Raw genomic sequence first — 111,360 nt, forward strand, 5'->3', positions numbered from 1 at the left:
TCTACCTCGACATCCCCGACAAGGCCCTCGAACAGAACCCGTACCTGCCGCCGTACTACCACCCCGGCGAAAAATCCGACGAGATGCAATACATGCTCGAACGACGCCGCGAACTCGGCGGCTACGTTCCGTCCCGGCGGACCAAGCACAAGTCGCTGGCGATCCCCGACTCGAAGCAGTTCGGCGACGTCAAGCGGGGCAGCGGCAAGCAGAAGGTCGCGACCACGATGGCCTTCGTCCGGCTGCTGAAAGACCTGATGAAGGACAAGGAGTTCGGCGCGCGCTGGGTGCCGATCATCCCGGACGAGGCCCGCACGTTCGGCATGGACTCGCTGTTCCCGACCAAGAAGATCTACTCGCCGCACGGGCAGACCTACACGTCGGTCGACCGCGATCTGTTCCTGTCGTACAAGGAGGCCAAGAACGGCCAGATCCTGCACGAGGGGATCAGCGAGGCCGGGTCGACGGCGAGCTTCATCGCGGCCGGCACGTCGTACGCCACGCACGACGAGCCGATGATCCCGCTGTACATCTTCTACTCGATGTTCGGCTTCCAGCGGACGGCGGACGAGCTGTGGGCGGCCGCCGACCAGATGACGCGGGGCTTCCTGCTCGGCGCCACCGCCGGCCGCACCACGCTCAACGGCGAGGGCCTGCAGCACGAGGACGGCCACTCGTTGCTGATCGCGGCGACGAACCCGGCCGTGGTGGCCTACGACCCGGCGTACGCGTTCGAGATCGCGCACATCGTGGAGAACGGCCTGCACCGCATGTACGGCGAGAAGCAGGAGAACATCTTCTACTACCTCACCGTCTACAACGAGCCGATCGTGCAGCCGGCCGAGCCCGAGGGCGTCGACGTCGAGGGCCTGCTCAAGGGCATCTACCGCTACAAGGCGGCGCCCGAGACCACCGGGCCCAAGGCGCAGCTTCTGGCGTCCGGCACCGGCATGGGCTGGGCGCTCAAGGCCCAGGAGCTGCTGGCCCAGGACTGGGGAGTGGCCGCCGATGTCTGGTCGGTCACCTCGTGGACCGAGCTGCGGCGCGACGCGGTCGAGGCCGAGGAGCACAACCTGCTCAACCCGGGCGACCAGGCGCGCAAGCCGTACATCCAGCAGAAGCTCGAGGGCACCGAGGGCCCGGCCGTCGCGGTCAGCGACTTCATGCGGGCCGTGCCCGACCTGATCTCGCGCTGGGTGCCGAACGACTACACGTCGCTGGGCACCGACGGCTTCGGCCGCAGCGACACCCGGCACGCGCTGCGCCGCCACTTCCACGTGGACGGCGAGTCGGTGGCCGTGGCCACGCTGCGCCAGCTGGCGCTGCGCGGCAAGGTGCCGATGCACGTGCCGGCCGAGGCGGCCAAGAAGTACGCGATCGACGACATCTCGGCGGCCCCGGTCGGCGAGACGGGCGGCGACAGCTAAACGCCAGATAAGACAACTAAAGACTGATATTTCGGACTGAGGCCCCATCGGCGACGGTGGGGCCTCAGAACGTCCGCGACCGTGCCGATCAGGACGGCGTGAAGATGAGTCACCGGCTGCTGGCCCTCGGCCTGGGCGGCGTGATCGGCACGGCGGCGGTGCTCGTCGCCGTCGGCGCGTGGGAGAGCAGCGAGTTCGCGGAAAGCACCCGCAACGAGGTGCAGGCCCAGAACACCGAGAACCTCGACCGTACGACTGCCGACGTCACCACGCTGGTGAGCTCGGTCGGCGACGAGGTGCAGCGCCTGGTCGACCAGCAGATGACCTCCTCGGACGTGTTCCTGGCCCAGCGCGGCGGCGCCCGGCTGGCCGCGGCGACCACCACCTGGACCGCCACCAACCAGGTGACCAAGGACAAGAAGACGGTCACCGTCCCGGAGATGACCATCGCGGGCGCCGTCCTCAACGGCAACGCCGACCAGTCGCGCACCCGCTTCGTCCAGCAGAACAAGGACCTGGTGGGCGGCGAGATCACCGTCTTCCAGCGGATCAACGACGCCGGCGACCTGCTGCGGGTGGACACCACGATCAAGGGCAACGTCGGCACGTACATCCCGGCGGTCGGCGCCGACGGCAAGCCGACCGCCGTGGCCACCGCGATCAAGTCGGGAAAGGGGTACCGCGGCGTCGCCCAGGTCGTGGGCGTCCCGTACATCACCGGCTACGACCCGATCAAGGACTCCGCCGGCAAGGTGATCGGCGCGCTGTTCGCCGGCGTGCCGCAGTCCAGCGCCCTGACCAGCCTGAAGACGGCGATCGCCGGGATCAAGGTCGGCGCCAACGGCTGGACCTCGGTCTACAGCACCGCCGGCGCGGACGCCGGCCGGGTGGTCGCCTCCAGCCTCGCGAGCCAGACCGGCGAGACCGTGCTGGACGCGACCGACGCCGACGGCAAGAAGTACATCGAGGAGATCGTGGCCAAGGCGCCGGCGCTCGGCGAGGGCGAGACCTGGCGGACCACCTACCACCTGCCCGGCGCCTCGAACGGCGAGGCCGGCTCGACCACGACCACGGTTGCCTACTACAAGCCGTACAACTGGGCGATCACCGTCGGCGGCTACGACGCCGACGCGAGCGGCGCGATCGAGACGGTCCGCGCCGGCCGGCGCGACATGCTGCTGACGTTCGTCGTGGCCGCGTTGCTGCTGGCGCTGGCCGGCGGCGTGCTGGCGGCCGGGCAGGCGCGCAGCATCGCGCGGCGGCTGCGGACGCTGACCGACGGTCTGTCCCGGCTCGCCCATCGCGACCTGACCGTGACGGTCGACGTGCGCGGCGCCGACGAGATCGCGGTGGCCGGTCAGGAGCTGAACACCGCCGTCGCCGAGCTGCGCAACGTCATGACCGAGGTGACCGGCGCGTCGTACGAGGTCTCCACGGCCGCCCAGCACGTGGCCGCGAACGGCGGGGTGCTGTCCTCGTCGGCGGACGCCGCGGCGACCCGGGCGGGGTCGGTCAACGTGGCCGCCGAGGGCGTCTCCAGCGTGGTGCAGACGGTCGCGGCGGGCGCCGAGGAGATGGGCGCCTCGATCTCGGAGATCTCGCACAACGCGCAGGACGCGGCGCAGGCCGGCCGGGACGGCGTGCAGCTGACCGCCGCGGCCGCCGGCGTCATCACCGAGCTCCGCGGCTCGACCGCCCAGATCGCCGACGTGGTGCGGCTGATCGCCAGCATCGCCGAGCAGACCAACCTGCTCGCCCTGAACGCGACGATCGAGGCGGCCCGGGCCGGCGAGACCGGCAAGGGCTTCGCGGTGGTCGCCAACGAGGTCAAGGAGCTGGCCCAGGAGACGGCCCGGGCCACCGAGGACGTGACCGCGCGGGTCGCCGCGATCGAGAGCGACACCACCCGGGCGGTCTCCGCCATCGAGGCCATCACGGCCCGGATCGCACAGGTCAACGACTACCAGACGGCGATCGCCGCGGCCGTGGAGGAGCAGGCCGCGACCACCGCCGAGATGGCCCGCAACATCGCCGAGGTGGCCTCGGGCAGCCGGGACATCGCCGAAGGCATCGGCGTGGTCAGCGGCGCGGTGGAGGGCACCCGCCAGACGGTGACCGCCTCGCACGAGGCCGCCGACGAGCTGAACGCCACCGCCAACCGCCTGACCGGCCTGGTCGGCCGCTTCACCGTGTAGGAATCGGCCCTCGTCAAGGTCTCTGACTTTCCGTAAGCTCTGCGCTACGGAGAGGAGGCTCGATGGCCGTAACCCAGGGAACTCCGGCGCTGGCCGAGCCGGTCGTTCCCGTCCGGCGCCTCTGGATCGGCCTGCTCTTCGCCGCCAACCTCGGCCTCTGGATGGCCTACTACACGCCCCTCCAGGTGCTGCTGCCCGAGCAGATCGAGGACCTCGGCGTCGCGCACAAGGAGATCTGGCTCGGCATCGTGACCGGCATCGGCGCGATCGTCGCCGTCGTGGTCAACCCGGTGGCCGGGGCTCTCTCCGACCGCACCCGCCCGCACCTGTTCGGCCGGGCGCTCGGGCGCCGGCACATCTGGACCGCCTCCGGCGCGCTGCTCGCCTTCGTCTGCCTGCTCGTGCTCGCGGTGGCGCCCAACCTCTTCTGGATCACCGTCGCCTGGGCGGTCGCCAACGTCGGCATCAACATCATGCTGGCCACGCTGACCTCGGCGGTCCCCGACCGGGTGCCGGTCGACCAGCGCGGCCTGGTCTCCGGCTGGATCGGCATGCCGGTCGCGTTCGGCCTGGTCCTCGGCGCCATCCTGGTCACCGCGGTGGTCACCACCCCGTCGCCGGGCTATCTGATCATCGCGATCGGGCTGGTGCTGCTGGTCGCCCCGTTCGTCCTGCGCACACCGGACGACCCGCTGGGCGGCGTGGTCATCAAGCGGCCGAGCCTCCGGCTCGACCTGCGCGGCAACCCCGACTTCGCGTGGGCCTGGGTCACCCGCTTCCTGGTCATGCTCGGCAACGCGCTCGGCACGCTGTACCTGCTGTACTTCCTGACCGACGCGGTCAAGCTGGACGACCCCGAGACCGGCCTGCTCTACATGATCCTGCTCTACACGGTCGGCATGATCGGCACGGCCATGCTCGGCGGCTGGCTCTCCGACCGGGCCGGCAAGCGCAAGGTGTTCGTGGTCTGGTCCGGCGTCGTCATCGCGGTCGCCGCGCTGCTGCTGGGCATCTGGCCGACCTGGCCGGTCGCCCTGGCCGCGTCGGTGCTGTTCGGCGCGGGCTTCGGCGTCTACCTGGCGGTCGACACCGCGGTCATCACCCAGGTGCTGCCGGCCGCCACCGACCGGGCCAAGGACATCGGCGTCATCAACATCGCCCCGTCGGTCTCGCAGGCCCTCGGCCCGGTGCTGGCCGCCCCGGTGGTGGCCTATCTGGGCGGCTATCCCACGCTCTTCGCGCTCACCGCGGTCACCAGCCTCGCCGGAGCACTGGCGGTGCTGAAGATCCGGTCCGTGCGGTAGGTACCCTTAGGCGGTGACTGTTCGCGTACGTTTCGCCCCGTCCCCGACCGGCATGTTCCACGTCGGCGGCGCCCGCTCGGCGCTGCAGAACTGGATCTATGCCAAGCAGCACGACGGCGTCTTCGTGCTCCGCATCGAGGACACCGACGCCGCCCGGAACCGTCCCGAGTGGACCGAGGGCATCCTGTCGGCGCTCGACTGGATCGGCATCGAGCGCGGCACGTACGAAGGGCCCCACTACCAGTCGTCCTACGCCGCCGACCACAGCGCCGCCGCGACCCGCCTCTACGCCGAGGGCAAGGCCTACTACTGCGGCTGCAAGCGCGAGGACGTCATCGCCCGCACCGGCAACCAGCACTCCGGCTACGACGGCTTCTGCCGCGACAAAGGCCTCGGCCCTGGCGAGGGCCGGGCGCTGCGCTTCCGCACGCCCGACGAGGGCGAGACGGTGGTGGAGGACCTGGTCCGCGGCAAGCCCACCTTCGACAACAAGCTGATCGAGGACTTCGTCATCGCCCGCGGCGACGGCTCGCCGCTGTTCCTGCTGGCCAACGTCGTGGACGACATGACCATGGCGATCACCCACGTGATCCGCGCCGAGGAGCACCTGCCCAACACGCCCAAGCAGCAGATGCTGTGGGAGGCGCTGGGCCACACCCCGCCGGTCTGGGCGCACGTCCCGGTCATCGTCAACGAGAAGCGGCAGAAGCTGTCGAAGCGCCGCGACAAGGTCGCCCTGGAGTCGTACCGCGACGAGGGCTACCTGGCCGCCGCGATGAAGAACTACCTGATGCTGCTCGGCTGGGCACCGTCCGGCGACCGCGAGATCGTCCCGTGGCAGGTGATCGAGGAGGAGTTCCGCCTCGAGGACGTCAGTCACGCCTCGGCGTTCTTCGACGTCAAGAAGCTGCGGGCCTTCAACGGCGACTACATCCGCGCGCTCGCCCCCGACGAGTTCGCCGCCTGTTGCGCGCCGTGGCTGCAGGGCACCGGCACGATCCCCGCCCCGCCGTGGCGCCCGGAGGACTTCGACATCCAGGTCTTCACGGCGGTGGCTCCGCTCGCGCAGACCCGCATCGCGGTGCTCTCCGAGATCGTGAACTACGTCGACTTCCTCTTCCTCGACGAGCCGATCCGCGACGAGGCCTCCTGGGCCAAGGCGATGAAGGGTGACGCCGCCGAGATCCTGGACGCGGCCGCGACCGCGTTCGAGGCGCTCGATCAGTGGTCGGCCGAGCCGCTCAAGGCCGCCCTCGAGGAGGTCGGGATGGCCCGCGAGCTGAAGCTGGGCAAGACCCAGGCGCCGGTCCGGGTGGCGGTGACCGGACGCTCGGTGGGCCTACCGCTCTTCGAGTCGATCGAGGTGCTGGGTCGCGAGCGCACGCTGCGTCGCTTGCGTTCCGCGCGGGCCGAGCTTTAGGAGCCTTTCGCGTACGGGGTGAGCACGGTTGCCGAGTGACGCCGCTCACCCCGAAAACGTTGCACGCCGCTCGCATTTTTTCGTCTTTATCGCAATCGCCGCCCGGCGCGCCATCGCTTGCCGTCGTTCCGGTAACGAAACCGTCTGAGCGGGTGACCGGGCACCCACGTCCTTGCTCGGACTGGGTACTATTCGGCCGCTGATCAACGGCCGCTGTCGTCTCGTCGGTCATCCCCAGATGGCTCCAATTCGTCCGGCTCGAGATGCGCCCGGACGCTCGTCCGGGGAGGCTGAGAGGGCCTCGGCCGGGCCGCGATCCATCGTCGCGGCGCGACCAGCGGCGCGCGAAGCCATGTCCACCACGGGGCGGGAGGCCGGACGATGGTTCGAGGGGCGATGACACGCTTGCTGTCGGCGGCCGGGGCGATTGCCGTCGCCGGCGCGCTGGCGCTCGGGACCGCCCCGGCGGCACAGGCCGCGCCCAAACCCGCCGCCAAGCCGACCAGCGTCCACATCAAGGGCCCCGACCTGCCCGACACGCTCATCGTCGATCCGGGCGACGGCGCGCGCCTGTTCGACACGCTGCTCGCCGAGGTCGACTGGATGGCGACGGCCAAGCCGCAGACGGTCGCGCCCAAGGCCGACAAGCTCGGCCCGAAATACACGCTGACCGTCGTGGCCAAGACCGTCCCGCTGCAGGTCTACGACCTGTACCCGATGGCGGCCGGCGGACCCCGCGCGCACCGCCCGGCCAACCAGCCCAGCGGCAAGAAGGCCGACGGCTGGTTCTACGGCCGGCTCACGATGTCCGAGACGCTGCGCCTCAGCGGCGTGCCCCTCAAGCCCAAGCCCGACGTGGTCAACGGCGGCATCGGCGGCGGCGTGGGCGAGGACATCAAGGTCGCCGACCTCGACCCGGTCGCCGGCGTCAACGGCTTCCTGAGCCGCATGCGCGAGCTGCTCCTGCTCAACGGCGCCGTCCTGATCGTCATCCTGTTCGGCCTCGCCGGCATCGCGTTCCTGATCCGCCGCCGGGTCTGACCCGGCCCATCACCGCATCATCCGCCGCGGATGAACGGTCGCGGGCGCTTCATCGCGGCTCCGGCTCAGTTCCTCCAGAGCTTCCGCTCACTTGCCCGACATAAACGGATATTTCCGTGTGCCCTTAGAGCGTGTTTAGGAAGTGTCATAGCCACTCGTTGATCGCGGCGATCTGGACGGTCGCCTCGTACCGGACGGCGAGTTTGTCGTAGCGGGTGGCCACCGCCCGGTTGCGTTTGAGTCGGTTGATGCCGCACTCGACCGCGTGGCGCTGCTTGTATAACTGCTGGTCGAACGACGGGGGCCGGCCACCTTTCGAGCCCTTCTTGCGGCGATTCGCCGCCTGGTCGGCCTTGACCGGGATCGTCGCCTTGATCCCTCGCGTACGCAGGTACTCCCGGTTCGCCTTCGACGTATACGCCTTATCGGCCAGGACCCGATCCGGACGGGTCCTGGGCCGGCCACCACCAAGCCGCTTGACGCGGATACCGTCCAGCACCGTCGTGAACTGCGGGCTGTCGCCACGCTGCCCAGCGGTCAACACCACCAACAACGGCTTCTGCCCCTGCTCACACCCCAGATGCACCTTCGTGGTCAACCCGCCCCGGAGCGCCCCAACGCATGATCCGCCGGCTCGTCCCGGACCCCGCCCGGCGGCTCGACCTGCCGGTCACTATCGCGGCGGGCACCCGCGGCGTGCTGATGGGCCCGCGCGATCGTGGAGTCCACACTGACGTCCCAGGTGATCAACCCAGCGGCGTCTGCCCGGGTCTGCAAAGCGGCCAGGATCCTCGCCCAGGTCCCGTTGCGCTGCCATCGGCGAAACAGCCCGTACACGCTTTGCCAATGGCCGTAGCAGGCAGGGACGTCTCGCCAGGGAGCCCCAGCCCGGGTTCGCCACCTGATCCCGTCGATAAGCTGCCGTTTCGTCCATGTCGGCGGGCGTCCTGGCTTCTTCCCGACCGGCAGGAACGGCTCCAGAACGCTCCACTGTTCGTCGGTCAGGTCGTGCCGCCCCGCCACCGGTATGGTGTCCACGAGGTCTCCGTGCAGATGTTCTTCTTCGTCGATGAACGATCTACCGGAGACCTCCCTACTTTTCGATCACCGACACGCCGCCTGTGACCTGACCAGGCCACCACCATCGCCACTTCTTAAACACGGCCTAGTCCCCCAGCGGCACTGGCACCTTGAAGGCGGGGCAGTCGCCGGACGACGGGGCGAAGCACTGCTCCGAGGCGCCGAAGGTGTCGAAGAGCCGCCGGTCGGTGCCGAGCTGCTCGACCTGCGCGCCGGTCAGGCCGGGCTTCGCACGGGAGGCGTCGCCCGTGCCGCGCTCCCCGGTGGCCATCACGGCGACGGTGCGTCCGTCGGTGATGCGCCGGGCGATGATCTGGTGCGTCTGCCAGTCGGGGTCCCGGTCGTCGTCGTAGCGGACGTACTCGATGCCGGCCGGCGCCCACCGGGTCTTCGCGCACTTGCCGGGGGCGGCGAGCACCGGGAAGCACAGGTCGTCGGCGATCGAGTACACGGCGACCTCGACCGTGCCGCGCGGCTTGCCGTCCCGGTCGGCGATCGAGTACTGCCGCCAGCCGCTTCCGCGCTCGGGCGGGCGCGGGTAGATGTGCATCCTGCGGCCGTCGACGATCGGGGCGATCAGGGCGAGCACCGGGTCGGCCGCCGCCGAGGGCAGCGCGGCGCTGGAGGCCCCGGCGCTGGCGACCGGCGTGGAGGCGACCTTCGCCGGCATGAGGAGCGTGGTGAGGGCGTACCCGGTGGCCACGACCACGGCAACGACCACGACGCCCGCCGCGATCAGCGCCTGGGTTCGGCGGCGGCGCAGCCGGTCGGCGCGGCGGAAGACCGCGTCGATCTCGTCGCCGAGCGGGGGCTCGCCGTCGAGGACGTGCTCGAGGAGCCGGTTCAGCTGCACGGTCATCCGGTCAGCGCCGCCTCGGAGTCGGTCAGCAGCCGCTCGAGGGCGGCCAGCCCGGCCCGCTCGTAGGCGGCGACCCGCTCGTCGTCGAGGTCGAGCATGGCGCTGACGGCGTCCGCGTCGAACCCGTCCCAGTGCCGCAGCACCAGCACGGCCCGGCAGCGGGGGGCGAGCTTGTGCAGCGCGTCGAGCAGCAGGATCGACTCGGCCGCGACGCCGCCGGCGCCGGCTGAGGCCACGAAGACGTGCTCGCGGCGGCGGTTCCGCCGCCGGCAGGTCTCCATCAGATCCGCGTACGCGTAGACGTCCGGGTCGGCGACCGCGCCGCGCCGGCTGTCCGCCACCACCCGGGCCAGGCAGGCTTCGGTCAGCTCGGTGGCCAGCTTCCAGTCGCCGCACATGAGGAACGCGGAACGGCGCAGGTGCTTCAGGCGGCTGGTCACGAAGTCGCGCAGGCCATCATCGTCGCCGGACATGGTCCCTTTATAGGGAAATATGCGCGCCTACGTCGGTAAACCGGGATCAGGTCGCCCGGACGGCGACCTCCACCAGGCGTACGAGATCGGCCAGATCCTCGTCGAAGTCGCGCTCCCCCGCCTCGCCGGGCAGGCCGCCGGTCACCTCGCCGGTCGCGTAGCCGAGCAGGAACGCGCAGATCATCCGGGCCAGCCGGGGTATCCGGTCGCCGGGCACCCCGGCGTCGTGCAGGATGCCGCGCAGCGCCGCGGTGAGCCAGGACGCCGACGCGCCGGCCGCCGACCGGTTCAGCAGCAGTGGAAACGCGCCGGGATGGGCGAACGCGAGCTGCCGGACCGCCCGGCCCAGCGCGTGCAGGCGGCGGCGCCAGTCATGCCCGGCGCCCTCGTGCCCGGCGCCCTCGTGCCCGGCGCCCTCATGCACGGTGGAGCCCAGCTCCTGGTGCAGGAGGTCGACCAGGCCGTCGAGCAGCGCGTCCTTGCCGCCCACGTACGGGTAGAGCGCCATCGAGGTGAGCCCGACCCGCTCGGCCACGGCCCGCATCGACATGGCGGCCAGACCGCGCTCGTCGACCAGCGCGAGCGCCTGGTCCAGGATCAGCCGTCTCTTGTCGTCCACACCTCACCGTGTCGGTGCCGGGCCCAGCACGCGCAAGGCGCGCCGGACGGCTCACCCGACGGAGTGAGCCCGGACCGCGTGAGCCCGGACCGAGCAGGTGGTCAGCACCAGCGCCCGGGCGGGCGGCCTCGGCCGGTGGATTTGCGGCGCGGCCGCACCGCGCCGTGCAGATGCGCTCCGGCCCAGCCCCGCAACTCGGTGCGGCAGCCCATGCGGCTCGGTACGGGTGGCTCGTCCTCGGCGGCGGGCGACGCCGTCGGCAGGATCGGCTGTGCGTCCTCGAGCGCTGGATCGATGTCGGCGCGCGGCGGCCCGTTCTCCGGTTCCGTCATCTCGCCTCCCCAACCTTCACGCGGTGTCACATCGGCGTCGTGGCGCCCGGCTTGACCCTTCCGGCCGGGTGAGCCGGGCACCGCTAATGGGCCACCATGCCAGGTCACCGACCGGAATCGCGGGAGGGGCGCACCGCTATCCCGGCAAATACCTCAAACTGGTACATAGGCCCCGAGCATTTGCTGGCATATGCCCCGCCACCTGCGGTCCTGGTCGTTGCCGGACGGATCGGCCCCGAGCGGGACAGAGCGGTTCCGAGGACGCGTTTCCGCCCCCGGGCGTGGCAGGCTGTGATCCGTGGCAGAGAGCGTACGACCCGCCGCGACGGCCAAACCGCCGCTCGCCGCCACCCTGCGCCGCATCGAGCGCAACGCCGGGGCGCTGGCCAGCTCGGCCGTGGCCCGGATGGACGAGACGCTCCCCTGGTTCCGCGCGCTCCCCGCCGACCAGCGTTCCTGGGTCATGCTGGTCGCCCAGGCCGGCGTCCGCTCGCTGGTCGAGTGGCTACGCTCCGGCGGCACGGTCGCCACCAGCCAGGAGATCTCCGACGAGGTCTTCGCCGCCGCGCCCCGCGCGCTGGCCCGGTCGATCACGCTGACCCAGGCGGTCCAGCTGATCAAGGTGACCATCGACGTGGCCGAGTCCGAGGTCGGCGACCTGGCCGCGGCCGGCGAGGAGGAGGCGCTGCTGCAGGCGATCCTCAAGTTCTCCCGCGAGATCGCCTTCTCGGCCGCGCGGGTCTACGCCCGGGCCGCCGAGTCGCGCGGCGCCTGGGACGCCCGGCTGCAGGCCATGCTGGTCGACGCGCTGCTGCGCGGCGACTCCTCGGACGTGCTGGCCAGCCGGGCGGCCGCGCTGGGCTGGGCGGACGCGCCGCCGGTCGCGGTGGTCGTGGGCCGCTCGCCGGGCGGCGAGATCACCTCGGTGCTGCACGCCGTCTACCGCGCGGCCCGCCGGGCCCGGCTCGAGGTGATCGGCGGCGTGCACGGCGACCGCCTCGTCGTGGTGATGGGCGGGGTGACCGACCCGGCCGCCAGCGCCACCGCGCTCGCGTCCAGCTTCGGCGCGGGGCCGGTCGTGGTCGGCCCGGCGGTGCCCTCGCTCGACCAGGCCACCGAGTCGGCCCGGGCCGCGCTGGCTGGGTTCCGGGCGGCCGGCGCCTGGACCGGCGCGCCCAACCCGGTGGCCGCCGACGACCTGCTGCCCGAGCGCACGCTGGCGGGCGACATGGCGGCCCGGCGCATGCTGCGCCATGACGTGTACGGCGCTCTGCACCGCGCCGGCGGCGGCCTGCTCGAGACGCTGGACGCCTTCTTCGCCGCGGGCGGGGTGCTGGAGAGCGCGGCCCGCGAGCTGTACGTCCACCCCAATACCGTCCGCTACCGGCTCAAACGGGTCGCCGAGGTGACCGGTCTGTCCCCGTTCGACGGCCGGGACGGGTTCGCGCTGCGGCTCGCGATGACGGTCGGCCGGCTCGACCCTGCGACCTAAATCACCGAGCGCTCGTTCATGTTTTACTCCGCATCAAATGGGGCGCAATCGGGGCACTGAGAAGGGCCTTTTGTAGGATCCCCACAACGGTGGTCGTAGGGTTTGGTTGCCGCCGTCAACCGCGTTACCCCGCCGTATCCGGAAGAGTCAGAACCGTGCTCGCCCTACTCTCGCCCGGCCAGGGCTCCCAGAAGCCTGGCTTCCTGACCCCTTGGCTCGTCCTGCCCGGCGCCGAGGCCCGCCTGCGGGAATGGTCCGCGCTCTGCGGGGCCGACCTGCTCCACCTCGGCACCGCGGCCGACGCCGACGAGATCAAGGACACCGCTCGCACCCAGCCGCTGCTGGTCGCCGCGGCGCTGCTCGCGGCCGAGCACCTGGGGCCGGCCGAGAACGGCGCCGAGATCGGCGCGGTGGCCGGCCACAGCGTCGGCGAGCTCGGCGCGGCCGCGATCGCCGGGGTGCTGTCCGTCGGCGACGCCATCGCGTTCGCCGGGGTCCGGGGGCGCGAGATGGCCGCCGCCTGCGCGCTCGAGCCCACCGGCATGAGCGCGGTTCTCGGCGGCGACCCCGCCGAGGTGGTGGCCACCATCGAGCGGCACGGCCTCTACCCGGCCAACCGCAACGGCGCCGGCCAGATCGTGGCGGCCGGCTCGCTCGACGGGCTGGCCAAGTTCGCGGCCGAGCCGCCGGCCCGGGCGCGGGTCATCGCGCTGCAGGTCGCCGGGGCCTTCCACACGCCGTACATGAAGCCGGCCGAGACCGCCCTCGGCGCGTTCGCCGCCGACGTGACGGTGACCGACCCCGCACGCACGCTGCTGTCCAACCTCGACGGCGCCGCCGTCGCGCAGGGCGGCGCGATGCTTCAACGCCTGGTCCGCCAGGTCACCGCGCCGGTCCGCTGGGACCTGTGCATGCGCACGCTCAAGGAGCTCGGCGTCACCGGCGTCATCGAACTGCCGCCGGCCGGCACCCTGGCGGGCCTGATCAAGCGCGAGCTCAAGGGCGACGGCGCCCCCGAGATCGTCACCCTGAACACCCCCGACGACCTGCCCGCCGCTCGCGACCTGATCGCCCGGCACGGTAATGGAGGAGCAGCATGACAGCCGCGGGTTCCCGCATCGTCGCGCTCGGGCACTATCAGCCCTCGCGCATCGTGACCAACGACGACCTGGCCAGCACCATCGACACCAACGATGCGTGGATCAAGGACAGGGTCGGCATCGCGGAGCGGCGCATCGCCGGGGCCGAGACCGTCGCCGACATGGCCACGTACGCCGCCGAGAAGGCGCTGGCCGGCTCGGGCCTGACCGCGGCCGACATCGACCTCGTCACGGTCGCCACCTGCACCTCGATCGACCGGTGCCCGAACGTGGCGACCCGGGTCGCGGCCCGGCTGGGCATCACCGCCCCGGCGGCGTACGACCTGAACACCGCGTGCTCCGGCTTCTCGTACGCGCTGGGCACGGCCGACCACGCGATCCGGGCCGGCGCGGCGCGCAACGCCATCGTGATCGGCGCCGAGAAGCTCTCCGACGTCACCGACTGGACCGACCGCACCACCGCGGTCCTGTTCGGCGACGGCGCCGGCGCGGCCGTGGTCACCGCGGCGCCCGAGGGCGAGCAGGCCGGCATCGGCCCGGTGCTCTGGGGCTCGGCCCCCGACAAGGGCGACGTGCTCAAGATCGAGGGCTGGCAGCCGTACATCCAGCAGGAGGGCCAGATCGTCTTCCGCTGGGCCACCACCGCGCTCGCCCCGTTCGCGCTGCAGACCTGCGAGAAGGCCGGCGTCGCGGTTTCCGAGCTGGCCGCCTTCATCCCGCACCAGGCCAACACCCGGATCATCGACGGCATCGTCAAGCGGCTCGGCCTCGGCCCCGAGGTCGTCGTCGCCAAGGACCTGGTCGAGTCGGGCAACACTTCGGCGGCGAGCATCCCGCTGGCCCTGTCCAAGCTGGTCGAGCGGCGCGAGGTGCCGTCGGGCGCCCCGGTTTTGCTCTTCGGCTTCGGCGGCGGCCTCACCTACGCCGGCCAGGTCGTCCGCTGCCCGTGACGGGCCGCCGGCCCGGCCGGAACACCACCACCATTTGAGAGGAATACCCAAGAAGATGGCAACTCGCGAAGAGATCACCTCCGGCCTCGCCGAGATCCTGGAAGAGGTCGCCGGGGTGAACCCGGACGACGTCGCCGAGGAGAAGTCCTTCACCGACGACCTGGACGTCGACTCGCTGTCCATGGTCGAGGTCGTGGTGGCTGCCGAGGAGAAGTTCGGCGTCAAGATCCCGGACAACGAGGTGCAGAACCTCAAGACCGTCGGGGACGCCGTTTCCTACATCGAGGCGAATCACTGACATGAGCAATGTAGACGTCGTCGTCACCGGGCTCGGCGCGACGACCCCGTTGGGCGGGGACGTCGCGTCCACCTGGGACGCAATGGTCGCCGGCCGCTCCGGGGTGGGTCCGCTCACCCAGGAGTGGGCGGCCCAGCTCCCGGTGCGCATCGCCGCCGAGCTGGCCGTGGAGCCGTCCGAGGTCATCGAGCGGGTGCGCCTGCGCCGCCTGGACCGCTCCGAGGCGATCGCGCTGATCGCCGCGAAGCAGGCTTGGGCCGACGCGGGCCTCGGCGAGGACGGGGTCGACCCCGAGCGCCTCGGGGTCAGCTTCGGCAGCGGCATCGGCGGTGCCACCACGCTGCTCAACCAGGACGACATCCTCGAGCAGTCCGGCCCCCGCCGGGTCAGCCCGCACACCGTGCCGATGCTCATGCCGAACGGCCCGGCCGCCCACGTGGGGCTGGAGTTCGCCGCCAAGGCCGGCGTGCGCGCCATGGCCAGCGCCTGCGCCACTGGCGCCGAGGCCCTGGCGCTGGCCCTCGACCTGATCCGGGCCGGCCGGGCCGACGTGATCATCGCGGGCAGCACCGAGGCCGTGGTGCATCCGCTGCCGATCGCCGGCTTCGCGTCGATGCGGGCCATGTCGACACGCAACGACGACCCGGAGCGGGCGTCCCGGCCGTGGGACAAGAACCGCGACGGGTTCGTGCTGGGCGAGGGCGCCGGCGCGATCATCCTGGAGCGCGCCGACCACGCCGCGGCCCGCGGCGCCCGGGTCTACGCGCGCTTCGCCGGCGCCGGCATCACCTCCGACGGGTACGACATCGTCCAGCCCGACCCGGAGTGCGCCGGCGGCATCCGGGCCATGAAGATGGCGATCAGCGACGCCGGCCTGACCGGCGCCGACATCAAGCACGTCAACGCCCACGCCACGTCCACCCCGGTCGGCGACATGGGCGAGATCAAGGGCATCCGCGAGGCGATCGGCGACCACCCGGTGCTCACGTCGACCAAGTCGATGACCGGCCACCTGCTCGGCGCGGCCGGCGCGCTCGAGTCGATCGCCACGATCCTGGCCATCCGGGACAGCGTGGTGCCGCCCACGATCAACCTCGACGACCCGGACGACCGGCTCGACCTCGACGTGGCCGCCCTCAAGTCACGTCCGCTCGACATCCCGGCCGCCATCAACAACTCGTTCGGCTTCGGCGGCCACAACGTGGCCGTGGTGTTCACGCGTCCCTAACAGGCGCTCCGCGGCAGACCTGACACGGCCACCGGCGATTTGCCGGTGGCCGTGGCCTTTCCGGCGATCACGGCGGCCAGGGCGGTCAGCGACAGCTTGCTCGACGAGTACGTGGCGATCAGGGTCGGGGACTTCGCGGAGGCCAGCAGGTACGGCGTGTCCATCATGACCGTCACCGCGGCCGCCGCATTCAGGTCGGCGGGCTTGTCGCCGTACCCGACGAGATGGACGACCTTGCCGCCCGCGGCCTGGACCTCGACGCCCGCCGCTTGCAACGCCCGCACCAGATTGACCCGGGCGACCTCGCGGCCGTCGGCCGCGGTCACCGTGACCGGCCCGGTGAGCAGCGGGCCGGAACAGGCGCCACGCAGGACCGTCACCGACGCGGCGTCCAATGCGGACACCGCCTGCTGGTGCGCCGGCATGCCGACGACCGACAGATCGGGCGCCGGCTTCGTCCGGGACTTGAGCGTCAGGATCCGCGTCACCGCCTCGACCAGGCGCTCGCGCTTGAGCGTGCCGTTCTTGAGGCCGGCCACGATGCCGTCCCGGGCGGCCGCGATGTTCGGCGGCATCAGCAGCATGTCGTTGCCCGCGTTCAGCGCGCGGACCGCGGCCTCGCCGGCCGGCCACTTCATGGCGGGCGGCATGTTCATGGCGTCGGTGATCGCCACCCCGGCGAACTTCAGCCTCCCGCGCAGCTCGCCGGTCATCACCTTGGACGAGAACGTAGCCGGCGTCCCCTTGTCGAGCGCCCGCACGTCGAGATGGCCGGACATCACGACGCCCGCGCCCGCGGTCACGCCCGCCTGGAACGGCGGCAGATCCTGGGTAGCCCACTGCTGCGCGTTCTGCGCCACCACTGGCAGGCCCTCGTGGCTGTCGCCGCTGGTGTGACCGTGGCCCGGGAAGTGCTTGAGGCCGGCCGCGACGCCCGCCGACTGGAGGCCGCGCACGGCCGCGGCGACCTGTGCGGCGTTCGCCTTGGGGTCGGCGCCGAACGAGCGGGAGCCGATCACGGTGTTCGCGGGCGGTCCGAGCGTGTCGGCGACCGGCGCGAAGTCGACCGTGATGCCCATCGCGGCGAGTTCCTCGCCGGCCGCACGCCAGGCGGCCTCGGTGAGCGCGGGCCGGCCGGCGGCGCCGGCAGCCATCGCCGAGGGCAGCGCGGTCACGCCCTCGGTGATGCGGGTGACGACGCCGTACTCCTGGTCGGTGCCGATCGTCAGCGGGGGGATGCCGGCCTGCCGGGCGGCCGCCTGGAGTCCGTCGGTGAGCTTGCGGACCTGCGGCGGACTCTCCACGTTGGTCGCCGGGTTGGTGGAGCCGGTCGGGTCCTGCGCGGTGAAGCCGACCAGGATGAGGCCGCCGAGGTGGAACTTCGCGACCATCTCGGCCGGAGTGTTCACGCCGGCCAGGTTCTGGTTGCCGGCCGCCGAGGTCTTGTCCACGGTGGTCGCGTCGCTGCCGTACGCGTACGGCATGAGCACCTGCCCGGCCAGATCCGAGTCGCTCATCGCGGCGGCGACCGTCGCCGGGTCACCGGTGGCCGGCGCGCTCGACGGCGCCCGGGTCGCGGCCGGCAGCGCGCTCGACGCCGCCGGGGCCGGCGGCTTGTCCTCGCCGCACGACGCCACCAGCAGCAGCGCAGCGGCCACCGCGGTGACTCGCAGTCTCCTCATCACGCCCGGGTCAGCCCACCCGGGTGAGCAGCGTGACCGGCGCGCCGTCGCCCGCGTACCGGTAGGGCTCCAGCTCGGCGTCCCACGCCGTGCCGAGCGCCTTTTCCAGCGCATGCGAGAGGGCCTCCGGCGCCCGCGCGGAGGCCATGATCGTGCGCAGCCGGTCCTCGCCGATCTGGATGTCCCCGGAAGCGCCCATGATCCCGTGGAAGAGGCCCCGGCCGGGCACGTGCATGAACCGCTCGCCGTCCACGCCCGGGCTTGGCTCCTCGGTCACCTCGAAACGAATCATGGGCCACTGCCGGAGGGCAGCAGCCAGCTCGGCGCCAGTCCCGGCCCGACCGGTCCAGCTGCACTCGGCCCGCCGCGCGCCGGGATCGACGGGCTGCTCGGTCCATTGCAGGTTGACCGGCGCGGTCAGGACGCGCGCGATCGCCCACTCGACGTGCTGGCACACGGCAAGTGGGGTCGAGTGGACGTATACGACGCCACACGTTGGCACGGTGACCTCCCGGAGACCGAGGTGCGTCTTCCCCTACGACCTCGACCGCGGTTGATCGTGTCCCATGATGCCGAATGGTACGGATGGTGCGCCAGAGAATCGGCAACATCGACATCGGAACTGACGTAGTGGCACACCCATCTCAACGGCCGGACCTGCTCCGACGGCACGGTCCGGCGGGCATCGTGTAGAGTTACCACGGCCTTTTTTCTGTTTCCTCAAGGAGTACCGCCGTGGCGAGCAACACCTCGAAGACCGCCCGCGCATCAGTCCGCGCCGGCCAGAGCACCGGCGGCGCCCTCAGCGTGCTCGGTGAGTACAAGTACCTCATCCCGCTCGCCAACGGCCGCTTCGCCTACGTGCGCAACCTGACCAATGGCAAGACCGCGCACCTCAAGACCGACTCCGAGGCCTTCATCGAGGAGATCCGCATCCTGGCCGCGGCCGGTCACGGCGCCAAGATCCGCGCCGAGCTCGAGTCGCTCGACGCCGCCAACCCGCAGCACGGCTGGGCCGACACCGAGAAGCGCCTCGTCGACGCCGGCGTCTTCGAGAGCTGAGCACGGCTCCCTGATCTGCGAAAAGGCGCCCCGGCCACGCCGGAGGCGCCTTTTTCGCGCCCACTGATCAACATCCCACCGCCCTTCACCAAGGCACGATCACGACATTTAGTACCGTTGCGCCGTGAGCCCACGCCGGTCGGCGCGCGATCTTGATGACCTACAGCGCGAAACGAACGCGAATTCATCATTCGCCGCCCGCCTTCCACCTCCCGCACCGCGACTTTGATGAGTTGCCGCGCCCGGCAAACAGCAACTCACCATCGCCCCGCCGCATCGAAGCGCTGGCACCAAAGCGGGCACCCACCCACGACAACCCGCGCGATCTTGATGAGTAGCCGCGCCCGGCGAACAGCAACTCACCATCGCCGCGCCCCCGCGCCGCGCCCGCGCCCCCGCGCCGCGCCCCCGCGCCGCAGGACGCTCAGGGCGATCGGACGGTGAGCGCAAGCTGTCGCGCTCGGAGCCCGGCCATGATGCGGTAGGGCGGTGCGAATGGGTGCCGGGCGGAGGCGGGCGCGGCGTTTGACCCGCGTGGAGAGGGCTGGACCGCGCCCGTACGATATGGGGGTTTTAAGGCAGAAGGTCCACCCACCCGGTGTCGAGGTCGTAGGCCGCGCCCACGACGTCCACGCGGCCGGACGCCACCGCGTCCGCGACGCCCTCGATCTCTCGCATGCGCGCCACCGTGCGGGTTACGTGGGTGCGCATGGCTTTCTCCGCGACGTCGGGGTCGCCCAGGCCCACCGACGCGACCGCGGGCGCGATCTGGTCGACCAGGTAGCCGATGTCGCCCGGCGGCCGGTCGTCGGTGCGCAAGGCGTCGAGGGTGGACTGGACGGCGCCGCAGCGCTTGTGACCCAGGACCATGATGAGCGGGACGCCGAGCTTGGCCACGGCGAAGCCGACGGAGCCGAGGACGGCCCGGTCGACGACGTGGCCGCCGGAGCGGACCACGCAGATGGACCCGAAGGTCTGGTCGAAGATCGCTTCCAGGGGGACGCGGGAGTCGATGCATCCGACGACAACCGCGTGCGGCTGCTGGCCGCTGGAGGCCGCGGCCGCGGACGAGACGCTGTGCCCGTGCTCGGGGCGGGAGCTGACGAAGCGCTTGTTGCCCGCGACGAGCTCGGCGAGCGCGTCGGCGGCGTTGAGGATCGGCGGGGGCGGCGGGGCCGACGGGTCGGTGGTCATGCGGAAATTCTCGCCCAGGTCGGGCGGAGCCACAGGGAGTGCGAGACAACTCACGGAAAGCCGACGTCCGTGTCGCTTGTGACCGCTCGGGCGAATCCCCATAAAATCCGCCGCCGATAGTGGCGGGCGACACAGTCGGCGAGTGATGATTGCTACCCGTGGGTACAACGGGGCCGTGCTACTCGCGGAGGTGCCCATGTCCGAGCGGTCCGTACTGACCCTGCCGGACGGCGTCACGCTGTGTGCCGAGACGTGGGGACCGCGCGATGCCAAGGTCACCGTGGTGCTGCTGCACGGGTGGTGCCTCAGCCGGCGCACCTGGCAGCACCAGATCACGGCGCTGACGAGGGCGACCGACCCGCCGCGGGTCATCGCGTTCGACGCCCGCGGGCACGGGCGCTCGGGAGCGACCCGGCTGGGGTCGGCGACGCTGGGGCAGCTCGGGGACGATCTCGCCGAGGTGCTGCGGCAGCTGGCGCCGGAGGGGCCGGTCGTGCTGGCCGGGCACTCGATGGGCGGCATGACCATCATGGAGTACGCGCACCGGCATCCCGGCGAGTTCGCCCGGCGGGTGGCGGGGCTGCTCTTCGTGTCGACGACCGCCGAGGGGACCGCGCACACGATGTACGGCCTGCCGCCGCGGCTGGCGGCGCTGATGCGGGCCGGCGAGACGATCGGCGCGGGCCTGCTGGCCCGCTCCGGCGCCTGGCGTCCGCACCGGGCGCTGGTCCCGGCGTTGCGGCTGCCGCTGCGCTGGCTGCTGTTCGGCGACGACTACGAGGACGCGGCGCTCCGGCTTACCCTGCGCACCGTCGGGGGAACGACGCTGCGGTCGATCGGCGGCTTCCGCAACTCGATCGGCGAGCAGCAGCGGATCGACACGCTGGCCCGGCTGGGCGACGTGCCGGCCGCCGTGCTGGTCGGCGACCGGGATCGGCTGACCCCGCCGCCGTGCGCCGAGGGGATCGCCGAGGCGCTGCCCGGCACCGAGCTCACCGTGTTTCCCGGCGCCGGGCACATGCTGATCCTCGAGCGGCACGCCGAGGTCTCGGCCGCGCTGGCGGGGATCGTCGGGCGGGTCGCCGCCGCGAAGCGCCGGGTCACCCGGGCGCGCAAGCCCGCCCGGGTGCGGGACAAGGCTGCCTAGAGGGTTTTGGCGAGGGCGTCCATCAGCTCCTCGGTGCCCTGCTTGCGCTGCGCGGAGTTGTCCAGGCCGTCGAGGTAGACGCCCTGCTCGGTGATGGCGAAGTCGGTGCCGGTCGCGGTCGCCCGGAGCTCGATCGTGGCGACCGAGACGGAGATGCGCTGCCCGTTCATCGACATCTCGTAGGTGTAGACGATCCGCTCGTCCGGCACGATGTCGGTGTAGGTCGCCGTGTAGCCGAACGTGGTGCCGTTGTCGAGCGTGGCCTCGGTGGCCTCGCGGCCGCCCTCCCGGAAGTCGAACAACTCCCGCTTCATGGGCAACGGGCCACCGAACCACTTGGCCTTGGCCTCGGGGTCGGCGAAGGCACGGAACACCCGGGCGGGCGCGGCGTCGAAGTGCCGTTCGATGCGGAACGTGTCGTGCATGGCGGAACGCTGGGTCATCGGTCTTCTCCGTTCAGGAACTCTTCGAGGCGGTCGAGGCGGCTCACCCATCCGGCCCGGCGGTCGGCGATCCACTGCTCGGCGGCCTGGAGCGCCTCGGGCTCCAGGCGGCAGGTGCGGACCCGGCCGACCTTCTCGGAGCGGACCAGGCCGCTCTCCTCCAGCACGCGCAGGTGCTGCAGGACCGCCGGCAGCGACATCTTCAGCGGCGTGGCCAGCTCTTTCACCGACGCTGGGCCGCGGCTGAGGCGGTCGACCATGGTTCGCCGGCTCCCGTCGGCAAGAGCGGCGTACATCAGGTCGAGCGAATGGTTAAGCACTTGCTTAAGTATCCGCATCGGAACCCGCATGTCAAGAAGGTCCCTTCGCGGAGTAGATTCGATTGCCCCCTTTTTTCTCGCAGGGAGAATCTTGAGCGACACCGTCCTGCAGCAAGAGATCGCGGTCGAACAGCAGCACGTGGACCGGGTCTACGCACGCCTCGCCGAGCTTCGCCGGGATGCGTCGCGCGCCGAGAAGGAGGGCTACCAGCTGGCCGGCGTCGGCACGTACGGCGCCCTGGTCGAGCGGGACGCGATGGTCTTCCACGCGGCCCGGCGCCGGCACGCCCTCGACACCGAGTACGAAGGCCTGGTCTTCGGCCGCCTCGACCTCAAGACCGGCGCCACCCACTACGTCGGCCGGATGGGCATCCGCGACGAGAGCGCGCAGCCGCTGGTCGTCGACTGGCGGGCGCCCGCCGCGGCGGCCTTCTACCGGGCCACCGCCGCCGAGCCGCTCGGGGTGGTGCGCCGCCGGATGATCCAGTCGAGCCGGGAGAAGGTCGTCGGCATCGAGGACGACCTGCTCGACCCCGATGCCGCGCCGCCGGGGATGCGGATCGTCGGCGACGGCGCGCTGCTGGCCAGCCTGTCCAAGGCGACCGGGCGCGGCATGCGCGACATCGTGGCGACCATTCAGCGCGAGCAGGACGAGGCGATCCGCTCCCCCGCCTCCGGGGTGACGATCGTGACCGGCGGACCGGGCACCGGCAAGACCGCGGTGGCGCTGCACCGCGCGGCGTACCTGCTCTATTCGGACCGCAGCCGGTTCGCCGGCGGCGGGATCCTGGTGGTCGGGCCGTCCGGCGTCTTCGTCGACTACATCGCGACCGTGCTGCCGTCGCTGGGCGAGGACACGGCGACGCTGCGCTCGCTCGGCTCGCTGGTGGTCGGCTACGACGCCACCCGGGTCGACAGCGGGCCGGTCGCCGCGATCAAGGGCTCGCTGCGCATGCGGCGGGTGCTCGAGCGGGCCTCGCACGACGGCGTGCCGGGCGGGCCCGACGAGCTGCGCCTGCTCTACCGGGGCACGCTGCTGCGGCTGGACGCCCGGGAGCTGGACGCCATCCGGCGCAAGGCGCTGCCGCGCGGCGCGCGGCGCAACGAGGTGCGCGGCCACGGCTTCGACCGGATCTTCGACGCGCTCTGGGCCCAGGCCCGCCAGCACAGGGTCCCCGGCCTGCCGGAGAAGGCCGACTTCGAGTCCGAGCTGGCCGACCGGGCCGACTTCCGAGAGTTCCTCAAGGCCTGGTGGCCGCGGTTCACCCCGATGCGGGTGCTGCGCTGGCTGGCCGACCCGGGCCGGCTGCGCAAATACGCCAACGGGGTGCTCTCCCGGGAGGAGATCGCCGCCCTGCAGGGGTCGTTCCACGACGATCCGACGATCGCCGACATCGCCCTGCTGGACGAGCTCGACGAGATCCTCGGCCGGCCCCGGCAGGCGCAGAAGAAGACCAAGAACCCGTTTCACGTACGCGACGGGATCCAAGAGGTCAGCACGTACGCGGACCGCCAGGCGGCCGCCCGCGCCCAGCAGGTGCAGCGCGACGACGACTACCGCGACTACGCGCACGTGGTGGTGGACGAGTCGCAGGACGTCTCGCCGATGCAGTGGCGGATGATCGGCCGCCGCGGCCAGTACGCGTCCTGGACCATCGTGGGCGACCCGGCGCAGACCGCGTGGGCCGGCGACCCCGCCGAGCTGGACCGGTCCCGCGACCGCGCGCTCGGCTCGCGCAAGCGCAACAGCTACGCGCTGACCACGAACTACCGGAACTCGGCGGAGATCTTCGCGGTGGCCGCCGGGGTGATCCGGACGATCATGCCGGACCTGCCGCTGCCGTCGGCCGTGCGCAGCACCGGCGTCGATCCGGTCGACGTGGTCACCGACCGGTCCGGGCTGCCCGGCCTGGTGCGCGAGCTGGCCGAGAAGCAGCTGACCGAGGTCGACGGGACGATCGGGCTGATCACCCCGGTGCCGCGGCGCGACGAGATGGCCGCGTGGGTGGCCGGGCTTCCGGAACGGGTCCAGGTGGTCACGGCGCTGGAGGCCAAGGGCATGGAGTACGACGCCGTCGTGCTCGTCGAGCCGGCGTCGCTCACCCGCGACCCGGCCGGGGTGCGCACCCTGTACGTCGCCCTGTCCCGGGCCACCCAGCGCCTGACCACCGTCGGCACGACAGCCGGATGGGCGCCGGCCGCGGCGTAGGTCGTCGCCGCCATTGCACATATAGCGATGTACGCATACATTGGCGGGAGCGGCCGGCGCGACGGAGGGTTGATTCATGGGAGCCGGACACGACCACGGGACGCAGGCGTTGCGCGCCGGCGCCCGGCATCGCACCCGGCTCTGGTGGGCGGCGGGACTGCTGGCCGGCTTCATGCTGGTCGAGGCGGCCGCCGCGTTCGCCACCGGCTCGCTGGCGCTGCTCTCCGACGCCGGGCACATGTTCACCGACGTGCTCGGCATCGCCATGGCGCTCGCCGCGATCACCGCGGCCGGCCGGGCCGCCACCGATTCGCACCGCACCTTCGGGCTCTACCGCCTCGAGGTGCTGGCCGCGCTGGCCAACGCCGCCCTGCTCGCCGCGGTGGCCGGGTTCGTGCTCGTGCAGGCGGCGCGCCGGTTCACCGATCCGCCCGAGGTGCCGGCCGGGCCGATGCTGATCGTCGCGGTGGGCGGCCTGGCCATCAACGTGGTCGCGTTCGCGCTGCTGCGCGCGGGCGCCAAGGAGAGCATCAACGTCCGCGGCGCCTACCTCGAGGTGCTCGGCGACCTGCTCGGCTCGGCCGGGGTCATCGTGGCCGCCGTCGTCATCGGGCTCACCGGCTGGTCGTACGCGGACCCGATCGTCGCCGTGATCGTGGCGCTCATGATCCTGCCCCGCACGTTCGCGCTGGGCCGCGACGCCGTCCGGATCCTTGTGCAGGCCGCGCCCGAGCACCTGGACATCACCGCGGTCCGGGCCCGCCTGGCCGCCGTCCCCGGCGTCTGCGACGTCCACGACCTGCACGTCTGGACCCTGACCTCGGGCATGGACGTGGCCTCGGCCCACCTGAGCCTCGAGCCCGCGGCCGAGCTGGCCGCCGTACTGAGCACGGCCCGCGAGGCACTGCACGACGATTTCGACATCGACCACGCCACGTTGCAGGTGGAGCCGGTCGGCGCGAGCGGCGGGTGCGCCCCCGCCGGCTGGTGAGCCCGACTATGGCGATCATCACAGCGAGCGAGGACGATGATCTCACGCATGCCACCTCCCTACGCCGGGTGGTTATGCCATCACGGGAGGACATCACCATGACGCAGACGGTCATCCACCAACCCCGCGTGGCCTGGGACGGCGCCCGGGCCTTCGTCCGCGCGGCCGGCAGCCCGCACTCCGACCGGTTCGCGACCAGCGTCCTCGCCCGCCTCGGCAACGAGATCTACGGCCAGTTCGCCGACACTCGGCAGCGGCTGCTCACCGCGCTGGTCGAGACCGGCGGCGACCGCTACGCGAGCGACGTCGAGGCCGGCAAGTGGCGGGTCCGCCTGGACGACTTCCTGCGGCAGCACCCCGAGCTGACCGACGCGGTGCGGGAGCTCACCAGCGAGGCGATGGAGCTTTAGACGCGTTTCCCGGCCCGGCAGCCCACAAAAGTGGACAATGTCGAATATGAGCGACGCTCGGGTCATGGTCTTCGCGCCTGCACCTCAACTCACCGTGACCATCGAGCAGCAACACGAGCTGCCCGAGTTGCACGTGCACCCCGGCGGCCAGGGGATCTGGCAGACCCGCATGATCACCTCGCTGGGCGCCGAGGTGATCCTGTGCGCGGCCGTGGGCGGTGAGGTCGGCCGGGTCCTCAAGCCGCTACTCGACTTCAAGGGCGTCACGCTGCGTACGATCCCGCGCGAGACCGGCAGCGGCTGGTACGTGCACGACCGCCGCGACGGCCGGCGCCGCTCGCTCGCCGAGATCGCCGGCGCCCCCTTCACCCGCCACGAGCTGGACGAGCTCTACAACCTGGCGCTGGCCGAGGGGCTCCGAGCCGGCATCGCGATCCTCAGCGGGCCCGCCCACCCCTCGGTGATCCGCCCCGACGTCTACCGCCGGCTCGCCGCCGACCTGCGCGCCAACGGGTGCAAGGTGATCGCCGACCTGTGCGGCGACCACCTCAAGGCGGTGCTGTCGGCCGGTCTCAACGTCGTGAAGGTCAGCCACGAGGAGCTGATCGCCGACGGCCTCTCCGCCGACGACTCCGAGAAGAACCTCACCAACGCGCTGCTCAAACTGCACGACGACGGCGCCGAGGCGGCGCTGGTGTCGCGCGCCGGGATGGGCGCGCTCGCGCTGATCAACGAGGAGATCTACCGGGTCGGCACGCCCAAGCTGACCCCCACCGACGGCCGCGGCGCCGGCGACTCGATGACCGCGGGCGTGGCCGCGGTGCTCGCCCGCGGCGGTGAGATGAGCGAGGCGGTCCGCACCGGGGCGGCCGCCGGCGCGCTGAACGTCACCCGGCACGGTCTCGGCACGGGACATCTGGACGCCGTCCAGGTGCTCACCGAGCGCATCCGGCTCACCCCGATCAAGAAGGCACGATGACACGAATCCTGGTCACCAACGACGACGGCATCGACTCGCCCGGCCTGCGCTACCTGGCGCGGGCCGCCGCCCGGGAGGGGCACGACGTGGTCGTGGCCGCGCCGGTCACCGAATCGAGCGGCTCCAGCGCCGCGATGACCGCGGTCGAGGAACACGGCCGGATCATCCTGCACAAGCGCGAGATCACCGGGGCGAAACACATTCCGGCGTACGCGGTCGCGGCGTCGCCCGCCTACATCGTGCTGCTCGCCCTGCGGGAGGCGTTCGGCGAGGTCCCCGACCTGATCCTCGCCGGCATCAACCGGGGCGCCAACGCCGGGTCGGCCGTGGTGCACTCCGGCACCGTGGGCGCGACGTTCACCGGCTCGTACGCGGGCCTGCACGGCCTTGCCGTCTCGCTGGACGTCCTGTCCCCGCAGGCGGCCTCGACGCGCAGCGGCGGCGCCGCCATGGACGTGATGACCACGGACGACGACGAGAAGCGGCATTGGAGCAGCGCCGCCGAGCTGGCCGCACGGCTCATCCCGACGCTGATGCACACGCCGCCCGGCACGGTCTTCAACCTCAACGTGCCGGACCTGCATCTGGACGGCATCCGCGGGCTGCGGCGCGCCGCGCTCGCGCAGTTCGGCCAGGTGCAGATGAGCATCGCCGAGGCCGGCGAGGGCTTCGTGCGGACCGCTGTGCAGGCCGCTGACGAGCTCCTGGAGCCGCAGACCGACCTCGCCGCCCTGGCCGAGCATTTCGCCGTCGTGACGCCGCTGCGCGCGCCGGTGGAGGCCTCCGACGTCCGCTTCAACCTGGAAACGGTCGCGGTGCACTCACCGGCGCTCTGAGGGCCTCATGCAACGCTCCGAGGGCCTCGTTCAAAGGGATACGGCGGGCTGCTCGCTCTCGGCGGCCTCGCCGTACGGCTGCGGGTTGCCGAACAGCCCCAGCAGGCCGGTGACCCACAGCTGACGGTGCGCGAACCGGCTGGGCCGGGTGACGATCAGCTTGACGTCGCTGACCGCGGCGAGCTGGAAGGCGGCGACCAGAGCGCTGATGCCCACGGAGTCGATGAAGGTCACGTTCTGCAGGTTGAGCTCGATGCGGGTGGGGTGGCTCTCGGCAAGCTGCGTCGCCACGGCCTCCCGGATCTCATATGCGTTCTCCACGTCGATCTCACCGCTGGGTGAGACCTCCACCACCGCGTCGGCAAGCGTCGACGTCATTATCGACAGCGTCACGCCAATCCCTCCACCCGCCCGGCCGGCCCGGGCGTTCAGCTCCTCTGTGCGCGGGCCGCAACGCAGCGTAGTGCAACGCCGCGCGGGCTCGCGCCGGGGGAGTCGAGACTACCCCCCGAAGGTTCGGTGAAACTGACCGAAAGGTTAGGCCCCGAACCTGTTAGCCACCTGAGTGACCCGTGTGAACGGCGTCAAGACTACCGGGGCCCGTCCAGTGGTTTCCGGGGCCGTGATGGCGTCCACACCGGACACGTTTGCCGCATGGCGCATACGGGCAGGTGAATTGAGGTACGGCGAGCGCAGGAGGAGAAAACCGACGATGTTCTCGACGAGCAGCAAAGCCGAGCGAACCGCCGAACAGGCGTGGGAGTATCTGTCGTCCGCGATGTCCTCGGCGGGCGACACCGCCACCAAGGCGGCATCGGCCGCCACCGACAAGGGCCAGGGCTGGGCCGACGAGGCCTGGCGCCGCGCCTCCGCCGCCGCGGACGCGCTGGCCGGGCGCCGCCCGGGCCGCCCGTGGGGCACGCTGCTGCTGGCCGGCCTGGCCGGCGTGGCGGTCGGCCTGGCCGCCGCGGCGTACTCCCGGCGCGCCCTGGCGCGTCAGGCGGCCGAGGAGGAGCAGGAGCTGGCCCAGACCGCGGTGGTCCTCACCGGCGACCGCTGAGCACGGAAAACGCGTAGTCCCGGCCGTCGGGCGGAGTCTTCCGCCGCCCGGCGGCCGCAAGCCCCGTGGCTCGCCTCGCTCCCGCGTGATCGGCACAGGGCCTACCCTGTGCGCGTGGACGCAGTCTTCTTCGATACGGCCGCTGACCTGCGCGCCTGGTTCGAGGCGAATCATGACTCCGCGCCCGAGTTGTTCGTCGGGTACTGGAAGAAGGGGACCGGGCGAACCGGCGTCTCCCACTCCGACGCGATCGAGCAGGCGCTCTGCTTCGGCTGGATCGACAGCATCGCCCGCCGGATCGACGAGCGCAGCTACCGGGTGCGGTTCACCCCGCGACGCCGGGGCAGCGTCTGGAGCGCGATCAACGTGGCCAAGATCGCTGAGCTCACCGAGCGGGGGCTGATGACGCCGGCCGGGCGCAAGGCGTTCGAGGAACGCAAGATCGATCAAGGGCCGGCCTACTCGTACGAGCAGGAAGTGGGCCTCGACGCCCGGCAGACCGCCCTGTTCCGGGCAGATCGGGCCGCCTGGGAGTGGTTCTCGGCGCAGAGCCCGTACTACCGGCGCGCCGCCACCCACTGGGTCGTGAGCGCCAAGCGCGCGGACACGCGTGAGCGTCGTCTGGCCCAGCTCATCACCGATTCGGCGGCGGGACGTAGGGTGCCACCGCTGGCCCCCCGCTAGGAGCGGGCCATCTGTAGAGTTGAGCGACGTTCGCTTGCGTGGCGGTTGCCACCCGATTAGATAGGTCCGGCGGTGCTGTCTGCGGGGAATCTCCTGGGCAACCGGTATCGGTTGGACGAGCGCATCGCCACCGGCGGCATGGGCGAGGTGTGGCGCGGCACCGACGTGGTGCTGGGCCGGGTGATCGCGGTCAAGGTGCTCAAGACCGCGATGCTGGCCGACCCCGAGTTCTCGGCGCGCTTCTACGGCGAGGCCCGGATGATGGCCTCGTTCCGCCACCCCGGCGTCGTCGAGGTCTACGACTACGCCGGCGCCGAGGAGGACAGCGACGACCGGGTCGCCTACCTGGTGATGGCGTACGTGGAGGGCGAGCCGCTCTCGGCCCGGGTGCGCCAGGGCCCGATGAGCGTCACCGAGACCATGTCGATCGTGGCGCAGGCGGCCGACGCGTTGCACGCCGCGCACGAGGTCGGCGTGGTGCACCGCGACGTCAAGCCGGGCAACCTGATCGTGAAGCCGACCGGCGCGGTCGTGCTGGTCGACTTCGGCGTCGCCCGCTCGGCCGCGGTGACCAGCGTCACCCAGCTCAACGCGATCGTCGGCACCGCGCTCTACATGGCGCCCGAGCAGGTCGCCAAGGGTAAGGTCACGGCCGCCACCGACATCTACGCGCTCGGCGCGGTGGCCTACCACTGCATCGCCGGGCACCCGCCGTTCGACGGCGACAACGCGCTGCAGGTGGCCCTGCGCCACCTCGAGGACGAGCCCGAGCCGCTGCCGGCCCACGTGCCGCCCGCGGTGCGCGACCTGATCGCCCGGGCCATGGCCAAGCAGCCGGTCGACCGGTTCGAGACGGCCGCCGCGTTCGCCGAGGCGGCGTTCGAGGCGGCCGGCCCGCTCGACTGGAAGCGGATGACGGGCACGACCATGGTCGCCCCGAGCAGCCCGGCCCCGCCGACCCGCGCGGTGCCGATGCCGCGCGACCTGCCGCTCGCCGCGCCGCCGGTCCGGGGCAAGCCGCGCGGCCAGACCGCGCTGCTGGTGGCGATCGTGGCGATGGGGGTGCTGGCCCTCGGCCTCACCATGGCGATCATTCTCCGGCCCGGCAGCAGCCCGGCCGGCGACCAGACCGGGACAAACGTGGTGCCCTCGGAAACCGCGCCGCAGCAGGAGTCCGAGGCGCCGGAGCCCGCGCCGTCGGTCGGCGCCACCACCGCCCGCGTCAAGCCGAACGGGGCGGGCAAGGCTTCCTCGGCCCCGGCGAGTTCCTCGGCCAAGCCGACCACGACCGCCACGCCGACCGCGACGCCGCCCACCACCCCGCCGACGACTCCGCCGACCACGCCGCCGACCACCGAGCCGGCCACCACTCCCCCGACGACCGAGCCCGCCACCACGCCGCCCACCACCGCGCCCGGGGTCGGCCCGGCGGCCGGGAGTTGACCCTGACACCGTGTCAGGCCGGAAGGTACGAGGACCATGTTCAGTATCGGAGACTTCGCCGGCCTGGGCCGGGTGTCGGTGCGCATGCTGCGCCACTACGACGCCATCGGCCTGCTGCGCCCCGCCCACGTCGACCCGCACAGCGGCTACCGCTACTACACCGCCGCACAGCTGAAACGGCTCAACCGGATCATCGCGCTCAAAGACCTCGGCTTCTCGCTGCAGCACGTGCAGGTGCTGATCGAGGAGAAGGTCGGCGTCGGTGAGCTGCGCGGCATGCTGCGCCTGCGGCGGGCCGAGCTGGAGGCCCAGGTGCAGCGGGACAACGTGCGCCTGGCCCAGGTCGACGCGCGTCTCCGGATGATCGAGATCGAGGGGCATATGGACACCGGAGACGTCATCCTCAAGGAACTGCCGGCGCTGCGGGTGGCGGAGCTGTCCGCGACCGCCACCAGCTACGACGACCCCAACTCCATCAGCGGGAACCTGTCGCCGCTCTATCCGCGGCTGATGGAGCTGATGGAGAAGGCGGCCGTGCCGATGTGCGGGGCGCCGATCGCCTACTACCTGCCGGCGCCGGCCGGGCCCGGCGACGAGACCATCACCGTGCACGCGGCCTTCCCGATCGGCGACGCCGAGGTGGGCGACGACCCCGGCTTCGACGTGACGGTGCTGCCCGCGATCGAGCAGGCGGCCACGGCCCTGCACGAGGGCTCGATGTCCGAGGCGTTCCGCACCGGCCAGAAGATCGCGACCTGGATCGACGACAACGGGTACCGCACGGTCGGGCCGGGCTTCGCCCGCGAGGTCTACCTCGACTGCCCGCCCGGCGAGTTCGACAAGTGGGTCACCGAGATGCAGGTGCCGGTCGGCAAGAACGACGGGGACTGACCCTCAGGTCGGGGCCGGGCCTGCCGATGGGGCGGTCCCGGCAACCGAGAGGCAACCGCTCGATGACCACTCAGCTCCCGTACGGCCCGCCGCAGCAACCGCAGTGGGGTCAGCAGCAGCCGTCTCAATATGGCGGCCTCATGGTGCCCTACCCGGAGCTGATCCGGACCGCGGGCGCACCCAAGCCGTCATGGGTGCCGGTGGTGGTCTGGACGTTCTTCTTCGGCCTGCTGGGGTTGATCTCGGCGGCCCGGCGCGCCGGCAAGGCTCGCCGGGCCGGGCATCCGGGGCAGCCGTATTGGATCGCGTTCGGCGTGACGTGGGTCGCGAGCTTCGTGATCTGGGCGGTGGCGATGGCCATCGCGATCCCGGTCTACCTGAACATCCGGCACGAGGCCGTGGCGAAGTCGATCGCCGAGAACCTCACGGCACAGCCGGCCGCGAAAGGCGTCCGGATCAGTTCCGCCGACTGCGAGCCGCTCAGCCGGAAGGGGCCGGGCGGGCTCGACGCCTACTCGTGCCACGTCACGCTGAGCACCGGCGCCGATGGTGCCGTCACCGTCCTCGCGGACGGCGACGGCACCGTCAAAGGCGTGCGTCAGAACTGAATCGGCACGCCGTCGCGGACCAGCTGCCAGTTCTTGACGAAGAAGTCGGCCGGGTCGATGGCGCCCTTCGCCTGGGCCCAGTCGATGAGCAGCTGGCGGATCTCCTGCTGGGCGTTGTAGACCTGCGTCTTCACGATGCCGGGGAAGTTGCCGCCGCCCGAGCGCCGGTAGTTGTTCACCGCCACCACGAACTGGGCGGCCGGGTCGATGTCGGCGCCGTCGATCTGCAGGCGGGTGATCCGCGAGCCGATCGGCTTGCTGATGTCGATGTCGTAGTCGACGCCGGACAGCACGTCGTAGTTGTAGTCCGGGATCGACGGGTCGCTGATCGTGTCGGGGTTGACCGGCGCGTCCGGGGCGAGCGTCACGAAGAATTTCGCCGAGTACTCCAGGTACGCCTTCACCTCGGCGCCGGTCAGCACGACCGCCTCGAGCGTGTTGTCGTAGATGTACAGCCCGGCCACGTCCTTGATCTTGACGTCGCCCTGCGGGAACACGGCGGTCCGGCTGAACGGCGCCGCGATCGACAGGACCGGCAATGACGCGTACGACGTGCCGGCCAGCGCCGCCGTGACGGTGTCGGTCTGCACCTTGTTGATGTAGTCGAGGATCGGCGTGTCCTCGTACCGCGAGGAGGCCGCCGACAGTTCCTCGGTGGACGTCGCGACGACCTGGTTGACGTACGCGACGGTCTTCGCGTGCTGCGCCCGGGTGACGGCGAGCACGACCGGGTCGGCGTCGACCGTGTTGGTGTTCAGCGTGGTCGCGGCCTTCGTGGTGATCTTCCACTTGCCGCGCTCGCGGACCAGGTCGAAGTCCATCCTGGTGAGCCGCTGGCCCCACTTCGACGGCTCGGACATCAGCACCTGCTGCCCGGTGGCGGTGTTGGCCACGAACCGCTGTGGGATCTCCAGGTGGGCGTGGCCGAACAGGATCGCGTCGATGCCCGGCACGTTCTGGGCGATCAGCGCGGCCGGGTTCTCGTTCGGCAGCTCGGGGCCGTAGCTGGAGGTGCCGGAGTCGCCGCCGTGCGCCGAGATGAGCACGATGTCGGCGCCGCAGCGCCGCATGACCGGCACCCACTTGGCCGCGGTGCTCACCATGTCGAGGAAGTTCAGCTTGCCCTCGACGTTCGCCCGGTCCCAGATCGCCACGCCCGGGTTGGTCAGGCCCAGGATGCCGACCCGCAGCGTCGGCGCGTGCTTGCCGAGGGAGACCTTCTTGATCACGTACGGCGTGAAGGCCGGCTTGCCGGTCTTGGCGCTGACCGCGTTCGCGGCGAGGGCCGGGAAGCCGAGCTGACGGATCCAGAGGTTCAGCAGCGGCAGGCCGTAGTTGAACTCGTGGTTGCCCAGGGTGACCGCGTCGTAGTGCAGCACGTTCATGGCGCGCGCCATCGGGTGCTTCTCACCGGTCGTGGTGATCGGCTCCTGCTTGGCGTAGTACGTGGCCAGCGGGGTGCCCTGGATGGTGTCGCCGGCGTCCAGCACCAGCGTCGCGCCGGTCGCCTCCTTGCGGATCTTGTTGACCAGCGCGGCGAGCTTGGCCACGCCGACGTCGTTGTGCGCGCTGTCGTCGTACTCGGCGTCCCGGTAGTAGTCCCAGTTATACACATTTCCATGCGTATCGGACGTGCCCAGCACGGTGAGATGGTACGTCTTCTCGGGGGCGGGCTTGTGGCCGTGGCCATGGGCCTGGGCCGCCTGGGAACCCACGAGTGGGGCCGCCGCCGCGGCCACCGAGGCGGCGATAACCGTACGCCGCGATACACCGGCGGGAGGAGTCATCACGAACCTTTCCGAACGGGAGAAGCATGCGCCTGGTGGGCGCCTGAACGCACCCTAACCTCCGCGGCATCGACGAAGAAGAACGCGGGCTACATCTCCTCGGGAAGATCGATTCCGAGCAGCGACAGGCCCAGGGCCAGCGTGCGGGCGGTCCGGTCGGCCAGCGTCAGCCGGCTCGCCCGGGTCGCGCCGGCCGACCGCAGCACCGGGCAGGTCTCGTAGAAGCCGGAGAACGCGACCGCCAAATCGTGCAGATAGGACGCGAGCCGGTGCGGCTCCCGCAGGTCGGCGGCGGCGGTCACGGCCGCCTCGAAGCCGAGCAGCGCCAGGGCGAGACGCCGCTCGGCGGGCTCGGTCAGCGTCACCGGCCCGAGATCAAAAACGGACCGCCGGAAGATCGAGCGGATTCTCGCGTACGCGTACTGCAGGTACGGCCCGGTGTTGCCGGTGGCGGCGAGCATCCGGTCCCAGTCGAACAGGTAGTCGGAGCGCCGGTCGCCGGACAGGTCCGCGTACTTGATCGCGCCGACGCCGATGGCGGCCGAGGACGCCCGTTCGTCCGCCTCGTCGAGCAGATCGTCCAGCCGCACGTTGTCGCCGGCCCGCGTCTTGAACATCTTGCCGTCCGCGCCCAGGATCGACCCGAACTCGACGTGCTCGGCGGTGACGTGCCCGGGCAGCCAGCCCGCGGCCCGGCACACCGCGAAGACCATCCGGAAATGGGTCCGCTGTGGCGCGCCCACCACGTAGAGCAGCCGATCCGCGCCGAGCGCCCGCACCCGGTGCCGCAGGGCGGCGAGGTCGGTCGCCGCGTACCCGAAACCGCCGTCGCTCTTGCGCACGATCAGCGGCAGCGGCTCGCCGTCCCGGCCGGTGAAACCGGGCGGGAAGACGCAGAGCGCGCCCTCGCTCTCCACCAGCAGGCCCCGCGCGGCCAGGTCGTCCACGACGGACGCGACCTGGTCCTGGTAGAAGCTCTCGCCGACGAAGTCGGCGGCGGTCAGCGTCACCCCGAGCCGGGCGTAGGTGGCGAGGAAGTTCCGCTCGGTCTGCTCGATCAGCCGGTGCCACAGCTCCCGGCACAGCTCGTCGCCGGATTGCAGGGCCACCACCCGCAGGCGCGCCCGGGTCTTGAACGCCTCGTCGCCGTCGAACTTCACCCGCGCGGCACGGTAGAAGTCGGTCAGGTCGCCCAGCGAATGCTCGGCCCGTTCGGCGCCGAGATCGACCATGTGCTCGATCAGCATCCCGAACTGGGTGCCCCAATCGCCGACGTGGTTGACCCGGATCACGCGGTGGCCCCGCCACTCGAGGATCCGCGCCAGCGCGTCCCCGATGATCGTCGACCGCAGGTGCCCGACCTGCATCTGTTTGGCGGCGTTCGGTCCGGAGTAGTCGATGACCACGCGTTCGGGACCGGCCACGAGCGGCACGCCGAGCCGGTCGTCGAGACCGTCGATCGCGGACCCGAGCACGGCGTCGTCGACGGTGAGGTTGAGGAAGCCGGGCCGGGAGATCGCCACGGTAGCCAGGCCGGCGAGATCGGCCCGGGCGGCGACCTCGGCGGCGATCTCCCCCGGCGGGCGGCCGGCCCGCTTGGCCAGCGCGAGCACGGCCGCGGACTGGAAGTCGGCGTGCTGCGAACGCCGGACCACCGGATCAACGGGGAATCCGGCCGCGGCCGCGAGGGCCGGTCCGAGCCGGTCGGCGAGCTGAGCTTCGAGATTCATGGCAAACCCATCGACGGTACGCGCGGAGGCGGGTCGACCGGCTCAGGGCACAAAAGAACCGGCGGGCTCGACCCGCCGGTGGAAGGGCACTGCTTCAGCGGCGGTCGTCTGATCGCCGGCGTCGCTCGCTGAAGCTGTGCATGGGCGCGACTGTAGCAGGATGGTGGCGTGCGGATCGAGCAGTTGTGGCGGGCCGGGGATGCGGGGGTGCTCGCGTTGCCGTCGGGGCGGCTGGTGCGCGGGCGGGGGCTTCGCGACCCGATGCCGTCGGGCCATCCGCCGGCGTTCGGGGTCTATCTGCTCGGCGCCGAACCGCCCGAGCTCGGATGGGAGACGCGCTGGGTGCGGTGGCCCGACTTCCGATTGCCGGCGGACCCGGCGTACCTGAAAGAGGTTTTGATCGAAAGCCTGCACCGCGCCGAGAGTGAGCGGGTCGAGATCGCCTGCGGCGGCGGCCGCGGGCGCACCGGAACCGCCCTGGCCTGCCTCGCGGCGCTGGACGGCGTGCCGGCGGCCGGCGCGGTCCGGTACGTGCGCGAGCACTACCACCCGCGCGCGGTGGAGACGCCGTGGCAGAAGAGGTTCGTGCGACGCTTCGATCCCTTTCGATAGCCGTGTCGGCCGCCCGGGCGAAACACGGGGCACTGATCAGAAGCTGCCATTACGCTGGGACAGCACGCCGACGCCCTGGGGGACCGATGATCGTCGTGGAGCGCACGTTCGCCGTGACCGCACCCCCGGACGCCGTGCTGGCGTACCTGCGAGACTTCGCGAACGCCCGGGAATGGGACCCGTCGGCCCGCGCGACCCACCGCCTCGGCGCCGGGCCGATCGTGCCGGGCGCGCATTGGCGGCACGTCCGCAAGCTGCTCGGGGTGACGGCCGAGCTGACGTACACGCTGATCGCCGCCGACCCGGGCCGGCTCGTCTTCCACGCCCGCAGCGAGGGTGCGACCTGCGTCGACACGGTCACGCTGGGGCCGGTGGCGGGCGGCACCGAGGTGAGCTACCGCAGCGAGATCGAAATGCACGGGCTGGCGAAGCTGGCCACCCCGGTCATCCGCGCCGAGATCGAGAAGCTCGCCTCCGGCAGCGTCGCCGCGGTGCGGGCGGCGCTCGAGGGCACGGCGGTGCACCGCCGGTTCGGCGCCGCCACGCCGAACCGGCTCACCACCCCCGTGGAGGAAACCGGCTGAGCCGGCTCCGCTTCGCTCAGCGGCGCGTTGCCAGGATCTGGACGTAGCCGGACGGGATCTTCGTGGTGCCGTCCGTGGCGACGTTGTGCTCGGCGGCCAGCGCGACCAGGTCGTCGTAGAGCGGCTTGCCGCCGTCCGGGCCGAGCGCCTCGAACGCCTTGAGGGTCGGGCCGTAGTTGGTGCGGAAGTAGTCGGCGAAATGCTCGGGCGACGCGAAGCGGAAGACGAACGTGCGCGGCACCACCCGCAGGTCGCTGACCCGGTCGCCGAACAGCTCGCGGATCCGGGGCTCGCTGCCCCACTCCACCGGGCCGCGGATGCCGGGCGGCGGCGGGACGCGGCGGCCCACCGTGCGGAACATGTGGCCGATGAAGCCGTCCGGAGTCCAGTTCGCCATGGCGATCGTGCCGCCCGGCCGGCAGACCCGGACCAACTCGGCCGCGACCTTCTCCTGGTCGGGCGCGAACATCGCGCCGACCACCGAGAACACCGCGTCGTAGGAGGCGTCGGGATAGGGCAGGTTCTCGGCGTCGGCGACGGCGAAGTCCATCGGCAGGTGCTCGGCGGCGGCGCGCTGCCGGCCGCGGTCGAGCAGGCCGGTCACGTAGTCGGTCGAGGTCACCCGGCAGCCGCAGCGGGCCGCCGCCAGCGAGGCGTTGCCGGAGCCGGCCGCCACGTCGAGCACGGTCGCGCCGGCCGAGAGGTCGGCGGCCTGCGCGAGATCCTCGGCGATCGGCTGGATGAGCGCGGCCACGGCGCTGTAGTCGCCGCTGGCCCATATCTTCTGCTGCTTGGCCTTCAGGCCGTCCAGTTCAAGTTCGGTCATGCCGAGGACGCTAGGAATCGCCGCCGGTCCCCACATGGGGAGAGTTCCCCAACTTGCGGGCCACCACGGCGGCTTGACCCCTATTTCGTACGCCCAATTTGCCGAGCACCGCCGACACGTGATGGTCGACCGTCTTGGCGGACAGCGTCAGGCGGGCCGCGATCTCCGCGTTGCTCAGGCCCTCGGCGAGCAGCGCCAGCACCTCGCGCTGGCGGCCGGTCAGCCCGGTCGGATCGGCGGCCGTGGCCGGGCGGGGGCCGCGCGGCACCGGCAGTCCCCGCTCGCGCAGCGCCGCACGCAGCCGCCGGGCCGGACGCACCGCGCCGAGCCGATCGAAGATCCGCAGCGCCTCGGTGGTCGCGTCGGCGTCGCCCCCGGACAGCGCCTCGGCCCGCAGGTACGGGCATCCGAGCTTGGCCCATTCGTCGGCCGCGGCCCGCCACTCCCCCGCGATCATCAGCCGGAACGGCTCGGCCGCGGACCCGGCCGCCGACGGCGGGACCTCGCCGCCGGCCCGCCACAGCCAGAACGCCAGCTCGCCGAGGAACCACGCGTGCCCGGCTCGTTCGGCCACACCGAGACCGTGCCCGGCCTCGACCCGCGCCCGCTCGAGATCGCCGTCCAGCCAGCACAGCTCGGCCAGGGCGATCGCGGCCGGGCCGACAAACTGGATCTCGTCGGCCCGATAGCCACGCTCGCGCGCGAGCGCCGCGTCCTCGCGCGCGCCCGGCTGGTCGCGGCGCGCCCGCAGCACGGCCCGCACGCTCAGCGCCGGCACGAGATAGGCGCCCGGCACCTCGCCGCCGGCCATGGCCTCCTCGACGTCGGCCGCCGCCGTCGCCCAGTCGCCGCGGGCCAGCCCCACCCGCGCCCGGTGGCCGAGCAAGTGCCGCATGTAGCCGTCGAGGTCACGGGCGGTCAGGAACGGCAGGACCCGGTCGAAGGTCTCCTCGGCGAGATCGAGGGCGTATCCGTCGACCGCCATCGTGCCGAGATTGACCAGGGCGCGCCCGGCGTGATCGTCCAGCCCCGCCGCGACCGCCAGGGCGAACGCCTCCCGCAGACCGGTCACGCCGGCCGGTTCGTCGCGCAGGAACCGGGCCGACGCGATATTCACCATGGCGTGCAGCATGGTGTCCCGGTCGCCGTTCCGCCGCGCCAGCTCGAGCGCCCGGCTGCCCCATGCGATCGCCGGCTCCTCCTCGTTGGCCAGCATGTACAGCTGCGACAGATGGCTGTAGGCGGCGGCCAGTTCCCGGCCGGGCGAGGCGCCCGGCGAAGCGGCCGGCGACAAGGCAGGCGACGCGCCCGGCGGAATGGCCTCGAGCACGCCGACCGCACGCCAGCAGTATCGGCGGGCGTCGTCGGGACGGCCGTTCCACCAGCTCAGCCGGGCCATCCAGCGTAGGTTGTCGCCGACGCGAAGCGGGTCGCCGAGCTCCTCGCGCAGGCGCAGCGCGGACTGCCGGGCCTCGATCGCGTCGACGCCGAGGCCCGCGTGGTAGGCGGCCAGCGAGTGCTCCTCGAGCAGCCCGGCGCGCTCCTCCACCGGGCGGTCGCCGGCCAGCGCGAGCGCGGTCGCGTAATGCGCCACCGCCTGCCGGTAGGCGCCCAGCTCGGCGGCCCGGCGGGCGGCGATCGGGGCCCAGCGGAGGACGGCCTCGACGTCGCCGGCGTGGTGGGCGTGGTGCACCAGGCGCGCGGGGTCGACACCCGGCATCGTCGTCAGGGCGGACAGGACTTCGGCGTGCAGGGCCTTTCGGCGTACGGGAGAAAGGGCCTCCTCCACCGCGCGGCGCAACAGTTCGTGGCGGAAGGCGACGCCGTCGCCGCGCGCGGTGAGAACACCGCGGGCCAGGCATTCGTCGACCGCCCCGGCACGACCCCGCAGCAGGTCGGATTCGGCGCGGGCGGGCACCACCGAGACCAGGCGGGCCACCTCGCGGGCCGGCTCGCCGAGCGCGGACAGCCGGGAGAGGACGAGGTCGCGGACGGTCGGCGGGACGCCCTCGGCCCCGGCCGCGAGGACCTCGGTCACCAGCAGCGGGTTGCCGCCGGTCACCTCGTACACCTCGGGGGTGCCGCGGCCGGCCCGCCGCGCGAGCTCCGCGACCGCCGCTCGGGAGAGCGGCGGCAGCGTCACCCGCCGGGAGAGGGCGGGCGGGAGTCCGGCCAGGACGTTTCGCAAGCGGTGGTCGGGACCGATCTCGTCATCGCGGTACGTCACCAGCAGCAGCGCCCGGCACAACGCGAGCCGGCGGCCGAGGAACGCCACCATGTCGAGCGTGGCCTCGTCGGCCCAGTGCAGGTCCTCCAGCACGACGACCGGGCGGGCGGTCTGCGGTGGCCGGTCGAGTGCCTCCAGCAACAGGTCGAACACCTCGGCCCGGGGCGCCTGGAGAATGCGCTCGCGGAGGCGGCCGCCGAGCGCGCGGGCGATGTCGTGCAGCGGGCCCAGCGCACGCGGCGTGCGCAACGGATCGCAGGCGCCCCACAGCACCTGGGCCCGGGGGCCGGCCGCCGCGGCGAACGCGGCGGCGAGGGTGGACTTGCCGGCGCCGGCCTCGCCGCTGAGCACGGCGACGCGGCCGCCCGCCGAGGTCTCGGCGAGCAGCCTGGTCAGCGTCGCGAGCTCGTCCGCGCGTTCCAGCAGGTCCATGTACCGGCCACGGTAGGCCGGGGGCGCGAGCGCTTCCTAGCGTCTTTCGGACAGGCCGCTGCCGTACGGGTACAGACCTTCGATCGTGACGGGGAGGCGGCCGGTCGCCCGGGCCTTGCCCTGAAGGACGGCGGCCAGGGCGGTGATCGAGACGGGCTGGTAGTCGTAGGCGGCCACGTAGGTCGCGGCGGTCGGGAAGTACGCGAGGTCGTAGGGCCCGCCCACCGCGGCGACGACGATCGGCTTGCCGGTGGCGAGAAGGGACGCGACGAGGCGCTGCTGCGTCGGATCCGACCAGGCGTTGTACGTGGTGACGACCGTGACGTCGTGCTCGGCGGCGGCCGCCACGGCCTCGGCTATCACGGCGTCCGAAGGGGAACCGGTGTAGAACCGGGTGGCGCCGAGCGCTGTGGCGAGGTTGGCGGTCGTGGAGACACCCCAGCCGGTGACGAGGACGCTCTGGCCGTCCTTGAGCGGGAGGGCCGCGTCGCGGAGCACCGTGATCGACCGGGCCGCGGCGTCGGCCATCACCGCCTGGTGGGCGGAGCTGCCTACGGCCGGGTTCTCCGGGACGTACGGGTCATAAGTCTTGGTTTTGAGAATGCGGCGCACGGACTGGTCGATGCGGCGCTCGGAGATGGCGCCGGTGGCGACCGCGTCGAGGAGGGTCTGGATGGCCAGCGGGACGTTGCGGGGCATGAGGAGCTGATCGACGCCCGCGTTCACCGCGTCCAGGACGATCTGCTGGTCGGTGTAGTCCTCGAGAGCCGCCGCCTCCAGCGCGTCGGTGATCACCACGCCGTTGAAGTGGAGCTGGTGGCGCAGCAGGCCGGTGATGATCGGCTCGGAGAGGCTCGCCGGCTTGCCGGACGGGTCCAGCGCCGGGGCGATGATGTGGGCGGCCATGATGCTCTCGGCGCCCGCCTGGATCGCTGCTTTGAACGGCGGGATGTGGGTCTTCAGGATCTCTTGACGGCTCTCGTCGGTGACCGCCACGCCGTTGTCGGTGTTGACCGTGGTGTCGCCCAGCCCCGGGAAGTGCTTGGCCTGCGTGCCGATGTGCGCGCTCTCGTACCCTTTTATGGCCTTTGTTGTGAAAGCGGTGACGTGGTGGGTCCGGTCGCTGAACGCGCGGACGCCGTCGGCGCTGTTCAGGGGGTTGGTGTTGACGTCGACCACGGGCGCGTCGACCACGTTGATACCCAGTGCCTTGAGCTCCTCGCCGCTGACCCGGGCGGCCCGCTCGGCGGTGCGCGGGTCGAAGGTCGCGCCCAGCGCCATGTTGCCCGGGGAGACCGCCAGCGGGGCGCCGATCCGGTTGACGACGCCGCCCTCCTGATCGGTGCTGATCTGCAGCGGGATGCCGGTGTCGGCCATCGCGGCGCGCTGCAGGCCGTTGGAGAGGGCGGCGATCTGGGTGGGGTTGCCGAGGTTGTGGCTCCAGGTGAAGTAGATGACGCCGCCCAGGTGGTACTTGGCGACGGCCTGGGCGGCGGTGGACACGTCGGCGCCGAACATCGCCTGGTTGGCGGCGGCATCGGCGGCACTCGGCGCGGTGGCGCTGTCGCCGTACACGTAGGAGACGATCATCTGGCCGACCTTCTCGGCCAGGGTCATGTTCTTCAGCGGGTCACTCCCATGAGCCGGCGTTCCTTCCGCCGCCTGCGTTCCTTCCGCCGCCTGCGTTCCGCCCACCGCCGGCGTTCCTTCCGCCGCCGGCGTTCCGCCCACCGCCTGCGTTCCGCCCACTGCCAAGATCAACGCCAGGAGCCACTTGGTCATGCCCTCATCGGAACGCCTCGATCGATCGATGTCAAATCCTCGACCAGCTCCAAGGCCCGCAGCCACGGGAAGTTGCGGGGGTCGTTCCGGCCGGGCGGCAGCGGTTCCCAATCGTCGCCGGGGCCGAACAGCACGCGTACGCCCTCGGACCGCAGATCGTCGACCGCCTGGCGGAACGGCCGCCGGGCGGCGAGCGCCGAGTTGACCGCCGGCACGACGACCGTCGGCACGCCCCGCCCGATCACTTCGGCGATCGAGCTGAGCGCGTAGGTGTCGGCGATCCCGGCCGCGAGCTTGTTGACCGTGTTGAACGTCGCCGGCGCCACGATCAGCGCATCGGCCGGCGGCGAGATCCGCCGGCCGTCCGGCGCGAACTTGTACGTCGTGCGCACCGGCCGGCCGCTGACCCGCGCGACGTCGGCGACGTCGATGAACTCGAGCGCGTTCTGCGTGGCCGTGACGTCGACGGCCCAGCCGCGCCGCGCCGCCTCGGAGATCAGCCCGACCACCCCGGAGGCCGCGCCGCCCCCGCACACCACGACCCGCAAATCACCCATAGCTTGCGATTCTGCCGGATGAGCGAGGCTCGGCGCTCCCCTTACCGTCAGGCGATCCCACCCGGGGAGTCGTTCGCGATCGGCGACCCGTCTTTCGGGGTGGTGGTTCAGCTCCGCCGCGCGTTGCCTGGCCGCGGCTTCGCCCCACCTGTCTGCGCGCCCTTTGCTCTGCTTACTCGCGGTAAGCAGGCTCCGGCCGCTTCGGGTCGATCCGGGCGAAGCGGCCTCGTCACGGACGTCGCGGCCTCATCACGGACCTGGGCGCGCAGCCGGACCGCCTGGCTTGCACGCTTCCCTCCGTGAAGCAGAGCAAGCGGGCGCTTCCCGTGAGTAAGCAAAGCAAAGCCTCGCGCACACCCAGCTCAGACAGGGGCTCGATCCCGGCGCCTCGCTAACGCCGCGGCGCTTTGCGGCCGGCCAGGATGCGGCGAACCAGCTGGGGAAGGAACGGCTGCCGGTCGCTTGACGGCCGACCGCCCGGCGGAGTCGCACCGGGCGAGGGTGAAGCCGGCGAGGGTGAAGCCGGCGGGGAGGGGGCCGGCGAATCACGGCCAGGCAAGGGGGTCGCCCGCGAAGCGGCCCCCGGCGAAGCGGGGCCCGGCTGTGGCGCGGGGGCTGGGGTGGGCGGCTCGGCGGCCGGCGGGCTGGGCGGGGGCTCGACCGCCGCGGGCCGGGGGGTGGGGTCCTCCGGGGCGCCGGTGCCGGACGGCGGCGCGGACTGGGACTGGTATGAGCGCAGCGCCAGGACGAAGGCGACCAGCGCCACCACGCCGGCGGCCACGCTGGAGAGCTTGTCGGCCAGGTCGGGGCCCAGGGCCGCGACGGCGACCACGACGGTGAGGATCACCAGGACGGCGAGAGCCGTGGTGCGGAACCAGCGGCTCACCGCCAGGTTGGGCCGGCGGCTCAGGAGCAGGTGCACCAGGGGCTCGACGGCGACGATCAGCAGCGTCACCACCAGCGAGAGCTGCCAGGCCTGGATGCCGGAACCGGTCATCGCAGCACGCTCCGGATGTCGGTGATGAACTGCTGGGTCAGCTCCTCGCCGTCGTGCAGGTGGCGCCGCGTGTGGTCGGCGAAGCGGCGGGCGAACTCGGCGTAGTTGGCGTGGATCGGGCGCGGGCGGGAGCCCTCGACCGCGTAGCGCACCAGGCTCAGGTGCGGCAGGGCTTCCTGCAGGTCGGCGTCGATGTACGCGTCCACGCTCGTGGGAGCGAAGCCGAACGAGGTGAGCAGCTTCTGGGCGGGGTTGTCGGTCAGGAAGTGGATCGCCCGGACCGCCTCGTCGCGGTAGTCGCTATCGGCCGCCACCGCGAGGCTCTGGCCGCCGAGAATGCCGAGCGGCAGCCGGTCGATGCGGATCTCGGCGGTGTCCGGCCGGGCCCGCTCGGCGCGGTCGAGGGGCAGGTAACGGACCGGCCAGTTGCGCATGTACCGCAGGCTGTCGCGCTGGAACGCCCGGGCGGTGTCGTCCTCGCCGGCCGCCGCGACGACCCGTTTGCGGCGGATCGCGTCGGCGAGCGGGGCCAGCGCGTCGCGCCACTGCCCCAGCCCGTACGAGAGAACGCCGCCCTCGTCGAGGATCGCCTCATCCTGCGCCAGCGCGTGCTCGAGCACGTTGCACACGAACGCCTCGTCGGTCTGGCGGCCCACCGTGTCGAGCTGACCGGCGAACGTGACCGGCCCGGTGGCCGACGCGGCGAGCACCGACTTCAGCGTGACCGGCGCGTCGGCCCGCTTGTCGGTGACCCGGCGGAACATCATGCCGACGTCGGAGTTGAACGGCACCGCCCAGAGCTGATCGGTCCCGGTGCGCTCACACACCCGGCGTACCGGGGCGACCAGCGAGATGTCGTTCTCCAGCTCGATCGGGACGATCTTGCCCTCGGCCGCGAACCGGGGGATGTGGATGACGTCGAGGTTGAAGATGTCGGCGTGGGTCTCGTTGAACTTCAGAAACTGGTCCTGAGTGGAGCTGTTGACCTCGCGCACCTGGATCTGGACGTTCGGGTTCAGCCTGTTCCACATGCTGACCAGCAGCTGCCGCCCGCCGGTCGGATCGGCGCCGGTGGCCAGCGTGAGCTGAATCTTGTTCCGCCGGGTGAAGAAGTATCCGGCGGAGGTCGACAGCATGCCGGCGGTCAGCGCCCCGGCGAGGAAGGACCGCCGCGAGTAGAGCTCCGCCATGCGCTGACCGTACTCGATGGACTTTCAGCGGGTGACCCGAGGAGCGGGTCGGCCGGCAGATCCGTCAGGTCGGCGGCGATCCGGGCGTGCAGGCGACGGCCCCGCGTCGTCAGGTACGCCCGGATCCGGCGCCGGTCGGCCTCGTCGACCCGCCGGTACACCAGGTTGTCGTCGACGAGCTGGTCGATCAAGCGGGTGAGGCTGGGCAGCGGCAGGAAGGCCTCGGCCGACAACGCGCTCATCGACTGTGGACCGTCGGCCAGCAGGGTCAGCACCCGCCAGGCGTCCAGGCCGATGCCGTGCGCGGCGACCACCAGCGCGCTGATCACCCGCCCGCGCCCGCTCCTGCTGGACGAGCCGACCGAGGGCATCCAGCCGTCGGTGGTCGCCGAGATCGAGCAGACCATCCTGTCGGTCGCCGCGTGGGGCGGCATGTCGGCCCTGCTGGTGGAGCAGCACGTGGGGTTCGCGCTGACGGCGGCCGAGCGCTACTACGTCCTGGAGGCCGGCCGCGTCACCTCGACCGGCGAGAGCGGCGCCCACGCCGAGGCCGCCGTCCGCCAGGCCCTCACGGTGTGACGGGGACGTCCGTCGCCGTCGCGGAATCGAAATAGTGGACGGTTCGCCCGAGCTCGCTCGCCAGCCGGCGGGCGAGCTCGCGGCCCTGGCGGTCGAAGGCCTCGGCCGCCGCCTCGTCGGGAAATCCGGACCGGATCGGGTCGTCGCGGTCGAGCGTCTCGTCGTACTCGTCGGCCCAGGCCAGCAACGCGGACGCCAGCTCCGCCGAGATCGGCAACGAGGCCGGGTCGACGTTCGTGGTGCCGTTCTCGTCGCGCTGCCAGAGCGGGAAGCAGTCGTAGTCCGTCATCACCCGGATGACGCTCCGTTCATCGCCCAACTGGATTCGCCCCCACGATGAAGCCGTTGCTGCCGACGGTGACCGCGAGCCTATAGGTACGGCCCTCGAACACGACCTCGTAGACGTTCCGCGGGCTGCGCCGCCCCTCGGTGCCGACCACCTGGCCTGAGGTCACCGCTTCGAACACCAACCTGCCGACCTTGTCCTCAGGTACCCCGACGTTCGTGAAGTCCTGCCCGTGGCGCTCGAGGATGTGCTGCATCCCGGCCCGGCTGTTGCCCTTCTCCAGGAAGAGGATCCGCCCGGATGCGTCCCGCCCAATCTCCAGGATGTCGTCGGGATTGTGCTTGATCCCGGCGCGCTCCAACTCGTCGATCAGCGCCTGCCGCCGGCGCCGTTCCGATGGGCGACCACGCTTTCCGCCGAAGCGTCCGGCGAGGCGGCCCAGAATCTCCTTGAGCCACTCGATGAATTTGGCGATCTGGTCGCCGGCGCCGTGCAGCCGGGACAGGCTGTGCACCAGGTTGCGGAGCCAGCCGGCTATGCGGGCGGCCCATGACGCGCACAGCGTGGCGACCTGCTCGACGATCAGACCTGTGGCCGCACCAAGCGACAACAGCGCCTCGGCGGCGTAGGAGATCAGGTGCGACACCAGGGTGGCGATGGCGTCGCGCACCAGCACCCGGACGCCGGCGATCAGCGCGCCGGACGCGTCGACCATCACGGCCATCGCCTCGGCGGCCTCCGCCAGCCCGTCGATCGCGGCTCTCTGCTGGGCCGACCAGTCCCGGTAGGCGTCGCCGGCCGTACCGGTCCACTCGATCGTGTCCTGGCTCGCGCAGCGACCCAGGTCGGCCGCGCGCTCGTGCAGCGCCCCGGCGACGTTGCGCCAGGTCTGCGCGTGGGCGGCGATCTGCGCGGGATCGCCCGCGAGCCAGTCGAGCGCTTCGGCCAGCGGCTTGACGTGCTCGATGATCCAGGCGACGCCGTACTGAAGAAGAGCGCCGATCGGGTCGGATATCACGGCCAGCGCGTCCAGGCCGGCCGAGACGCCACCGAGCCCCGCATCGATCCAGCTCCCGTTGCGGACACCGCTCGCGATCAGCTCGATGTCCTCGGCGATCCACACGCCCGCCCAGGGATCGACCGGCGCGGAGGACGCCGTCGCGACGAGCGGGTTGCCGATGGTCACCTCGAGCCTCCGGAGAGTGGTCGGAGTCTCACGGTAGCGATGAGCGTCAAAGTCTCGGTTCACCGCCGCCGGTCGAGGCCGGCGCGCTACAGCGCAGGCCCGGCCGGCTACAGCGCGGGCGAAAGGTATTCGCGCAGGTCGGCTCGGGCCTGGTGGATGCGTGACTTGACGGTGCCGGCCGGGATGCCGAGGTGGCCGGCGATCTCGGCGTAGTCGAGCTGGCAGACGTCGCGCAGCACCAGTGGGGCGACCAGATCGGGCCGGCGGGTCTCGAGGCGTTCCAGGGCGTCCAGGAAGTCGAGCCGGGAGCCGGCGATCACGCTGGTGGTGCGCGGGTCAGGGCGGTCGAGGGGCGGCAGGTCGTGCTGCTCGGCGGCGCGGCGCTTCAGCGACCGGTACGTCTGCCGGGCGCTGTTCGCCACCACCACGTACAGCCAGGTGGTGAACCGCGAGCGGCCCTCGAACCGGCCGATCGCGCGCGCGACCTGCAGCAACGCGTCCTGGCAGGCCTCCTCGGCGTCCTGGAAGCAGGGCAGCAGCCGGGCGCAGCGCCGCAGCACCGCCGGGCGGATCGCGGTGAGCAGGTCGTTCAGCGCCATGGCGTCGCCGGCTGCGGCCCGCCGGGCCAGCGCCTCCGTGTGGTCATCCCGCATGATCGGCATTGTCGGGCACCCGCACAATGACTGCGTGTCGATGCCGGCCCGGATCGGGCGCTACCGGGTGGAGCGGCGCCTCGGCGCGGGCGCGTTCGCCACCGTCTGGCTGGCCGAGGACGAGACGCTCGAGTCCTGGGTCGCGGTCAAGGTGCTGGCCGACAACTGGGCCCATCAGGCGGACGTGCGGGCCCGCTTCGAGCAGGAGGCGCAGGTGCTGCGCCGGGCCGACTCCGAGCGGCTGGTCCGCATCCACGACTACGGCGAGCTGCCCGACGGCCGGCCGTACCAGGTGATGACGTACGCGGACGGCGGCACGCTGGCCGAGCGGCTCGGGCCCGGTCCGCTGCCGGTCCGCTCGGCGCTGCGCATCGCCGCGGACATCGCCCGGGCCACCGCCGACCTGCACGCGGCCGGGGTGCTGCACCGTGACCTCAAGCCGTCCAACGTGCTGTTCGGCACGGTCCGCGGCGCCGAGCGGCTGATGGTCGCCGATCTCGGGCTGGCCAAGGCGATCGCGTACGCCTCGGGCTTCACGGTGGTCGCCGGGACGCCCGGCTACATGGCGCCCGAGCAGACCCGGCCCGGCGGTGGCCTGGACGTTCGCGCCGACGTGCACGCGATCGGCGCGCTGACCTACCAGATGCTCACCGCGACCACCCCGCACGGCGCCGCGCCGCCGTCGAAGCGCCGCGCCGGGATTCCGCCCACCGTCGACCGGATCGTCGTGCGCGCCCTGGCCGCCGACCGGGACCGGCGCTGGCCGACCGCCGCCGCGCTGGCCGACGCCCTCGACGAGGCCGCCGCCGCGCCGGCCCGTCGCCGCAACCGCATGCTGCACCTGACCGGCCGGACCGCCGGACTGCTGGTCGCCGCGGCCGGTCTCGCGGCGCTCGGCGGCGCGCTCCCCGCGTCCGGCACGCCGGCCGGCTGGGTGCGGGTGGCCGACTCGACCCGGACGATCTCGGTGGCGGTCCCCGCCGGCTGGGCGGTCCAGGCGCGACAGTCCGGCTGGGATCCGGCCGCGGTGGGCCTGCCCGCCGGGCAGCGGCCCGGTCTGGCCGTCGCCGCCGACCTCTCGTCGTGGGAGGCCGAGTACGCCGGCGGTCCGGGCGTCTTCGCCGGCGCCGCCCCGGGCCTGGACGGGGCCACCTTGCCCGCGCACGAGCGGTGCTCCCGATCGGATCGGGCGATCCCGGGCGGACGGGTGAGCCGCTGGACCGGGTGCGCCGGGACCCCGATCTCCTACAGCGAGGTCGTGGTGGGCGGGATCTATCTGCAGGTCAAGCAGGTGGGCGACGCCGACCTCACCGACCAGATCGTGCGCGGTCTTCACTCGTAGCAGTCCTGGTTCTTGTGCTGCAGCGTCAGGTCGGTGACCTTTCCGCCCTGGATCATCATGCGGTAATACGCGTCGCGGTTGCCGGGCACCGGCGCCCAGCCGCGGCCGTCCGCGCCCGGGCCGTCCGCCTCGGCCGGCTCCCAATCCGGGTACGCCTTCAGCACCGCGGCCACGCTGCTGCCGATGTGGATGCCCTCGGGCGTGCGCACGGCGTTCGACGGCGCGTCGATGACCACGATCCCGGTCGCGGTGGAGTACAGCACGGAACCCTCGTCGCCGGTGTTCGCCTTGAGGTGGGTGTACCCGATGCAGCCGCTGGTCCCGCTGGTCTTCCACGAATCGATCAGGCCGGTCGCGGAGGCCGCCTCCCGCGACATGCCCAGCTTCAAGGCGCCGTAGCCCTTGGGCCCGAGGACGAGCCGGGCGGGCGTGCTCCGCGCCGGCGCGGTGCCGGTCGCCGCGGTCGACGGCGGGGTGGTCGGTGCGGACGTCGGCGCGCTCGTCGCCGCGCTTGTGGCCGCCGGAGGTGCGGCGGACGAGGACGAGGCGCCGGTGACCGGGCCGGCCGTGCCGTCGACGGCCCGCACACCGCCGTCGGTGCAGGCGGCGACGGCCAGGATGGTGGCCGGCAGGACGGCGACGGCGGCGAGACGGGCGATGCGCATGGGTGGTTGCCTCTCTGATCGGGGTTGCCACACAGTGCGATGCGGCCGTCCCCCATCCGGTTCGGCAACCGAAGGTAACAGGCTCATAACAGCCGAGCCCGGCCCGGCGACACCGCCGGACCAGGCCCGCAGAAGATCAGCTCGCCGCGCAGGACACCGAGGGTACGGGGTTGCTGCCGGCCCACGAGCCGAGGAAACCGAAGGTCGTCGAGGCGCCGGCCGCGAGCTTGCCGTTGTAGCTGACGTTCCGGGCGGTCACGGCGGAACCGCTGCTGGTCACCGTGGCGTTCCAGGCTTGCGACACGGACTGGCCGTTCGCGTACGTCCAGGAGACGGTCCAGCCGTTGATGGCGCTGCCGCCCGCGGTCACCTTGACCTCGCCCTGGAAGCCGCCCGGCCATTGCCCGGTGATCGCGTACGCCGCCGTGCAGCCCCCGGTCGGCGGGTTGGTCGTCGGCGGAGTCGTGGGCGGGGTGGTCGGCGGGGTCGTCGGGGGCGTGGTGGGCGGAGTCGTCGGCGGAGTCGTCGGCGGCGTGGTGGGTGGCGTCGTCGGCGTCGTGCTCGTGCCGAAGATGGTGGCCTGCTTGGCGGTCGCCTTGATCCCGTTGGCGCCGTTGACGATCCGCTGACCCCACGTGGTCAGCTGGGCCGGATTGAAGTTGGTGGTCATGTCGAGGATCGGGTCGGTGTTGCCCGACCACGACCAGCCGATGTAACCGAGGCCGCGGGCGACCGCCTCCTTGAGGATCGTCTGGTCGTCCACCTCGCTCGAGGAGAACTGCCAGCCGAACTCGCCGATCACCAGCGGCCAGCCCTTGCTCTTGAAGGTGTCCAGGTACGACGTGATCGACGAGGCCGTGTTGAAGACCGCGTACATGTGGATGGAGAGCACCGTGTTGTGCTGGGTGTCGGCGTCGAGGATGGTCTGGCCGTTGTCGCGCATCACGTACTGCCAGTCCTGGCCCCAGTTGGGCGCGTCGATCATCAGCATGTGCTGGAAGCCGTTGCTGCGCATCTTCTGGATGGCCGCGACGGTGGCGGCGGTCCACTGGCCCGGGTTGTTGTTGCCGATCGGCTCGTTGCCGATGTTGATGATGACGTAGTCCTCCTGGCCGACCAGCACGCTCTTGAGGCCGATCCAGTAGTTCACGGCCTGGTCGAGGGTGTAGGCCGCGCCGTCCTCGCCGTACCCGGTGGTGTCGTGGTCCTCCAGGACGCAGATCATCTTGTTGGCCTTGCACAGCGAGATCACGTTGGCCACGTCGGAGGCGCTGTTGGCGGTCCACCGGCCGCCGCTGAGCACCACCCGGACCGTGTTGGCGCCGGTCGCCTTGATGTTGGCGAACGAGCTCGTCTGATTCGTGTACCAGGTGTGCGCGTGGTTGATGCCGCGCATGATGAAGTTCGAGCCGTTGGCTTCGACGATGTTGGTGCCGCTGATGTGCAGCCCGGTCGCCGCGTAGGCGGGGCTGACGAACATGATGACCGACGCGGCGAGTGCGGCCACGACGGCGCCGAGGATGCTGAGCTGTCTTCTCATGACCAGCCTTCAGTAACGGGGGAAGGGGACAGTGCGCACCCCAGCCCGCCGCCTGCGCAGCAGTGCTCGCCCTCGGGATGTTCGAGTGAATCGAAGCTACCGACGCGAGTGACCGTCGTCAATATCCGAACGCGCCGCCGCCTCCTCGGCGGTTCGCGCCAGAACGGCCACCAGGAAGTCGGACTCCGGCGTGAACGGGCGCAGGTCCCAGGTGCTCAGCAGCAGCTCCGGCTTCAGTCCGGCGGTCGCGGCGTCGGCGCGGAACGCGTCGAAGGCGTACCCCCGATCGGCCCCGAAACCGACCGCGAGCCGCCCTTCGGGGCGCAGGTGGGCACCCAGCCGGCGGAGGATCTCGACCCGGGTCGAGGGCGCCACGAAGGTGATCACGTTGCCCGCGCAGACCGCCACGTCGAAATGGCCGTCCAGGTCGAGCTCGGCCAGGTCACCGATGTGCCACTCGCCCTTGGGGTGCTCCGCCCGGGCCACCGCGATCAGCTCCGGGTCGAGGTCGACCCCGACCACCTCGTGCCCCGCCTCGAGCAGGAAGCCGCCGACCCGCCCGGTGCCGCACCCGGCGTCCAGGATCCGGGCGCCGCGGCCGGCCATGGCGTCGATCATCCGCGCCTCGCCGCCGAGATCCATGCCGCCGGCCGCGAGATCGCGGAACCGCTGGATGTAGCGCCGCGAGTGCCCGGGATCGGCCGAGACCATCCGCAGCCACTTGTTCTCGTCGGTCATCGGCCCTCCCACGGTTCCGGTCTCCCCTTGAACCGTAGCCGCGCTATTCGCTCGGCCGGCGCGGGATCGGCGACGCGCGCGGGCACAGAACGGCCGCCCCGGGTCTCCGGGACGGCCGTTCTGGTCGAGCGAGATATCAGACGGTGCCAGGGGTCTTGCTGTTCGAGCCGGCCAGCGATTCGGCCGGCGTGGTGTCCGAGGCCACGTGCAGCTTCTCGCCCAGCTTGGAGGACTGCAGCTTGTCCTTGCCCTCCGAGTAGAGCTTGTTGGCCTGTGCCTGAGCCACACCGGCCGCTTCCTGGACCGTGGGACTCTCCCAAACCTTCTTGGCGTTGTCCCGGATCTCCTCGTACTTCTCCCGGCCGGCCCGGCTGCCCAGGACGAAGCCCGCCGCGAGGCCGGCGAGGAACATCATCTTTCCGCGCATGATGGCGGCTCCTTCCGTACGTGACGCCGCGTGCGTCCCTTAGGCCCATACCCATCCTGCCGGGAAGGTACTCCCGCACCAGGTGTTTCACTCGAGCGCGGCGCGCCCGGGCAACCCCTTCGCGCGGACCGCCGGGGGTCATGTACTCTGTTCCCCGGCACCGGGCAAGGCGGGTGCTGAGCGGTCCCCCATAGCTCAATTGGCAGAGCAGCCGGCTGTTAACCGGCAGGTTTTTGGTTCGAGTCCAAATGGGGGAGCTTTTCCCAGTTTAGTGAGGCTGTGTCCGTTTCGTGCGGCGAGCAGCCTCGGCTTTATGGTTCTCGATGCGGGTCAGCATACAAGGCGACGTATCCGGAAGCGGCTCGGAATCCGAGAACCTGCGGCTTCTCGATCGAGCCGGCGCGATCGCGCACCCTCATCCGGCCTCTTGGACCCGGCCCCTTGGCTCCGGCCCCTTGGCTCCGGCCCTTGGATCCGGGCGGCGATCGGTGGACGCTGCATGGGCGACGGCCGTTCAGTTGGGGGGAGCCGCTCATGGCAGCGCTGGTCTCGGTGAACGTCGGCATGCCCCGAGATGTCGGTTGGCAGGGGCGGACCGTGCACACCGGCATCTACAAGACGCCGGTCGACGGGCCGGTCATGGCGCGGCGGCTCAATCTCGACGGGGACGGGCAGGGCGATCTCGGCGGGCACGGCGGCGAGCAGCGCGCGGTTCTGGTGTATCAGCTCGAATCGATCAAGTATTGGCGCCGGGAATTGGCCCGCGACGATATCGGCCACGGGCACTTCGGCGAGAACCTCACGGTCACCGGGCTGCCGGACGACGAGGTGTGCATCGGCGATCGGTATCGGATCGGGGAGGCCGAATTCGAGGTCACCCAACCGCGGGTGACCTGCTATCGGGTCGGAATGCGGCTCGGCTTGCCGAGCATGCCGTCGTTGCTCGTGGCCCATCACCGGCCCGGTTTCTACATGCGGGTCATCACCGAGGGGCACGTGCGGGCCGGCGACCCGATCTCGCGGACCCGGCGCGGGCCGCACTCGCTGAGCGTGGCCGAGACCGACGCGTTGCTCTATCTGCCGGATCGCTCTTTCGCCCGGCTGCGCGACGCGGTCGACATTCCCGCTTTGAGCCCCGGCTGGCTGCAGTCGTTCCGGGAATTGCTGGACGGCGGTGGGGCGCCGCCGGTCGGCGCCGAACCGGGATGGGCGGGCTTTCGCCCGCTGCGGGTGGTCGCGCTGACCGCGGAGAGTTCCGCGATTCTTTCCGTACGGCTATCCGCGGTCGACGGTACGCGGTTGCCCGTTCCCGTTCCCGGGCAATACATAACCGTTCGCGTGGACGGGGCGGTTCGCAGTTACTCGCTCTCGTCGGGTGCGGACGACGGGACGTACCGGATCAGCGTGAAGCGGGACGGGCAGGTCAGCACCTATCTGCACACCACGTTGCGGGTCGGCTCGGTGCTCGAGACGGCGGCGCCGCGCGGGGAGTTCGTGCTGTCCGCCGACTCCGCGCCGGTACTGCTGATCTCGGCCGGGGTGGGCGTCACGCCGGTGCTGGCGATGCTGCACCAGCTGGCCGCCTCGGCGAGCGCCCGCGAGGTTTGGTGGCTGCATACCGACCACAGCGCGCCGATGGCCTTCGACGACGAGGTACGGGAGCTGATCGCCGCGCTCCCGGATGCCCGGGTGCATTTCTTCCTGGGCCGGCGGCAAACGCTCGACTCGCTGCGGTCGCTCGGGCTGCCGGTCGCAGCCAGCGCGTACATCTGCGGGCCGCAAGGATTCATGGAGGACGTGCGGGCGTCACTGGTGGAGATCGGGCTGGATCCGGCGCGGCTGCACACCGAGCTCTTCGGGGCGCGGTCGGCCATCAACCCAGGGCTGGTGTCGCCGGAGGCGGCGCGGACGCCGCACCAGCCGGTGGGGGTGGCCGGGACCGGGCCGCGGGTCACGTTCGCGCGCAGTGGGCTGACCGTGCGGTCGGGGGATGGCTCGCTGCTCGAGCTGGCCGAGGCGTGCGACGTGCCGACCCGGTGGTCGTGCCGGACCGGGGTGTGCCACACCTGCGTGACCTCGGTGTTGAGCGGGGACGTGACGTACGAGCCGGAGCCGCTCGAGCGGCCGGGCGCCGGGGAGACGTTGCTGTGCTGCGCGCGGCCGGCCGGCGATCTGGTGCTCGATATCTGAGAACGCGGTCTTGGTGTCTTGGGGGACGGTCTTTCGCGTTCTGTTGTCCTCGGGGACGGCCCAGGGGTGGCGCCGGCGGGGTTGGCGCGGCGGGGACGGGCTGCTTGCAGTTGGGGACGGGGTCGTCGCGTACGCGATGGGGTTGATTTGAAGCGTGACCGATTCGCCTGCCTCGACCCGCGCTCGCCGTTAGGCTGGGCCTTGCCTGTTTCGTCCCCTTGTGAGGTGCCCGTGTCGCAGCCCGTGGAGGTGGATGTCGTCATCGTCGGCGGCGGACTCGCCGGCCTCGCCGCCGCCCGCCGGTTGGACCGCGCCGGGGTCGAGTGGCTGCTGGTCGAGGCGTCCGACCGGATCGGCGGGCGGGTGACCACGGACGTCATCGACGGATGGCGGCTGGATCGGGGCTTCCAGGTGCTCAACACCGCCTACCCGCGCGTCCCCGCGCTGATCGACGTCAATGCGCTCGACATGCGCTACTTCACGTCCGGCGTGCTGGTCCGCCGCGGCGGCGACCTCCACCGCCTGGCGAACCCGCTGCGCGGCCCGCTCGCCACGCCGCAGACCCTGACCTCCGGCGTGGGCACGCTCAGTGACCGGCTGAAGTTCGCCGCGCTCGCCACCCGATGCGCCTCCATGCCGGCCGCGCGCCTGCTGGAGGCGCGGGAGACCACGACGCAGGAGATGCTGCGCCGGGCCGGCCTGTCGCACCGGATGATCGAAGAGGTGCTGCGCCCGTTCCTGTCCGGCGTCTTCGCCGACCGCTCGCTCGACACGTCGAGCCACGTCTTCGCGATGATGCTGCGCTCGTTCGCCCGCGGGCGGATCGGCGTGCCCGCCCTCGGCATGGCCGCCCTGCCCGCCGCCGTGGCCGGCCCGCTCCCCTACCCGCAGTTGCTGATCGGCGCCCGCACCCTGTCACTGGGCCCCGGCCTGGTCGTCACCGAGGGTGGCGAACTGCGCTGCCGCGCCGTGATCGTCGCGACCGACCCACTCACCGCCGCGGACCTGCTCCCCGGCTTCCCCACGCCCGACATGCACGGCTTGACCACGTTCTACTTCGGCGCCGACCGCGCGCCCCTGGACGAGCCGACCCTGGTGCTCGACGGCGACCGCCGCGAGATCATCGCGAACACGGTGGTCGTCAGCAACGCCGCGCCCGAGTACGCACCCAGCGGCAAGTCGCTGATCGCCGCCTCGGTCGTCGGCGTGTCGGCCCCGTCGAGCGCCTCCGAGTCCGTGATCCGCGTCGAACTGGCCAGAATGTACGGCGTGCCCACCGACACGTGGGAGCTGCTGGAGGTGGTCAGCATCCCCGCGGCGCTGCCATCGGCCCGGGTCCCGCAGGCCAAGCTGCGCAAGCCGGTGGACCTCGGCGACGGCATCTTCGTCGCCGGCGACCACCGGGACAGCCCATCGATCCAGGGCGCGCTCGCCGGCGGATGGCGGGCGGCGGGGGCGGTGCTGTCATGGCTGGGCGCGCGGGTGGCGGCGTAGATCGGTGGCTTGCGGGCTGATCGGCGGGTTAGGATCGCCGCCGGTAAGGGGCGGTAGCTCAGCGGGTTAGAGCAGTCGACTCATAATCGATCGGTCACGGGTTCGAGTCCCGTCCGCCCCACTACCCTTACCTGGGGGCGACCGCCAGACCCCACGTTACGGTGGTCGTTCTAGGTGCGCCGGCTCCGCTCCGCGGGTCAACTCGCGACCGCCGCAGGACGTATCTGTCCAGGTGGTCCAGGATCTGAATGCTGCCGGGGACAGCGCGAGCCCGGTTCGAGGGACCCCTACTGACCTGTTGTTTCGGCGTCTTCAAGAAGTAGCCGTAGCTGCTGACTCAAGATGTATCGGGTGTTCTTGCTCCGGTTCTTGCCGCCAATGACCTCGATTTCTCCGTTACGCTTGAGACGGCCCAGCCAGTGTTCCGCGGTCTTCTCAGAAGCCCCGATTGTCTGGGCGATCTCGGCTTTGGACAAATCACCCAGATGTGCCAGCGCCTCAATAATTTGGAGTCGCCTGTTAGGGCGGGGCCGTCGCCTAGCCTCGTGCGTACCTACCGACTTTGCATATTCGGACAGCGTATAGCGCGCTCCACCTCGACTTCCTGTTTGGTCGACGAGTTCCCGCGCGACCAAGTCTTGCAGTTCGAAGTATGCGACCCGACTGTCGCTCACGCCCGTTGCAGCCCGATACTTGGAATTGTCCAGAACTTCCCCACGCCTCATGAGGGCCAAGGCGATGCATTGCGAGTCTCGGATGCCTTCGCGCCCCAGCGTGCTGAGCCAAAGGACGGTCTCATCGTCGAGAAGGGCATGATTGGGCATTAGCACTTCAAATGACGTGACCCGGTCTTTGAAGAGTGGAGGCCCCATGCCGGCTCGCCGCAGGGAAGATATCATCGCGCGAATGCCGGATCCGCGGTTTTCGCAGACAGTGCGGTCTTCCCCAGGAACCGACACTTCCTCCAGCAACTTGAGAAGCAGCGAGTTACGAGCGGACGAACGACCTTCCTCGCCGAGCCGGTTCACGTCCAACGAACCGAACAAGCCGCCCGGATTTTGGATTCTCAATCGATCTGGGTAGAGCTCAATCTGAACCTGAGTCCCCCGGGATCCCGGCGATAGGTCCCGATGGACAAGAGCGTTGACTATCGCCTCTCGAAGCGCTTCGGGTGGATACTCCCAAACATCTCGCCTACCTTCGCCCGTGATAAGTGATCTGCGTGTCATATTCCGCTGAATGACAGCCAAGGCCTCGCGCGCCATATACGGTATCGAGCCATTCATGCTGACGTTGTCAAGAAATCTGACGCCCGACGGCGTACTTTCCCCGGTTATCGTTGGAAAATGCACAAACGTGACATTGAGCTGAGGAAAATACTGCTGAGGAAAGTGGCCAAGTGAGAGCAGTCCTGCGAGCGAAGGCCGATATTCGCCGGCCGCGTCGGGAACAACGACCCGATTCATGCGCAAAATAGTTTCAACGGATTCATTTGCCCACAGGCGTGGATTCTGCTCACGAAGACGACTCACATAGCCATCGACCGCCGCGCCGTCCAGATCGGCCACAGCCGCATCACCTACGGCTTCGGTGTCAAAAACTGGTTGTCCTCGCTCGGCGATCAGTTGATGCACCTCCTCTGCCGTGAGGCGCCTATCCGAATCTGCCACTCTTATGTAAGTGCCCCTATTTAGACCTTTCGCGGTTATATAGCAGGGTTTCTGTTCCCGGGGCAACTCGACGATCTGCGCCACAACGACCGGAGAGCCATCGACTTCCCCGATGAAGATGTTTGGTTGAAGCGGGGGCGTCAGGTCGTCGCGACACATGGCGGCAAGATCCGTTTGCAGCTTCCTGGCGTCCGGGAGGCCGACCGGCCGGAAACCCGGCGTATCGTCAAGGCCCAATATGAGCGTGCCGCCGCCAGGGCTGTTGCAGAAGGCAGCGAGGCTCTCCCGCGCCGAGGCAGGTAAGCCGCTGGCTGCTGCTTTGACCTCCACCCTCGTAGCTTCAGAGCCGAACTTGCGCAGCTCCGTGATGAGACCCTCGAGCCAATCCGCCATCTTGCACCCATCTTCCTAAGTTAGGAAGTTCCAGAGGCCAACTTAGGAAGATGATGCCATAGCTGAGGAAGAAGTGCGTATCTGACGTGGTCACGAGGCTTCGTAGCCGTGTCTCCAGCAAACTGCATCTTCCTAAGTCACTAGGTCTTCTTCCTCGCTTAGGAAGCAGGCGGGTCACCAGCGGCTCACTAAGCCAACGGACTAGTGACGCGATCCACACGAGCGGCTCATACCTCGAGCTGACCAAAGGACCCGACAGAGGGGCACCGGACAACGGCAGGGCGGTTCGCATGCTGCAACGTTCGGCCCAAACGGACCCCTGACGGAGGGGTAGGCGAACCTCCTCGACGCCTACTAGATCGATTAGCATCGACCATCTCGTGAGTCGTAGTCGTCGAACTTCTCCGAGAGCTTCACTCGGTGTCGGTCCGGCTGGAGGCGTAGATGTCTGTGAGGAGGGTCCTCCAGTTCTTGGTCGGACTCGAACAGGTCCGGATGAGCCAGGTCATCGAGGATTCGACCGGACGTACACCTTGATGGCGCCATGTCCGGTCGTGGGCGGCTGCTTGTCGCCGCCGCCGAGTATCTCGGCTGTCGGCTCGTCACCGGCGATGGCCGCTTGCCAAGTCAACCGGTCTGCGATGCGAGGCAACCCTGATCACCGGTGCGTGACCACGATGCTCACCGTGCGGGCCGACTTCGCTCACCCTTACCACGTCACCCGTGGCCCAAACCAGGCCGTTCGGCGCGGGAACGACGTCTCACCCCACCACGCCCTGTACCCGCGACCTGGCCATCTGTACCGGTAGCGGATCACCGGCGACGGTCAGGGCGGATTTCGCATTCTGATACCGCGGGTCCACGAGTTGGCGCCCCGGCGCAGCAATGCGCCGGGGCTACGCGCGTGCGGCGCGTGGTTCGCTTGCCGGTCAGGCCACGGCGGAGGGGACTCCGTTGAGGGTGAAGGCGGTCGGCTCCGTGGTGTTGCCGGTGTGTGTGGCTTGGAATCCGATGTCGACGGTGGCACCGGGGGCGAGTGTGCCGTTGTAGCTGACGTTGCGCGCGCTCACCTGGCCGGCGGAGGGCGAATAGGTGGCGTTCCAGCCCGAGGTGATCGTCTGACCGGACGGCAGGGTGAAGCCGAGCGTCCAGCCGTCGATCGTCGAGCTGCCGGTGTTGGTGATGCTGATGTTGGCGGTGAAGCCGGAGTTCCAGGTGTTCATGGTGTAGGCGACCCGGGATCCCGTGCCACTTCCGGACGTCGCGGTGGGAGTGGGTGTGACAGTGGGCGACGCGCTGGCCGTCGGGCTGGTCGTCGAGTTCCCGCCGCTCAGGTTGAGCACGAAGGTCATCGCGCTTCTCGCGGGAAGCGTGACGGCAAGAGAGCCGTTCGACATGGTGAGCGCACTCTGGGCGGCGACGTTCCGGCTCGAGTCGGTCAGCCAGTTCGAGACGCTGCCGGACGCGGCGGTGTTCGCCAGGGTGAACTGCTGGCTCACCGACGAGGTGTTCTTGTTGAAGGCGACGATCACGACGGTGCTGCCGCTCTGGTACGCCGAGACGTAGACGTTCGTCGCCGGGTTGGCCGTCGCGTCAATCCGCACATATCCGGGGCGGACGAACCTGGCGAAGTGCGCCATCATGGCGCCGCGCTTGCTGATCTGACCGTCCTCGCGCATGGGGCCGTAGCTTCGGCGCAGGTACCACCACACGTACGCCTGGAACTCGGCGTCCACCATGGCGTGATGGATGTGCTCCCCCACGTCGAGCGCCTCGGGCCAGGAGTCCCCGGAGTTGGCGCTGCTGTTGGGGTAGTACACCTCGGTCATCCACAGCTCTTTGCCCGCACCCTTCTGCTTGAAGAGGGGGTACGGAAAGTTCGCGTACGACGTGCCGTAGAGGTGGGCGCCGATGATGTCCACGTTGGCCAGCGCCGTGGCGTCGTTGAGGATCGGGTCGGACATCGACTTGATGTACTGGAAAGACTCGGGCGCCATGACTTTGGTGCTGATCGAGCCGGCGTTCTCTTTCAGGAACTTGACAATTTCGGCGGACGTCCACCACGTCCAGTCCGTCGCGTAGTCGGGCTCGTTCTGCACCGATATGGCGTACAGATTCACCCCGTTGTTCTTCATGTACGCGGTGAAGTCGTTCAGATGCTGAGCATAGGCCGCGTACGAGCCGGCCTTGAGGCGCTTCGCATTGGTCTGGCTGCCATGGGTGAAGGTCTCGGTCATGCTGGCGGGTGGGTTCCACGGCGACGCGAAGACGGTCGCCCCGAGCGCCACCGCCCGTTGCGCAGTCGCCAGGTCACGGCTCCAGTCCGACTGGTTCTCGTTGACCGGGATTCTCAGCACCGAAAACCCGAGCCTGCCGTCGCCGTTACCGAACGCCGTGTCCCGCTGGGCAGCCGTCAGGTCACCGATCCAGGCCGCGTGGCACATGGCTCCGAAGCCTTTGATCGTCTGCTTCGGTGCCGACGGATTGATGTTCGCCGTCGCGGCCGAAGCATCCGTGGCCGCCAACACGGACCCCGCGACCGTCACGACCGGCACAGCCCCGATTGTCGCCAGGACGGTTCTCCGCCTCAGCAATCTCCGCTTGTCGCCAGCCGGTTCCTTCTGATGTTGGGTCATGTTTCGTCCTTTTCGCTTTCGGGGCTGAACCTTGCCGGCCGGGCTTTGCTGATGGGCGGGCCGCTACGTCCGCGCGCAGGTCAAGGCCGGCACGCTGTTCGTTCCGGGTGCGTTGCCCAGGAAGCCGAACTGGGTGCTGGCCCCCGCGGCGAGGCTGCCGTTGTAGTCGGCGTTCCGTGCCGTGACGGTGCCGCCGCTGGTGGTCACGGTGGCGCTCCATGCCTGGGTGACCGTCTGCCCGTTGGCGAACTGCCAGGTGACCGACCAGCCCGAGATGGGGGCGCTGCCCGCGGTGACGGTCACGGCGGCCTGGAATCCGCCCGGCCATTGCCCGGTCACGGCGTACGCGGCCGAGCATGCCCCGCCCGCCGGGGAGGTGGACGCCGTCGGGGTGCTCGTAGTGGGACTGCTCGTTGCTCCGGTGCTGATGCTGCCGGGCACGGCTCGCAGGGCGGTGTACCAGGTGGCCGCCATCTTGTCGTAGCCGGCGGACGTGGGATGGACACCGTCGATCAGGTCCGCGGTGGTGAGTGCGGCATGCATGTCGACAAGGTGGACATGCTTACCCGCGGCAACCTTGCTCTGCACGATTCCGGGGAGGGCCGCGTTGAAGGTGCGCCCGGCCGCCTCCTGACCGGACGAGGAGAGCGGGATGATGGTGGCCACGAAGACGTCGGCGTTCGGCGCCGCGGCGGTGATGTGGTCGATCAGGGTCGACAGCCGGTTGGGCGCGGTGGACACGTTGTAGTTCTGCAGCACGTCGTTGGTGCCGATGTGCAGCAGGACGGTACGTGGCGTGGTCGCCGCCAGCCACCCGTTGATGTTGGCGTCGATCTGGTCGATGCGCCAGCCTGGATGACCCTCATGATCGTGGTCGCCCAGGGACGACGGACCGTTGGCCTGGGAGCCGACGAAGTCGACCCGGTAGCCGCCGGCCGCCAGCCGCTGCCAGAGACCGATCCGGTAACCACCGGGCACCTGGGTACCGTCGGTGATCGAATCACCGAGGGGCATGACCCGGACCCCACCGTTGGACTCGGCCGCCACCGCCGAGCCCATACCGGCCACCGCGCCCGCAGCAGCCAGCACCGCGGTCGCGGCCGCCAGCGAAAGCCATCGTTGTCTGATCATCACATTCACTCCACGGGGGTGGGTGTCTCTCGACTGGTGCCGCAGGTGCCGCTCGCGCGGCCGACGTGATCGGCCTGGCCGCCGTCTTCCGGCTCGCCGCAATCGCGGTCCGGAAATCGACGTCGTCCTCCGCCCGGATGGATGACCGACCACGCGTTCAAGGCGATGGGAGCGCTCCCAACGCAACGATTGAAACACGTTACATTGGGAAACTTCAATTGGTTACGCCGGTCCATCTTGGCACCCCTGCATTCCGGACCGGCATAACAGTTTTTCAGCGGCAGGCCGTAACTGTCACGATCGCGCCCGTCGGGAAACGGCTGAAGCGCGATCACATGGTCGGTCTCGCGCATGCCAAGCTCGCAGGCTGCGGCCCCCTGCACGCGAGCGCCTTCGGTGGTCCGCCGTCACGTCGGATTCGCCCGCTGCCACTCAGCCGATGCGAGATGCCGTCGAGATGCAATATCGCGTTGCCGGTCCACGGCGTGGTCAGCGGTCCCAGCTTGATTCGCCCGAGGGCGGCGCAGCGGCCGGCGTTAAAGACGCTTCTCCCAGACGGGGCGTCCCCGCGCAACAGGCTCGCTACAGACCCAGGTAGTTGCGCAAGGGGTCGTCGACCCGCAGCAGCGTCGTTCGAGACAGCCGGCCAACGCGAGCGCCGACGTTCTCGGGGACCAGCGGCCGCAACCTGGTGACGTCGATGGTGCCGCGGATCGGGTCGGCCGGTGCCATGGGCACGAGCGAAGGTGACACCGGCGTCGGGGTGTCGGGGCCGAGGATGACCACGAAGGTAGCCCGGCGGGGGTTGTACGGCGCTGCGGAAACGATCGCGATCCGTGCGCGGTTCTTGCCGACCGTGTATTCGTACACGTCGCCGCGGATCACGCGGCGTCGAAGTCGTGCCGGTCTGCTGCGTCGAGCGCGGCGAGCACCGCTCGGTCGCCCGGCGGCAACGAGGATTCCCATTCGGCGATGACATCGACGTCCACGCGTGCGGCCTCATGGCGGATTGCCCGGTCCAACCAGCGGCCGACGTCGAGCCCTTCGGCCTCGGCGCGAGAGCGCGCCAGAGGAATACTGCCCTCATCCAGGGTTAGTGACGTCTTCCGTCTCATACCGGCGAACATACCGCCCATCGTGCCGCTGGCGACACCGGGCGGTTCCCCGCCGCGCTATCGGTACCGGATCTCGGCGCGGCGGGTGCCGGCCGGCAGGCGAACGTCACCGCCGGCCGCCGGCACCGCGACGCCATCGGCGGCGGCATCGGTCACGACTCCCAGCCGGCACGGATACACGTACGTGACTCCGGGGACCGCCTGGGTGATGTCGATGCGGAGGATCCGGTTCGCCTCGTCGTGATTCAGCGTGTACCCGAACGGCGTGCCGTACGTGGTGGCCGCGTCGGCGACGGTGACCGAGTGGCCGCCGTCGCCGCGCAGCCACCGGGGCAGGACGCCGGGCGCGATGTAGAGCTCCCGGGCGTCGTCCTCGCCCGCCTCGAAGAACAGCATCTCGCGCAGCAGGAGCATGAACTCGGCCGCCGCCCAGCCGTGCGGCATGTCGCCCATGTACCACACGCGGAACGGCATCTCGGTGAAGTCGCTCGCCACCGGGTAGGCGTGCTGCTCGTTCCAGGTGCCGGTGGTCACCTGCCACTCATCGGCGGCCCCGGGATACCGGCTGACCTTGGCATACGCGGCGTTGCCGATGACCCATCCGAGCAGCGCGTCCATCCGGTCGAGATCCCCGATCAGCAGGAAGGCGTGTGCCAACTGCATCGTCAGATAGGGGCCGTACGCCTGCCACGACTTGTCGTGCCGGAAGCCGCCCTGGACGAAGTGGGCCCAGATCGTGTCCAGGGTCAGACGGAACGCGAGGTCGAGGTCGTCGCCGAGCTTCGCCCCGTAGTGCAGCCGGGTCGGATGGAAGTAGGCGACCGCGCCGATGATGGTGGAGTAGAGGCCGCGGTCGCCGCCCGGCCCGCTCGGCACGTACGTCTCCCATTGCCCGTCGTTGCTCTGCTGGGTGAGTACCCACCGGATGGAGGCCGCGGTGGCCGCCTTCAACGAGTCGAAGGCCGCCCAGAGCTCGGCGACCTCGGCCGCGCCGATGCGCTCGGCGATCCGGGCGGCCTCGTAGAGTCCGGCCAGGGACCACAGATCGTCCCAGTAGTGCGGCTGGTTGCGGTCGCCGATGTGCTCGGCGCTCCAGCCGCTCAGCATGATGCCGTCGGCGCTGCGGTTGTCCCGGATCCAGCGCGCGCCCTGCAGCACGTAGGGCCAGTACACCTTGGCGCCGAACGCCGCGGCCGATCCCTGTATCCGGTCGAATCGGCCGAACGCCCAGAGCGCTTCGCCGTTGGCATCCCACTCCTGGGCGTCGCGCTCGTGCTCGCCGCCGAAGAAGCCGTAGGCGCTCGCCGGCCCGATCCGGCCCGTCCCGGTCTGGAAGACCTCGAGGTGGTGCCGGCCGAGCTGAGCGCCGGCGAGGCCGTCGTCGCCGGCCAGGCTGCAGGCGATGGCCTCCACGCTCGAATCCCGGATCCAGAACGAGTCGTAGATCGTCGGACCCGGATGGATCGCCCCGTCGTCGGCGAGGATGAGCAGGTCGGCGCGGCAGGAGCGGTACTGCTGCCACAGGTGCCGCACCACCGGCGGCAGGGTGGCCTGCATCCCGCTCCGGTCCAGCTTCTGCCGCCAGAAGGCGGCGTTGGCCGCCTCGAACGTGCCGGCCGGCTGCGCCGTGAGGTCGGCGAAGTCACTCGCGTCGCGGAAGTCGTCCACCGGAAGCCAGAGGTCGAGCGTGAATTCCTGGCCACCGGTGACGTCGAACGGCCACAGGAACGCCGCGCTGCACAATCCGGCCCGGGGATCGCGGGCCTGCTCGCTGCCGTTGAGCGCGCGCCCGGCGGCGAGCTCGACGAACGGGCTCACCGCGAGGTAGTGATCGGCATCGTCGACGCCGTCGTCGTTGCCGTAGAGGCCGAAGGACGCCGGCGCGGTGGCGAAGACCGGCCCGGCGCCGGTGTTGGTCTCCAGCCTCCCCTCGGCCTTGAGATACCGCAGGAACGACAGCTGCGATGTCTGCAGTGCCTCGCCGGTCTTGCCGTACCGGGTGAAGCCGCTCGGCTTGACCGGCACCACGGCGACACCGAGCTGTCCCGTACGGCCTCCGGGTCGGGACGGGCGCACGACTAGCCGATTGAGGACGGCGACATGGTTCTGCCGTCCCACCACGGTGCTGAGCGTGCGCTGCTCCACGCTGACCCCGGCCGGCGGCTGATAGGTCGTCACGACCACCGGCAGATATCCGTCCTGGCGGTGCTGCTGGAGGGCGGGCGCCGGCGCGCCGGCGGCCGTGAGCTGCGGCAGGTGCAGCCTGCCGTCGACGATGACGAAGAACGTCACCGCGAACCGCTCGTACACCGGCTCGATCTCGCCAGCTTGACCGACCAGGCTCTCCTGGTGGGCGTCCTTGACCCCGGCCATGTTCCAGTACCGGTAGAGCGCGTTGGAGGCGAGCGCCGCCTGCTTGGTGGGGAACATCCCGGCGTCGTCACCGGGCCAGTCCCGGAAATAGGACTGAAGCCACCACGGCATCGGGTACGGGACGTCGCGCGCCCAGGTGCGCCACATCACCTCGTAGAACATCATCTCGTACGGCTGTGCGGCCATCGGTCACCGTCCCTTCGTCGAGTGTGGTGCGGTTCAGGTGAGGTGGATCCAGGCCGCCTCCGACGGCACCCCGCTGGTGTTCACCACGAAGACCATGTACCAGCCGGGCGGCGCCAGGCCCGGGGAACCGGGCAGTTGCAGGGTGATCTGGTCCGGACCGGTGATCTGGTACGGGAGATCGACGAGACGCTGTTCGCCGTCCATCGAGTGCGTCGTGGCGCCGGGTCGCATCAGAGCCGCGGAGGCGATCTCTCCCGGGTCGGGCACGGTGACCACCGCCGACTCGCCGTAGTGCAACTCGGCGTCGGCCGGCATGCACACCGGGCGCCGACCGGCGAACAGGTACGGCGGCCAGAACACCTCGATGCGGAGTTCCTCGGTTTTCCGGGCTGGATTCGAGCCCGTGGTGATGACCTTGCCGTCCGGCATGAGCAGGGCCACCGAGTGGTAGAGGCGCGGTACCCGGGAGGTGGCGGCCATGACCCAGGTCCCGGGGCCGCCACCGGCGTCGGGCCGGTACAGCTCGGCCTCCAGGGTGGCGTCGGCGGCGCTCTCCTCCATCATCGATCCGCCATTGATCAGTACGGTGCGGTCAGGCAGGAGCGTGGCGCACAGATGCATGCGGCGCATTGCCATCGGAGCCGCCGTCGTCACGATCGGTCCCGGCGCCGACAGGTCGGTGATCGCCGTGGTGGCGGTCGCGCCGGTCTGGTCGTGCATGTCGGCCGGGCCGCCGCCCATCAGCAGTACGCGCTGGTCCTGCGCCGGCGGCAGTAGCACACTGGCGGACTGGTTGCGCCGACCGGCGTCGACGAGAATGCCCTTGACGTCGGTCGCCGTGTTCGTGGTCAAATCCCAGATGCTTGGCCGTACGCCGTTGCTGCCGCCGTACTGACCGCCGCTGTAATACAGGCGCCCGTCGGCGAGCAGGAACAGGTGGCCGTACATTGGCCAGTTCGACGGTGATTGCGGCAGCTGGGTCCAGCCCGCACCGCCGGTGTAGACGTCCGGGAAGACGTTCAGCTGGCTGTCGCCGTCAAGTCCCGATACGGCGAGGACGCGCCCGTCCGGCAGCGCGACGAGCGTCGGATACCACCGGCCACCGCTCATGTCCGGCTCGACGGTCCACGCGCCGGTCGTCCCGGTCGGGCTCGCCGGATCGGGAGTGCCGGCGTGCGGGTCGAAGGTGACCGCCTGCCGCAGGCCGAAGAACGGGTCGTACTGCTCGGTTCCGCCGCTGGCCAGCAGGCGTCCGTCGGGCAGGAACGCGTGCCCGCAACAGAACAGGTCTGCCGGGGAGAGCGAGTTGCTGTACGCCGGTCGCGGATAGTGCCAGACCGCCGTCGGGTACTGCCGCCCGCCGTGCCGATCCGGGTCGTTGCCGGAGCCGGCAAAGAACAGCACGCTGCCGGTCGGCAACAGCGCCGCATGCACCGGGTTGACCTGGGCGTCGTTCTCCAGCAGGCGCCAAACTCCCATCTGCGGGGCCATCTCGAGGTCGGTCATGACGTCCAGCACCCGGTACCAGCCGTCGTTGGCGCCCGGCGGGTTGTCGACCGTGAGGACGACGAGGTGAGGCATCCCGGCGGCGCCGAGGCCCGCCACCGCGAGCGCGGCGTCCTGCCCCTCCCAGAAGCGCCACGTCGGGATCGGTTGCCACGGACCCCAGCCGTCGGCCGGACGGCCCGCCTCGAGCCGCCACCCGGCGCAGTAGTAGCCGCCGTTCTGACCGGGCGGGCTGTCGACAGCGAGCACGAGCAGCTCAGGTGTGCTGTCGTCGTCCAGATCGGCGACCGCGATGCCGGCGCCCTGGTTCTCCCAGAAGTACCAATCCGGGACGGCCACCCATCCGCGCCAGGCGGCCACGGTGCCGTCCGGGCTCAGCGGGCCGCTGCGGTAGTAGCCCTGGTTGCGGCCGGCCGGCGCGTCCACCATGAGGATCACGAGGTCGAGCCGTCCATCGCCGTCGACATCCGCGACCGCGATGTCCGCACCGGCGTTCACCCAGGGAAACCAGTCCGGCACGGCCATCCACCGCGACCAGCCGCTGACCTGACCGGTCGGCTGAAGGTCCCAGCCGATCCGGTAGTAGCCGGCGTTGGCGCCATCCGGCACCGCGTCGACCATGAAAACGATGAGGTCCGGCTGCCCGGTCCCGCTGACATCGGCGACCGCGATGCCGGCGCCCTGGTTGAGCCATGGATTCCAATCAGGTACGGCGATCCAGGGCGTCCACGCACCTACCTCGCCCGCGTTGCCGGCCCCCACGCCGATCCGGAAATACCCGGCGTTCTGCCCGGGCGGGTCGTCGACCATGAGCACCACCAGATCGGGGCGCCCGTCACCGGTGAGGTCCGCGACGGCGATGCCGGCGCCGGCGTTCTCGAAGGAAAACCAATCCGGAACAGCAGTGAAGTCAGTGTCCATGAGTCTTGCGCCTCCACACCACACGGCAAGCCCACGGCCATGCGCGCAACACCGTTTCCGGGCGAAGCAGGACGGCATGCCGGTGGCCGAATATGGGTCGTGGTTTCGTGCGCGGTCCACGTGGGGCGTACCCGGAGGACGCTACTCGCCCCGTCGGCGCGGGGGCACGTTACGGTGCGTCGTGCATCGGACACCGTCGGCACACGAGCGGCGGGCGGGCCCGGGAGTCCGAGCTCGGCGGCTCGATCCAGGGGTCGCCACCCAATAGTTCCTGAACTGGTTTGTTGGCGTTGCATGGTCGCGGGCGCACTCCTCGCCGGGCCGCCTGTGCAATTTGCCCACACCACCCAACCGGGCGATAGCGTATCGACGCTCCCCTATGTAACGCTTCGCGAGAGCCTTGCTGCCGGAGCTGGGCCGGGAAGAGCAGGGGGCAGTGATGGCGGTATCCAGGCGGGCAACTCTTGCGGTCAGCGGAGTCGCCGCGGGAGCGGGCCTGTTGACGGCCATGGTGATGGCACCGCTGGTGGCCGGCACCGCTGCGGCGGCGGTCGGCGGGTGCAGCGCGACCGCGACCATCCAGTCCCAGTGGGGCAGCGGGACGGCCGGGGGCCAAGTTGTCGCCGTCACCGTCGCCAACACGTCCGCGCAGGCCGCCACCAGGTGGACCGTGACCTGGACCGCGACCGGTCAGGTGGTCTCGGCGTGGAACGCCACGGTCAGCGTCTCGGGCGGCACCGCCACCGCGGTCAACGCCACTTACAACGGTTCGCTGGCCCCGGGTGCCTCGACGAGCTTCGGCATGCAGCTCGCCGGTACCGGCGCGGCCCCGGCCATGAGCTGCGACAACGATGCGGTGCCGCCGACGCACGCCTCGTCCTCGTCGTCGTCCGGCGCCGACGTCAGGGTGACGGACGCCGATAGCGGACGCACGGTCACGCTCCTGGTCGGGCAGACGCTCGGCGTGTCGCTGCCGGCCACCTTCCGGCCGGTCACGGCCAGCGGGTCCGGACTGTCGCAGGTGTCGAGCAGCGGCGGCTTCCCGACCGGGCAGCCGTTCGCGGCGCTCTACCGGGCGGTCGCGCCCGGCTCGGTGGACCTGTCCTCCCAGACCGACTACGCCTGCCTGCACACGACGCCCCCGTGTGCGCTTCCGATCGCACTGTGGGCGGTGCACGTCCAGGTCGTGGACGTGTCGAGCAGCGGCGGGCAGACCGTCACGGTGACCACCGCGGACAACGGCCGTGCGCTCAGCCTCCGCGTCGGTGACACGCTCGTGGTGAGCCTGCCCAGCCAGTACGACCCGCCTCCCAGCAACACGGGCGGGGTGCTCGTCCAGCGCGACGTGAGCGGTGGCTACCCCACGAACCAGCCGCTCGTCGTTCACTACACGGCGGCGGCGCCGGGACAGGCGGACGTGACGACGTACACCGACAATCCGTGCGACCACGACCCGACCCCGTGCCCGGGACCGATCATGCGGTGGACCATCCATGTCTCGGTGACGACCTGAGGCGTTTTGACGGCCGGCTGGGGCTCGCGGCGGTCCTCCGCGTGCGGCAGGATCAGCGAATGGAGGAACGTCACGTCCCGGTCCTCGTGGTGGGCGGCAGCCTTGTCGGCCTCACTACGTCTGTGCTGCTCGCCAAGTACGGGGTGCCGCACCTTGTGGTGGAGAGTCATTCCGGCACCGCGATTCACCCGCGTGCCGCGTCTTTCCATCAACGGACGATGGAGGTCTTCCGCTCGGCCGGGATTCAACTGGAAGTGGAGGCGGCCGCTGCTCGTGAGTTCCAGCAGGGCGGGGCTATTGTCGCGGTGGAGAGCCTCGGCGGCAAGGAGTTGGCGTACTTCTACCGGTCGTACAACGACGGGGTGGAAGGCCTCAGCCCGACCGACCGCTTGTTTCTCACCCAGGTCGGGCTCGAACCGATCCTTCGCCGGCGGGCGACCGAACTCGGCGGGGAACACTTGTTCGGCACCGATCTGGTCTCGTTCGAGCAGCACGATGATCATGTCCGGTCGGTCATTCGCCCCCGCGCCGGCGGCACCGATCAGATCGTCACCTCCGATTACCTGGTCGCGGCGGACGGCGTGCACAGCACCGTCCGCGAACGTCTGGGCATACCGATGGAGGGCCGGGGCGGCTTCGCCGACTGCGTCACGATCTACTTCCGGGCCGAGGTCAATGACCTGCTACGAGGGCGCAACCTCAGCGTCGTGTACGTCAACCATCCTGAGCTGACCGGGTTCTTCCGGTTCTCGATCACGGGAGATTCGGGCTTCCTGGCCGTCTTCGCGACGCTCGACCCGGACGGCCGCCGCGACACCCATCTGGGCCAGGACATCTCCGCACAACAGTGCGCCGACCTCGTGCGTACGGCGTTGGGCGCCGACGCCACCCTGCCGGTCGGTATCGAAAGCGTCCAGCGCTGGAGCGCGATGGCGGTGACGGCCAGATCGTTCCGGAGCGGTCGGGTGTTCCTGGCCGGCGACTCGGCCCACGCGATGCCGCCCACCGGTGGGTTCGGCGGAAACACGGGCGTCGCCGACGCCCAAAACCTGGCCTGGAAGCTCGCGTTCGTCACGCGAGGGCTGGCCGGGGCCGAGCTCCTGGACACGTACGACGTCGAGCGCCGACCTCATAGCGCGCTCACCGTGGAACAGGCCTACACGCGGTACGCGCTACGGGTGGATCCATCGCTGCCGCGCGATGATCTGATGCCGCCGCTCGACGACGCCGCCATAGAACTCGGCGCGATCTACCGATCGACGGCCGTCCGCGCCGAAGGGCCGCCGGAGAACCCGCTCGACGACCCGCGTGCGAAGTCCTGGGCCGTCGGCACGCGGGTACCGCACGTCATGCTGACCGGCCCGGACGGCCCGATCTCCACGCTCGACACCACCGCGGGAGGATTCGCGCTCCTCCTTCAGGACGATCATCCGGGCTGGCGCGAGGCCGCGAACGCGCTTGACGTCCCGGTGGCCGTCCACACCCTCGAGCCGGGCGACGCACCGCCGGGCGACGCGCTGCTTCGTCCGGACGGAGTCATCGCGTGGAAGCCGGAAACAGCTGGCGACAAGGCGTTCGAGCAGCTTCCCGGCGTCCTGTCCGATCTCCTGTCGAGAAGTCGAAGCGGGCCCTCTTCAGCAGATTGACAGTGCCGACCCGGGTGTAAGCGAACCGTTCCGTCGGTGTTTAGCTCGGGCTATAGTTGGTCGCGCTCGGGCCGGGACGTCGCAATCAGAGTGCTGTTTGTTTTCGACCCGTGGTCGCAGGCTGTCCTGTTGGTGGCCGGGAACAAGGCCGGTGACTGGAGCCGGTGGTACAAAACGGCAATCCCGATCGCCGAAGGCGCCTACGAGATTTGGCTGGCCGAAGAGAGAAAGCGGAGGGAGAGCTCATGAGCGAGTTCGAGGATTGGGAAGACCTCCGTGCGGAGTTGCACGACGGGGACGAGGAAGCTCTGGCAGCGGAGCGGGCACGGACCGAAGCGTGGATCAGCGCCTACCACCTTGCCGAGGAGCGCAAGCGGCTGGGCATGACGCAACGGCAGGTCGCTGACCTGATGGGTGTCTCACCCGGGCGCGTCAGCCAGATCGAGAACGGCGACCTCGACGCCAACGAGGTCGCGACCCTGAGCCGATACGCGCGAGCCCTGGGCGCGCGAATGCGGATCATCTTCGACTACGGCAACGATCTTCGCCAGATAGCCTGACGGACACGGCCGGCCGGTGTCGTCTCGCCACCTGCGAATCGCTGGGATGGGTGACACGGGACGGTATCGTTGTCGGTGGAGTGCCGGGAAGCCTGGTCGGCGTGATGACTCGCCGCTGGCTGGGGGCCCTCGATGATCCTGGAAATTCTGCTCGCCGCGGCCGGACTGCTCCTGCTGACCTGGGCCGCGGATCATCTGGTGCTCGGCTCGTCCCGGCTCGGCCGCCGGCTGGGCGTCAGCCCGGTGGTGATCGGCATCGTCGTCATCGGGCTCGGCACGTCCGCCCCGGAGTTCGTGGTTTCCGGCCTCGCGGCGGCGCGTGGGGACACGGGCCTGGCGGTGGGAAACATCGTGGGATCGAACATCCTCAACCTGAGTCTTCTCCTCGGCGTAGCGGCCCTCATCGCCCCGGTTCCGGTCGCCGCCTCGGTGATGCGGCGAGAAGTGCCGCTCGCCGTGGCCGGAGTTGCGTTGTTCGGGCTGATCGCCCTGTTCGGGCTCGACGTCACCAGCGCCACCGTGCTGGCCGTGGCCTGTGCCGCCGCCCTTTGGCTGTTGATCCGGTGGGCGCGGCCGAGCCGGCCGGATCCGGTATCGGCGGAGGAGGTACGCGAAGGGCTCGAGGCGGATCCCGTGCCCGTACGAAAATGGTGGGCCGAGCCGATTCGCGCCCTGCTGGGGTTGGCCGGGGTGCTGGCCGGCGCACAGATGCTGGTGGTCGGCGCCTCCGGGGCGGCGGCCGCGCTCGGCGTCTCACAGACCGTCATCGGCTTCACCGTGGTGGCGATCGGCACCTCGTTGCCGGAGCTCGTCACGACGGTGCAGGCGCAACGCCGCGGCGAGTCCGACCTGGTGGTCGGGAACCTGTTCGGGAGCAACCTGTTCAACAGCCTGGCCGGCGGCGCGGTGATCGGGTTCGCGGACGGCACGAACCCCGCGCATGGCGGGATAGTGCTGGTCAGCGTGATGGTCTCGGGCGCGTTCCTCGCCGGACTGCTGCTGTTCCGCGGCCGGCGTCTCACCAGCCGCCACGGTGTCCTGCTCGGCCTGGCATACCTGGGGACGATCCCGCTGCTGCTCTCCAGCTGAACGCCGACGGCGCACCGGCTGGACCGTCCCTGCGCAAGAGCGTTCAAGACGCCATTGCGACTCGGCGGCCAGACTCTCGGGCATGGCTTCCATCATCATCGACATCCCGATCGCAGTGTCAGCCGACGCGGCCTGGGCGGTGATCGGCGATTGGGCGACCGGCCCGTCCCGGATGGCCCCCGGCTGGGTCACCGACGTACGGACCGAGGACGACCACCGCATCGTGACGTTCGCGAACGGAGCTGTCTTCCGGGAACGCCTCATCGGCATCGACGAGAAGGAACGGCGCCTCGCCTATGCCACCAACGGCGACGCCATCCATCCCGACCACCACAACGCGTCCATGCAGATCTTGCCCGCCGGCGCCACGTCCTGCCGCCTGTACTGGGTTCAGGACGTCCTTCCGGACACCCTCGCCGCCCGCCTCGAGGCAGGCATGACGGCGAGCGCGAGCGTCATCAAGTCGACCCTCGACTCCTCCGACGCGATCCCCTGATACAGAGCGCCGTCTCATGGTGACGATGCATGCCACCGGCGGGGCAAATCGAAGGGAGCCGAGCGTCCGCACTTTGACATGGGGCGCGGCAGCCGAAAACAAACAACGGTGCGGACCGCCTGGGAGGCGGCCCGCACCATCTGCGGGTAGCGGTGGTGCCAAGAGTTGCGGCTAGAGGTCGGCCGCGGTCACCCGGGAGGATTCGTACGTCGTGTGGGCCTCGGGAAGGCCGGGCACGGTGGACACGTCCTTGACCAGCATGCCGGTCGTGGCGTCGATGGTCAGCACCTCGCCGCCTTCGCCGCCGAACACCTCGGAGCCGGCGGTGATCGTCAGCGTGGCCTTGCCGTCGGTGGTCGAGTCCTTGACGCTGACCGCGGAGATGGTGGACAGCAGGCGCAGCACGCCCGCCCGGACCTGCGTGTTGCCGTCGCCGGCGGACAACGCTTCGGTGCTGTACGTCCACAAGGCATTGTCGAAATGCCGCTGCACGGCCTGCGGGCTGTACGGCTTGGGCTGGTAGGTGCCGCCCTTCTGCTTGACGATCGCCGCGGCGGCGGCCTGCTGCTTGTCCCACTTCGCCTTCTGCGCGGCGGGGTCGAGGCCGATCAGCGGGTCCTTGGCCGCCTTGAGCATCCGGGTGCGGCCGTCGGCCGGGCTGCTGTCCGCTGCGGCGACGGCCGCCTTGAGGAGCGGAGCGTAGCCGCCGGCCTTCATCTGGTCCTGGTGGCGGGTGATCGCCCGCTTGATGTCCGTCACGCTGTCGCCCGTGTAGATCGCATGACCGTCGGTGTACAGCGTGTAGACGACCTGCATGGTCTTGGTGCCGTGGGCCTGAGTCGCCTTCACCAGCCACGCGTCCCCCGACGTCGGGGTCAATGTCGTGATGGAACCGGCCAGCGTCAGCAGCGGCGCACGGTCGGCGGACCCCTCGACGGCGGCCGATTCTACGGCGGCCGGCCCTACGGCGGCCGGCGAATCCTTGCCGGCTACCGCGCTCCCGGTCGCCGACGAGTTGAGCACCACGGCGACGATAGCCGCCGCGGCGGCAACCCCCACTCCGGCGCCGATGCCCAACCGGCCCGCGACGCCGATCCCGCGGCGGCGCTGAATCGCCGGGCCGGATTCGTGATCCCGCGTGGTTGTCGTTTCCATGGTGGAAGTCGTCTCCATAGTCGTGTCCTCCGCTGATATCGCGCCCAGCAACCGCACGGTGCCGGGGTCGGCCATCGCCGCCCGCAGCACCGACCGTGCCCGCTGATACGCCTCCGGGCGCAGTGGTTCCGCGCTGCCCAACTCACCGACCAGATCGAGCTCGTCGGTCATCGGTGTCTCTCCTTCGCGCTGTTGCGATCCTTCAGAAGCGCGGACACCCCCGGCGCGTCGCGCAATGCCGTGCGAGCCTGGCTCAGCAGCCGCCGGGCGGTGCCGGCCGGCATGCCGAGCGCCCGCGCGGCGTCGGCCGCGGTCAGGTCCTCCCAGGCGACGAGCCTCAGGACCTCCCGCTCTTCGGGCTTGAGCCGCATCAGGGCCGACCGGAGCACGGCCCGGGCGTCCACGCCCAGGTCCACCGCCGACCACGGATCCCATCCGGCGGCCAGGTCCGCCACGTCCGCGACCAGGTCCTCGGCCGGCCGGGACCGCCAGTAGCGGCGCAACCGGTTCAGCGCCACCCCGTACAGCCACGGCCGCGCGTCGTCGTACGACCGGTCGTACGATCGCCGCGACTCGAACGCCGCCACCCAGACCTCGCCCAGCAGGTCCTCGGCCGCGTCGCGCCCCGCCCGGCGAGCGAGGTACGAGCCGACCGCGACCTCATGACGCCCGACCACCTCCACGAAGGCGTCGACGTCGCCATCCAGCGACCGGCCTATCAAATCCGCATCCGAAGCCATGGCCCTCCTCGGCGAACTCCGCGCTTCCAACCTGACATTGCCAAGCCGCCGGCAAAGTGTTCAGCGCCGTGACGCGAACCGTGCAGGTGTTGTGGTGCGGACAGAATGTGGGGAGCGGCCCTTGACGGGCCGCTCCCCACTCAGACGCCGAGCATCTTGCCGTTCAGGCCGTCACCGCCGGGGCACGACCAGCAGGGTGATCGAGTTCGCCGGGTACGTCGCGGTGATGGTGCCGCAGTACACGGCGAGGTTGTCTCCTCGTACGATCGAATTCAGGTCGGCCGGGCCGTAAGTGAACCGCTGGACCTTGGCCGTGTCGTTGACGCCGGTCACCGACAGCGGCGATGTCAGATCGCCGCCGGTCTTGTTGACGACCATGATGGTCAGCGCCTTGTCGGACGAGCGCTGCGCGCCGTAAACGGCCAGCTGCCCCTGGTCGCTGCTGGTCGCCGACACGCTCACGTCGCCGAACCGGCCGCCGGCGCCGTCGTAGTTGCGGTACATCCGGAAGGCGTACGCGCCGGGCTGCGTCGGTTGCGGCTCGCCCCAGATGGTGGCCAGGTCGAGACCCTCACGGCCGAAGATGCCGAGGACGTCGGCCTGGGCCAGCGCGCCGTTCATGTCGTCCAGCGCGCCCCAGTTGTATTCGGTGATGGCCACCTTCGTGCCGGGGTAGTACTGGGCGACCCACGCCTTCATCGTGCGGATGAACTGCAGCGGCGGCGCGTTGACGCCGCTGGGGCCGATCCACGACTCCTCCACGTACGTCGGATCCCACAGCGACCGGGTGGAGCGCAGCCGCAGCGCGTTGGACTCGGCGTCCTTACCGCCGCTGATCTGCGGATAGTAATGCTGGTCGAAGTAGTCGAGGAAGCGCTTGCCGCCGTGGGCGGCGCCGTAGTCCCGCATGTTCTTCAGGTACCACTGCGAGAGGTTGAGCCCGCCGTGCGCGGCCGCGTCGGCGCCGGGTGCACATCCGTCCAATCCGGACGCGACCCACTCGCAATAGCCCCAGCCGGACGGGCCCAGCACCGCCGCGGTGCGGTCGGCGGCCTTGATGGCGGCGGCGGTCGCGGTGCCCTTGCCACCCAGCTCGTCGTAGCTCACCGGGTCGGGGTGCACGTCGCGATGGGTGGAGCTCCACAGCACCGGCTCGTTGTCGAGCTCGTAGATCCGGACGCCGCCCTTCGCCGCGGTGCCGAACTTGCCGACGAGGTGGGAGACCATCGCGCCGTCGAACGACGCGTCCGCCGGGATCGACGTGTCGGTGGGCTCCGCCCCGGTCAGGTTGGCGCCGTTGAGCTGGCCGTTGCCGCAGTTGGCGTCCCACTCGTCGAACCGGTCCTGCTGCGGGAACCGGGTCGCCGGGAACCCGCAGGCGAACGGGTGCGACGAGGGCGAGTCCTTGGCCACCCAGCCGATCATCGGCACGGTGACCACCTGCTTGGTGCCGCGGTCGCGGTTGGTCTGGACGAACGACTCGAGCGTGTTGCTGTCGCCCGCCACGATGTTCTCGAAGTACCAGTCGCTGCCGGTGTTGTACGTGTGGTTGCGGAAGTTGTAGCGGCTGCTCGCGTTGCCGCCCCAGCGGGCCACCGGCATGCCGATCTCGGCGGCGAAGGCCGGGTCGGCGCCGTTGAGCCCGTAGATGTCCGGGCTGATGGCGTGCCGGGCGGCGAACGCGTTCACCGAGAGGGTGAGCCCGGTCGCCGCGGCGGCCGGGGATGAGACCGCGAAGGTGCCGGCCACCAGAACGGCGGTCACGCCGATGGCGGTGATCGATCGCGGCTTGCGCCGTCGTTGAGGACTCATCCCAGGCTCCCGGAGCTACCGTATACATTGACAGACTTCGATCAGAGTGGCCGGATGCCGGCGGCTAGTCAAGAAGTCAGGGTCCATCTTTGGTTGGCGCCGGAGCCGCAGGACCAGAGCACGATCTTGGTGCCGTTCGCGGTGGCGGCGCCGGTGGCGTCGAGACACAGGCCGGACTGGACGCCGGTGATGGTGCCGTCGGCGTTGAGGTTCCACTGCTGGTTGCTCTGACCGTTGCAGTCCCAGATGACGGCCTTGGTGCCGTTGGCGGTGCCGCGGTTGTACGCGTCCAGGCACTTGTTTCCGTAGATCGTGAGCCGCTTGTCCGAGGTGTACGTCCACGACTGGTTGGTCTGGCCGTTGCAGTCCCACAGCTGGGCCTGCGTGCCGTTGACGGAGCTGAAGTTGTCGATGTCGAGACAGCGGCCGGATTGCCGGCCCACGATCGCCCCGGTACGGCTGCCGGAACCCGACCCGTCGGTGCCGCTGACGGTCAGCAGCACGGCCTGGCCGGACGGCACGCTCGCGGTGTAGCCGGAGGCGAAGGACCCCAGATCGGTGCCGGTCCACGGGTCGCGCACGGCCGCCGTGCCGGTCAGGCCCAGGCTGGACCAGCGGGCGGTGATGTTGGCGGTGGCGCCGGTGCGGTTGAGCAGGAGCACGGCTCGTCGGCCCGTACCCGTCAAGGTCTTGCTGTAGACCTGCAGGCCGGTCGCGTCCTCGGCGACCCTGGTGCCCTGCCGGCCGAGCGGGTCCTGATCGATCGCGATGACCTCGCGGTTGGTCAGGATGGCCCGGGTCTCGGCGCTCATCGTCGCGAGGTTGTTGCCGGCGAGCAGCGGCGCGCCGGAGATGGCCCACAGCCCCAGATGCGTACGATTCTGCGCCGCGCTGAAGTTGGGCATGCCGACGATGAGCATGTCAGGGTCGTTGTAGTGGCCGGGGCTCTGCGCCGTGGGGTGTTGCGCGGAGTCGAAGTTGGCCAGCACCCGGCTCATCGAGGCGCTCTCGCCGTAATAGATGATGTCCTGGCTGGTGCGCCACATCGTCGAGATGCCCGGCGCCCAGTTCCACGGGCCGCCGTTGCCCCAACTGCAGATCGAGAAAACCATGGGCCGGCCGGTCTGAGCGGTCGCGCGCGCGATCGAGTCGCTGATTGCCGTGTACGCGCTCTGCGGGTTGAGCCCTTCGGCGTTGCCACCGCACCAGTCCACCTTGACGAAGTCGAAGCCCCATCGGGAGAACTGCAGGAAATCCTGGTCGTAGTGACTCTCGCTGCCGGAGCCCGGCGCGGCGGGCCGGCCGGTCGGGTAGTAGTAGCCGCATCCGTCCCGCCCGGCGTCGGTGTAGATGCCGGCCTTGAGCCCCTTGCTGTGGATGTAGTCGGCGATCGCCGCCATCCCGCCCGGCCATTCGGACGTGTCCACGGTGATGTTGCCGGCGGCGTCCCGGGTGCCCTGCCACCACCCCTCGTCGATGTTGACGTACTGGTAGCCGGCGTCCTTGAGCCCCGCCGAGACCAGGGCGTCGACCTGGCCCTTGATCACGTTGTAGTTGATTTTCGCGGCGAACGTGTTCCACGACGCCCAGCCCATCGGCGGGGTGCTGACCACGTTGTTCGGCGCGGCCGCCGCCGGCCCGTTGCCGACCGTCAAAGTCGCCACCCCCATGCCCAGCGCCAGCAGGGCGCGAAGAACACCTCTTGCCTTCATGACGAGGCCCTTCCGTCGCGGGACGCCCGAATTGATCGGTAAACGTCGATGTGATCGTTAACATAGGCCCCGCCGAAGCGAATCGCAAGAAACTTCGAGCCGAATCTTGTTAGCGTTCACAAGCCGGTATGCTCACGGGCGATGGAACCGCCACGCACCGCCACTGTCGTCGTCGACGACGGCACGCCGATCGCCTATCACTGCTGGGAACCGGACGCCGGTGCCGACGCCCACCCGGTCCCGGTCGTCCTGCAACATGGCTTCACCGCGCACACCATGGTCGACTGGCTCGACCCCGGCACCGTCGCCGGTCTCACCGCCGCCGGGCGCCGCGTGGTCGGCGTCGATGCCCGCGGCCACGGCCGATCCGGGAAGTCGCCCGACGCCGCGCGCTACGGCGAGCGGCGGATGGCCACCGACCTCCTCACGGTCGTCAACGTGCTCGACGTGCCCGCCTTCGACCTCGTCGGCTATTCGATGGGCGCCGTCATTGCCCTGCTCGCCGCGGCCACGCCGGCTGCCGTCCGCCGGCTCGTCGTCGGTGGCGTGGGCGCCGGCATCGTCGAGGTCGGCGGCGTGGACACCCGTACGCTGCCGAACGGCCGGCTGGCCCGGGCCTTCCTGGCGGAGGAGCCGGACGATCTGCCGCCCGAGGCCGCGGGCATGCGCGCGTTCGCCGAAATGCTCGGCGACGATCTGCCGTCGCTGGCCGCGCAGGCCCGGGCGGTCCATCGCGACGGCATCGACCTCGCCGCCATCACCGCCGAGACGCTGGTCATCGCCGGCGACGCCGACCCGCTCGCGGTACGCCCGCACGTTCTCGCCGAGGCGATCGCGGGTGCCCGGCTGCGCCTGGTCGCCGGCGGGCACGACGTCATCGGCAGCAGCCCCGACTTCCGGTCCGCGATCATCGAATTCCTCAGCCGCTGAAACACGAGAGCCGCTGAAATACGAGAGCCTTCTACGGGCGGTCGATGGCGAGCACCCCGGGAAGTCCGGCGAGGCCGGCCTTGAGGTCGCGAGTCAGCACCGTTCGCCCGGTCTCGGCAGCGTGGGCGGCGATGATCAGATCGTGTGCGCCGCGTGGGGTGCCTGTTCTGCGCACATGGGCGATCAGGCGGGCGTGCTGGACGGCCGTTGCCTCGGTGTAGGCGAGGACGTCGACCGCGCTTTGGATTGCAGCGAGAGCGCGAGCCCGCGAGGCGGCACGTTCGGCGGTGTCGGCCAGTTCGATCCCGACTCGATACTCGGCGACGGTGATCGCGGCGACGGCGAGTTCGTCATCGTCGAGGGCCGCCCGGTCGATCGTGCCACGCTCGTAGGCGATCAGGACGTTGGTGTCGAGGATCAGGCGTCGGCCCATGGGTCACCACGCTCGGGGTCCAGCAGGGCCACCGCCGCCGCGATGTCTTCGGCGAATCGGTCGTCGGGTGGTGGGACGTCGGCGAGGGCCGCGCGGAGATCCGAACCGGTTCGCCGGCGGGCCGGTCCGATCTCGGCCACCGGGTGATTGCCACGGGTGATGGTCACGGTCTCGCCTTGCTCGATGGCGTCGAGCAGATCGGAGAAGTTCCGTGATGCCTCGGTGGCGGTCATCGTCCGCATACCGCCAGCGTATCTGATTATCTGATCCGGCGTCCAGGACGTGGCATGGCAGGCCGTAGGTCGGCCGTTCCGGGGGCGGCGCCCGGTGGTAGGCATGACACATGGTGGTCCCGGTACTGGCGACGCTGTGCGCGGTGCTTCTCGCTGCCCACCTGGTCACGCTGCTGCGACGGCGGCCGGGCGGACTGGGCACGGCCGCCGAGCGCGCCACCTTCGACACCCTGCACACGGCCAGCCTCGCGGCCCGGGGACTGCGCGGCGGCCTGACCGCGGCCGGCGCCGGGCGGGCGATCAAGCATCTGCGGCCGCTGCTCGGCGCCTCCGCGCTGGCGCTCGTCGGCCACGAGAGCGCCCTCGCGATGGACGGGCACGGGCATGAGCACCCCGTTGATCCGTACGCGCACGGCAGCGTCGCGCTGGCCGCGGGGCGCACGGTCGTGCTCGGCCGCGCCGACATGGCCTGCCCGGCCGGCTGTCCGGTGCAGACGGCCGTCGTCGCGCCGCTGATCGACGGCGGCACCCCGGTGGGCGCCCTGATCGCGTACGCCCATCAGCCCTCGGCGATCCTGCTGCGCGCCGTCGAGGAGGTGGCCTCCTGGATCGGGGAGCAGCTGGAGCTGGGCTCGGCCGACCTGCACGAGCGGGTGGTGGCCGAGGCGGAGCTGCGCGCGCTGCGGGCGCAGATCAGCCCGCATTTCCTCTACAACTCGCTCAACGCGGTGGCCACGTTCGTCCGTACCGACCCGGAACGGGCCCGCGAGCTGGTGCTGGAGTTCGCCGACTTCACCCGGTACGCGTTCCGGCAGCGCGGGAACTTCGCGACGCTGTCCGACGAACTGCGCAACACCGAGCGATATCTGGTCCTGGAGCAGGCGCGCTATGGCGACGCGCTGAAGGTGTCGCTTCGGGTGGCGCCGGAGGTGCTGCCGACCGCTGTGCCGTTCCTGGTGCTGCAGCCGCTGGTGGAGAACGCGGTGCGGCACGGAATGGACGGCGGGCGCGAGGCGATCACCGTGTCGATCGTCGCGGCCGACGAGGGCGAGACCGCGCTGCTGACCGTCGAGGACGACGGGATCGGCGCCGACCCGGCGGTGATCCGCAATGCGCTGATCGGCGACGGGCCGCGGGCGGGCGAGCGTCCGGTGGGTCTGAGCAATGTTGACTCTCGTCTGCGGCAGGTGTTTGGTGACAGGCATGGGCTCGTGGTCGAGACAGCACCCGGGGCCGGCACCAAGGTCACCCTCCGCATCCCGAAGTTCGCCCCCGGGATCACCGCCGGGAGCTGACGGGATCCGCGCTGACGGGATCCGCGCTGACGGGATCCGCGCTGACGGGATCCGCGCTGACGGGATCCGCGCTGACGGGATCCGCGCTGACGGGATCCGCGCGCTCGTGCTCGACGATGAGTCGCACGCCCGCGACGAGATCTCCTTCCTGCTCGAGGGCGACCCGCGGGTGGCCTCGGTGCGGACCGCCGCGTCCGGCGCCACCGCCCTGAAGCTGCTCAGCACCGAGGTGTTCGACGTGCTGTTCTGCGACATCCGGATGCCCGGGCTGAACGGGCTCGAGCTGGCCCGGCTGACCGCCCAGTTCACCACGCCGCTGTCGATCGTGTTCGTCACCGCCTACGACGACCACGCGGTGGAGGCGTTCAGCCTGCAGGCCACCGACTACGTGATGAAACCGATCCGGGCCGAGCGGCTGCGCAAGGCGGTGCGCCGGGCCTGCGCGGTCCGCGACGGCCGGGCCGAGCCCACCGGCCCGGACGAGGAGGACGAGGTCATTCCGGTGGAGCTGGGCGGGGTCACCCGATTCGTGCGGCGCTCGCAGGTCCGGTACGTCGAGGCGCACGGCGACTACGCCCGCCTGCACACCGACGGCGGCGAGCAGCATCTGATCCGGACCACCCTCAGCGTCCTGGCGGAGCGGTGGTCGGCGGCCGGCTTCGTCCGGGTGCACCGCAGCGTCCTGGTCCAGCTGGCCCGGGTGGACGAGATGATCCGCTCGGTGGACGGGCACACCGTGCTGCGCCTGGGCGCCGACGAGTTGACGGTGAGCCGGCGGCACTATCGCGAGGTGCGCGACCGGCTGGCCCGCCGGTGATCGAGCCACGCCGGGTCCGAGTGGTGCACCCCCGCACCGACGCGGCGTCGCGCGGGCCGCTGCCGCCGGCCGTGCCCGCCGAGGATGCCGGGACCGAGGTCGACGAGATCTACCTCCGGTCGCTGATCCGTGGGCAGGCCCGGCTCGCGCTCCTGGTGGTCGCGGCGACCGCGGTGCTGCTCGGCGGGGTGGCCGTGCTCGGCGCGGTGTGGCCGGCTTTCGACCGTACGAGGATCGCCGGCGTCCCGGTGGCGTGGCTGATCCTCGGCGTCGCCGTCTATCCGCTGCTGATCTCGCTGGCCTGGCTGGCCGTCCGGGAGGCGGAGCGCAACGAGGACGACTTCCGCTCGCTGACCGGCCGCCGATGAGCCCGGCTCTCGCCACGGTCGTCCTGGTCAGCGTGGTGACCATCGGCGCGGGCGCGCTGGGCCTGCGCCGGACCCGCACCACCGGCGACTTCTACGTCGCCTCGCGGGCCGTGACCCCACGTTGGAACGCGGCCGCCATCGGCGGGGAGTATCTGTCCGCCGCGTCGTTCCTCGGCGTCGCCGGCCTGATCCTCGCGTACGGATATGACGCCTTGTGGTATCCGGTCTGCTACACCGCCGGTTATCTGATCCTGCTGGCCGTCGTCGCGGCGCCGCTGCGCCGCAGCGGCGCCTACACGCTCCCGGACTTCGCGCAGATCCGGCTGCAGTCCACGAACGTCCGGCGGGCGGCCGGCGTGCTCGTGGTGATCATCGGCTGGCTGTACATGGTGCCGCAGCTGGGCGGCGCGAGCCTCACGCTGAGCACCCAGCTCGGCGCGCCGAGATGGCTGGGCGGGCTGGTGGTGTGCCTGGTCGTGCTGACCGCGGTGACGGCCGGCGGCATGCGCTCGATCACCTTCGCGCAGGCGATCCAGTTCTGGATCAAATTCCTGGCCCTGCTCATCCCGGCGGTGGTGCTGATCGGCGTGTGGCAGCACCGCACGAACGCCGAGCTGCGCTACCCGGTGGCGCAGGCCCGGGTGGTGGTGCCGGTCGACCGGGACACGACGGTACGGCTGCCGGTGGACGAGCGGCTGACGGTGCACGGCTCGGTCGACGACCGCCCGGCCGGCGGACCGGTCGACCTGACCGCCGGCCCGCACCGGCTGGGCGCCGGAACCACCGTGACGCTGCGCCGCGGCGATGCCGTGCCGGTCGTGGCCCGGCTGCCGGCCAACACCCGTACGTCCTGGCTGACGCCGCTCGATTCCGGCATCCCGCACCCGCTCTACGCCAGCCTCTCGCTCATCCTCGGCGTCTGTCTCGGGACCGTGGGGCTGCCGCACGTGCTGGTGCGCTTCTACACCAACTCGGACGGGCGCGATTCCCGGCGTACGACGTTTGTGGTGATCGTTCTGCTCTCGCTCTTCTATCTGTTGCCCACGGTCTTCGGCACGCTGGCCCGCCGGTTCGCGCCGGATCTGCTGCTGACTGGCAACACCGACGCCACCGTGCTGGAACTGCCGGGCCGGATGCTGGGCGGCATGCCCGGAGTCTGGCTGGGCGCGCTGGTCACCGCGGGCGCGTTCGCGGCGTTCCTGTCCACCGTGTCCGGTCTCGCTGTGTCGGTGGCCGGGGTCCTGGGCCAGAGCCTGGTGGGCGAGCGCCGGGCGCTGCGGCGGCTGCGGATCCGGTCGTTCCGGCTCAGCGCCGTCGTCGCGCTCGCCGTCCCGTACGTGGTGAGCCTGCGTAGCGAACGACTCGGCCTGGCCGTCGTCGTGGCGCTGGCCTTCACGGTCGCCGCGTCCACCTTCTGCCCGTTGCTGGTGCTGGGCATCTGGTGGAGCCGGCTGACCGACGCGGGCGCGCTGGCCGGGATGGCCGTGGGCGGCACGCTGTCGCTGTTCGCCGCGCTGGCGACGCTGGCCGGCCGGGATCCGGCGGGCTGGCCGGGTGCGGTGCTCGGGCAGCCGGCCGTGTGGACGGTGCCGATCTCGTTCGCCGTCATGATCGTGGTGTCGCTCGCCTCCGCGGGGCGAGTGCCGGACGGCGCCGGGCGCATCATGCTCCGCCTGCACACCCCGGAGGCGCCGGTCGCCGGTGGCCGCTGATCGCGCTCCGGCGACCGGCGGGCGCAACCCCACGGCCGCAGATCGACGGTCGGGCCCGGTCGGCGATCGCTTCCGAGGACCGGCCGCGAGCGGTGGAAACATCCCGCTCGAGGGGGTGCTTCCCCGCATCCCGGTATGAGAGGAGCTTCGATGGCGACTACAACCGACTCCATCGGCGACCGTTCCCTCGACGTCCCCCGCTTCGGCTTCGGCGCGGGCGTCGCCGATCCCGGGCCGCTCGGCCTGGCCGGTTTCGCCAGCACGACCTTCTTCCTGTCCACGGTCAACGCCGGCCTGCTGCCCAAGTCGGTGACCGCGGTCGTGCTGGGCCTGGCCCTGTTCTACGGCGGCGTGGCGCAGTTGCTGGCCGGCATGTGGGAATTCGTCAAGGGCAACACTTTCGGCGCGTTGGCGTTCTCCTCGTTCGGCGGGTTCTGGCTGTCGTACTGGTTCCTGGTGGCCCACGTGGTCGGCGGGCTCAAGGCCGACGCCGGTGACATCAGCAACGCGATCGGCGTCTTCCTGCTGATCTGGACCATCTTCACGGCGTACATGACGGTCGCGGCGACCCGGGTGTCGCTCGCCGTGCTGGCCGTCTTCGCCGCGCTGACCCTGACCTTCCTGTTCCTGACGCTGGGCGAGTTCGTCGACGAGTCCTTCACCAAGGTCGGCGGCTGGCTCGGCATCATCACGGCGATCATCGCGTGGTACGCCTCCTTCGCGGCGGTGACCAACGCGACCTACAAGCGCGTCGTGCTCCCCGTGTTCCCCCGGGTCTGACATGAGCGAGACGCTGTCCAATCTGCTGCATGAGGAACGGCGGTTCGCGCCGCCCGAAGCGTTCGCGGCGGCCGCGAACGTCACCGCCACGGCCTACCAGGAGGCGGCCGCCGACCGGCTCGCCTTCTGGGCCACCCAGGCGCGCAGGCTGACCTGGGCGACCCCGTGGTCGGAGGTGCTCGACTGGTCGGCCGCGCCGGTGGCCCGCTGGTTCGTGGGCGGCCGGCTGAACGTCGCGTACAACTGCGTCGACCGGCACGTCGAGGACGGCCACGGCGACCAGGTGGCGTTCCGGTGGGAGGGCGAGCCGGGCGACACCCGGACGATCACCTACGCCGAGCTCAAGGACATGGTCTGCCGGGCCGCGAACGGGCTGGCCGAGCTGGGCGTACGCGCCGGTGACCGGGTCGCGATCTATCTGCCGATGATCCCGGAGACGGTCGTGGCCATGCTGGCCTGTGCCCGGCTGGGCGCCCCGCACACCGTGGTCTTCGGCGGCTTCTCCGCCACCGCGCTGTCCGACCGGATCCTGGACTGCGACGCCCGAGTGGTGATCACCGCCGATGGCGGCTACCGTCGCGGCGCCGTGTCGGCGCTCAAGCCGGCCGTGGACGAGGCGCTGCAGCGCTGCCCCGATGTGCGCTCGGTGCTGGTGGTGCGGCGCGGCGGCAACGAGGTCGGCTGGACCGAGGGCCGGGACGTGTGGTGGCACGAGCTGGTCGACCGGCAGTCCGCGGAGCACACGGCCGAGCCGTTCGACGCGGAACATCCGCTGTTCGTCATGTACACCTCGGGCACCACCGGAAAGCCCAAGGGGATCCTGCACACCAGCGGGGGCTACCTGACCCAGGTGGCGTACACCCATCACGCGGTCTTCGACGTCAAGCCGGACGAGGACCTCTACTGGTGCGGCGCGGACATCGGCTGGATCACCGGGCACAGCTACATCGTCTACGGGCCGCTGGCCAACCGGACAACCTCTTTCCTGTACGAGGGGACGCCGAACACGCCGAGCGAGCACCGCTGGTGGGAGATGATCGAGCGGTACCGGATGACCATCCTCTACACCGCGCCGACCACGATCCGCACCTTCATGAAGTGGGGCCCGGAGATCCCGGCCGCGCATGACCTGTCGTCGTTGCGCCTGCTCGGTTCGGTCGGCGAACCGATCAACCCGGAGGCGTGGATGTGGTACCGGTCGGTGATCGGCGGCGATCGTTGCCCGGTGGTGGACACCTGGTGGCAGACCGAGACCGGCGCCATCATGATCAGCCCGCTGCCCGGGGTGACCGCGACGAAACCCGGCTCGGCCATGACCGCGCTGCCCGGCGTCGGGGCCGACGTGGTCGATCAGGACGGCGTGCCGGTGCCGAACGGCGGCGGCGGGATGCTCGTGCTGACCGAGCCGTGGCCGGCGATGACCAGGGGGATCTGGGGCGACCCGGAGAGGTTCCAGGAGACGTACTGGGCGCGCTTCGCGGCGCAGGGTTTCTACTTCGCCGGCGACGGGGCGAAGAAGGACGAGGACGGGGACCTGTGGCTGCTCGGCCGGGTCGACGACGTCATGAACGTCTCGGGGCACCGGATCTCCACCACCGAGGTGGAATCGGCGCTGGTCTCCCACCCCACGGTGGCCGAAGCGGCGGTGGTCGGCGCCACCGACCCGACGACCGGCCAGGCCATCGTCGCGTTCGTCATCCTGCGCACCACCGAGCCGGCCGACAACCTCGCCGGCACGTTGCGCGACCACGTGGCCAAGGAGATCGGGGCGATCGCCAAGCCGCGGCAGATCCTGGTCGTCCCCGAGTTGCCGAAGACCCGCTCCGGCAAGATCATGCGCCGGCTGCTGCGCGACGTCGCCGAGAATCGCAAGCTCGGCGACGTCACCACGCTGACCGACTCCACGGTGATGGACCTCATCCGCGACAAGCTGCCGTCCGCACCGGCGGACGGCTGAGCTCCTCGGCAGCCCGGCGGCTCGGTCAGATGTCGCGAGCCATCAGCAGCGAGTCGCCGGGACCGCCGCCGGCCGAGAAGCGCTCGGCCACGGCGGTCCAGCCGCGCCTGGCGTACAGGTGGCAGGCGGGCTCGGCCAGCGAGTTGCAGGCCAGGATCGCGGTCGCGGCGGGGGAACCGGCGATCAGCAGGTCGTGGGCCAGCTTGCCGAATCCGCGGCCCTGCGCCCGCGGGTGGACCGCCAAATGCACGACCTCGAGGCAGAGGTCGCCCATCCAGCGGTCCGCCCGATCGTCGCCGACCGCCTCGGCGGCCCGGTCGCGCCACCAGTCGCCGGGGCGGGCGAGCAAAGCCAGGCCGAGGCCGATCGGGCCCGCGTCGTCCGTCACGATCACCACGCGTACGCCGTCACGCTCCGAGGCGTACCGCCGCACCCGGGCGACGAAGCCGTCGGCCTGTTCCGGTCCCTCGTGGTAGGGCGGCCGGCCGAAGGCCGCCGCATAAACCGCGCGTCCCGCCGCCAGCATTTCCCCGGGCGGCTCGCCCAGGAACAGATGAGCCTGCAACCCGTGCTCCGCTTCGGCCGCGGTGGACTTCGACATGTCCTCAGGCTAGGGGCCCGGCGTCGTCCGGTGTGGAACCGTCGATGCCGGCCTGGGCCAGCGTCTCGCCCAGCAGCGGGGCGAACTTCATCAGGTTCTCCCCGTACGTGACGAGCACCCGGCCGCGGCGTACGAACTGCAGGCCGTCGCCGAGATCCGGATTGTGCGCGCAATACAGTCGGCCCACCGGGCGCGGCTCGACGAACGGCAAGTGCTCGGCGACAAAGGCGGTCACCGCCTCGAGCGACGCCTGTTCCGCCGGCTGCCGTCCGCCCGCCCAGCTCACCAGCGCCGGATCGACTTGGCCGCCGACCGCCCACCGGCCCGGCGCGGCCGCATGCTGGTACGTCCCCAGCACGTCGCCGGCCGGCTGCGTGATCCAGCACTGCAATGGCGCCGGCGCCTCGGCGCGGATCGGGAAGCTGACCCGCAGATGGTGCTCCAACGTGGACGGCGTCTCGATGCCGACGCCGGCGGCCAGCGCGGAGGTGCCGGCGCCTGCGCAGATCACGGCCGCGTCGAAGGTCTCCGAGGCGGAGCCGGCGGTTACCCGTACCCCTGCCGGGGTCTCCTCGACGGCATCGACGCGCGCCCGGCGAAGGTGGTTGCCGACGGCCCCGGTCAGGAATTCGCGGATCCGGTCTACCCGGATGACACCGCCGGCCGGGTCGACCAGGGCCGGGCCGGCGAAGGCGCGAGCCGGCAGGCGCAGCAGCGGCGATCCCGGATCCGTCACGTCGTGGGCCGCGCCCGCCGCGGCCATCGCGTCGGCCCACTTCTCTGCCTCGGCGCCGCTGACCACGGTGCCGACTTCGTCGACCAGCGCGGTCCCGGCCCGCTCGCTCCACTCGGCGAACAGCGCCCGGGATCGCTCGGCCAGGGCCACCATGTCGGGGTAGGCGTGCGCCAGACGGAAGATCCGGGTGTCGCCGGCGGAGCGCTCGCCCATCGGCTCGCCGGACTCATAACACCGGACGTCGGCTCCGCGCCGGAGCAACGCGACCGTCGCGGACAGGCCGACGACCCCACCACCGACCACTGCCACCTTCATAGTCGCGACGCTATCAGCGCCGGCCGGTGGCAGAGGCCGGCCCGGCGGCCGGGGTCGTGGCTCGCGTCGACCCGGAACGGGTGCGCAGGCTGCGCGCCAGGGCGGGGATCATCACCGCCGCCGCGACGAGGTGCAACGCGACGAGGGCGGCGACGGTGGCGGCGTTTCCCCCGGAGAGGAACGGCGCGACCAGCGAGATCGCGGTCAGCGGCACTGCCGTCTGGACGAATCGCTTCGCGGGCTGAGCGCTCCACCGCAGGAGAGCGCCGGCGATGACGACGCCGGCCAGCGAGAAGAGGCCGGTCATCACGGCGAAACCGGGCAGCGGGATCGCCTCGCCGCCGTCGGGCAGCTCGAAGTCGACGCCGGCGGCCTTGGCCAGCGCGGCGGCGAGGGTGGTGGCGGCCATTGCCGCGAGCGTGGCAACCAGGCCGATGCCGGCGAGCCCGCGGAACAGGTGGGTGCGGCCGGTCCGGGCCGTACTGTTCATGACGGTTCTCCATCGTTCGGCGGTGGGCTTGCGGGTCCGTGCCGGGACTTATTCGGTGCCGTCGGCCGGCAGGCGCTCCGGGAGCCCGAACCGCGGGAACTGGTCGTCGTGGAACGTGAAGATCTCGGTGATCGCTCCGCCGGTGATGCGCAGGACGTCGATCGTCAGCGGCCGGTACGCGCCCTCCCCCTCCTGCCAGAGGTAGTAGGCGACGGCGGGCTGCCGGTTCGCGCAGGTGGGCACCGCGCGCAGGCCCTTCAGGTCCGGGTAGCCGTCCTCGATCCAGTTGTGCACGACCGCGTCGCGGCCGACGTACCGGCCGGGCGTCGGAGGCATCGAGAAGAGGACGTCGTCGCGCAGCATCGCGGCGAGGGCCGGGACGTCCGGGGCCACGCTGGCGTCGGTGAAGCGGCGTACCAGCTCCCGCGTTCCGGCGTCCTCCTCCCCGCCGGTCCAGTCCTGCCGTTCGGCGGGCAGGTGCTCCCGCATGCCGGCCCGGGCCCGCTGCAACGCGCTGTTCACCGAGTTGACCGAGTCGCCGAGCAGCTCCGCGACCTCCTTCGCCGGCCAGCCGAGCACGTCGCGCAGGATCAGCGCCGCCCGCGGGCGCGGCGCGAGATGCTGGAGCGCGACCAGGTACGCCAGCTCGATCGTCTCCCGGGCCACGGCGGCCGTCTCGGGCCCGTCCGCATCACCCGCGGGCAGCTCGTCGAGCAACCGGTCCGGGTAGGGCTGCAACCACAGCACCTCGCCGCCGGTCGCCGGCTCCGGGCGGCGCTTGGCGAGCAGGTCCAGGCAGGCGTTGGTGGCGATCCGGTACAGCCAGGCCCGGAACGTCGACCGCCCCGCGAAGGTCTCCCGCCGGCGCCAGGCGCGCAGGAACGTCTCCTGCACGGTGTCCTCGGCGTCCTCGAACGACCCGAGCATCCGGTAGCAGTGCACGTGCAGCTCCCGCCGGTGCCGCTCGGCCAGCCCCGAGAACTCCGGATCGCCGGCTTCCGGCCGCGTGTCGGCATTCATCGCGTCATCCTTCCGCGTCGTCGTGTCCGTTCGCAGGTATGACGGGCGCGGGCGCGACAACTCATCACTCGAGGCGGCCGGCCGGGCCGATGGGTTCCCCGGCGGCGACCGGCGGGATCGGGCAGATCCGGCCGGACCGCTGCCCACGACGAGCCGCGCCACCGTATTCTCGACTCGAAATCCGGGGTGGCCGGCGAGGCGCGCGCCGAGGAAGGGGAACCATGCGGATCACCGTCCTGGGTGCGGGCTCGTGGGGTACGACGGTCGCGTCCGTGCTCACCCGCCGCGATCACGAATCGCTGATCTGGGCGCGGAACGAGGCCACCGCGGACGAGATCAACGCCAAGCACACCAACGAGCGTTATCTCGCGGGCTTCCCGCTGCCGGCCCGGCTCCGCGCCACCGCCGATCTCGCCGAGGCGGCCGCCCACGCGGAGTTGCTCGTCGTCGGGGTGCCGACCGGGGCGTTCCGCGCCACTCTCGAGAACGTCCGGCCGGATCTGCACCCGTGGATCCCCGTGGTCAGCCTCAGCAAGGGCCTGGAGCGGGACTCGCTGCTGCGGATGACCGAAGTGATCAAGGCGGTGCTGCCGGGACATCCGGCGGCCGCGCTCACCGGTCCCAACCTGGCCAAGGAGATCATGGCGGGTATGGCGGCGGCCACCGTGATCGCGACGGAGGACCTCACCGTCGCCGCCGAGATCCAGCGAGTGTTCCGCCGCGGCCTGCTGCGCGTGTACACCAACCACGATGTGATCGGCTGCGAGGTCGGTGGCGCGCTGAAGAACGTCGTGGCGATCGCCACCGGCATCGCCCAGGGCCTCGGCGTCGGTGACAACACCCGGGCCGGGGTGATCTCCCGCGGGCTGGCCGAGCTGACCACGCTGGCGGTCGCGATGGGCGGCGAGCCGAGCACGCTCGCCGGGCTGGCCGGGATGGGCGATCTGGTGGCGACCTGCATCAGCCCGCACAGCCGCAACCGGCACGTCGGCGAGCAGCTCGGCCGCGGGCGGAGCCTGGACGAGATCCTCGCCGAGATGGGGCAGGTCGCCGAGGGCGTCAAGACCGTGCACGCGGCGGTCCGGCTGGCCGACCGGCACGGTCTGGCGATGCCCATCACGCGTACGATTCACCGCGTCGTCACGGGCGACATCACCGCCGAGCGAGCCTACGACGGCCTGTTGCGCAGCCACCCGGCCGGGCACGAGTCCGAACCGGGGTGATGATCAGCCCACCTCGATCGTGCCGGTGGGCAGCTCGCGGCGCACCACCTTGCCGGTGGCGTTGCGGGGCAGCGCGTCCAGGAACACGACCTCGCGGGGCACCTGGTAACGGGCGAGGTTCGCCCGCACGAAATCCTTGATCGCCTGAGGATCCCGATCGGACGAGCCGGTGGGCACGACGAACGCCCGCAGCCGCTGGCCGAACTCCGGGTCGTCCACGCCGATCACCGCGGCCTCGACCACGTCGTCGCGCGCGGCGAGCAGGTTCTCCACCTCCACGGGGTAGACGTTCTCCCCGCCGGAGATGACCATGTCGTCGTCGCGGCCGTCGATGAACAGCAGGCCCTCCGCGTCGAAGTGGCCCTGGTCGCCGGTGGCCATGTAGCCGTCGATGACCTGCTTGTGCTGTCCGTCGGTGTAACCCTCGAACGGGATGCCGGTCCGCACGAAGACGCGCCCGTGCACGCCGGCCGCGGTGATCCGGCGGTCGTTCGCGTCGTAGAGGGCGACGTGCACGGTGACCGGCGGCTTGCCGACCGTCCCGGGCGCGCGGCGCGCCTCGGCCGGCTGCGCCACCGACGCGACGGCGACCTCGGTGGAGCCGTACACGTTGTAGATCACCTCCCCGAACACGTCGTGGAACCGGCTGGTCAGCTCGGGCGCCAGGGCCGACCCGGCGACGAAGACGGTGGTCAGCGACGACGTGTCGTACCTGCCGATCACCTCGGGGCCGAGGGCAAGGATCCGAGTGAGCATCGTCGGCACCGCGACCAGCATCTGGGCCCGGTGCTCGGCGATCGCCCGGAGGATGCTCTCCGCGTCGAACCGGCGTAGCAGCACGGCGTGGTTGGCCAGCGACAGGCCCACGGTCCAGGCGCCGAAGCCGGTGCTGTGGAACAGCGGCGACGCGAACACCGCGGCGCCCTGCCGGGGGAACGGGACCCGGTCCGCGATCAGGGCGCTGGCCAGCGGCGACACCTTCGTGCGTGGCGCGCCCTTGGGCAACCCGGTGGTGCCGCTGGTGAGGATGATGAAACCGCCGGGCCGCTCCGGCAGCGGCAGCGGCGTGACCGGGTGCGCGGCGATCAGCTCGTCGATGGACGTGCCCGGGGACGAGCCCCAGGTGAGAAAGCGGGGGATGTCGTCCGGCAGGCCGTCGGTCAGCTCGGCGAACTCGCTGTCGTACAACACCACCCGGACCTTCTCCCGCGCTACGACCTCGGCGAGCTGCTGCTTCGCCAGGCCGGTGTTCATCAGGGCCAGGCGCAGCGCGGCGCGGGCGGTGCCGCTGATCGCCAGCAACAGGCCGCGGTGGTCGCGGGCCAGAACCCCGACCACCGACCGATCCGGCAGGCCGAGCTCCGTCAGCGCGTGCGCCAGGGCGTTGGACTGTTCGTCGAGCTCCCGATAGGTCAGGGTGCCGCGTTCGTCGGTCACCGCCGGGGCGTCCGGATGCTCGGCGGCCGCCTTCCTGATCAGGGCGGCCTGCGGTCCGAGCCGGGCGTTGTGGACGGCCGCGCGCAGCAGCCGGCGCGGTTGCCGGAGATTGACGATGCCGATCTGGTGCATCCGCAGGACGGCGTGCAAATGCTCGATCATGGTCGGAGCCCTTGTTCGAGGGTCGGCGGTCGAGTGCGAAGCGGGCATGCGGTGCTGCCTGGCGTGACCGTAGAGGAGTGACCTGCGTCACGGCAAGGGCGGTCCGTCGACGGAGATGGATCTTGCTTCCGGGGGCCGCGTACCGCTATCGTGCTTCGGCTTTTACGGATCTCTAACCATCAGAGGAGAACTCTCCAAAATGACCGCCACCCAGACCGCCGCCACCGGCACGAAGTCCTGGCTCGCCGCCCTGCTGCTCTGCTTCTTCGTCGGCGTCCTCGGCATCCACCGCTTCTACGTCGGCAAGATCGGCACCGGCATCCTCATGCTGATCACCTTCGGCGGCTTCGGCATCTGGACCCTGATCGACTTCATCATGATCGCGGTCGGCAGCTTCAAGGACAAGCAGGGCAACGCTCTCGCCCGCTGACCCGCATGGCGTCACAACCGGGCGCCCGGCCTCGGCCGGGCGCCCGGTCGCGTTCAGTCATCGCTCCTGGCGACATCGGCGGAGAGCCGGAGCGCCGCCACATCCCGGACGACGATCTGGCGGTATCCCGTCGTGACGATGCCGGAGTCGCGCAGATCGCGGATCGCCTTCTGCAGCGTGATCTCCGCGGCGCCGCACATGGTCGCGAGCTCCGACTGGGTCAGCCGAAGGTCCACCACGATGCCGTCGCGGTCCCGGCGACCGTATGCCGCCGCGATCTCCCACAGCACACGGGCCAGCCGCACCCGAACCGGGTACGACGCGAAATCGACCCGGCGCCGGTTCGCCATCCGCAGCCGATCCGCGACGATGCCGGCCATCGCCATCGCCGCGTCCGGATGATCGCGCAGGAAGGCGCGGAAGTCGTCGCGGTCGATGACCCGGATCGTCGAGGTGCGACACGTCGTGACGGTGGCCGACCGGGGTGTCCCGTTCAACGCCGAGATCTCACCGACGACGTCACCCGAGACCCGCACGTCGAGCAGCGCGTGCCGGCCGTCGGTCATGGCCACGGTGACCTTGGCCAGGCCGTCGCCGAGCAGAATGACATGCGAGTCCCGGCGGCCTTCGCGCAGGATCACGCTGGACGCGGGGGCGCCCCGCGCGGTCCCCAGCCGGCGAAGCTCCCGGCGGGCGGCGGCATCGAGCCGGCTGAGCAGGGTGCCGGGCAGCCAGTCGCCATCCGGACATCCCATAGATATATGTAATCGTTCCGGCCGCGGGATCGGTAGAGAGGAGGGCACACACCGAACCGTCCCCCGAGGGGTGAGCGCACGTGCCCGAAATTCAGGATCCGCACCGCCGAGTCCTCGTCGCCGCGGACATGGAGAGCTACAGCAAGCGCAACAACGTGCTGCAACACCGCGCTCAGGTGGCCTTCCGGCGGGTCATGGACGACGCCACCACCGCCGTGGGCCTGGATCGGGTCGACTGGCTCATCCAGCAGGGCGGCGACGGCGAGCTGGCGATCCTGCCGCCCCGGACCAGCGAACGGACCGTCGCCGCGAGGCTGGCGCCGGTGGCCGACCGGCTGTTGCGAGAGGTGAACCAGGGCCTGGCGCCCGAGGCGAAGGTCCGGCTCCGTCTCGCCGTCCATCAGGGTCTGGTCCACCTGGACGGCGCCAACGGATTCCCCAGCGAGGCGGTCGTCCACGTCTGCCGGCTGGCCGACTCCCCGCAACTGAAGCAGGCGCTGCGCGCCTTCCCCGACGCGAACGTGGCGCTGATCGTCTCCGACTCGGTCTTCCACGAGGTCATCGAGCACTACCGCGACCTGCGTCCGGACCAGTTCGCGGAGATCCGCGCCGAGATCCCGGACAAGGGGTTCAGCGCCACCGCGTGGATCCACGTGCCGGGCGAGAACGCCGCGGCGGCCACACCCCGCCGCGCGGACACCCCGTCGCCCGCGGCCGGACAGGTCTTCAGCGATATCACCACGATCGGCCCGGCCCAGTTCGGAAACCACAACACGATGCGGAACTCCGATGGATGACGCGAGACCGGAAGAGCCGCGCGACGATCCGCCGGAGAACGCCACGGAGGAAGCGCCGCGGCCCGGCGACGCCGATCGGCGGGAGCCGGCCACCTCTTCCCCGGCCGAGGCCCCCGCTTCTCAGCAATCGCCCGCCGCCCAGCCAACTGCCGCGCCCGCCGCCCAGCCAACTGCCGCGTCCGCAGCCACGCCCGCATCCGCGTCTGGCGAGGAGGATCGCGAGGATGACGAGGAACGTCCGATCGACGCGGATCTACTGCGTGTCGATCCGCGTGTCGGCCGCGAGATGTTCGGCGACCTCTTCACCGACATAACCGCACGCGGACCGGCACAGTTCGGCAGCAACAACGCGATGCACAACTATTTCGGCGAGCGACCCGTCGACCCGGTCATCGAGGAGCTTCCCGACCTGGAGATGCTGCTCGATGTCTACGCCGCGACCGAGGTCGACGACCAGCTCGACGACGTGCTGGACCGAAGATCCACGGCCGGCCTGATCGGTCCGCGCAACTCGGGTCGGCACAGCACGGCGCGCGCCGCGCTGGCGCGCCGTTACCAGGGCGGCCACGTCTATGAAATCGCGCTGCCCACCGGTGTGTCACCGGAGGTACTCGTCCACAAGCCGGAGCGGCTGCCCGAGAAGAGCGGCTTCCTGATGCGGCTGGCGGGCGACAGCCCCGTCGACACCATGCGGATCCTCGGGCCTCTGCTCCGGCGCCGGTCGGCCACGCTGCTACTGATCAAGGACGAGGAGTCGCGCCGGCGGGAGCTGAGCGGGGCCGAGATCCAGCATCGCCCGCCGCACCCGGTCACCGTCTTCTGGAAACACTTGGATTCGCTGCTGCCGGACCTGGGTCCGGAAGACCGCAATCGCTATCGGACGAACGTCGAACCGGCACTCGGCATGGCTTCGAGCCCGAAAACGAGCGTCGCTCTGGCCCGCGCGATAGCGAAGGAGCATCCGGCGACCACGGAGACCCTGCGCGGCATCCTCGATCGCACCCGATCGAAACTCCGCGCCCGGGCGTTCACCATTCTGCTTCCCGACGCCGGTGGTCCGCCGGGGCGGAGCCGGCGGAACAGCCAGCACGAACGAGCCTTCCGCCTGTCGTACGCGGTGTTTCATCGCCGGCCGCTGCATTACGTCTTCGAGGCCGCGGCCTGGCTGCTGCGCGAGATCGACAGCGCGGCGCTGCGCCCGGACTGGGGAAGCATGGCACTGCAGCACCCGGTCCCGACGCTGCTCGGCGACAGCCTGCGGCAGGACTGGGAGGCGGGACGCGAGGCGAGCGGAGCCACGCTGGGCGCTTCGCGAACCGCGTGGCTGCGCGACGAGGGTCTGCGTGGAGCGATCATCGACGTCGCCTGGCACGAGTTCGACGGCACTCGCAAGTCCCTGCTGAATTGGCTCGACCGCCTGGTCAGGGACGGCGATGTGGTGATGCGACGGGCCGCCGCCGAAACCGCCGGGCTGCTCGTTCAGCACGACTTCGACCGGGTCTATCAAGATCTTGTCGACGTGTGGGCCGGAGACCGACGGGCCGACGTCCGGCAGGCGGCCGCATGGACGATGGCATATTCCGACATGGCCGCCGGCATCGGGCCCCGGGTGCGGGAACGGCTCAGCAAATGGTCGTCCGGCCGGAACGCCTTCCGGCAGGACACGGCCGCTCGCGTGTATCTGAGCGGCATGGAACAGCCCGTGCTCGCGTGGAGCATGCTCGACCTCGCCCGGATCGCCCGGGAGAGGCTGCAGATGCGGCGCTACCTGGTGGCGACCGCGGTGGCCCAGCTTTACCGGCCCGAGCGGGCCGGCTGGATTCTCGCCGAGATGGACGTCTGGGCCAGCAACGCGCCACTGCAGATCCATGCCGCCCGAGCGCTGCTGATCCTGGCGACGAGAAGTGAGGCGAACGCCTCGGACGGCCGACCGGAGCTTCTCGTCCGGCTGGCCGAGGGGCGGCTCGACCTGCCGAGTTTCGGCCGGCTGTGGCTGGTGGCGTTGCTCGAGCCGGAAACCGAAGTGGCCGCCGCGCAGGCGCTGGCCCGCTGGATACGCCACGCGGATGGCAATGCCGAGTTCCGCGTGCATGTGCTCCGGGTTCTCCATGCCATCGGCGCGACCCCGGCGAGGCGCCGGCGGGTCGATTTCTACCTCACGAAGGCGTTCGGCCACGACCACGAATTGCCAACCTGGACCCGAGAAGAAGGGAGGCGGGCATCGTGAACGTGCAAACCGGTCCGGTGAGCCCGTCGGTGAGCAGATGGCTGCGCTTCAGCGCCTGGCTGGGCCGCACGTGGCGCGCGTTTCTCGCCCTGTTCAGTCCCCCGGAGCCCGAGCCGGTGTCGCCCGCCCCGCCGCCCCCGCCCCCGCCACCACCACCGCCTGGCCGGCTGAGCGGGCGGCGGAGCCCGCAGCGACCCATGGTGGTGCCGGCCAGCGGCTACATCTTCACTTTCCTGGTGCACGCCACGTTCATCTGGGGCTCCGATGGCCTCTACCAGGACGAGCTGAACAGTTCCATCGAGGGGCTGATGCCGTACGCGACGCGCCGCCTCAAGGCGCTCGCCGCCCAGCATGCCCGTCAGTATCCGCCGCATCGCGCCCGGGAATTGGAGCTCGCGCTGCAGGAGGACCTGCGCGAGAACGGCCCGTGGAAGCTGCATTGGCGAGGCGCCGATCTGACCTGCCAGCCCTATGCCTGGGTCGAGCTGGACGAGCAGGTCAAGCAGGCCGTGCAGCCGTATTGGGAGCAGCTCATCAAGCTCGATTGCGAGCACGACGTGCAAATGCGGCGCGCCGAGTACGCCGAGACGCTCAGCAAGCAGTGGACGGCCATCCTGACCGAGCTCGTGGGCAGCCCGGTGGCCGACGGCGCCGCCGAGATGACCGAGAAGGAACTGGCCGAGGTGGTCCGCAAGATCGTGGCCGAGCAGAAGGCGGCCTCGGAGAAACTCGAGGATCTGATGGCCAAGAAGGTCGAAGACGGCGACACCTTCGAGCGCTCCGACCATTTCACGGCCTTGCGCGAGCGCCTCGAACGCCGCGCGGACCGGCTCTTCGAGCGGCCCGGCGCCGACTCCGCGGACGGCCACCAGCCACCCGGCTGATCATGGCTCGCATCATGCCGGGGGGATGCGAAAAACGCCGGGCCACGATTGACATGGCTCGATGGCCGCGATGGGGTGATAGCGACATCCTTCGATGACGCAGGAGGTTCGATGTCACCTCGGGCACGCGGGGCGGCGGCTCTGACCGCCGTCCTGCTCACGATCGCGCTCGTCCCACCACAAGCGAGCGCCGCCGCCAACGATCCGATCGATCTCGCGGGCAACGAGCATGCCCTCATCCGTTTCCGCCTTCCCGGCGAGGCCGCCCTCCAGCGCCTCGTCCAACAGGGCGCCGACATCGCCGCCCGGCCGAGGACGTCGGCGGACGGCGCGGTCCTCGCCGATCTCGTGGTCGACCGGGCGCAACTGACCGCGCTGACCGCGGACGGCGCCACACCGCTGCGGGTGATCCAGCGGGAGTCCGACGGCGCTCGCCGGCTCGCGCAGAGCCGGGCGAAGATCGCCGCGGCCGGAGCCGACACCCTGCAGTTCCTTCAGGCGTACTGGTGGACCACCAACGGGCGCACGTTCCTGCAGACCCAGGTGGCGACCACCGCCACCGACGATCCCGACGTCGAGATCACCGTCACCTGGCGCACCGCGGACGGCGCCACCGGAAGCTATCCGCTGCTCCGGTTCGAGGACTCGGGCGAATACCAGTACCACTACGCGCTGCCCCAACCGCTGCCGAGCAGGCCGACGCAGGTGACGGCGACCTCGAGCCTCGGCGGGCAGAGCCGCGCGATCACGCCGGCGGTCTGGCCGAACGCCTCTCCCCCGCCGACGCCGAGCGGCTATCAGAAGGATTTCGTCGACGCCTACATGACGCCGGCGGACATCAGCGCGCGCATCAAGCGCCTCAAGCGGCAGTATTCGAAATTGGTCGACGTCATCGATCTGCCGAACAAGACCCAGGGCTATCGGCGTACGGCGGTGGCCTATCTCGGCGATCCGAGCACGGCCGCGGTCGTCGTCGAATCGGTGAAGTTCGGCGATCAGGGCATGAACGGCGTCCAGGTGAAGACCGTGAATCCGGGCAGAGCCAATCGGCCGTTGTCCGCCTCGTACCGCGATCGGGTCCTGACCTTGAGTTTGGCCACCGATGCCGCCGGCCAGGTGATCAGCACGACCGACGATGTCGCCGCCTTCATCTCGGCCAAGTATCCGCAGCGGTTCCGCGCCGTCGTCGAGGACGGTTCCGCCGGTGTGCCGATGCCGATCGCCGGGCCGGTGCGGCTGGACGACGGATTGATGGGAACCGAGGTCTCGAAGAAGCCGTGGACGGTGCAGGCGCTGCGGATCGGCAAGGTGCGCGACGGCTCGAAGGTCGGGGTGATGGCCTACAGCCAGGAGCACGCGCGGGAATGGGCCACGCCGTTGGTCACGCTCGAATTCGCCGAGCGGATGCTCGCCAACTACAACACCGATCCGGCCACCAAGGCGCTGGTGGATTCCGTCGACATCTTCGTCGTCCCGACGGTGAACCCGGACGGCGCCAACTACTCGTTCAACGACTTCAACTTCCAGAGAAAAAACCTGAGCAATCACTGTACGGGCACGAGCCGCGACCCTCGGTATCGCGATTCCTGGGGCGTGGACGTCAACCGCAACTACACGGTCGGGTCCTATTTCGACGGTTACGTGGGCGGCAGCCCGAACTGCCTTTCCGGGACCTACGCCGGCACCGCTGAGCTGTCGGAGGCCGAGAGCCGCAACGTGATCGCGCTGGCGACGGATCACCCGAACATCAAGTTCGCGATGAACGTGCACAGCTACGGCGGCTATTTCATGTGGCCGCCGGGCTCCTACAAGGCGGACGGGCGGGTCACGCTGCCGCGGCCGTCGATCGACGAGTCGAAGTTCTTCCTGGACAGCGCGCGCCGGATCGTCGGGGCCATCGCGGCCTCGCGCGGAACGGTGACGTGGCCGTCCTACACCGGCCCGGTCGCCGACGTGCTGTATTCGGCGGCCGGGAACTCGGCCGATCAGCTGTACTACGAGCTGGGCATCGACGCCTGGGACTTCGAGATCGGCAACGACATCTGGAACGACCAGACCCAGGAATGGGAGGGCGTCGGATTCCAGCCGCCGTTCGACGAGGCGCACGCCGAGTCCCAGGAGTACGCCGGCGGGCTGGTCGAGCTCGTGCGGGTGGCGAGCGAGACAGGGCTGGCCTGAAGGTTTGTCCCTATGTAGAATTTCTACATGCCTGGGCCGCGGCTCACCTCGTCGGTGCTCAAAGTCATGGCGGCGCTGCTCGCCGACCCGAGCGCCGAGCGGTACGGGCTGCAGCTGATGCAGGACACCGGCCTTCCCAGCGGGACCCTCTATCCGATCCTGGTGCGCCTCGAACGTGCCGGGTGGGTGGAGTCCCGCTGGGAGGAGGCCGATCCGGCCGCCGCCGGCCGCCCCAATCGGCGGTATTACCGCCCCACCGCCGAGGGCGCCGCCGCCGCGCGCGACGAGGTGGCGCGCATGCACGCCCAGATGGCTCGCGCAATCGAGAGGCCGGCATGAGCGCGGCGCTCCGGCTGTCCCGATGGCTGGTCGTGCGGGCCGCCCGCCGCTGGCCCGGCGACATGTCGCGCGAATGGCTGGCCGAGCTCGAGGTGCTGCGCGCCGAGCCGGCCAAGGCTCTCTCCTTCGCCCTCAGTCTCGCCGTCTCCCCCGCCGTCGAGGCTCTCGGGCAAGAGCCGGTGGCCCGGGTCGAGTCCTGGGCACGGTCGCTGGCGGCCTCGATCGGCGTGCCTCTGCTGGCGGCCATGCTGTTCAACGGCGTGCACCTGGCCCAGCACCACGCCGGGCCGGCCGGTGGGGCCGCCGCCCTGGCCGCCGCCGCCACGCTGATGGCGGCCCTGGCCCGGCGGATCTCCGGCCACATCGTCGTCATGGGCGCGACGACGTTCGCCTTCCTGCTGGCCGGCAACCGCATCCAGTACATGCCCTACATGGGCTGGGCCGACATCCTGCCGGCCGTCGCGGTCTGGACCATGGGCACCCTGATCAGCGCTCGGCTACGCCGGCTGCCCGCGATCGCCGGGACGCTGATCACGCTCGAACTGGCCACCATCGCGGGCTCGCTGCACGCCGCCATCCGCCTCGGCATCGACCTCCGCTCGGCCGCCGCCTGGTTCCCGCTGTCCCTCGCCCCCGGCGGCGCGGTCACCTTCGGCCCCGCTTTCCCCGGTTACCAGGCCTCCGAGCTGCTGCTCGGCAACGCCTCGGCGATGGCCGGGCCGATGCTGCTCTGCTCGATCTTCGTGCTGGCCCGATCCGTCCCGGCCCGATCCGCCGAAAGCCGGACCAGGCGCGTCACCTTCGAGATCCCGCTCGGCGTCGGCGCGACCCTGGCCGCGCAGACCGCGTGCGAAATGTTCCGTCGCCTGCCGCCGGCCGTCGCCCCCGACCGGCTGATCGACAACACCGGCGTCTTCGGCTTCGGCTTCGCCGCCCACCTCCCCGGGCAGATCCTCATCGCCCTGATCGCCGGCCTGCTGGCCGCCCAGCTGGGAGCACTGCGCCGGGTCTGACCCGCGCCGGACACCGGGAGCACGCCATGCCACCCTATGTAGAGAACCGACTGAGGTTGCCGGCGGCGCTGATCGCGACGGTCACCGGCTACGCCGCCCTCCTGCGCCCGGCCGACGGCCGCCTCACCGACCTCGGCGTCTACCTGGGCGCGGTCACCGCGCTGCGCACCGGCGACGGCCTCTACGACTTCATCCGCGGCGACGCGCCCTTCACCTACCCGCCGTTCGCCGCCCTGGTCTTCCTGCCGCTGACCTTCCTGCCGCCCCTGCCGGTGCAGATCGCCTGGACCCTCGGCACGATCGCCGCGGTCTACGCCATCGCGAGCCGGGCGAACGCCCCGACGGCCGCCCTGGCGCTCTTTGTCTCCGCCCCGGTCTCCTCGGATCTGCGGTTCGGGCAGGTGAGCCTGTTCCTGGCCCTGATGATCCTGACCCGCAACCCGGTGCTGATCGGCCTGGCCGCGGCGATCAAGCTCACGCCGCTGATCTTCATCCCGCTGCTGTGGCTACGCGGCGAGCGCCGGCCGGCGGTCGTGGCCACGGCGACGTTCGCCGCCTGCGGCCTGCTGACCGCGCTCGTGCTGCCCGGCGACTCGCTGCGCTACTGGCTGACCGAGGTACGCGACGTCGACCGCCTCGGCTTCATCGAGTCCCCCGGCAACCAGAGCCTCAACGCCGCCCTGCTCCGCCTCGGCATGCCCGAGACGCCGCGCGCGGCGATCGCCCTGCTGGCCGGGGGCGCGATCGTCCTGCTGGCCCTGCATCGGGCCCGACGACACGACTGGCTCGCGGCGACCGTCATCGTCGGCGCCGCGAGCGTCGTCTTCTCTCCCGTCTCGTGGACCCACCATCAGATCTGGCTGGTCCTGGCCGCCTTCCTCCCGCTACGCCACGCGACCTGGCGCTGGGTCATTCTCGCCGTGATGCTGCTGCCGTCCACGGCGGTCTGGAACGACGCCCGCCTCGCGCTGGCGATCGCGATAGCCGTCGGGCTCGTGCTTCAGGACGAGGACGAGAACGCCGCGTCGAACGCGGCCGAAGGTGCGTCGAACGCCAGCCGCCGCACGAACTGCAGCGCCTCGGGCGCGCCGACCAGCCGATCCATGCCCGCGTCCTCCCACTCGATCGAGATCGGCCCGTCGTAGCCGATCGCGTTGAGCGCCCGGAAGCAGTCCTCCCACGGCACGTCGCCGTGGCCGGTGGAGACGAAGTCCCAGCCGCGCCGCAGGTCGGCCCAGGGCAGGTGCGAGCTCAGCCGGCCGCGCCGCCCGTCGCCGGTGCGGACCTTGGCGTCCTTGCAGTCGACGTGGTAGATCAGGTCCTTGAACTCGAGGATGAAGTTGACCGGGTCGAGCTCCTGCCACACGAAGTGCGACGGGTCCCAGTTCAGGCCGAAGGCGGGCCGGTTGCCGATCGCCTCCAGGGCCCGCCGGGTGGTCCAGTAGTCGTACGCGATCTCGCTCGGATGCACCTCGTGCGCGAAGCGCACGCCCACCTCGTCGAAGACGTCGAGAATCGGGTTCCACCGGTCGGCGAAGTCCTGGTAGCCGCGGTCGATCATGGCCGGGGACACGGGCGGGAACATCGCCACCGTGTGCCAGATCGACGAGCCGGTGAACCCGACGACGGTCTGCACGCCGAGTTTCGCGGCCGCCCGGGCGGTGTCCTTCATCCGCTCGGCGGCCCGCGAGCGGACCCCCTCGGGCTCGCCGTCGCCCCAGATGTTCGCCGGGAGGATGTCGCGGTGCCGCTCGTCGATCGGGTGGTCGCAGACGGCCTGCCCGACCAGGTGGTTGGAGATCGCGAAGACCTTCAGGCCGTACTTTTCCAGCGTCGAGCGCTTGTGGTCGATGTAGTCGGGCTCGGCGAGCGCCCGGTCGACCTCGAAGTGATCGCCCCAGCAGGCGATCTCGAGTCCGTCGTAGCCCCACTCGGAGGCCAGCCGGCAGACGTCGTCGAAGGGCAGGTCTGCCCACTGGCCGGTGAAGAGCGTGATGGGTCGGGCCATGTCGTGCAACTCCCTGATCGCAGCCGAGATCGGCGGACGGCGAGGGAAACCGGCCGAGACAAGGGCCACCGTCCCGGGATTGCGCCTCCCTAGCGGAAGCGGCGGCTCTGCAAAGACCCTATCGAAAAATCAGCGCGCGGGGCAGGGCTCGTTCTCCGGCGCGAGGCCGATCGCGGCGAGCTCCGCCAACAGGTACGCCACGTCGCCCGCCACCTGCTCGGGCGTCGGGTCGGGCACCCGGCTGAGCAGCGTCAGGTACTCGGTGAGGGGCCCGCCGGCGCCGAAGACCTGCCGCAGCGCGGACCGCCACGCCTCGGTCGTCCCGCCCGGCACCGCCGCGAGACGAACCTCGATGATGGACAGCCCGGCGTCGGCGAGCGACTCGATGCCGGCGGCCGGATCGGGCCACGTGCGCGCCACGTGGCCGAGGTCGAGGCAGACGCCGAGCCGCTCCTTGTCGATGCGGCTGAGCGCGGCGACGGTCTGCTCGGCGCTGTCGAGCACCGCGCCCGGCCCGGGCTGGAAGCCGACCCGGACGGCCCGGCCGTTCTGCCAGGCGAGGTCGGCCAGCCCGGCCGAGAGGCGGCGCAGGATGCCGGTGCTGGCCTTGTCGGAGGCCTCGGCCCAGCCGGCGCGCGGGCCGAGGCCGATGGTGCTGACGGCGCCGCGGACGGCGTCCTCGTCGAGGAGGTCGAGCAGGATGCGGGCGAGATCGAGCGTGTACTCCCGGCGGGCGGGCTCGGTCCAGGCGGGGGGCTGCTCGCCGCCACCCTCGCCGAAGGGCGCGCCACTCAACGTGACGACCTCGAGGCGGCGGGCGTCGAGCTCGGCACGAAGCCGGGTGCGGGCGCGGCTCTCCACGGCGAGGGCGGCGGCGAGCGAGGGGGGAAGCCAGAGGTTGACGCCGAGCAGGTCGACGCCGAGGCGGGCGCGGACCGCGCCGTAGGTGTCGAGGCGGCCGACCACACCCGGTAGATTGCTCTCGGGTCGCGGGGCGATCTCGACGCTGAGGTGCACGATCCGGCCGGAAGGATGTCTCAGCCGCATCAGTGTCCTCCCCGGGCGAGGGTGCCGGTGCATCTGCACGTGCATTCGCGCGTGCTGTGGCGTCCAGTATGGACCATGCGGCCGCCGATGCTCGACGCGCGCGGTGCGGTCCGTCGCGTTGCCATGACGCCTCCATCCGTGGGGTCCGCTCGACCTCGGATACGAGCGTCATGCGCTCACAGGATCAGCGGCGTACGGACCGTGCGACGCGGTGACCGGCGCGGACATGATCCGGGGGCGGGGCAAAGATCGGCGTTCATGAATCCGCTTGGATAGGGTGACCTGCCGGTAGGACGGTCCGCGGGTCGGCCCGAGAGGCCCCGGAGAGCGCTATCTGTGTGCACCATCTGCACGTTCGGACATGCACCGAACGATCACCCGTGCGGGCGCACGCGGGTGGTCGGGAAGCGAAAAATCTTGCGGCCGCCCGGGTAGCCGGACGGCCGCAGACATCCCGTCGCGGGCCGGCCGGCGCGGGGCGCAACCGCGCCGTCCCTCGCCGGCCTGCGACGGACGAACTAGACCTCCTCCACCTTCGTCCACTGCGACGTCTCGGCGGACTGGGCCACCGCGTCGAGGACCAACTGCACCTGCAGCGCGTCCGAGAACGACGGCGCCGGGTCGGTACCCGTGCCGATCGCCTCGATGAGGTCGCGCATCTCGTGGGTGAAGGTGTGCTCGTAGCCGATCGGATGCCCGGCCGGCCACCAGGCGGACATGTACGGGTGCGTCGGCTCGGTCACCAGGATCCGGCTGAAGCCCTGCTCGTCGCCGGGCAGTCCGCCGTCGTAGAACGACAGCTCGTTCATCCGCTCGAAGTCGAAGACCAGCGAGCCGAGCGAGCCGTTGATCTCGACCCGCAGCCCGTTCTTGCGGCCGGTGGCGAAGCGGGTCGCCTCGTAGGTGGCGATCGCTCCCCCGTTGAGCCGGGCGAGGAAGAGCGCGGCGTCGTCGACGGTGACCTCGCCGGTCTCGGCCGACGACGCCGAGGCGGCCAGGCCGGACGACGCCGACGGCAACGGGCGCTCGCGCACGAACGTCTCGGTCAGCGCCGACACCGAGGAGATCGACTGCCCGGTCACGTACTGGGTCAGGTCGATGATGTGCGCGCCGATGTCGCCCAGCGCGCCCGATCCGGCGACCTCCTTGCGCAGCCGCCACACCAGGGGAAAGCTCGGGTCGACGATCCAGTCCTGGAGGTAGACGGCCCGCACGTGGCGGATGGTGCCGATCCGTCCGGCGGCGACCATCTGCCGCATCAGCGCGACCGCGGGCACCCGCCGATAGTTGAAGCCGCACATCGCCCGTACGCCATGGGCTTGTGCCGCGGCCGCGGCCGCGACCATCTCTCTCGCCTCGGCCACCGAATTGGCCAGGGGTTTCTCGCAGAGCACGTGCTTGCCGGCCGCGAGCGCCGCCAGCGCGATCTCCGCGTGGGTGTCACCCGGCGTGCAGATGTCGACCAGATCGACGTCGTCGCGCTCGATCAGCGCACGCCAGTCCGTGGTGTGCGACTCCCAGCCGAGCTTGACCGCGGCGGCCGCCACCCCTTCGGGCGAACGACCGCTCACCACCCGCATCCGCGCGGACAGCGGCAGGTCGAAGAAATGGTTCACGGTGCGCCACGCCTGGGAGTGCGCGGCGCCCATGAACGCGTAGCCGACCATGCCGACCCGCAGCTGTTCCGACATCCAATATCCCCTTAAAAGCCCAGCTTCTCGTACTTCGAAGCGTTGTCCTTGGTGATCGTCTCGGACGCCAGCGTGATCTCCTTGGGAACCTGCAGCTCCACCAGGTCGCTCATCCCCTTGCCCTGGCCGATCAGGCGGGCCAGCGAGATCGCGGAGGACGCCATCGACGGGCTGTAGGTGACCGTGGCCTTGAGGACCGAGTCGTCCTTGGCGATGGAGTCGATCGCCGCCTTCGAGCCCGCGCCGCCGACCATGAAGAACTCGCTGCGGTTGGCCTGCTTGATCGCGGCGAGCACCCCGATGCCCTGGTCGTCGTCGTGATTCCACAGCGCGTCCATCTTGGGCAGCGCCTGCAGCAGCGCGGTCGCGGCCGCCTGGCCCGAGTCGGCCGTGAATTCCGCCGGGCGGCGGTTGGCGACCTTGAAGCCGAACGTGGCCAGGGCGGTGTTGAAGCCCTGGGTGCGCTCCTGGGTCAGCTCGAGCGAGTCGATGCCGGGGATCTCCCCGATGATCGGGTTGGTGACGCCCTTGGCCTTGAGCTGCTCGCCGATGTACTGGCCGGCGGCCAGGCCCATGCCGTAGTTGTCGCCCTTGATCTGCAGCCGGTACGCCGCCGCGGACGGAAACGCGCGGTCGAGGTTGACCACCGGGATGCCGGCCCGCATCGCTTCGAGGCCGGTCGCGTTCAGCTCCTTGCCGTCGTGCGGGAGCATCACGATCACGGTGGGCTTCTGCGCGATCAGCGTGGCCAGCGCGGCCCGCTGGGCGGCGGCGTCGGCGCCGGCCTCGACCGTCTTGAGCTCCACGTCGGAGTACGCGGCGGCCTGCGCCTTCGCGTTGTTGGTGATCGCCGCGATCCAGCCGTGGTCGGCGGCCGGGGCGGAGAATCCGATCACGACCTTGGTGCCGGGGGCGGCGTTGGCGTCGCCGCTGGAGTTGGTCTTGACCTGAGCGTCGGTGCCGGGGTCGTTGCTGGTGCAGGCGGTCAGGAGCGCGCCGGCGCCGACCGCCGCGCCGCCGAACAGAATGCGCCTACGGGACAAAGCGGACATGATTCCTCCAAGGGGGACCCATAGTCGGGCCGGGAACGGTCAACGCTTGAGGAGTTGTGTCAATGAGCGATAACGGAACTGCTGGATCAACACCGCGGCGACGATGATGCCGCCCTTCACCATGTTCTGGACCTCGGTGGAGAGGTTGTTGATCGCGAAAAGGTTGGTGATGGTGGAGAACACCAGCACCCCGAAGAGGGCGCCGATGATGGTGCCGCGGCCGCCACTGAGCAGCGTGCCGCCGATGATCGCCGCGGCGATCGCGTCCAGTTCGTACAGGTTCGCCATGGCGGCCTGGGCGCTGGTCGCCTGCGACGTCAGCATGATCGCGGCAATGCCGCAGCACAGGCCGGAGAGCGCGTAGAGCAGCACGGTATGGCGCTTGACGTTGATGCCGGCCAGCCGCGCCGCCTCGGGGTTGCCGCCGACCGCCACCGTGCGCCGTCCGAAGGTCGTGCGATTGAGCAGGACCCACCCGGCGGCGACGACAACCGCCAAAATCCAGACCAGCAGGGGTACGCCGAGGAGCTTGGTCGTCGCGATGCCGTTGATGGTGTCGTTCGCCGACACCTGGGTCTGCTTCCCCGAGATCTGGGCCGCCAGGCCGCGCGCCGAGACCAGCATGGCGAGCGTCGCGATGAAAGGCACCAGCCGGCCGTACGAGATGAGCACCCCGTTGACCAGCCCGACGGCGATGCCCACCACCAGCGCTGTGAAGATCATGCCGGCCGCGCCGTAGCTCTGCGTCGCCAGCGTCGTGCACCACACCCCGGCGAGCGCGATGATCGCGCCGACCGAGAGGTCGATGCCGCCGCCGATGATCACGAAGGTCATCCCGACCGTGACCACGCCGATCGCCGACGCCTGCTGGAGGATGGTCAGGAAGTTGTTGCGCACCCAGGTCGGGTCGGAGTACAGGTCGGGCTTGGTGACGATCCCGATGATCACCAGGACGACCAGCACCCCGACCAGGCCCAGGTTGCGAACGGCGTTGTCGTCGAGACGCTTCTTGGGGGAGCTGCGCACCTCGGGAGGCGCCGTTTCAGTGATCATGCGGGCTCCCCCTCCAACAGCGACCCCGCCATCACGAGGTCGAGAACGGTGTCTTCGTCCAGCTCGTCGGCCGGCGCCTCGTGGATGATCCGGCCCTCCCGCATCACCAGCACCCGGTCGGCCAGGCCCAGCACCTCGGGCACCTCGCTGGAGACCAGCAACACGCCCACCCCGTCGTCGGCCAGCCCCCGGATCACCTGGTAGAGCTCGGCGCGGGCGCCCACGTCCACGCCCCGGGTCGGCTCGTCGAGCAGCAACAGCCGGGTCTGGTCGAGCAGCCAGCGGCCGACCACGACCTTCTGCTGGTTGCCGCCCGACAGGGTGCGGGCCGGCCGGTCCACGTCGCGCGGGCGCAGCTCGAGCAGGTCGGCAGTCTTGAGGGCGGCGGCGCGCTCGTCGCGCGCGGCGGTGAAGCCGGCCCGCGCGAACCCGGCGAACGACGACAGCGTCATGTTCTTGTACACCGGCTCGTCGAGCAGCAGGGCCTGGCTCTTGCGCTCCTCGGGCGCCATGCCGATGCCCTTCTTGACCGCCCGGCCCACCCCGGTGATGCGCTGACCGTCCATGGTGATCGTGCCGGCGTCCGCGCGGCGGGCACCGAAGATGGTTTCGAGCAACTCGGAGCGGCCCGAACCGACCAGGCCGGCGATTCCCACGATCTCGCCGGGCGCGACCGTGAGGCTCGCGTCGACGAACTCGCCGTGCCTGGTCAGTCCCTCCACCACGAGGATCGGCGGCTTCTCCGGCCGCGCCGGCCTCGGCGGGAAGACGTACTCGATGCTCCGGCCGGTCATCTTGCCCACCAGCTCGCGGGTGGGAGTCGATTTCGCGGGCAGGTTCGAGGCCGTCGTGCGCCCGTCCTTGAGGACGGTGACCCGGTCGCCGATCTCGCGGATCTCGGCCAGCCGGTGCGAGATGTAGATGACCGCGATGCCCTGCGCCGTCAGCTCCCGGATGATCCGGAACAGGTTGGCCACCTCGTCATGGGCGAGCACGGCGCTGGGCTCGTCCATGACGATCAGCTTGGCGTCGTGCGAGAGCGCCCGCGCCATGCTGACGATCTGCTTGCCGGCCGCGGGCAGGCTGTGCACCTTGGTCCGCGGCGAGATCTCGGCGTGCCCCAGCCGGGCCAGGATCTCCCTGGTCTTGTCGGCCGCGCTCCGGCGCCGGGTGAAGCCGAACCTGGCCTCCTCGTGGCCGAGGAACGCGTTTTCCGCCACCGACAGGTCGTCGACCAGGTCGAGCTCCTGGTAGATGGTGGCGATCCCGGCCCGCATCGCGGCCTGCGGCGTGGCCGGCGCGAACGTCTCACCCAGCCAGATGATCTCGCCGTCGTCGGCGTGGTGCACCCCGGCCAGCACCTTGATCAGCGTGGACTTGCCGGCGCCGTTCTGCCCGAGCAGGCAGTGCACCTCGCCCGCCCGCACCTCGAGCTGCACGCCGTCGAGCGCGCGCACGCCGGGGAACGTCTTGACCACATCGGTGAGCCGCAGGACGACGTCGCCTGCCGTTTCGGCCGCCGGGGTGGTCATGACGCCTGCTCGAAGGCCATGTCGCTGGCGAGCACCGCCGCCCCGGTCACGCCGGCGCGGCCCTCCAGCTCGGAGAGCACCACCGGCAGGTTTCCGGTGGCCAGCGGCAGCGACCGGCGGTAGACCACGCTCCTGATCTCGGCTAGTAGCACGTGCCCGAGCTGGGCCAAACCACCCCCGATCACGATCATCGACGGGTTGGCGAACGAGACCAGCGTGGCCAGCACCCCGCCGACCCGCCGGCCCCCCTCCCGGATCAGCCGGATGCAGGTCACGTCCCCCTCGGCCGCGCCGTCGGCGACATCCTTGGCAGTGAGCTCGCCACCGGCGCTCGCCGCCAGCCGCTCGGCCAGCGCCGGGGACTCCCCCGCCCGCGCCGCCGCCAGCGCGTCGCGGGCCAGCGCGGCCCCGCTGAACAGCGCCTCGAGACAACCGGCGTTGCCGCACGAGCAGACCGGCCCGCCGGCGTCGACCTGGATGTGCCCGATGTCGCCGGCGCACCCGTCCACCCCGCGATAGACCGAGCCGGCCAGATGGATCCCGCACCCGATGCCCGTCCCGATCTTCACGAAGAGGAAGTCGTCGACCGAGTGCGCCACCCCGCCGTGCCGCTCGCCGATCGCCATGATGTTGACGTCGTTGTCGACCACGGCCGGGCACCCGTGCTCGCGGGCGAGCACCTCGCGCACCGGATAGCGATCCCACCCCGGCATGATCGGCGGCGAGACCGGCACCCCGTCGCGGAAGCTGACCGGGCCGGGCACCCCGATGCCGATCCCGTCGAGCCGCTCGTAGGCCGCGTCGGTGCGCGCCTTGGCCAGCAGCTCGCTGACCCGCTGCAGGATCGCCTTGGGCCCCGAGCGGATGTCGGCCGGCTCGCCGTAGGCCGCCACCGGCTCGAGCCGCCCGTTGGTCACCTCGATGTCGATCGAGCTGGCCCCGAGGTCGACGGCCGCGAACCGCAACCGCGGGGAGATCTCGACCAGCGTCGACCGCCGGCCACCCCGCGAGGCCGCCATCCCCGCCTCGGCGATCAGGCCCGCGGCAACGAGCCGCTCCACCTCGGCGAGCAGGCGGGGCCGGGTCAGCTCGAGCCGGTCCCCCAACTCGGCCCGGGACACCGGCCCCTCGTCCCGGAGCAGCCGCAGAACCCGCAAATGCGGTGCGTCAGCGAGAAACACGGCCACCTCCGGGCGCGACACCTGCACCAACACCGCGTCGATCACGCGATGTCGTGTCCGTCACACTAGGCGTGTTCCGCCTCGGCAGTCCATACCTTCCCAAAGATTCGTTCCAACTTTTGTTTAGCCCGCCAAAAGTTGGGCATAGCCCACCGCCCCTGACCTCCAGCCGGCGTGTCTCCCCACGGCGTTGGAACTCGCCCTGGGCGCCCTCCCAACGGCATCGATCCGGCCCGCAGCACCCGGACGAACTCGGGCACAGGGGCCACCGGGCCGCCGCGCAATCGGGCCGCCGCGCCCGCCGGGACGCGCGCACCGGGCCCCCGCGCAACCGGGCCGCAGGGCCGCCGCGCCCACCGGGACGCCGCGCAACCGGCCGCAGGGCCGGCGCGCACCAGGGCCGCCACGC

At 70.8% G+C, this 111,360-nt stretch carries 103 protein-coding genes, 2 tRNA genes and 1 pseudogene; 52 read left to right on the forward strand and 54 right to left on the reverse strand.

Annotation, left to right across the window (positions count from 1 at the left end):
• From ACFQS1_RS26080 to ACFQS1_RS26100, 5 genes are all read left to right on the forward strand, one after another.
• Positions 1-1,427: transketolase-like TK C-terminal-containing protein (locus ACFQS1_RS26080; protein WP_417629335.1), on the forward strand; the 1,427-nt coding region annotated here is incomplete at its 5' end.
• A gap of 104 nt (positions 1,428-1,531) precedes the next feature.
• Positions 1,532-3,622 carry a methyl-accepting chemotaxis protein gene (locus ACFQS1_RS26085; RefSeq protein WP_378973112.1) on the forward strand — a complete coding sequence of 697 codons (2,091 nt, stop codon included), beginning with the start codon at positions 1,532-1,534 and terminating at the stop codon, positions 3,620-3,622.
• 62 nt (positions 3,623-3,684) lie between these two features.
• The gene (locus ACFQS1_RS26090; RefSeq protein WP_378973114.1) at positions 3,685-4,926 is read left to right on the forward strand and encodes an MFS transporter; all 1,242 of its coding nucleotides are present in this window, start codon (positions 3,685-3,687) and stop codon (positions 4,924-4,926) included.
• A gap of 13 nt (positions 4,927-4,939) precedes the next feature.
• Positions 4,940-6,346, forward strand: coding sequence for a glutamate--tRNA ligase (gene gltX, locus ACFQS1_RS26095; RefSeq protein ID WP_378973116.1), 1,407 nt, complete (start codon positions 4,940-4,942; stop codon positions 6,344-6,346).
• A gap of 396 nt (positions 6,347-6,742) precedes the next feature.
• Complete coding sequence (locus tag ACFQS1_RS26100) at positions 6,743-7,387, forward strand: hypothetical protein (RefSeq protein ID WP_378973118.1); 645 nt, start codon at positions 6,743-6,745, stop codon at positions 7,385-7,387.
• 145 nt (positions 7,388-7,532) lie between these two features.
• On the opposite strand, the gene ACFQS1_RS26105 is transcribed toward ACFQS1_RS26100, so the two are convergent.
• The 5 genes from ACFQS1_RS26105 to ACFQS1_RS26125 all read right to left on the reverse strand — a co-directional run bounded on the left by ACFQS1_RS26105 (position 7,533) and on the right by ACFQS1_RS26125 (position 10,750).
• Positions 7,533-8,425 (reverse strand): IS5 family transposase gene (locus ACFQS1_RS26105; protein ID WP_378973120.1). Its coding sequence is split into 2 segments (ribosomal slippage): positions 7,533-7,996 and positions 7,996-8,425, totalling 894 coding nucleotides; the frame shifts between segments, so codons are not numbered across the junction.
• A 127-nt stretch (positions 8,426-8,552) separates the two neighbouring features.
• Entirely contained in the window at positions 8,553-9,326 is a 774-nt protein-coding gene (locus ACFQS1_RS26110; protein WP_378973122.1) for a hypothetical protein, read from the reverse strand.
• Positions 9,323-9,799: a SigE family RNA polymerase sigma factor gene (locus ACFQS1_RS26115; RefSeq protein WP_378973124.1), complete on the reverse strand. Its 477-nt coding sequence runs from the start codon at positions 9,797-9,799 to the stop codon at positions 9,323-9,325. The genes ACFQS1_RS26110 and ACFQS1_RS26115 overlap by 4 nt, the downstream gene beginning before the upstream one ends.
• 46 nt (positions 9,800-9,845) lie before the next feature.
• Complete coding sequence (locus ACFQS1_RS26120; protein WP_378973126.1) at positions 9,846-10,418, reverse strand: TetR/AcrR family transcriptional regulator; 573 nt, start codon at positions 10,416-10,418, stop codon at positions 9,846-9,848.
• Positions 10,419-10,519: 101 nt separating this feature from the next.
• Positions 10,520-10,750 (reverse strand): hypothetical protein, encoded by a 231-nt coding sequence (locus ACFQS1_RS26125; RefSeq protein ID WP_378973128.1) that lies wholly within the window; start codon positions 10,748-10,750, stop codon positions 10,520-10,522.
• A 298-nt stretch (positions 10,751-11,048) separates the two neighbouring features.
• Here ACFQS1_RS26125 and ACFQS1_RS26130 point away from each other — a divergent pair, with 298 nt between their 5' ends.
• The 5 genes from ACFQS1_RS26130 to fabF all read left to right on the forward strand — a co-directional run bounded on the left by ACFQS1_RS26130 (position 11,049) and on the right by fabF (position 15,818).
• Complete coding sequence (locus tag ACFQS1_RS26130) at positions 11,049-12,242, forward strand: PucR family transcriptional regulator (RefSeq protein ID WP_378973130.1); 1,194 nt, start codon at positions 11,049-11,051, stop codon at positions 12,240-12,242.
• Between the two features lie 155 nt (positions 12,243-12,397).
• Entirely contained in the window at positions 12,398-13,342 is a 945-nt protein-coding gene (locus ACFQS1_RS26135; protein ID WP_378973132.1) for an ACP S-malonyltransferase, read from the forward strand.
• Positions 13,339-14,292, forward strand: coding sequence for a beta-ketoacyl-ACP synthase III (locus ACFQS1_RS26140; protein WP_378973134.1), 954 nt, complete (start codon positions 13,339-13,341; stop codon positions 14,290-14,292). Before ACFQS1_RS26135 ends, ACFQS1_RS26140 begins: the two co-directional genes overlap by 4 nt.
• A gap of 55 nt (positions 14,293-14,347) precedes the next feature.
• Positions 14,348-14,590, forward strand: coding sequence for an acyl carrier protein (locus tag ACFQS1_RS26145; protein WP_020516670.1), 243 nt, complete (start codon positions 14,348-14,350; stop codon positions 14,588-14,590).
• Between the two features lies 1 nt (position 14,591).
• On the forward strand, positions 14,592-15,818 hold the full coding sequence (gene fabF / locus ACFQS1_RS26150; protein WP_378973137.1) for a beta-ketoacyl-ACP synthase II: 1,227 nt from the start codon (positions 14,592-14,594) through the stop codon (positions 15,816-15,818).
• Here the strand turns inward: fabF and ACFQS1_RS26155 are convergent.
• Positions 15,815-17,500, reverse strand: coding sequence for a glycoside hydrolase family 3 protein (locus ACFQS1_RS26155; protein ID WP_378973139.1), 1,686 nt, complete (start codon positions 17,498-17,500; stop codon positions 15,815-15,817). The genes fabF and ACFQS1_RS26155 overlap by 4 nt on opposite strands.
• Positions 17,501-17,510: 10 nt before the next feature.
• On the reverse strand, positions 17,511-18,002 hold the full coding sequence (locus tag ACFQS1_RS26160; RefSeq protein WP_378973141.1) for a DUF3145 domain-containing protein: 492 nt from the start codon (positions 18,000-18,002) through the stop codon (positions 17,511-17,513).
• Between the two features lie 233 nt (positions 18,003-18,235).
• Between ACFQS1_RS26160 and ACFQS1_RS26165 the strand changes: the two genes are divergently transcribed.
• On the forward strand, positions 18,236-18,562 hold the full coding sequence (locus tag ACFQS1_RS26165) for a hypothetical protein (protein ID WP_378973143.1): 327 nt from the start codon (positions 18,236-18,238) through the stop codon (positions 18,560-18,562).
• A gap of 573 nt (positions 18,563-19,135) precedes the next feature.
• Here the strand turns inward: ACFQS1_RS26165 and ACFQS1_RS26170 are convergent.
• On the reverse strand, positions 19,136-19,756 hold the full coding sequence (locus ACFQS1_RS26170) for a carbonic anhydrase (protein WP_378973145.1): 621 nt from the start codon (positions 19,754-19,756) through the stop codon (positions 19,136-19,138).
• 196 nt (positions 19,757-19,952) lie between these two features.
• Here ACFQS1_RS26170 and ACFQS1_RS26175 point away from each other — a divergent pair, with 196 nt between their 5' ends.
• A complete protein-coding gene (locus ACFQS1_RS26175) occupies positions 19,953-20,903 on the forward strand; it encodes an alpha/beta fold hydrolase (protein ID WP_378973147.1) in 951 nt (316 codons plus the stop codon).
• Here the strand turns inward: ACFQS1_RS26175 and ACFQS1_RS26180 are convergent.
• Both ACFQS1_RS26180 and ACFQS1_RS26185 read right to left on the reverse strand, forming a co-directional pair.
• Entirely contained in the window at positions 20,900-21,346 is a 447-nt protein-coding gene (locus ACFQS1_RS26180) for an SRPBCC family protein (RefSeq protein ID WP_378973149.1), read from the reverse strand. The two genes, ACFQS1_RS26175 and ACFQS1_RS26180, sit on opposite strands and share 4 nt — an antisense overlap.
• Positions 21,343-21,666, reverse strand: a complete 324-nt coding sequence (locus ACFQS1_RS26185) for an ArsR/SmtB family transcription factor (RefSeq protein ID WP_378973151.1) — start codon at positions 21,664-21,666, stop codon at positions 21,343-21,345. Before ACFQS1_RS26185 ends, ACFQS1_RS26180 begins: the two co-directional genes overlap by 4 nt.
• An 88-nt stretch (positions 21,667-21,754) precedes the next feature.
• On the opposite strand from ACFQS1_RS26185, the gene ACFQS1_RS26190 reads away from it, so the two are divergent.
• The 5 genes from ACFQS1_RS26190 to surE all read left to right on the forward strand — a co-directional run bounded on the left by ACFQS1_RS26190 (position 21,755) and on the right by surE (position 27,091).
• Positions 21,755-23,875, forward strand: coding sequence for a HelD family protein (locus tag ACFQS1_RS26190; RefSeq protein ID WP_378973333.1), 2,121 nt, complete (start codon positions 21,755-21,757; stop codon positions 23,873-23,875).
• Positions 23,876-23,951: 76 nt separating this feature from the next.
• Complete coding sequence (locus tag ACFQS1_RS26195) at positions 23,952-24,866, forward strand: cation diffusion facilitator family transporter (protein ID WP_378973153.1); 915 nt, start codon at positions 23,952-23,954, stop codon at positions 24,864-24,866.
• A 98-nt stretch (positions 24,867-24,964) separates the two neighbouring features.
• A complete protein-coding gene (locus ACFQS1_RS26200; RefSeq protein WP_378973156.1) occupies positions 24,965-25,276 on the forward strand; it encodes a hypothetical protein in 312 nt (103 codons plus the stop codon).
• Positions 25,277-25,322: 46 nt separating this feature from the next.
• Positions 25,323-26,255 carry a 1-phosphofructokinase family hexose kinase gene (locus ACFQS1_RS26205; RefSeq protein ID WP_378973159.1) on the forward strand — a complete coding sequence of 311 codons (933 nt, stop codon included), beginning with the start codon at positions 25,323-25,325 and terminating at the stop codon, positions 26,253-26,255.
• Positions 26,252-27,091 (forward strand): 5'/3'-nucleotidase SurE, encoded by an 840-nt coding sequence (surE, locus tag ACFQS1_RS26210; RefSeq protein ID WP_378973161.1) that lies wholly within the window; start codon positions 26,252-26,254, stop codon positions 27,089-27,091. Before ACFQS1_RS26205 ends, surE begins: the two co-directional genes overlap by 4 nt.
• A gap of 30 nt (positions 27,092-27,121) precedes the next feature.
• Here surE and ACFQS1_RS26215 read toward each other — a convergent pair whose 3' ends face one another.
• Positions 27,122-27,484 carry an STAS domain-containing protein gene (locus ACFQS1_RS26215; RefSeq protein ID WP_378973163.1) on the reverse strand — a complete coding sequence of 121 codons (363 nt, stop codon included), beginning with the start codon at positions 27,482-27,484 and terminating at the stop codon, positions 27,122-27,124.
• 319 nt (positions 27,485-27,803) lie between these two features.
• Between ACFQS1_RS26215 and ACFQS1_RS26220 the strand changes: the two genes are divergently transcribed.
• From ACFQS1_RS26220 to ACFQS1_RS26240, 5 genes are all read left to right on the forward strand, one after another.
• Complete coding sequence (locus tag ACFQS1_RS26220) at positions 27,804-28,151, forward strand: hypothetical protein (protein ID WP_378973166.1); 348 nt, start codon at positions 27,804-27,806, stop codon at positions 28,149-28,151.
• A 114-nt stretch (positions 28,152-28,265) separates the two neighbouring features.
• The gene (locus tag ACFQS1_RS26225; RefSeq protein ID WP_378973168.1) at positions 28,266-28,835 is read left to right on the forward strand and encodes a YdeI/OmpD-associated family protein; all 570 of its coding nucleotides are present in this window, start codon (positions 28,266-28,268) and stop codon (positions 28,833-28,835) included.
• 72 nt (positions 28,836-28,907) lie between these two features.
• The gene (locus ACFQS1_RS26230) at positions 28,908-30,278 is read left to right on the forward strand and encodes a serine/threonine-protein kinase (RefSeq protein ID WP_378973171.1); all 1,371 of its coding nucleotides are present in this window, start codon (positions 28,908-28,910) and stop codon (positions 30,276-30,278) included.
• Between the two features lie 36 nt (positions 30,279-30,314).
• Positions 30,315-31,169 (forward strand): MerR family transcriptional regulator, encoded by an 855-nt coding sequence (locus ACFQS1_RS26235; protein WP_378973173.1) that lies wholly within the window; start codon positions 30,315-30,317, stop codon positions 31,167-31,169.
• 62 nt (positions 31,170-31,231) lie between these two features.
• Positions 31,232-31,777: a hypothetical protein gene (locus tag ACFQS1_RS26240; protein ID WP_378973175.1), complete on the forward strand. Its 546-nt coding sequence runs from the start codon at positions 31,232-31,234 to the stop codon at positions 31,775-31,777.
• Here ACFQS1_RS26240 and ACFQS1_RS26245 read toward each other — a convergent pair.
• Both ACFQS1_RS26245 and argS read right to left on the reverse strand, forming a co-directional pair.
• Positions 31,768-33,564 (reverse strand): bifunctional metallophosphatase/5'-nucleotidase, encoded by a 1,797-nt coding sequence (locus tag ACFQS1_RS26245; RefSeq protein ID WP_378973178.1) that lies wholly within the window; start codon positions 33,562-33,564, stop codon positions 31,768-31,770. The two genes, ACFQS1_RS26240 and ACFQS1_RS26245, sit on opposite strands and share 10 nt — an antisense overlap.
• Before the next feature lie 89 nt (positions 33,565-33,653).
• On the reverse strand, positions 33,654-35,294 hold the full coding sequence (gene argS, locus ACFQS1_RS26250) for an arginine--tRNA ligase (protein WP_378973180.1): 1,641 nt from the start codon (positions 35,292-35,294) through the stop codon (positions 33,654-33,656).
• A 168-nt stretch (positions 35,295-35,462) separates the two neighbouring features.
• Between argS and ACFQS1_RS26255 the strand changes: the two genes are divergently transcribed.
• Positions 35,463-35,906, forward strand: coding sequence for a protein-tyrosine phosphatase family protein (locus tag ACFQS1_RS26255; RefSeq protein ID WP_378973182.1), 444 nt, complete (start codon positions 35,463-35,465; stop codon positions 35,904-35,906).
• A gap of 86 nt (positions 35,907-35,992) precedes the next feature.
• A complete protein-coding gene (locus ACFQS1_RS26260) occupies positions 35,993-36,490 on the forward strand; it encodes an SRPBCC family protein (RefSeq protein WP_378973185.1) in 498 nt (165 codons plus the stop codon).
• Between the two features lie 16 nt (positions 36,491-36,506).
• Here the strand turns inward: ACFQS1_RS26260 and ACFQS1_RS26265 are convergent, their stop codons facing one another.
• The 7 genes from ACFQS1_RS26265 to ACFQS1_RS26295 all read right to left on the reverse strand — a co-directional run bounded on the left by ACFQS1_RS26265 (position 36,507) and on the right by ACFQS1_RS26295 (position 44,830).
• On the reverse strand, positions 36,507-37,316 hold the full coding sequence (locus tag ACFQS1_RS26265) for a class I SAM-dependent methyltransferase (RefSeq protein ID WP_378973187.1): 810 nt from the start codon (positions 37,314-37,316) through the stop codon (positions 36,507-36,509).
• Between the two features lie 10 nt (positions 37,317-37,326).
• Positions 37,327-39,975, reverse strand: coding sequence for an ATP-binding protein (locus tag ACFQS1_RS26270; protein ID WP_378973189.1), 2,649 nt, complete (start codon positions 39,973-39,975; stop codon positions 37,327-37,329).
• A gap of 36 nt (positions 39,976-40,011) precedes the next feature.
• Positions 40,012-41,757, reverse strand: a complete 1,746-nt coding sequence (locus ACFQS1_RS26275; protein WP_378973192.1) for a glycoside hydrolase family 3 protein — start codon at positions 41,755-41,757, stop codon at positions 40,012-40,014.
• Positions 41,754-42,314: a flavoprotein gene (locus ACFQS1_RS26280; RefSeq protein WP_378973194.1), complete on the reverse strand. Its 561-nt coding sequence runs from the start codon at positions 42,312-42,314 to the stop codon at positions 41,754-41,756. The genes ACFQS1_RS26275 and ACFQS1_RS26280 overlap by 4 nt, the downstream gene beginning before the upstream one ends.
• 391 nt (positions 42,315-42,705) lie before the next feature.
• Positions 42,706-43,311 (reverse strand): hypothetical protein, encoded by a 606-nt coding sequence (locus ACFQS1_RS26285; protein WP_378973196.1) that lies wholly within the window; start codon positions 43,309-43,311, stop codon positions 42,706-42,708.
• A complete protein-coding gene (locus ACFQS1_RS26290) occupies positions 43,308-44,501 on the reverse strand; it encodes a type 2 periplasmic-binding domain-containing protein (protein ID WP_378973199.1) in 1,194 nt (397 codons plus the stop codon). The genes ACFQS1_RS26285 and ACFQS1_RS26290 overlap by 4 nt, the downstream gene beginning before the upstream one ends.
• Entirely contained in the window at positions 44,456-44,830 is a 375-nt protein-coding gene (locus ACFQS1_RS26295; protein ID WP_378973202.1) for a MarR family transcriptional regulator, read from the reverse strand. Before ACFQS1_RS26295 ends, ACFQS1_RS26290 begins: the two co-directional genes overlap by 46 nt.
• On the opposite strand from ACFQS1_RS26295, the gene ACFQS1_RS26300 reads away from it, so the two are divergent.
• Positions 44,796-45,080, forward strand: a complete 285-nt coding sequence (locus tag ACFQS1_RS26300) for a hypothetical protein (RefSeq protein WP_378973204.1) — start codon at positions 44,796-44,798, stop codon at positions 45,078-45,080. The two genes, ACFQS1_RS26295 and ACFQS1_RS26300, sit on opposite strands and share 35 nt — an antisense overlap.
• Here ACFQS1_RS26300 and ACFQS1_RS26305 read toward each other — a convergent pair.
• The 3 genes from ACFQS1_RS26305 to ACFQS1_RS26315 form a co-directional block, all read right to left on the reverse strand.
• Entirely contained in the window at positions 45,070-45,372 is a 303-nt protein-coding gene (locus tag ACFQS1_RS26305; protein WP_378973206.1) for a hypothetical protein, read from the reverse strand. The genes ACFQS1_RS26300 and ACFQS1_RS26305 overlap by 11 nt on opposite strands.
• A 16-nt stretch (positions 45,373-45,388) precedes the next feature.
• Positions 45,389-46,552 carry a WXG100 family type VII secretion target gene (locus ACFQS1_RS26310; protein WP_378973208.1) on the reverse strand — a complete coding sequence of 388 codons (1,164 nt, stop codon included), beginning with the start codon at positions 46,550-46,552 and terminating at the stop codon, positions 45,389-45,391.
• 107 nt (positions 46,553-46,659) lie between these two features.
• A complete protein-coding gene (locus ACFQS1_RS26315; RefSeq protein WP_378973210.1) occupies positions 46,660-47,205 on the reverse strand; it encodes an RNA polymerase sigma factor in 546 nt (181 codons plus the stop codon).
• A 40-nt stretch (positions 47,206-47,245) separates the two neighbouring features.
• Here ACFQS1_RS26315 and ACFQS1_RS26320 point away from each other — a divergent pair, with 40 nt between their 5' ends.
• Positions 47,246-48,547, forward strand: a complete 1,302-nt coding sequence (locus ACFQS1_RS26320; protein WP_378973336.1) for a serine/threonine-protein kinase — start codon at positions 47,246-47,248, stop codon at positions 48,545-48,547.
• Here ACFQS1_RS26320 and ACFQS1_RS26325 read toward each other — a convergent pair.
• The 4 genes from ACFQS1_RS26325 to ACFQS1_RS26340 form a co-directional block, all read right to left on the reverse strand.
• Entirely contained in the window at positions 48,538-49,212 is a 675-nt protein-coding gene (locus ACFQS1_RS26325) for a hypothetical protein (protein WP_378973213.1), read from the reverse strand. The genes ACFQS1_RS26320 and ACFQS1_RS26325 overlap by 10 nt on opposite strands.
• Before the next feature lie 136 nt (positions 49,213-49,348).
• Entirely contained in the window at positions 49,349-50,752 is a 1,404-nt protein-coding gene (locus ACFQS1_RS26330) for a cellulase family glycosylhydrolase (RefSeq protein ID WP_378973215.1), read from the reverse strand.
• Between the two features lie 96 nt (positions 50,753-50,848).
• Positions 50,849-51,490: a class I SAM-dependent methyltransferase gene (locus ACFQS1_RS26335; RefSeq protein ID WP_378973217.1), complete on the reverse strand. Its 642-nt coding sequence runs from the start codon at positions 51,488-51,490 to the stop codon at positions 50,849-50,851.
• Positions 51,491-51,626: 136 nt separating this feature from the next.
• On the reverse strand, positions 51,627-51,917 hold the full coding sequence (locus ACFQS1_RS26340) for a hypothetical protein (protein WP_378973219.1): 291 nt from the start codon (positions 51,915-51,917) through the stop codon (positions 51,627-51,629).
• 184 nt (positions 51,918-52,101) lie between these two features.
• On the opposite strand from ACFQS1_RS26340, the gene ACFQS1_RS26345 reads away from it, so the two are divergent.
• The 4 genes from ACFQS1_RS26345 to ACFQS1_RS26360 all read left to right on the forward strand — a co-directional run bounded on the left by ACFQS1_RS26345 (position 52,102) and on the right by ACFQS1_RS26360 (position 55,722).
• A tRNA-Asn gene (locus ACFQS1_RS26345) sits at positions 52,102-52,174 on the forward strand.
• 277 nt (positions 52,175-52,451) lie between these two features.
• Positions 52,452-54,107 carry an MOSC domain-containing protein gene (locus tag ACFQS1_RS26350; protein WP_378973221.1) on the forward strand — a complete coding sequence of 552 codons (1,656 nt, stop codon included), beginning with the start codon at positions 52,452-52,454 and terminating at the stop codon, positions 54,105-54,107.
• Between the two features lie 231 nt (positions 54,108-54,338).
• Positions 54,339-55,601, forward strand: coding sequence for an NAD(P)/FAD-dependent oxidoreductase (locus ACFQS1_RS26355; protein ID WP_378973224.1), 1,263 nt, complete (start codon positions 54,339-54,341; stop codon positions 55,599-55,601).
• A gap of 47 nt (positions 55,602-55,648) precedes the next feature.
• Positions 55,649-55,722: transfer RNA gene (locus ACFQS1_RS26360), tRNA-Ile, on the forward strand.
• 166 nt (positions 55,723-55,888) lie between these two features.
• Here ACFQS1_RS26360 and ACFQS1_RS26365 read toward each other — a convergent pair.
• The 8 genes from ACFQS1_RS26365 to ACFQS1_RS26400 form a co-directional block, all read right to left on the reverse strand.
• Positions 55,889-57,664: an ATP-binding protein gene (locus ACFQS1_RS26365; RefSeq protein WP_378973226.1), complete on the reverse strand. Its 1,776-nt coding sequence runs from the start codon at positions 57,662-57,664 to the stop codon at positions 55,889-55,891.
• A gap of 929 nt (positions 57,665-58,593) precedes the next feature.
• A complete protein-coding gene (xynC, locus tag ACFQS1_RS26370) occupies positions 58,594-60,300 on the reverse strand; it encodes a glucuronoarabinoxylan endo-1,4-beta-xylanase XynC (RefSeq protein ID WP_465263219.1) in 1,707 nt (568 codons plus the stop codon).
• Positions 60,301-60,363: 63 nt separating this feature from the next.
• The gene (locus ACFQS1_RS26375) at positions 60,364-61,431 is read right to left on the reverse strand and encodes a cellulose binding domain-containing protein (protein ID WP_378973231.1); all 1,068 of its coding nucleotides are present in this window, start codon (positions 61,429-61,431) and stop codon (positions 60,364-60,366) included.
• Between the two features lie 5 nt (positions 61,432-61,436).
• Positions 61,437-61,784, reverse strand: coding sequence for a hypothetical protein (locus tag ACFQS1_RS26380; protein ID WP_378973234.1), 348 nt, complete (start codon positions 61,782-61,784; stop codon positions 61,437-61,439).
• Between the two features lie 229 nt (positions 61,785-62,013).
• The gene (locus ACFQS1_RS26385) at positions 62,014-62,316 is read right to left on the reverse strand and encodes a hypothetical protein (RefSeq protein ID WP_378973236.1); all 303 of its coding nucleotides are present in this window, start codon (positions 62,314-62,316) and stop codon (positions 62,014-62,016) included.
• Entirely contained in the window at positions 62,313-62,546 is a 234-nt protein-coding gene (locus tag ACFQS1_RS26390) for a hypothetical protein (protein ID WP_378973239.1), read from the reverse strand. The genes ACFQS1_RS26385 and ACFQS1_RS26390 overlap by 4 nt, the downstream gene beginning before the upstream one ends.
• A gap of 57 nt (positions 62,547-62,603) precedes the next feature.
• Positions 62,604-65,105: a hypothetical protein gene (locus ACFQS1_RS26395; RefSeq protein WP_378973241.1), complete on the reverse strand. Its 2,502-nt coding sequence runs from the start codon at positions 65,103-65,105 to the stop codon at positions 62,604-62,606.
• 33 nt (positions 65,106-65,138) lie between these two features.
• Positions 65,139-67,532, reverse strand: a complete 2,394-nt coding sequence (locus tag ACFQS1_RS26400) for a galactose oxidase-like domain-containing protein (protein ID WP_378973243.1) — start codon at positions 67,530-67,532, stop codon at positions 65,139-65,141.
• 508 nt (positions 67,533-68,040) lie between these two features.
• On the opposite strand from ACFQS1_RS26400, the gene ACFQS1_RS26405 reads away from it, so the two are divergent.
• The 6 genes from ACFQS1_RS26405 to ACFQS1_RS26430 all read left to right on the forward strand — a co-directional run bounded on the left by ACFQS1_RS26405 (position 68,041) and on the right by ACFQS1_RS26430 (position 72,836).
• Complete coding sequence (locus ACFQS1_RS26405) at positions 68,041-69,045, forward strand: cellulose binding domain-containing protein (protein ID WP_378973245.1); 1,005 nt, start codon at positions 68,041-68,043, stop codon at positions 69,043-69,045.
• A gap of 59 nt (positions 69,046-69,104) precedes the next feature.
• A complete protein-coding gene (locus ACFQS1_RS26410) occupies positions 69,105-70,691 on the forward strand; it encodes an FAD-dependent monooxygenase (RefSeq protein ID WP_378973248.1) in 1,587 nt (528 codons plus the stop codon).
• 90 nt (positions 70,692-70,781) lie between these two features.
• Positions 70,782-70,940 carry a type II toxin-antitoxin system RelE/ParE family toxin gene (locus ACFQS1_RS26415; protein ID WP_465263220.1) on the forward strand — a complete coding sequence of 53 codons (159 nt, stop codon included), beginning with the start codon at positions 70,782-70,784 and terminating at the stop codon, positions 70,938-70,940.
• Complete coding sequence (locus ACFQS1_RS26420; protein WP_378973252.1) at positions 70,937-71,251, forward strand: transcriptional regulator; 315 nt, start codon at positions 70,937-70,939, stop codon at positions 71,249-71,251. Before ACFQS1_RS26415 ends, ACFQS1_RS26420 begins: the two co-directional genes overlap by 4 nt.
• A 132-nt stretch (positions 71,252-71,383) precedes the next feature.
• Positions 71,384-72,340 carry a calcium/sodium antiporter gene (locus ACFQS1_RS26425; RefSeq protein WP_378973254.1) on the forward strand — a complete coding sequence of 319 codons (957 nt, stop codon included), beginning with the start codon at positions 71,384-71,386 and terminating at the stop codon, positions 72,338-72,340.
• Between the two features lie 82 nt (positions 72,341-72,422).
• Positions 72,423-72,836, forward strand: a complete 414-nt coding sequence (locus ACFQS1_RS26430) for an SRPBCC family protein (RefSeq protein ID WP_378973257.1) — start codon at positions 72,423-72,425, stop codon at positions 72,834-72,836.
• 171 nt (positions 72,837-73,007) lie between these two features.
• On the opposite strand, the gene ACFQS1_RS26435 is transcribed toward ACFQS1_RS26430, so the two are convergent.
• From ACFQS1_RS26435 to ACFQS1_RS26450, 4 genes are all read right to left on the reverse strand, one after another.
• A complete protein-coding gene (locus ACFQS1_RS26435; RefSeq protein WP_378973259.1) occupies positions 73,008-74,162 on the reverse strand; it encodes a hypothetical protein in 1,155 nt (384 codons plus the stop codon).
• Positions 74,159-74,731 carry an RNA polymerase sigma factor gene (locus tag ACFQS1_RS26440; protein ID WP_378973261.1) on the reverse strand — a complete coding sequence of 191 codons (573 nt, stop codon included), beginning with the start codon at positions 74,729-74,731 and terminating at the stop codon, positions 74,159-74,161. Before ACFQS1_RS26440 ends, ACFQS1_RS26435 begins: the two co-directional genes overlap by 4 nt.
• 171 nt (positions 74,732-74,902) lie before the next feature.
• Positions 74,903-76,543, reverse strand: a complete 1,641-nt coding sequence (locus ACFQS1_RS26445; protein WP_378973263.1) for a glycoside hydrolase family 44 protein — start codon at positions 76,541-76,543, stop codon at positions 74,903-74,905.
• Between the two features lie 68 nt (positions 76,544-76,611).
• On the reverse strand, positions 76,612-78,255 hold the full coding sequence (locus tag ACFQS1_RS26450; protein WP_378973265.1) for a glycoside hydrolase family 27 protein: 1,644 nt from the start codon (positions 78,253-78,255) through the stop codon (positions 76,612-76,614).
• A 141-nt stretch (positions 78,256-78,396) separates the two neighbouring features.
• Between ACFQS1_RS26450 and ACFQS1_RS26455 the strand changes: the two genes are divergently transcribed.
• Complete coding sequence (locus ACFQS1_RS26455; RefSeq protein WP_378973267.1) at positions 78,397-79,185, forward strand: alpha/beta fold hydrolase; 789 nt, start codon at positions 78,397-78,399, stop codon at positions 79,183-79,185.
• A 31-nt stretch (positions 79,186-79,216) separates the two neighbouring features.
• Here ACFQS1_RS26455 and ACFQS1_RS26460 read toward each other — a convergent pair whose 3' ends face one another.
• A complete protein-coding gene (locus ACFQS1_RS26460; protein ID WP_378973269.1) occupies positions 79,217-79,618 on the reverse strand; it encodes a PIN domain-containing protein in 402 nt (133 codons plus the stop codon).
• Positions 79,603-79,860 (reverse strand): type II toxin-antitoxin system Phd/YefM family antitoxin, encoded by a 258-nt coding sequence (locus ACFQS1_RS26465; protein WP_378973271.1) that lies wholly within the window; start codon positions 79,858-79,860, stop codon positions 79,603-79,605. Before ACFQS1_RS26465 ends, ACFQS1_RS26460 begins: the two co-directional genes overlap by 16 nt.
• Positions 79,861-79,961: 101 nt before the next feature.
• On the opposite strand from ACFQS1_RS26465, the gene ACFQS1_RS26470 reads away from it, so the two are divergent.
• The 6 genes from ACFQS1_RS26470 (at position 79,962) to acs (ending at position 86,780) form a co-directional block, all read left to right on the forward strand.
• Positions 79,962-81,146 carry a sensor histidine kinase gene (locus tag ACFQS1_RS26470; RefSeq protein ID WP_378973273.1) on the forward strand — a complete coding sequence of 395 codons (1,185 nt, stop codon included), beginning with the start codon at positions 79,962-79,964 and terminating at the stop codon, positions 81,144-81,146.
• A gap of 106 nt (positions 81,147-81,252) precedes the next feature.
• Positions 81,253-81,963, forward strand: coding sequence for a LytR/AlgR family response regulator transcription factor (locus ACFQS1_RS26475; RefSeq protein WP_378973275.1), 711 nt, complete (start codon positions 81,253-81,255; stop codon positions 81,961-81,963).
• Positions 81,960-82,331 (forward strand): DUF485 domain-containing protein, encoded by a 372-nt coding sequence (locus tag ACFQS1_RS26480; RefSeq protein WP_378973278.1) that lies wholly within the window; start codon positions 81,960-81,962, stop codon positions 82,329-82,331. The genes ACFQS1_RS26475 and ACFQS1_RS26480 overlap by 4 nt, the downstream gene beginning before the upstream one ends.
• Positions 82,328-84,043 (forward strand): sodium/solute symporter, encoded by a 1,716-nt coding sequence (locus ACFQS1_RS26485; protein WP_378973280.1) that lies wholly within the window; start codon positions 82,328-82,330, stop codon positions 84,041-84,043. Before ACFQS1_RS26480 ends, ACFQS1_RS26485 begins: the two co-directional genes overlap by 4 nt.
• Positions 84,044-84,193: 150 nt before the next feature.
• Positions 84,194-84,823, forward strand: coding sequence for an acetate uptake transporter (locus ACFQS1_RS26490; RefSeq protein WP_378973282.1), 630 nt, complete (start codon positions 84,194-84,196; stop codon positions 84,821-84,823).
• Position 84,824: 1 nt separating this feature from the next.
• Complete coding sequence (acs, locus tag ACFQS1_RS26495; RefSeq protein ID WP_378973285.1) at positions 84,825-86,780, forward strand: acetate--CoA ligase; 1,956 nt, start codon at positions 84,825-84,827, stop codon at positions 86,778-86,780.
• Between the two features lie 25 nt (positions 86,781-86,805).
• On the opposite strand, the gene ACFQS1_RS26500 is transcribed toward acs, so the two are convergent.
• Genes ACFQS1_RS26500 through ACFQS1_RS26515 form a run of 4 tightly spaced genes read right to left on the reverse strand, consistent with a single transcriptional unit; the run spans position 86,806 to position 89,942 of the window.
• Positions 86,806-87,381, reverse strand: coding sequence for a GNAT family N-acetyltransferase (locus ACFQS1_RS26500; RefSeq protein WP_378973287.1), 576 nt, complete (start codon positions 87,379-87,381; stop codon positions 86,806-86,808).
• A 4-nt stretch (positions 87,382-87,385) separates the two neighbouring features.
• The gene (locus ACFQS1_RS26505; protein ID WP_378973289.1) at positions 87,386-88,432 is read right to left on the reverse strand and encodes an FAD-dependent oxidoreductase; all 1,047 of its coding nucleotides are present in this window, start codon (positions 88,430-88,432) and stop codon (positions 87,386-87,388) included.
• A 13-nt stretch (positions 88,433-88,445) separates the two neighbouring features.
• Positions 88,446-88,922, reverse strand: coding sequence for a DUF6069 family protein (locus ACFQS1_RS26510; protein WP_378973292.1), 477 nt, complete (start codon positions 88,920-88,922; stop codon positions 88,446-88,448).
• Positions 88,923-88,970: 48 nt separating this feature from the next.
• On the reverse strand, positions 88,971-89,942 hold the full coding sequence (locus ACFQS1_RS26515) for an RNA polymerase subunit sigma-70 (RefSeq protein WP_378973294.1): 972 nt from the start codon (positions 89,940-89,942) through the stop codon (positions 88,971-88,973).
• Positions 89,943-90,163: 221 nt separating this feature from the next.
• On the opposite strand from ACFQS1_RS26515, the gene ACFQS1_RS26520 reads away from it, so the two are divergent.
• Complete coding sequence (locus tag ACFQS1_RS26520) at positions 90,164-91,165, forward strand: NAD(P)H-dependent glycerol-3-phosphate dehydrogenase (RefSeq protein WP_378973297.1); 1,002 nt, start codon at positions 90,164-90,166, stop codon at positions 91,163-91,165.
• Positions 91,166-91,168: 3 nt separating this feature from the next.
• Here the strand turns inward: ACFQS1_RS26520 and ACFQS1_RS26525 are convergent, their stop codons facing one another.
• The gene (locus ACFQS1_RS26525; protein WP_378973299.1) at positions 91,169-92,764 is read right to left on the reverse strand and encodes an acyl-CoA synthetase; all 1,596 of its coding nucleotides are present in this window, start codon (positions 92,762-92,764) and stop codon (positions 91,169-91,171) included.
• Positions 92,765-92,963: 199 nt separating this feature from the next.
• Between ACFQS1_RS26525 and ACFQS1_RS26530 the strand changes: the two genes are divergently transcribed.
• Positions 92,964-93,194, forward strand: a complete 231-nt coding sequence (locus ACFQS1_RS26530) for a TM2 domain-containing protein (RefSeq protein ID WP_378973301.1) — start codon at positions 92,964-92,966, stop codon at positions 93,192-93,194.
• A 53-nt stretch (positions 93,195-93,247) separates the two neighbouring features.
• Here ACFQS1_RS26530 and ACFQS1_RS26535 read toward each other — a convergent pair whose 3' ends face one another.
• Positions 93,248-93,949, reverse strand: coding sequence for a Crp/Fnr family transcriptional regulator (locus tag ACFQS1_RS26535; protein ID WP_378973304.1), 702 nt, complete (start codon positions 93,947-93,949; stop codon positions 93,248-93,250).
• Between the two features lie 89 nt (positions 93,950-94,038).
• On the opposite strand from ACFQS1_RS26535, the gene ACFQS1_RS26540 reads away from it, so the two are divergent.
• The 7 genes and pseudogenes from ACFQS1_RS26540 to ACFQS1_RS26570 all read left to right on the forward strand — a co-directional run.
• Positions 94,039-94,746, forward strand: a complete 708-nt coding sequence (locus ACFQS1_RS26540) for a hypothetical protein (RefSeq protein ID WP_378973338.1) — start codon at positions 94,039-94,041, stop codon at positions 94,744-94,746.
• Positions 94,739-96,973 carry a hypothetical protein gene (locus ACFQS1_RS26545; protein WP_378973306.1) on the forward strand — a complete coding sequence of 745 codons (2,235 nt, stop codon included), beginning with the start codon at positions 94,739-94,741 and terminating at the stop codon, positions 96,971-96,973. Before ACFQS1_RS26540 ends, ACFQS1_RS26545 begins: the two co-directional genes overlap by 8 nt.
• Positions 96,970-97,857, forward strand: coding sequence for a hypothetical protein (locus tag ACFQS1_RS26550; protein WP_378973308.1), 888 nt, complete (start codon positions 96,970-96,972; stop codon positions 97,855-97,857). Before ACFQS1_RS26545 ends, ACFQS1_RS26550 begins: the two co-directional genes overlap by 4 nt.
• A gap of 111 nt (positions 97,858-97,968) precedes the next feature.
• A complete protein-coding gene (locus ACFQS1_RS26555; RefSeq protein WP_378973311.1) occupies positions 97,969-100,035 on the forward strand; it encodes a M14 family zinc carboxypeptidase in 2,067 nt (688 codons plus the stop codon).
• Positions 100,036-100,062: 27 nt separating this feature from the next.
• Positions 100,063-100,374, forward strand: coding sequence for a PadR family transcriptional regulator (locus ACFQS1_RS26560; protein WP_378973313.1), 312 nt, complete (start codon positions 100,063-100,065; stop codon positions 100,372-100,374).
• Positions 100,371-101,387 carry a hypothetical protein gene (locus ACFQS1_RS26565; RefSeq protein ID WP_378973316.1) on the forward strand — a complete coding sequence of 339 codons (1,017 nt, stop codon included), beginning with the start codon at positions 100,371-100,373 and terminating at the stop codon, positions 101,385-101,387. The genes ACFQS1_RS26560 and ACFQS1_RS26565 overlap by 4 nt, the downstream gene beginning before the upstream one ends.
• Positions 101,388-101,413: 26 nt before the next feature.
• Positions 101,414-102,208, forward strand: a pseudogene (locus tag ACFQS1_RS26570) (glycosyltransferase 87 family protein); the annotation flags it as partial.
• Between the two features lie 179 nt (positions 102,209-102,387).
• Here the strand turns inward: ACFQS1_RS26570 and ACFQS1_RS26575 are convergent.
• The 7 genes from ACFQS1_RS26575 to ACFQS1_RS26605 all read right to left on the reverse strand — a co-directional run bounded on the left by ACFQS1_RS26575 (position 102,388) and on the right by ACFQS1_RS26605 (position 110,957).
• A complete protein-coding gene (locus tag ACFQS1_RS26575; RefSeq protein ID WP_378973318.1) occupies positions 102,388-103,395 on the reverse strand; it encodes a sugar phosphate isomerase/epimerase family protein in 1,008 nt (335 codons plus the stop codon).
• A 129-nt stretch (positions 103,396-103,524) separates the two neighbouring features.
• Positions 103,525-104,442, reverse strand: coding sequence for a sugar phosphate isomerase/epimerase family protein (locus tag ACFQS1_RS26580; RefSeq protein WP_378973321.1), 918 nt, complete (start codon positions 104,440-104,442; stop codon positions 103,525-103,527).
• A 518-nt stretch (positions 104,443-104,960) separates the two neighbouring features.
• Positions 104,961-106,133: a Gfo/Idh/MocA family protein gene (locus tag ACFQS1_RS26585; protein ID WP_378973323.1), complete on the reverse strand. Its 1,173-nt coding sequence runs from the start codon at positions 106,131-106,133 to the stop codon at positions 104,961-104,963.
• 11 nt (positions 106,134-106,144) lie between these two features.
• The gene (locus ACFQS1_RS26590) at positions 106,145-107,185 is read right to left on the reverse strand and encodes a substrate-binding domain-containing protein (protein WP_378973325.1); all 1,041 of its coding nucleotides are present in this window, start codon (positions 107,183-107,185) and stop codon (positions 106,145-106,147) included.
• Positions 107,186-107,224: 39 nt separating this feature from the next.
• Positions 107,225-108,238, reverse strand: coding sequence for an ABC transporter permease (locus ACFQS1_RS26595; protein ID WP_378973328.1), 1,014 nt, complete (start codon positions 108,236-108,238; stop codon positions 107,225-107,227).
• The gene (locus ACFQS1_RS26600) at positions 108,235-109,770 is read right to left on the reverse strand and encodes a sugar ABC transporter ATP-binding protein (protein WP_378973331.1); all 1,536 of its coding nucleotides are present in this window, start codon (positions 109,768-109,770) and stop codon (positions 108,235-108,237) included. The genes ACFQS1_RS26595 and ACFQS1_RS26600 overlap by 4 nt, the downstream gene beginning before the upstream one ends.
• On the reverse strand, positions 109,767-110,957 hold the full coding sequence (locus ACFQS1_RS26605; protein WP_378973341.1) for an ROK family transcriptional regulator: 1,191 nt from the start codon (positions 110,955-110,957) through the stop codon (positions 109,767-109,769). Before ACFQS1_RS26605 ends, ACFQS1_RS26600 begins: the two co-directional genes overlap by 4 nt.
• Between the last annotated feature and the right edge of the window lie 403 nt (positions 110,958-111,360).

It is taken from the genome of Paractinoplanes rhizophilus (assembly GCF_042664765.1).
GTDB classification, from domain to species: Bacteria; Actinomycetota; Actinomycetes; order Mycobacteriales; family Micromonosporaceae; genus Actinoplanes; species Actinoplanes rhizophilus.

Coding starts and splice junctions, on each gene's coding strand:
- ACFQS1_RS26085 (WP_378973112.1), top strand. CDS start 1,532: ATGAGTCACCGGCTGCTGGCCCTCGGCCTGGGCGGCGTGATCGGCACG.
- ACFQS1_RS26090 (WP_378973114.1), top strand. CDS start 3,685: ATGGCCGTAACCCAGGGAACTCCGGCGCTGGCCGAGCCGGTCGTTCCC.
- ACFQS1_RS26100 (WP_378973118.1), top strand. CDS start 6,743: ATGACACGCTTGCTGTCGGCGGCCGGGGCGATTGCCGTCGCCGGCGCG.
- ACFQS1_RS26110 (WP_378973122.1), bottom strand. CDS start 9,326: ATGACCGTGCAGCTGAACCGGCTCCTCGAGCACGTCCTCGACGGCGAG.
- ACFQS1_RS26115 (WP_378973124.1), bottom strand. CDS start 9,799: ATGTCCGGCGACGATGATGGCCTGCGCGACTTCGTGACCAGCCGCCTG.
- ACFQS1_RS26125 (WP_378973128.1), bottom strand. CDS start 10,750: ATGACGGAACCGGAGAACGGGCCGCCGCGCGCCGACATCGATCCAGCG.
- ACFQS1_RS26140 (WP_378973134.1), top strand. CDS start 13,339: ATGACAGCCGCGGGTTCCCGCATCGTCGCGCTCGGGCACTATCAGCCC.
- ACFQS1_RS26145 (WP_020516670.1), top strand. CDS start 14,348: ATGGCAACTCGCGAAGAGATCACCTCCGGCCTCGCCGAGATCCTGGAA.
- fabF (WP_378973137.1), top strand. CDS start 14,592: ATGAGCAATGTAGACGTCGTCGTCACCGGGCTCGGCGCGACGACCCCG.
- ACFQS1_RS26155 (WP_378973139.1), bottom strand. CDS start 17,500: ATGAGGAGACTGCGAGTCACCGCGGTGGCCGCTGCGCTGCTGCTGGTG.
- ACFQS1_RS26170 (WP_378973145.1), bottom strand. CDS start 19,756: ATGACCACCGACCCGTCGGCCCCGCCGCCCCCGCCGATCCTCAACGCC.
- ACFQS1_RS26175 (WP_378973147.1), top strand. CDS start 19,953: ATGTCCGAGCGGTCCGTACTGACCCTGCCGGACGGCGTCACGCTGTGT.
- ACFQS1_RS26180 (WP_378973149.1), bottom strand. CDS start 21,346: ATGACCCAGCGTTCCGCCATGCACGACACGTTCCGCATCGAACGGCAC.
- ACFQS1_RS26195 (WP_378973153.1), top strand. CDS start 23,952: ATGGGAGCCGGACACGACCACGGGACGCAGGCGTTGCGCGCCGGCGCC.
- ACFQS1_RS26200 (WP_378973156.1), top strand. CDS start 24,965: ATGACGCAGACGGTCATCCACCAACCCCGCGTGGCCTGGGACGGCGCC.
- ACFQS1_RS26205 (WP_378973159.1), top strand. CDS start 25,323: ATGAGCGACGCTCGGGTCATGGTCTTCGCGCCTGCACCTCAACTCACC.
- surE (WP_378973161.1), top strand. CDS start 26,252: ATGACACGAATCCTGGTCACCAACGACGACGGCATCGACTCGCCCGGC.
- ACFQS1_RS26220 (WP_378973166.1), top strand. CDS start 27,804: ATGTTCTCGACGAGCAGCAAAGCCGAGCGAACCGCCGAACAGGCGTGG.
- ACFQS1_RS26235 (WP_378973173.1), top strand. CDS start 30,315: ATGTTCAGTATCGGAGACTTCGCCGGCCTGGGCCGGGTGTCGGTGCGC.
- ACFQS1_RS26240 (WP_378973175.1), top strand. CDS start 31,232: ATGACCACTCAGCTCCCGTACGGCCCGCCGCAGCAACCGCAGTGGGGT.
- ACFQS1_RS26245 (WP_378973178.1), bottom strand. CDS start 33,564: ATGACTCCTCCCGCCGGTGTATCGCGGCGTACGGTTATCGCCGCCTCG.
- argS (WP_378973180.1), bottom strand. CDS start 35,294: ATGAATCTCGAAGCTCAGCTCGCCGACCGGCTCGGACCGGCCCTCGCG.
- ACFQS1_RS26260 (WP_378973185.1), top strand. CDS start 35,993: ATGATCGTCGTGGAGCGCACGTTCGCCGTGACCGCACCCCCGGACGCC.
- ACFQS1_RS26265 (WP_378973187.1), bottom strand. CDS start 37,316: ATGACCGAACTTGAACTGGACGGCCTGAAGGCCAAGCAGCAGAAGATA.
- ACFQS1_RS26270 (WP_378973189.1), bottom strand. CDS start 39,975: ATGGACCTGCTGGAACGCGCGGACGAGCTCGCGACGCTGACCAGGCTG.
- ACFQS1_RS26275 (WP_378973192.1), bottom strand. CDS start 41,757: ATGACCAAGTGGCTCCTGGCGTTGATCTTGGCAGTGGGCGGAACGCAG.
- ACFQS1_RS26280 (WP_378973194.1), bottom strand. CDS start 42,314: ATGGGTGATTTGCGGGTCGTGGTGTGCGGGGGCGGCGCGGCCTCCGGG.
- ACFQS1_RS26285 (WP_378973196.1), bottom strand. CDS start 43,311: ATGACCGGTTCCGGCATCCAGGCCTGGCAGCTCTCGCTGGTGGTGACG.
- ACFQS1_RS26290 (WP_378973199.1), bottom strand. CDS start 44,501: ATGGCGGAGCTCTACTCGCGGCGGTCCTTCCTCGCCGGGGCGCTGACC.
- ACFQS1_RS26300 (WP_378973204.1), top strand. CDS start 44,796: ATGCCGTGCGCGGCGACCACCAGCGCGCTGATCACCCGCCCGCGCCCG.
- ACFQS1_RS26315 (WP_378973210.1), bottom strand. CDS start 47,205: ATGCGGGATGACCACACGGAGGCGCTGGCCCGGCGGGCCGCAGCCGGC.
- ACFQS1_RS26320 (WP_378973336.1), top strand. CDS start 47,246: ATGCCGGCCCGGATCGGGCGCTACCGGGTGGAGCGGCGCCTCGGCGCG.
- ACFQS1_RS26325 (WP_378973213.1), bottom strand. CDS start 49,212: ATGCGCATCGCCCGTCTCGCCGCCGTCGCCGTCCTGCCGGCCACCATC.
- ACFQS1_RS26330 (WP_378973215.1), bottom strand. CDS start 50,752: ATGAGAAGACAGCTCAGCATCCTCGGCGCCGTCGTGGCCGCACTCGCC.
- ACFQS1_RS26335 (WP_378973217.1), bottom strand. CDS start 51,490: ATGACCGACGAGAACAAGTGGCTGCGGATGGTCTCGGCCGATCCCGGG.
- ACFQS1_RS26340 (WP_378973219.1), bottom strand. CDS start 51,917: ATGCGCGGAAAGATGATGTTCCTCGCCGGCCTCGCGGCGGGCTTCGTC.
- ACFQS1_RS26350 (WP_378973221.1), top strand. CDS start 52,452: ATGGCAGCGCTGGTCTCGGTGAACGTCGGCATGCCCCGAGATGTCGGT.
- ACFQS1_RS26365 (WP_378973226.1), bottom strand. CDS start 57,664: ATGGCGGATTGGCTCGAGGGTCTCATCACGGAGCTGCGCAAGTTCGGC.
- xynC (WP_465263219.1), bottom strand. CDS start 60,300: ATGACCCAACATCAGAAGGAACCGGCTGGCGACAAGCGGAGATTGCTG.
- ACFQS1_RS26375 (WP_378973231.1), bottom strand. CDS start 61,431: ATGATCAGACAACGATGGCTTTCGCTGGCGGCCGCGACCGCGGTGCTG.
- ACFQS1_RS26380 (WP_378973234.1), bottom strand. CDS start 61,784: ATGCGCGAGACCGACCATGTGATCGCGCTTCAGCCGTTTCCCGACGGG.
- ACFQS1_RS26390 (WP_378973239.1), bottom strand. CDS start 62,546: ATGAGACGGAAGACGTCACTAACCCTGGATGAGGGCAGTATTCCTCTG.
- ACFQS1_RS26395 (WP_378973241.1), bottom strand. CDS start 65,105: ATGGCCGCACAGCCGTACGAGATGATGTTCTACGAGGTGATGTGGCGC.
- ACFQS1_RS26400 (WP_378973243.1), bottom strand. CDS start 67,532: ATGGACACTGACTTCACTGCTGTTCCGGATTGGTTTTCCTTCGAGAAC.
- ACFQS1_RS26405 (WP_378973245.1), top strand. CDS start 68,041: ATGGTGATGGCACCGCTGGTGGCCGGCACCGCTGCGGCGGCGGTCGGC.
- ACFQS1_RS26410 (WP_378973248.1), top strand. CDS start 69,105: ATGGAGGAACGTCACGTCCCGGTCCTCGTGGTGGGCGGCAGCCTTGTC.
- ACFQS1_RS26420 (WP_378973252.1), top strand. CDS start 70,937: ATGAGCGAGTTCGAGGATTGGGAAGACCTCCGTGCGGAGTTGCACGAC.
- ACFQS1_RS26425 (WP_378973254.1), top strand. CDS start 71,384: ATGATCCTGGAAATTCTGCTCGCCGCGGCCGGACTGCTCCTGCTGACC.
- ACFQS1_RS26430 (WP_378973257.1), top strand. CDS start 72,423: ATGGCTTCCATCATCATCGACATCCCGATCGCAGTGTCAGCCGACGCG.
- ACFQS1_RS26435 (WP_378973259.1), bottom strand. CDS start 74,162: ATGACCGACGAGCTCGATCTGGTCGGTGAGTTGGGCAGCGCGGAACCA.
- ACFQS1_RS26440 (WP_378973261.1), bottom strand. CDS start 74,731: ATGGCTTCGGATGCGGATTTGATAGGCCGGTCGCTGGATGGCGACGTC.
- ACFQS1_RS26445 (WP_378973263.1), bottom strand. CDS start 76,543: ATGAGTCCTCAACGACGGCGCAAGCCGCGATCGATCACCGCCATCGGC.
- ACFQS1_RS26450 (WP_378973265.1), bottom strand. CDS start 78,255: ATGAAGGCAAGAGGTGTTCTTCGCGCCCTGCTGGCGCTGGGCATGGGG.
- ACFQS1_RS26455 (WP_378973267.1), top strand. CDS start 78,397: ATGGAACCGCCACGCACCGCCACTGTCGTCGTCGACGACGGCACGCCG.
- ACFQS1_RS26460 (WP_378973269.1), bottom strand. CDS start 79,618: ATGGGCCGACGCCTGATCCTCGACACCAACGTCCTGATCGCCTACGAG.
- ACFQS1_RS26465 (WP_378973271.1), bottom strand. CDS start 79,860: ATGCGGACGATGACCGCCACCGAGGCATCACGGAACTTCTCCGATCTG.
- ACFQS1_RS26470 (WP_378973273.1), top strand. CDS start 79,962: ATGGTGGTCCCGGTACTGGCGACGCTGTGCGCGGTGCTTCTCGCTGCC.
- ACFQS1_RS26485 (WP_378973280.1), top strand. CDS start 82,328: ATGAGCCCGGCTCTCGCCACGGTCGTCCTGGTCAGCGTGGTGACCATC.
- ACFQS1_RS26490 (WP_378973282.1), top strand. CDS start 84,194: ATGGCGACTACAACCGACTCCATCGGCGACCGTTCCCTCGACGTCCCC.
- acs (WP_378973285.1), top strand. CDS start 84,825: ATGAGCGAGACGCTGTCCAATCTGCTGCATGAGGAACGGCGGTTCGCG.
- ACFQS1_RS26500 (WP_378973287.1), bottom strand. CDS start 87,381: ATGTCGAAGTCCACCGCGGCCGAAGCGGAGCACGGGTTGCAGGCTCAT.
- ACFQS1_RS26505 (WP_378973289.1), bottom strand. CDS start 88,432: ATGAAGGTGGCAGTGGTCGGTGGTGGGGTCGTCGGCCTGTCCGCGACG.
- ACFQS1_RS26510 (WP_378973292.1), bottom strand. CDS start 88,922: ATGAACAGTACGGCCCGGACCGGCCGCACCCACCTGTTCCGCGGGCTC.
- ACFQS1_RS26515 (WP_378973294.1), bottom strand. CDS start 89,942: ATGAATGCCGACACGCGGCCGGAAGCCGGCGATCCGGAGTTCTCGGGG.
- ACFQS1_RS26520 (WP_378973297.1), top strand. CDS start 90,164: ATGCGGATCACCGTCCTGGGTGCGGGCTCGTGGGGTACGACGGTCGCG.
- ACFQS1_RS26525 (WP_378973299.1), bottom strand. CDS start 92,764: ATGATCGAGCATTTGCACGCCGTCCTGCGGATGCACCAGATCGGCATC.
- ACFQS1_RS26530 (WP_378973301.1), top strand. CDS start 92,964: ATGACCGCCACCCAGACCGCCGCCACCGGCACGAAGTCCTGGCTCGCC.
- ACFQS1_RS26535 (WP_378973304.1), bottom strand. CDS start 93,949: ATGGGATGTCCGGATGGCGACTGGCTGCCCGGCACCCTGCTCAGCCGG.
- ACFQS1_RS26545 (WP_378973306.1), top strand. CDS start 94,739: ATGGATGACGCGAGACCGGAAGAGCCGCGCGACGATCCGCCGGAGAAC.
- ACFQS1_RS26555 (WP_378973311.1), top strand. CDS start 97,969: ATGTCACCTCGGGCACGCGGGGCGGCGGCTCTGACCGCCGTCCTGCTC.
- ACFQS1_RS26560 (WP_378973313.1), top strand. CDS start 100,063: ATGCCTGGGCCGCGGCTCACCTCGTCGGTGCTCAAAGTCATGGCGGCG.
- ACFQS1_RS26565 (WP_378973316.1), top strand. CDS start 100,371: ATGAGCGCGGCGCTCCGGCTGTCCCGATGGCTGGTCGTGCGGGCCGCC.
- ACFQS1_RS26575 (WP_378973318.1), bottom strand. CDS start 103,395: ATGGCCCGACCCATCACGCTCTTCACCGGCCAGTGGGCAGACCTGCCC.
- ACFQS1_RS26580 (WP_378973321.1), bottom strand. CDS start 104,442: ATGCGGCTGAGACATCCTTCCGGCCGGATCGTGCACCTCAGCGTCGAG.
- ACFQS1_RS26585 (WP_378973323.1), bottom strand. CDS start 106,133: ATGTCGGAACAGCTGCGGGTCGGCATGGTCGGCTACGCGTTCATGGGC.
- ACFQS1_RS26590 (WP_378973325.1), bottom strand. CDS start 107,185: ATGTCCGCTTTGTCCCGTAGGCGCATTCTGTTCGGCGGCGCGGCGGTC.
- ACFQS1_RS26595 (WP_378973328.1), bottom strand. CDS start 108,238: ATGATCACTGAAACGGCGCCTCCCGAGGTGCGCAGCTCCCCCAAGAAG.
- ACFQS1_RS26600 (WP_378973331.1), bottom strand. CDS start 109,770: ATGACCACCCCGGCGGCCGAAACGGCAGGCGACGTCGTCCTGCGGCTC.